The 115,343-nt window shown below is 40.6% G+C and carries 113 protein-coding genes, 1 tRNA gene, 5 pseudogenes and 1 other annotated feature (1 of these 120 running past the window's edge); of the genes and pseudogenes, 32 read left to right on the top strand and 87 right to left on the bottom strand.

Features of this window, described 5'->3' with window-relative positions; all coding sequences use genetic code 11:
- Nucleotides 1-471: the 5' end (the start) of an aminopeptidase N gene (pepN, locus tag FTT76_RS06285; protein WP_180007320.1), read on the bottom strand. 2,139 nt of this gene lie to the left of the window's left edge; 471 of the gene's 2,610 nt are visible here — the first part of the coding sequence; its start codon is at nt 469-471; its stop codon lies beyond the left edge, outside the window.
- 353 nt (nt 472-824) lie between these two features.
- The gene (locus FTT76_RS06280) at nt 825-1,100 is read right to left on the bottom strand and encodes a hypothetical protein (protein ID WP_180007321.1); all 276 of its coding nucleotides are present in this window, start codon (nt 1,098-1,100) and stop codon (nt 825-827) included.
- A gap of 495 nt (nt 1,101-1,595) precedes the next feature.
- Here FTT76_RS06280 and FTT76_RS06275 point away from each other — a divergent pair, with 495 nt between their 5' ends.
- The 3 genes from FTT76_RS06275 (at nt 1,596) to thiM (ending at nt 4,047) form a co-directional block, all read left to right on the top strand.
- Entirely contained in the window at nt 1,596-1,859 is a 264-nt protein-coding gene (locus tag FTT76_RS06275) for a hypothetical protein (RefSeq protein WP_078193641.1), read from the top strand.
- 149 nt (nt 1,860-2,008) lie between these two features.
- Nucleotides 2,009-3,166: a hypothetical protein gene (locus FTT76_RS06270; protein ID WP_180007322.1), complete on the top strand. Its 1,158-nt coding sequence runs from the start codon at nt 2,009-2,011 to the stop codon at nt 3,164-3,166.
- Nucleotides 3,167-3,177: 11 nt separating this feature from the next.
- Nucleotides 3,178-4,047: a hydroxyethylthiazole kinase gene (gene thiM, locus FTT76_RS06265; RefSeq protein WP_180007323.1), complete on the top strand. Its 870-nt coding sequence runs from the start codon at nt 3,178-3,180 to the stop codon at nt 4,045-4,047.
- A gap of 99 nt (nt 4,048-4,146) precedes the next feature.
- Here thiM and FTT76_RS06260 read toward each other — a convergent pair whose 3' ends face one another.
- The 3 genes from FTT76_RS06260 to FTT76_RS06250 form a co-directional block, all read right to left on the bottom strand.
- Entirely contained in the window at nt 4,147-4,698 is a 552-nt protein-coding gene (locus tag FTT76_RS06260; protein ID WP_180007324.1) for a hypothetical protein, read from the bottom strand.
- Nucleotides 4,699-4,717: 19 nt separating this feature from the next.
- Nucleotides 4,718-5,446, bottom strand: a complete 729-nt coding sequence (locus FTT76_RS06255) for a hypothetical protein (protein ID WP_180007325.1) — start codon at nt 5,444-5,446, stop codon at nt 4,718-4,720.
- Nucleotides 5,447-5,825: 379 nt separating this feature from the next.
- Nucleotides 5,826-7,346: a transporter associated domain-containing protein gene (locus FTT76_RS06250; protein WP_180007326.1), complete on the bottom strand. Its 1,521-nt coding sequence runs from the start codon at nt 7,344-7,346 to the stop codon at nt 5,826-5,828.
- 618 nt (nt 7,347-7,964) lie between these two features.
- On the opposite strand from FTT76_RS06250, the gene FTT76_RS06245 reads away from it, so the two are divergent.
- Complete coding sequence (locus tag FTT76_RS06245; protein ID WP_180003047.1) at nt 7,965-8,429, top strand: MarR family winged helix-turn-helix transcriptional regulator; 465 nt, start codon at nt 7,965-7,967, stop codon at nt 8,427-8,429.
- 21 nt (nt 8,430-8,450) lie between these two features.
- On the opposite strand, the gene FTT76_RS06240 is transcribed toward FTT76_RS06245, so the two are convergent.
- On the bottom strand, nt 8,451-9,110 hold the full coding sequence (locus FTT76_RS06240) for an SOS response-associated peptidase family protein (RefSeq protein ID WP_180007386.1): 660 nt from the start codon (nt 9,108-9,110) through the stop codon (nt 8,451-8,453).
- On the opposite strand from FTT76_RS06240, the gene FTT76_RS06235 reads away from it, so the two are divergent.
- Nucleotides 9,094-10,134, top strand: coding sequence for a hypothetical protein (locus tag FTT76_RS06235; RefSeq protein WP_180007327.1), 1,041 nt, complete (start codon nt 9,094-9,096; stop codon nt 10,132-10,134). The genes FTT76_RS06240 and FTT76_RS06235 overlap by 17 nt on opposite strands.
- A gap of 82 nt (nt 10,135-10,216) precedes the next feature.
- On the opposite strand, the gene FTT76_RS06230 is transcribed toward FTT76_RS06235, so the two are convergent.
- From FTT76_RS06230 to FTT76_RS06210, 5 genes are all read right to left on the bottom strand, one after another.
- Entirely contained in the window at nt 10,217-11,659 is a 1,443-nt protein-coding gene (locus tag FTT76_RS06230; RefSeq protein ID WP_180007328.1) for an aldehyde dehydrogenase family protein, read from the bottom strand.
- 111 nt (nt 11,660-11,770) lie between these two features.
- Nucleotides 11,771-12,247 (bottom strand): hypothetical protein, encoded by a 477-nt coding sequence (locus FTT76_RS06225; protein ID WP_111885048.1) that lies wholly within the window; start codon nt 12,245-12,247, stop codon nt 11,771-11,773.
- 88 nt (nt 12,248-12,335) lie between these two features.
- On the bottom strand, nt 12,336-14,498 hold the full coding sequence (locus FTT76_RS06220) for a malate synthase G (protein ID WP_168378907.1): 2,163 nt from the start codon (nt 14,496-14,498) through the stop codon (nt 12,336-12,338).
- A gap of 526 nt (nt 14,499-15,024) precedes the next feature.
- Complete coding sequence (zapE, locus tag FTT76_RS06215) at nt 15,025-16,176, bottom strand: cell division protein ZapE (protein WP_180007329.1); 1,152 nt, start codon at nt 16,174-16,176, stop codon at nt 15,025-15,027.
- 84 nt (nt 16,177-16,260) lie between these two features.
- Nucleotides 16,261-17,268, bottom strand: coding sequence for an AraC family transcriptional regulator (locus FTT76_RS06210; protein WP_180007330.1), 1,008 nt, complete (start codon nt 17,266-17,268; stop codon nt 16,261-16,263).
- A gap of 157 nt (nt 17,269-17,425) precedes the next feature.
- On the opposite strand from FTT76_RS06210, the gene FTT76_RS06205 reads away from it, so the two are divergent.
- Both FTT76_RS06205 and FTT76_RS06200 read left to right on the top strand, forming a co-directional pair.
- Nucleotides 17,426-18,955: an NAD(P)/FAD-dependent oxidoreductase gene (locus FTT76_RS06205; RefSeq protein WP_180190165.1), complete on the top strand. Its 1,530-nt coding sequence runs from the start codon at nt 17,426-17,428 to the stop codon at nt 18,953-18,955.
- Nucleotides 18,956-19,004: 49 nt separating this feature from the next.
- Nucleotides 19,005-19,913 carry a lysine exporter LysO family protein gene (locus FTT76_RS06200; RefSeq protein WP_180007331.1) on the top strand — a complete coding sequence of 303 codons (909 nt, stop codon included), beginning with the start codon at nt 19,005-19,007 and terminating at the stop codon, nt 19,911-19,913.
- 80 nt (nt 19,914-19,993) lie between these two features.
- On the opposite strand, the gene pyrF is transcribed toward FTT76_RS06200, so the two are convergent.
- The 28 genes from pyrF to FTT76_RS06060 form a co-directional block, all read right to left on the bottom strand.
- On the bottom strand, nt 19,994-20,674 hold the full coding sequence (gene pyrF / locus FTT76_RS06195; protein ID WP_180007332.1) for an orotidine-5'-phosphate decarboxylase: 681 nt from the start codon (nt 20,672-20,674) through the stop codon (nt 19,994-19,996).
- Between the two features lie 240 nt (nt 20,675-20,914).
- Nucleotides 20,915-21,280 carry a lipopolysaccharide assembly protein LapA domain-containing protein gene (locus FTT76_RS06190; RefSeq protein WP_078188931.1) on the bottom strand — a complete coding sequence of 122 codons (366 nt, stop codon included), beginning with the start codon at nt 21,278-21,280 and terminating at the stop codon, nt 20,915-20,917.
- A 24-nt stretch (nt 21,281-21,304) separates the two neighbouring features.
- A complete protein-coding gene (locus FTT76_RS06185) occupies nt 21,305-21,607 on the bottom strand; it encodes an integration host factor subunit beta (protein ID WP_067767464.1) in 303 nt (100 codons plus the stop codon).
- 162 nt (nt 21,608-21,769) lie between these two features.
- Nucleotides 21,770-23,449 (bottom strand): 30S ribosomal protein S1, encoded by a 1,680-nt coding sequence (gene rpsA, locus FTT76_RS06180; RefSeq protein ID WP_078188933.1) that lies wholly within the window; start codon nt 23,447-23,449, stop codon nt 21,770-21,772.
- Nucleotides 23,450-23,556: 107 nt separating this feature from the next.
- Entirely contained in the window at nt 23,557-24,240 is a 684-nt protein-coding gene (gene cmk / locus FTT76_RS06175; protein ID WP_180007333.1) for a (d)CMP kinase, read from the bottom strand.
- A 17-nt stretch (nt 24,241-24,257) separates the two neighbouring features.
- A complete protein-coding gene (locus FTT76_RS06170; protein ID WP_078188937.1) occupies nt 24,258-24,689 on the bottom strand; it encodes an SRPBCC family protein in 432 nt (143 codons plus the stop codon).
- 26 nt (nt 24,690-24,715) lie between these two features.
- On the bottom strand, nt 24,716-25,267 hold the full coding sequence (gene tadA, locus FTT76_RS06165) for a tRNA adenosine(34) deaminase TadA (protein ID WP_180007334.1): 552 nt from the start codon (nt 25,265-25,267) through the stop codon (nt 24,716-24,718).
- A gap of 7 nt (nt 25,268-25,274) precedes the next feature.
- Nucleotides 25,275-26,396, bottom strand: a complete 1,122-nt coding sequence (locus FTT76_RS06160; RefSeq protein WP_078188941.1) for an enoyl-CoA hydratase/isomerase family protein — start codon at nt 26,394-26,396, stop codon at nt 25,275-25,277.
- Entirely contained in the window at nt 26,393-27,106 is a 714-nt protein-coding gene (ung, locus tag FTT76_RS06155; RefSeq protein WP_180007388.1) for a uracil-DNA glycosylase, read from the bottom strand. Before ung ends, FTT76_RS06160 begins: the two co-directional genes overlap by 4 nt.
- 36 nt (nt 27,107-27,142) lie before the next feature.
- Nucleotides 27,143-27,739, bottom strand: coding sequence for a 6-carboxytetrahydropterin synthase (locus FTT76_RS06150; RefSeq protein ID WP_180007335.1), 597 nt, complete (start codon nt 27,737-27,739; stop codon nt 27,143-27,145).
- 130 nt (nt 27,740-27,869) lie between these two features.
- Nucleotides 27,870-28,817 (bottom strand): type II secretion system minor pseudopilin GspK, encoded by a 948-nt coding sequence (gspK, locus tag FTT76_RS06145; RefSeq protein WP_078193662.1) that lies wholly within the window; start codon nt 28,815-28,817, stop codon nt 27,870-27,872.
- Nucleotides 28,818-28,856: 39 nt separating this feature from the next.
- Nucleotides 28,857-29,486, bottom strand: coding sequence for a type II secretion system minor pseudopilin GspJ (gspJ, locus tag FTT76_RS06140; RefSeq protein ID WP_180003180.1), 630 nt, complete (start codon nt 29,484-29,486; stop codon nt 28,857-28,859).
- A 46-nt stretch (nt 29,487-29,532) separates the two neighbouring features.
- On the bottom strand, nt 29,533-29,925 hold the full coding sequence (gene gspI / locus FTT76_RS06135) for a type II secretion system minor pseudopilin GspI (protein WP_078188947.1): 393 nt from the start codon (nt 29,923-29,925) through the stop codon (nt 29,533-29,535).
- Entirely contained in the window at nt 29,915-30,472 is a 558-nt protein-coding gene (locus tag FTT76_RS06130) for a type II secretion system protein (protein WP_168378897.1), read from the bottom strand. The genes gspI and FTT76_RS06130 overlap by 11 nt, the downstream gene beginning before the upstream one ends.
- Before the next feature lie 9 nt (nt 30,473-30,481).
- Nucleotides 30,482-31,096, bottom strand: a complete 615-nt coding sequence (locus tag FTT76_RS06125; protein WP_168378896.1) for a TetR/AcrR family transcriptional regulator — start codon at nt 31,094-31,096, stop codon at nt 30,482-30,484.
- A gap of 42 nt (nt 31,097-31,138) precedes the next feature.
- Nucleotides 31,139-31,912 carry a TatD family hydrolase gene (locus FTT76_RS06120; RefSeq protein ID WP_180007336.1) on the bottom strand — a complete coding sequence of 258 codons (774 nt, stop codon included), beginning with the start codon at nt 31,910-31,912 and terminating at the stop codon, nt 31,139-31,141.
- Nucleotides 31,913-31,943: 31 nt separating this feature from the next.
- Nucleotides 31,944-32,285 carry a PilZ domain-containing protein gene (locus tag FTT76_RS06115; RefSeq protein WP_111885061.1) on the bottom strand — a complete coding sequence of 114 codons (342 nt, stop codon included), beginning with the start codon at nt 32,283-32,285 and terminating at the stop codon, nt 31,944-31,946.
- 15 nt (nt 32,286-32,300) lie between these two features.
- Nucleotides 32,301-33,284: a DNA polymerase III subunit delta' gene (locus FTT76_RS06110; protein WP_180007337.1), complete on the bottom strand. Its 984-nt coding sequence runs from the start codon at nt 33,282-33,284 to the stop codon at nt 32,301-32,303.
- 13 nt (nt 33,285-33,297) lie between these two features.
- On the bottom strand, nt 33,298-34,059 hold the full coding sequence (gene kdsB / locus FTT76_RS06105; RefSeq protein ID WP_180007338.1) for a 3-deoxy-manno-octulosonate cytidylyltransferase: 762 nt from the start codon (nt 34,057-34,059) through the stop codon (nt 33,298-33,300).
- Nucleotides 34,060-34,062: 3 nt separating this feature from the next.
- Complete coding sequence (lpxK, locus tag FTT76_RS06100; protein WP_180007339.1) at nt 34,063-35,076, bottom strand: tetraacyldisaccharide 4'-kinase; 1,014 nt, start codon at nt 35,074-35,076, stop codon at nt 34,063-34,065.
- Nucleotides 35,077-35,079: 3 nt separating this feature from the next.
- The gene (msbA, locus tag FTT76_RS06095; protein WP_180007340.1) at nt 35,080-36,807 is read right to left on the bottom strand and encodes a lipid A export permease/ATP-binding protein MsbA; all 1,728 of its coding nucleotides are present in this window, start codon (nt 36,805-36,807) and stop codon (nt 35,080-35,082) included.
- Entirely contained in the window at nt 36,807-37,229 is a 423-nt protein-coding gene (locus tag FTT76_RS06090) for a biopolymer transporter ExbD (RefSeq protein WP_168378890.1), read from the bottom strand. The genes msbA and FTT76_RS06090 overlap by 1 nt, the downstream gene beginning before the upstream one ends.
- Before the next feature lie 13 nt (nt 37,230-37,242).
- Nucleotides 37,243-37,884, bottom strand: a complete 642-nt coding sequence (locus FTT76_RS06085) for a MotA/TolQ/ExbB proton channel family protein (protein ID WP_078188956.1) — start codon at nt 37,882-37,884, stop codon at nt 37,243-37,245.
- Nucleotides 37,885-37,915: 31 nt separating this feature from the next.
- Nucleotides 37,916-38,803, bottom strand: coding sequence for a ParB/RepB/Spo0J family partition protein (locus FTT76_RS06080; protein ID WP_111885065.1), 888 nt, complete (start codon nt 38,801-38,803; stop codon nt 37,916-37,918).
- Entirely contained in the window at nt 38,800-39,582 is a 783-nt protein-coding gene (locus FTT76_RS06075; protein ID WP_078188958.1) for a ParA family protein, read from the bottom strand. Before FTT76_RS06075 ends, FTT76_RS06080 begins: the two co-directional genes overlap by 4 nt.
- A gap of 24 nt (nt 39,583-39,606) precedes the next feature.
- A complete protein-coding gene (rsmG, locus tag FTT76_RS06070; RefSeq protein WP_180003083.1) occupies nt 39,607-40,239 on the bottom strand; it encodes a 16S rRNA (guanine(527)-N(7))-methyltransferase RsmG in 633 nt (210 codons plus the stop codon).
- Nucleotides 40,240-40,323: 84 nt separating this feature from the next.
- On the bottom strand, nt 40,324-41,013 hold the full coding sequence (gene murU / locus FTT76_RS06065; protein ID WP_180007341.1) for an N-acetylmuramate alpha-1-phosphate uridylyltransferase MurU: 690 nt from the start codon (nt 41,011-41,013) through the stop codon (nt 40,324-40,326).
- Nucleotides 41,013-42,026, bottom strand: coding sequence for an aminoglycoside phosphotransferase family protein (locus tag FTT76_RS06060; protein ID WP_180106236.1), 1,014 nt, complete (start codon nt 42,024-42,026; stop codon nt 41,013-41,015). Before FTT76_RS06060 ends, murU begins: the two co-directional genes overlap by 1 nt.
- Before the next feature lie 120 nt (nt 42,027-42,146).
- On the opposite strand from FTT76_RS06060, the gene FTT76_RS06055 reads away from it, so the two are divergent.
- The gene (locus tag FTT76_RS06055; protein WP_180106234.1) at nt 42,147-44,618 is read left to right on the top strand and encodes an LPS-assembly protein LptD; all 2,472 of its coding nucleotides are present in this window, start codon (nt 42,147-42,149) and stop codon (nt 44,616-44,618) included.
- Nucleotides 44,618-45,925 carry a peptidylprolyl isomerase gene (locus tag FTT76_RS06050; RefSeq protein WP_180007344.1) on the top strand — a complete coding sequence of 436 codons (1,308 nt, stop codon included), beginning with the start codon at nt 44,618-44,620 and terminating at the stop codon, nt 45,923-45,925. Before FTT76_RS06055 ends, FTT76_RS06050 begins: the two co-directional genes overlap by 1 nt.
- 169 nt (nt 45,926-46,094) lie before the next feature.
- On the opposite strand, the gene hfq is transcribed toward FTT76_RS06050, so the two are convergent.
- From hfq to tsaE, 4 genes are all read right to left on the bottom strand, one after another.
- Nucleotides 46,095-46,607, bottom strand: coding sequence for an RNA chaperone Hfq (hfq, locus tag FTT76_RS06045; RefSeq protein ID WP_180007345.1), 513 nt, complete (start codon nt 46,605-46,607; stop codon nt 46,095-46,097).
- 92 nt (nt 46,608-46,699) lie between these two features.
- A complete protein-coding gene (gene miaA / locus FTT76_RS06040; RefSeq protein ID WP_180007346.1) occupies nt 46,700-47,644 on the bottom strand; it encodes a tRNA (adenosine(37)-N6)-dimethylallyltransferase MiaA in 945 nt (314 codons plus the stop codon).
- Between the two features lie 6 nt (nt 47,645-47,650).
- Nucleotides 47,651-49,663, bottom strand: a complete 2,013-nt coding sequence (gene mutL / locus FTT76_RS06035) for a DNA mismatch repair endonuclease MutL (protein ID WP_180007347.1) — start codon at nt 49,661-49,663, stop codon at nt 47,651-47,653.
- A complete protein-coding gene (gene tsaE, locus FTT76_RS06030) occupies nt 49,653-50,132 on the bottom strand; it encodes a tRNA (adenosine(37)-N6)-threonylcarbamoyltransferase complex ATPase subunit type 1 TsaE (RefSeq protein ID WP_180007348.1) in 480 nt (159 codons plus the stop codon). The genes mutL and tsaE overlap by 11 nt, the downstream gene beginning before the upstream one ends.
- A 135-nt stretch (nt 50,133-50,267) precedes the next feature.
- On the opposite strand from tsaE, the gene FTT76_RS06025 reads away from it, so the two are divergent.
- From FTT76_RS06025 to FTT76_RS06015, 3 genes are all read left to right on the top strand, one after another.
- Nucleotides 50,268-51,173, top strand: coding sequence for a pseudouridine synthase (locus FTT76_RS06025; protein ID WP_180007349.1), 906 nt, complete (start codon nt 50,268-50,270; stop codon nt 51,171-51,173).
- Nucleotides 51,174-51,285: 112 nt separating this feature from the next.
- On the top strand, nt 51,286-51,633 hold the full coding sequence (locus tag FTT76_RS06020; protein ID WP_078189014.1) for a type II toxin-antitoxin system RelB/DinJ family antitoxin: 348 nt from the start codon (nt 51,286-51,288) through the stop codon (nt 51,631-51,633).
- A 98-nt stretch (nt 51,634-51,731) separates the two neighbouring features.
- Nucleotides 51,732-52,175: a GNAT family N-acetyltransferase gene (locus FTT76_RS06015; protein WP_168378877.1), complete on the top strand. Its 444-nt coding sequence runs from the start codon at nt 51,732-51,734 to the stop codon at nt 52,173-52,175.
- A gap of 133 nt (nt 52,176-52,308) precedes the next feature.
- On the opposite strand, the gene FTT76_RS06010 is transcribed toward FTT76_RS06015, so the two are convergent.
- Complete coding sequence (locus FTT76_RS06010; protein ID WP_180190162.1) at nt 52,309-53,028, bottom strand: pseudouridine synthase; 720 nt, start codon at nt 53,026-53,028, stop codon at nt 52,309-52,311.
- A gap of 151 nt (nt 53,029-53,179) precedes the next feature.
- Here FTT76_RS06010 and FTT76_RS06005 point away from each other — a divergent pair, with 151 nt between their 5' ends.
- Nucleotides 53,180-53,635, top strand: a complete 456-nt coding sequence (locus FTT76_RS06005) for a DUF441 domain-containing protein (RefSeq protein WP_180003104.1) — start codon at nt 53,180-53,182, stop codon at nt 53,633-53,635.
- A 32-nt stretch (nt 53,636-53,667) separates the two neighbouring features.
- On the opposite strand, the gene FTT76_RS06000 is transcribed toward FTT76_RS06005, so the two are convergent.
- The 10 genes from FTT76_RS06000 to hrpA all read right to left on the bottom strand — a co-directional run bounded on the left by FTT76_RS06000 (nt 53,668) and on the right by hrpA (nt 68,862).
- A complete protein-coding gene (locus FTT76_RS06000) occupies nt 53,668-54,834 on the bottom strand; it encodes a CynX/NimT family MFS transporter (protein ID WP_257223272.1) in 1,167 nt (388 codons plus the stop codon).
- A gap of 305 nt (nt 54,835-55,139) precedes the next feature.
- Nucleotides 55,140-56,150, bottom strand: a complete 1,011-nt coding sequence (locus tag FTT76_RS05995; protein ID WP_180007352.1) for a sensor domain-containing diguanylate cyclase — start codon at nt 56,148-56,150, stop codon at nt 55,140-55,142.
- A 253-nt stretch (nt 56,151-56,403) separates the two neighbouring features.
- Nucleotides 56,404-56,727: a gamma-glutamylcyclotransferase family protein gene (locus FTT76_RS05990; protein ID WP_180007389.1), complete on the bottom strand. Its 324-nt coding sequence runs from the start codon at nt 56,725-56,727 to the stop codon at nt 56,404-56,406.
- 12 nt (nt 56,728-56,739) lie between these two features.
- Nucleotides 56,740-57,660 carry a LysR family transcriptional regulator gene (locus FTT76_RS05985; RefSeq protein WP_078189020.1) on the bottom strand — a complete coding sequence of 307 codons (921 nt, stop codon included), beginning with the start codon at nt 57,658-57,660 and terminating at the stop codon, nt 56,740-56,742.
- Nucleotides 57,661-57,841: 181 nt separating this feature from the next.
- The gene (locus tag FTT76_RS05980; protein ID WP_180190161.1) at nt 57,842-58,828 is read right to left on the bottom strand and encodes an ion transporter; all 987 of its coding nucleotides are present in this window, start codon (nt 58,826-58,828) and stop codon (nt 57,842-57,844) included.
- A 148-nt stretch (nt 58,829-58,976) separates the two neighbouring features.
- Nucleotides 58,977-60,692: an AAA family ATPase gene (locus FTT76_RS05975; RefSeq protein ID WP_180007354.1), complete on the bottom strand. Its 1,716-nt coding sequence runs from the start codon at nt 60,690-60,692 to the stop codon at nt 58,977-58,979.
- A gap of 96 nt (nt 60,693-60,788) precedes the next feature.
- Nucleotides 60,789-62,804: a hypothetical protein gene (locus tag FTT76_RS05970; protein ID WP_180007355.1), complete on the bottom strand. Its 2,016-nt coding sequence runs from the start codon at nt 62,802-62,804 to the stop codon at nt 60,789-60,791.
- Between the two features lie 212 nt (nt 62,805-63,016).
- Nucleotides 63,017-63,784: a 1-acyl-sn-glycerol-3-phosphate acyltransferase gene (locus FTT76_RS05965; RefSeq protein ID WP_180007356.1), complete on the bottom strand. Its 768-nt coding sequence runs from the start codon at nt 63,782-63,784 to the stop codon at nt 63,017-63,019.
- Nucleotides 63,785-63,795: 11 nt separating this feature from the next.
- The gene (locus FTT76_RS05960; protein WP_078189024.1) at nt 63,796-64,911 is read right to left on the bottom strand and encodes a beta-ketoacyl-ACP synthase III; all 1,116 of its coding nucleotides are present in this window, start codon (nt 64,909-64,911) and stop codon (nt 63,796-63,798) included.
- A gap of 30 nt (nt 64,912-64,941) precedes the next feature.
- Nucleotides 64,942-68,862, bottom strand: coding sequence for an ATP-dependent RNA helicase HrpA (gene hrpA, locus FTT76_RS05955; RefSeq protein ID WP_180007357.1), 3,921 nt, complete (start codon nt 68,860-68,862; stop codon nt 64,942-64,944).
- A 513-nt stretch (nt 68,863-69,375) separates the two neighbouring features.
- Here hrpA and ahpC point away from each other — a divergent pair.
- The 3 genes from ahpC to FTT76_RS05940 all read left to right on the top strand — a co-directional run bounded on the left by ahpC (nt 69,376) and on the right by FTT76_RS05940 (nt 71,132).
- Entirely contained in the window at nt 69,376-69,939 is a 564-nt protein-coding gene (ahpC, locus tag FTT76_RS05950; protein ID WP_005097370.1) for an alkyl hydroperoxide reductase subunit C, read from the top strand.
- A 291-nt stretch (nt 69,940-70,230) separates the two neighbouring features.
- Nucleotides 70,231-70,707: a hypothetical protein gene (locus FTT76_RS05945; protein WP_180007358.1), complete on the top strand. Its 477-nt coding sequence runs from the start codon at nt 70,231-70,233 to the stop codon at nt 70,705-70,707.
- A 218-nt stretch (nt 70,708-70,925) separates the two neighbouring features.
- Nucleotides 70,926-71,132 (top strand): KTSC domain-containing protein, encoded by a 207-nt coding sequence (locus tag FTT76_RS05940; RefSeq protein WP_078189026.1) that lies wholly within the window; start codon nt 70,926-70,928, stop codon nt 71,130-71,132.
- Between the two features lie 84 nt (nt 71,133-71,216).
- Here the strand turns inward: FTT76_RS05940 and FTT76_RS05935 are convergent, their stop codons facing one another.
- The gene (locus tag FTT76_RS05935) at nt 71,217-71,810 is read right to left on the bottom strand and encodes an O-methyltransferase (RefSeq protein ID WP_180007359.1); all 594 of its coding nucleotides are present in this window, start codon (nt 71,808-71,810) and stop codon (nt 71,217-71,219) included.
- Nucleotides 71,811-71,867: 57 nt separating this feature from the next.
- Nucleotides 71,868-72,086, bottom strand: a complete 219-nt coding sequence (locus FTT76_RS05930; protein ID WP_180007360.1) for a DUF1653 domain-containing protein — start codon at nt 72,084-72,086, stop codon at nt 71,868-71,870.
- 283 nt (nt 72,087-72,369) lie between these two features.
- On the opposite strand from FTT76_RS05930, the gene ahpF reads away from it, so the two are divergent.
- The 3 genes from ahpF to FTT76_RS05915 all read left to right on the top strand — a co-directional run bounded on the left by ahpF (nt 72,370) and on the right by FTT76_RS05915 (nt 74,874).
- Nucleotides 72,370-73,935, top strand: coding sequence for an alkyl hydroperoxide reductase subunit F (ahpF, locus tag FTT76_RS05925; RefSeq protein WP_180007361.1), 1,566 nt, complete (start codon nt 72,370-72,372; stop codon nt 73,933-73,935).
- 266 nt (nt 73,936-74,201) lie between these two features.
- Nucleotides 74,202-74,444, top strand: coding sequence for a hypothetical protein (locus FTT76_RS05920; protein ID WP_180007362.1), 243 nt, complete (start codon nt 74,202-74,204; stop codon nt 74,442-74,444).
- A 235-nt stretch (nt 74,445-74,679) separates the two neighbouring features.
- Nucleotides 74,680-74,874 carry a hypothetical protein gene (locus FTT76_RS05915; protein WP_168379657.1) on the top strand — a complete coding sequence of 65 codons (195 nt, stop codon included), beginning with the start codon at nt 74,680-74,682 and terminating at the stop codon, nt 74,872-74,874.
- A 69-nt stretch (nt 74,875-74,943) separates the two neighbouring features.
- On the opposite strand, the gene FTT76_RS05910 is transcribed toward FTT76_RS05915, so the two are convergent.
- Nucleotides 74,944-75,591 (bottom strand): LysE family transporter, encoded by a 648-nt coding sequence (locus FTT76_RS05910; protein ID WP_180007363.1) that lies wholly within the window; start codon nt 75,589-75,591, stop codon nt 74,944-74,946.
- A gap of 146 nt (nt 75,592-75,737) precedes the next feature.
- Nucleotides 75,738-76,310 (bottom strand): FxsA family protein, encoded by a 573-nt coding sequence (locus FTT76_RS05905; RefSeq protein WP_180007364.1) that lies wholly within the window; start codon nt 76,308-76,310, stop codon nt 75,738-75,740.
- Nucleotides 76,311-76,442: 132 nt separating this feature from the next.
- Here FTT76_RS05905 and ruvC point away from each other — a divergent pair, with 132 nt between their 5' ends.
- Nucleotides 76,443-76,988 carry a crossover junction endodeoxyribonuclease RuvC gene (gene ruvC, locus FTT76_RS05900; protein ID WP_078189034.1) on the top strand — a complete coding sequence of 182 codons (546 nt, stop codon included), beginning with the start codon at nt 76,443-76,445 and terminating at the stop codon, nt 76,986-76,988.
- A 70-nt stretch (nt 76,989-77,058) separates the two neighbouring features.
- Here ruvC and FTT76_RS05895 read toward each other — a convergent pair whose 3' ends face one another.
- Nucleotides 77,059-77,334, bottom strand: coding sequence for an acylphosphatase (locus FTT76_RS05895; protein ID WP_180007390.1), 276 nt, complete (start codon nt 77,332-77,334; stop codon nt 77,059-77,061).
- Between the two features lies 1 nt (nt 77,335).
- Nucleotides 77,336-78,823: an NAD(P)H-hydrate dehydratase gene (locus FTT76_RS05890; protein WP_180007365.1), complete on the bottom strand. Its 1,488-nt coding sequence runs from the start codon at nt 78,821-78,823 to the stop codon at nt 77,336-77,338.
- A gap of 20 nt (nt 78,824-78,843) precedes the next feature.
- Between FTT76_RS05890 and queG the strand changes: the two genes are divergently transcribed.
- Both queG and bioB read left to right on the top strand, forming a co-directional pair.
- Nucleotides 78,844-79,938, top strand: coding sequence for a tRNA epoxyqueuosine(34) reductase QueG (gene queG, locus FTT76_RS05885; protein WP_180007366.1), 1,095 nt, complete (start codon nt 78,844-78,846; stop codon nt 79,936-79,938).
- A gap of 277 nt (nt 79,939-80,215) precedes the next feature.
- Complete coding sequence (gene bioB / locus FTT76_RS05880; protein WP_180007367.1) at nt 80,216-81,208, top strand: biotin synthase BioB; 993 nt, start codon at nt 80,216-80,218, stop codon at nt 81,206-81,208.
- A 125-nt stretch (nt 81,209-81,333) separates the two neighbouring features.
- Here bioB and FTT76_RS05875 read toward each other — a convergent pair whose 3' ends face one another.
- Nucleotides 81,334-81,558: a hypothetical protein gene (locus FTT76_RS05875; protein WP_180007368.1), complete on the bottom strand. Its 225-nt coding sequence runs from the start codon at nt 81,556-81,558 to the stop codon at nt 81,334-81,336.
- A gap of 536 nt (nt 81,559-82,094) precedes the next feature.
- Nucleotides 82,095-84,299 carry an OsmC domain/YcaO domain-containing protein gene (locus tag FTT76_RS05870; protein ID WP_180007369.1) on the bottom strand — a complete coding sequence of 735 codons (2,205 nt, stop codon included), beginning with the start codon at nt 84,297-84,299 and terminating at the stop codon, nt 82,095-82,097.
- Nucleotides 84,300-84,668: 369 nt separating this feature from the next.
- On the opposite strand from FTT76_RS05870, the gene FTT76_RS05865 reads away from it, so the two are divergent.
- From FTT76_RS05865 to FTT76_RS05855, 3 genes and pseudogenes are all read left to right on the top strand, one after another.
- Nucleotides 84,669-84,745 (top strand) — tRNA-Ile (locus tag FTT76_RS05865).
- A 596-nt stretch (nt 84,746-85,341) separates the two neighbouring features.
- A complete protein-coding gene (locus tag FTT76_RS05860; RefSeq protein WP_180003135.1) occupies nt 85,342-85,662 on the top strand; it encodes a hypothetical protein in 321 nt (106 codons plus the stop codon).
- Nucleotides 85,631-86,417 (top strand): annotated as a pseudogene (locus FTT76_RS05855) (integrase core domain-containing protein). Before FTT76_RS05860 ends, FTT76_RS05855 begins: the two are co-directional and overlap by 32 nt.
- Nucleotides 85,906-86,019, top strand: a sequence feature (AL1L pseudoknot). Its footprint overlaps the pseudogene before it by 114 nt.
- 38 nt (nt 86,418-86,455) lie before the next feature.
- Here the strand turns inward: FTT76_RS05855 and FTT76_RS05850 are convergent.
- The 22 genes and pseudogenes from FTT76_RS05850 to FTT76_RS05745 all read right to left on the bottom strand — a co-directional run.
- Nucleotides 86,456-86,863 (bottom strand): annotated as a pseudogene (locus FTT76_RS05850) (helix-turn-helix domain-containing protein); the annotation flags it as partial.
- 86 nt (nt 86,864-86,949) lie between these two features.
- Nucleotides 86,950-87,075: pseudogene (locus tag FTT76_RS05845) on the bottom strand (transposase); the annotation flags it as partial.
- A 34-nt stretch (nt 87,076-87,109) separates the two neighbouring features.
- A complete protein-coding gene (locus tag FTT76_RS05840; RefSeq protein ID WP_005090826.1) occupies nt 87,110-87,544 on the bottom strand; it encodes a hypothetical protein in 435 nt (144 codons plus the stop codon).
- A 17-nt stretch (nt 87,545-87,561) separates the two neighbouring features.
- A complete protein-coding gene (locus FTT76_RS05835) occupies nt 87,562-87,924 on the bottom strand; it encodes a hypothetical protein (RefSeq protein ID WP_227515218.1) in 363 nt (120 codons plus the stop codon).
- A 57-nt stretch (nt 87,925-87,981) separates the two neighbouring features.
- Entirely contained in the window at nt 87,982-89,214 is a 1,233-nt protein-coding gene (locus FTT76_RS05830) for a beta-ketoacyl-ACP synthase (protein ID WP_180003137.1), read from the bottom strand.
- Entirely contained in the window at nt 89,214-89,939 is a 726-nt protein-coding gene (locus FTT76_RS05825) for a 3-ketoacyl-ACP reductase FabG2 (RefSeq protein WP_180003138.1), read from the bottom strand. Before FTT76_RS05825 ends, FTT76_RS05830 begins: the two co-directional genes overlap by 1 nt.
- On the bottom strand, nt 89,936-90,373 hold the full coding sequence (locus tag FTT76_RS05820; protein ID WP_180003139.1) for a 3-hydroxylacyl-ACP dehydratase: 438 nt from the start codon (nt 90,371-90,373) through the stop codon (nt 89,936-89,938). Before FTT76_RS05820 ends, FTT76_RS05825 begins: the two co-directional genes overlap by 4 nt.
- Nucleotides 90,370-91,566 carry a beta-ketoacyl-[acyl-carrier-protein] synthase family protein gene (locus FTT76_RS05815; protein ID WP_180190160.1) on the bottom strand — a complete coding sequence of 399 codons (1,197 nt, stop codon included), beginning with the start codon at nt 91,564-91,566 and terminating at the stop codon, nt 90,370-90,372. The genes FTT76_RS05820 and FTT76_RS05815 overlap by 4 nt, the downstream gene beginning before the upstream one ends.
- Nucleotides 91,559-92,116 carry a DUF3261 domain-containing protein gene (locus FTT76_RS05810; RefSeq protein WP_168369541.1) on the bottom strand — a complete coding sequence of 186 codons (558 nt, stop codon included), beginning with the start codon at nt 92,114-92,116 and terminating at the stop codon, nt 91,559-91,561. The genes FTT76_RS05815 and FTT76_RS05810 overlap by 8 nt, the downstream gene beginning before the upstream one ends.
- A complete protein-coding gene (locus FTT76_RS05805; RefSeq protein ID WP_168369542.1) occupies nt 92,106-93,407 on the bottom strand; it encodes an NAD(P)/FAD-dependent oxidoreductase in 1,302 nt (433 codons plus the stop codon). Before FTT76_RS05805 ends, FTT76_RS05810 begins: the two co-directional genes overlap by 11 nt.
- Nucleotides 93,408-93,425: 18 nt before the next feature.
- Entirely contained in the window at nt 93,426-95,750 is a 2,325-nt protein-coding gene (locus tag FTT76_RS05800) for an MMPL family transporter (protein ID WP_180003140.1), read from the bottom strand.
- Complete coding sequence (locus FTT76_RS05795) at nt 95,725-96,366, bottom strand: outer membrane lipoprotein carrier protein LolA (protein WP_168369544.1); 642 nt, start codon at nt 96,364-96,366, stop codon at nt 95,725-95,727. The genes FTT76_RS05800 and FTT76_RS05795 overlap by 26 nt, the downstream gene beginning before the upstream one ends.
- A 7-nt stretch (nt 96,367-96,373) precedes the next feature.
- Nucleotides 96,374-96,793 carry a thioesterase family protein gene (locus FTT76_RS05790; protein ID WP_005012597.1) on the bottom strand — a complete coding sequence of 140 codons (420 nt, stop codon included), beginning with the start codon at nt 96,791-96,793 and terminating at the stop codon, nt 96,374-96,376.
- 9 nt (nt 96,794-96,802) lie between these two features.
- Nucleotides 96,803-98,335, bottom strand: coding sequence for a histidine ammonia-lyase (gene hutH, locus FTT76_RS05785; RefSeq protein WP_168369545.1), 1,533 nt, complete (start codon nt 98,333-98,335; stop codon nt 96,803-96,805).
- Between the two features lie 5 nt (nt 98,336-98,340).
- The gene (locus FTT76_RS05780; protein WP_168369546.1) at nt 98,341-99,255 is read right to left on the bottom strand and encodes an acyltransferase; all 915 of its coding nucleotides are present in this window, start codon (nt 99,253-99,255) and stop codon (nt 98,341-98,343) included.
- A 17-nt stretch (nt 99,256-99,272) separates the two neighbouring features.
- Nucleotides 99,273-100,007 (bottom strand): glycosyltransferase family 2 protein, encoded by a 735-nt coding sequence (locus FTT76_RS05775; RefSeq protein ID WP_168369547.1) that lies wholly within the window; start codon nt 100,005-100,007, stop codon nt 99,273-99,275.
- A 14-nt stretch (nt 100,008-100,021) separates the two neighbouring features.
- Nucleotides 100,022-101,683: an AMP-binding protein gene (locus FTT76_RS05770; RefSeq protein WP_180007370.1), complete on the bottom strand. Its 1,662-nt coding sequence runs from the start codon at nt 101,681-101,683 to the stop codon at nt 100,022-100,024.
- A gap of 78 nt (nt 101,684-101,761) precedes the next feature.
- On the bottom strand, nt 101,762-102,316 hold the full coding sequence (locus tag FTT76_RS05765; protein ID WP_005090850.1) for a septation protein IspZ: 555 nt from the start codon (nt 102,314-102,316) through the stop codon (nt 101,762-101,764).
- A complete protein-coding gene (locus FTT76_RS05760; protein ID WP_005090852.1) occupies nt 102,313-102,561 on the bottom strand; it encodes an acyl carrier protein in 249 nt (82 codons plus the stop codon). The genes FTT76_RS05765 and FTT76_RS05760 overlap by 4 nt, the downstream gene beginning before the upstream one ends.
- A gap of 9 nt (nt 102,562-102,570) precedes the next feature.
- Nucleotides 102,571-102,831: a phosphopantetheine-binding protein gene (locus FTT76_RS05755; protein WP_005090854.1), complete on the bottom strand. Its 261-nt coding sequence runs from the start codon at nt 102,829-102,831 to the stop codon at nt 102,571-102,573.
- Complete coding sequence (locus FTT76_RS05750; RefSeq protein WP_005090856.1) at nt 102,815-103,627, bottom strand: 1-acyl-sn-glycerol-3-phosphate acyltransferase; 813 nt, start codon at nt 103,625-103,627, stop codon at nt 102,815-102,817. The genes FTT76_RS05755 and FTT76_RS05750 overlap by 17 nt, the downstream gene beginning before the upstream one ends.
- Nucleotides 103,621-104,241, bottom strand: a complete 621-nt coding sequence (locus tag FTT76_RS05745) for a beta-ketoacyl synthase chain length factor (RefSeq protein WP_180007391.1) — start codon at nt 104,239-104,241, stop codon at nt 103,621-103,623. Before FTT76_RS05745 ends, FTT76_RS05750 begins: the two co-directional genes overlap by 7 nt.
- A gap of 205 nt (nt 104,242-104,446) precedes the next feature.
- Between FTT76_RS05745 and FTT76_RS05740 the strand changes: the two are divergent.
- Nucleotides 104,447-105,310, top strand: a pseudogene (locus tag FTT76_RS05740) (IS3 family transposase); the annotation flags it as partial.
- Here FTT76_RS05740 and FTT76_RS05735 read toward each other — a convergent pair.
- Nucleotides 105,309-105,691 (bottom strand): annotated as a pseudogene (locus FTT76_RS05735) (transposase); the annotation flags it as partial. The pseudogenes FTT76_RS05740 and FTT76_RS05735 overlap by 2 nt on opposite strands.
- 163 nt (nt 105,692-105,854) lie before the next feature.
- Nucleotides 105,855-106,520 (bottom strand): flagellar biosynthesis protein, encoded by a 666-nt coding sequence (locus FTT76_RS05730; RefSeq protein ID WP_070153988.1) that lies wholly within the window; start codon nt 106,518-106,520, stop codon nt 105,855-105,857.
- Nucleotides 106,521-106,981: 461 nt separating this feature from the next.
- Here FTT76_RS05730 and dndB point away from each other — a divergent pair, with 461 nt between their 5' ends.
- The 6 genes from dndB (at nt 106,982) to FTT76_RS05700 (ending at nt 113,927) form a co-directional block, all read left to right on the top strand.
- The gene (dndB, locus tag FTT76_RS05725) at nt 106,982-108,103 is read left to right on the top strand and encodes a DNA sulfur modification protein DndB (RefSeq protein WP_180190159.1); all 1,122 of its coding nucleotides are present in this window, start codon (nt 106,982-106,984) and stop codon (nt 108,101-108,103) included.
- Entirely contained in the window at nt 108,104-109,597 is a 1,494-nt protein-coding gene (gene dndC, locus FTT76_RS05720) for a DNA phosphorothioation system sulfurtransferase DndC (RefSeq protein WP_180190158.1), read from the top strand.
- Entirely contained in the window at nt 109,594-111,600 is a 2,007-nt protein-coding gene (gene dndD, locus FTT76_RS05715) for a DNA sulfur modification protein DndD (protein WP_180190157.1), read from the top strand. The genes dndC and dndD overlap by 4 nt, the downstream gene beginning before the upstream one ends.
- On the top strand, nt 111,581-111,940 hold the full coding sequence (dndE, locus tag FTT76_RS05710; RefSeq protein WP_180190156.1) for a DNA sulfur modification protein DndE: 360 nt from the start codon (nt 111,581-111,583) through the stop codon (nt 111,938-111,940). The genes dndD and dndE overlap by 20 nt, the downstream gene beginning before the upstream one ends.
- An 89-nt stretch (nt 111,941-112,029) precedes the next feature.
- On the top strand, nt 112,030-112,662 hold the full coding sequence (locus FTT76_RS05705; protein ID WP_180190155.1) for a DUF262 domain-containing protein: 633 nt from the start codon (nt 112,030-112,032) through the stop codon (nt 112,660-112,662).
- Nucleotides 112,647-113,927, top strand: a complete 1,281-nt coding sequence (locus FTT76_RS05700) for a DUF262 domain-containing protein (protein ID WP_373686535.1) — start codon at nt 112,647-112,649, stop codon at nt 113,925-113,927. Before FTT76_RS05705 ends, FTT76_RS05700 begins: the two co-directional genes overlap by 16 nt.
- 98 nt (nt 113,928-114,025) lie before the next feature.
- Here the strand turns inward: FTT76_RS05700 and FTT76_RS05695 are convergent.
- On the bottom strand, nt 114,026-115,343 hold a 1,318-nt coding region (locus FTT76_RS05695; RefSeq protein WP_180190153.1), incomplete at its 5' end, for an ATP-binding protein.

Genomic DNA, 115,343 nt, shown 5'->3' with positions numbered 1-115,343 from the left:
TTTATCCGCTTCGACACGTGTGGTAAATACCGATAGCACATCAGGACGGTCAGGATAATAGGTAATTTTACGGAAGCCTTCAGGCTCGTTTTGGGTGACGAATAGATCGCCTGCCGCTTGGTATAAACCTTCGAGTTGAGTATTGCTTTCAGGATGAATCACGACTTCGGTTTCAATGACAGCTTGGTCAGGTGCATTTGAAATCACCAGTTGTTCTGCATCTACAACATAGGCATCTGCCGGCAAGACTTGACCATTTAAGCGAATTGATTTGAGTTCCAAATCACGACCCAATAACACCAAATCTCCAGCCGTTTGACGCTGCATCACCAATTTTGCATTTACATTGGTATGCACATCAAAGACTTGAATATCTAGATCGATACTATCTACGACAAATGATGGTTTTTGATAATCTTTTAAATAAACAGTTTGGTCTGCTTCGACCACTGGATTTGCCGCAATGTTCATATCTCGTCCTATTCCTTAGTTATTGCTTCATCAGCTTTTTGAACACATTGTGAATGACTTGATCATACGACAAGATGCATAAGCTGTCTTCGCATTTACAATGATTTATATATGGGCTCAGCGCATGTTGTTTTCAATCATCTTTATTGAATAATTTAAAGGCTGGCACATATTTTCGCCATGTTTAAGCAAAATAAATGCCCGAGTTGAGTACAGCTACTGCAAAGTGCAAACTTTCTACTTACCTAAAATAAATAAAGCACCTATATACTAGAAAGAGAAAGTACAGGTGCTTTATCCATCTGTACGTTCAAATTATTGTGCTCAAACTTTGCTGCTTAAGACTTAGAGGATTATTGATTTTCGAAAATTAAATCGAGTGCGCGGTCATAGTCTGCAGCAAAGTAAAATTGAAATGCCGTGACTTTTGAGCTGAGGAATTGCTGAATTTCTGCCGTCGCACCCGCCACATAAATTTTTGATACTTGATGTTGCTGCGCTAGGCCCAATAACTCGATCGTCTTTTCCAGTGTTTGATCATGCCCAATAATCAGCGCACCAACCGTACCCTGTGGCTGCTTATATAATTGCATACGGGTGATATTGCTGTTTTTAAGTGCGTCTGACATATGTATTCCATACAAAGAAAGGATAAAAAAAGATCAAAACCTTTAGAAATCCAGCTGAATCATGCTGTGTATCAAGTTCAGTAGATTCCGCTTGGTTTCAATCCTAGAAGCCTAGATCATTAAAAATTATAAGCTCAATATATACAAATATACTTTTCAAATCCAATCGCTTAGGTGATTCCTTCCAAAAAGCACCTTAGTACGTAATTCATATCAATCTTCTAATTTGTATTTGATTGCATACTTCTGTTTAAACGATGCACCAAGATGTTTCTTTTTCAACAGTTTAAGCATTTTGAGAATTCATTAGACATAGCCATACGCATCAATATTATTTTGTTACTTTTAAATTAATAATTTATTTTCAATATCTTAGTAAATAATTATAAAGTTTATCTGCTTTAAAATGTCTACTCAAAACATTTGAGCATGCGTTTTGCATCTACTTAATTGCCAAAAGCAAAATCATCAGGCTAAAACAAAAAGAGGTGCATTATGTTTATTAAAGAACACATCATCCGTATTGAAAATATGAAGACCCTGCAAGCGCTTGATGCTGCAAATATCGACCATCAAGTAATTGCAATGTTTATGACTTGCGAAGGGATTCCGCTCAAAGCCTTTGAGGTCAGTTCATTACTTAACTCATATAGTGCATTAGGCACTAAAAAAGTCGCGTCTAAAAAAGTGCAAGCCTTAATACAAGCCAAACAACTTGGAGAGGAGGACGAATCGATCCCATGCCCAGCCGCCTATTAATAATCCATTCTGACTAAAAGCTGCATCATCACTATGCAGCTTTTTTTATATGTCGACTTCTCGCCTGAGCTGCCGCAACTCAAATTGCAACCCCGTCTTTAAACAGAGATGTGTATAATCAATTTAACCTTTCAAGAAACGCTGGAAACATGTTCAATATTCTACGCAAACAAATGGATGAAAGTACGCAATGCCCGTTGTGTCGTGCATCTATGTATTGGGTAGATGCTGAAAAATTAGATGAGCAAGAATTTAATTTTTATCAGTGTAGCCACTGTCATCATCAAATATTTCCAGAACAGCAATACAACTGTCATTGTGAAAACTGTCAGGCTGCGCGAAAAAAACTCCTCAAAGAAACCCGTTTACAAGAACAGCGTAAACTTAAAAATAAAGATATCGTTGAGCGTGAATTAAGTGAACTGAGTTTTTTACAGAAACTCTTTTTGCTGGCTTTATTGGATAATCATGTCCAAGAACATACGGCACATCAAGAATTTATCGACTGGGATACGATTAAATATCACAACATCAGCCCGAATTATCTCTTTCAACAGTCGCTCAAAAAGCATCTCGTACATGAGCAAATTTTGATTGTGAAAGATGATGCATTGCAAGCTGAGCAGTATTATATCAATGTCCGTTTGGATGGCTATTCGGAGCCCAGTCTTTTTAGCGTAGCGCAGCAACTCCGTCATTGGTTTTATGAAAATTTAGCCTTGGGTGTTCCGTTTAAAAGTGCTGACGAAGTGAAAGAATGCTTGTATCTCCTACTTTTTCAAGAAATTGTGCAATTCATGCAGTTTTACTGTAAGACATGGGGTATTCAAATTGCAGGGAATAAAAGCTTTCAAGTGTTCTGTTATCGCCTACTCGACCATCTAGCGGTTGGGCAGATTTATTATATGATTCAGTCAGCACTCGAATACCTACATAAACAAAAAGCCCTGCAAGTCCGTAATGAAAATTTCATTAACACCAATCTGTTAAAAAAGACCTTACAGCAATATCGTGAACGTGGCTTACAGGAAAGATGGGAAACCTTTACTCTACCTCGTCCGCCACAACTCCCCTTTAGTAAAATGAGTGAAATTTTGCTCTTTCACTTTTTAGGACTCGATGAAAGTATCTTTGTGCAACCGATACGCCATGCTTGGAAAAAAATCGAACCTCGCTTAAATTTTTATTCCACAAAGCGCTGCATGTACTGTGGTTCACAAGAGCTCTCTGTCGATTATGATGCCGCAGATTATGTGACCCTGTTCTGCCGTAATTGTAAACATCAAGACCATTACTTCACCCGCTAAGGGAGAAACCGATGAATCAATCTGAAAATTTTGAAACGACCATGAACAGTGAATTGACTGACTTAAATAGCCCGCTTTTGCAAAGCGTCATTAATGCGTGGATTGAACTTCAATCCAAACAACCTTTGGTGCACATCATCACCAATGCAGTTGCGAGCAATTACGTCGCCAATGTCCTTTTGGCTGCGGGTGCTTCTCCTGCAATGATTGACAATCCCTTTGAAGCCGAAAGCTTTGCCTCAATTGCCAGTGCCTTGAATATCAATTTAGGCACGCCAACGTCTGAACAAATGCAGGCCATGCAAATTGCTGCACAAACAGCACAAAATTTAAATAAACCTTGGGTGCTTGACCCTGTCGGTTATGGCCCCGTTTTGCCGTGGCGATCTGAAATGGTTGACCAATTACTCCAGTACAAGCCAAGCATAATCCGTGGCAATGCATCAGAAATCAGTGGTCTTGCAGGGAATCAAGGTGAATCACGCGGTGTCGATAGCACGCTAAATAGTGCCGAGATTTATTTAAATGCCGTACCCTTATTAGAACACTGTGAATGTGTGGCAATTTCAGGCGAATCAGATTTCATCTTGTCGAAAGAAATGAATGCGGTGATACAAATTAATGGTGGATCTTACTTACAACCCAAAGTAACGGCTTCTGGCTGCGCTTTAGGTGCGTTAACAGCAGCGTATTGCGCCGTGAGTGAAACACTAACTGCCGGTACAGTCGCAGCGCATTTGCACTTTGCGATTGCGGGTCAAAAAGCCTATGAACTTAGCTCAAGTGTCGGCAGTTTTAATGTTGCATTTTTAGATGAAATTTATAATCTCAATGAAGACGATTTCAATCAACTTGCCAACATGCAAATTTATGCACTATGAAGCTATGATAACTTGAGGAAAACAAAACAGCTTGAGTAAAGCACTCAAGCTGTTCAGGGTTTCATGCTGTTTTTGAATAATTAGAACGCGTCAAAAAGTTTAATGTGCCGTACTGTCACTTGCAGCATTGGCATCAAACATTTCTGAATCTTCGATCGTTTCTGTTGGATTACTCAAAATCATGTCGAGGTCATAGTCCCCCGCATAAACAATATTTTTGATTTTTGAACAGTCGCCATCACTCATTTCATAATTTAAGACTTTGGCTTCATCACCAATTTTAAACTCAGCACGAACGACGTTTTTATTTTCATCAAAACTCAGTTTAGGCTGAACACCTTTTTTCGAATCTTGCTGCGGATCTTGGCTATCCGTGAAAATATCAAAATCCACATTACACGCTTGTTGCGACTGCTTACAGTTAATTTCTGCTTGCATACGTTCCGCTAACGATGGCTCAAAATAGGCAGTAAGTTGATCTTTACTCAAAGCATGCAATTTCAACTCTTGATCATAAATTTGTTTGACCAGTTTTTCGGGGGCAACACATTTCTGCGATTGCTCCTGTACTTTTTGCTCTGCTGGCTGACAAGCCGTTAAAAAGATCGCCGCGCCGAAACCGAATAATCGATATATCGTCATTTGTCGCATAACACATCCATGTCCATCATTAAACTGCCCGCCCAACTGCCAGATTCATACTTGCTTCAAAAATAGTTGAAACATTTAATTTACAAATACACATTAAACCCATGCCATCAAAATAATCTGGCACGTGCTGCATAAAAAATTGACCATGTTCATCAGATTTTTTCCGTAGCCGAACCAATTGCTCAGGCGTCACCTTCGGTAAATCACAACGATGAACAAAAATATCCTCAGCGCGATGCTGTACATCATGCTGACGGATTTTATAACTGTTTAAAACATCCGCATACTCAGTGGGCATCGGGACACCATGCCTTGGATAAAACTTAACAGAGCGCGAGGCAAATAATGTATATACCTTTGGTTGTGCCAATGTAGCCACAAACCACATCGGAATCGCTGGAAATCGAATCTGATGCTGCATCGCCACTTTAATCGCCGAATTTAAGGTCAGGTTTTTCCGACGATAATCAACCAATACCCCAGCTCGTGAATTAAAAATAAAAATCGGCCGATTGCGATGCATAATTTTTAATATACGCACAATGTTTTGCCCGATCAGTTTATCCTGCTCAAAATACTGAATAATTGGTAATGCAACAATATCGGGGTCATGCATGTATTGATAGAGTTGCTCAATTTTCGAAGTCGGGAAAATACATTGATCAAACTCCCAGAGCCGTTGAAACAACTCATGTTTTTCTTCAGTCGTGAGTTTACTAAAATCAATGATATTCTCAGTGATCGCCATACCAACACCCATTTTTTAATGGATTAACTTTGATGTTTTTTCAAAGTCCCTAGTTATAAATATTTCAAAAACGATATTTAAAATGAAATAAAATTATTAATAGATCATCTATGATGATTAAAACCCCGAGTTAAATTGAATCACTATTTAACCTCATGCTTTTTTAAAACCAACCATATCAATATTTTTTACTTTTGAACCGTTTTAGCCCTCTAAAAGCTCAAAAGATGCAGCGTTTTTTGACTGTTACATCATGTAAATATAATACGTTTTAACATCGTGAATTACAGCCCCCTTGGATAGGATTTCTTATACTTTCTAGTCATACAAAATAGACAGCTTCGAAAAGCTGTCTTTGAGTTATTTTAAAATTTAAGCATTAAGCTTGGTAATAGATATCAACCGTTTTAATGCGGTTTTCATCCATTGCCGTAACTTTAAATTGGATGCCTTTAAAATCAACTACAGTCCCGACTTCAACATTGCCGTGGGTCTGATCTAAAATAAGACCTGAAACACTGATATAACCATCATCTTCTTCGATCAAATCCAGCATTTCCAATTCAAGTTCTAACTGATACAGATCGAGCATGCCTGAAGCTTTCCAATATGCATCATCGATTTTAATCAAATCTAGTTGTTCATCAGCATCAGGGAATTCACCAGCAATCGCTTCAAACACATCGAGTGGTGAAATCAGACCTTGTACCGCACCAAACTCATCCGTAACCAATACCAAAGAGCCTTTAGAGGTACGCAAGGTATTAATCGCATCAATCACCTTCATCTTTTGGAAAATAAAGATCGGACGATGACGTTTAATCAATGCTTTTAGATCATCTTCACTGTCTAGAACATCAATAAGTTCTTTCGCGCGGACAATACTAATCACTTTATCCAAGCTACCACGACACACAGGGAATAAACTGTGCGGCACAGAAAGGACTTGCTCACGAATTTGCTCAGGTGTGTCATTTAAATCCACCCAAGAAATTTGATTACGGGGAGTCATGATCGACGCAACTGAACGCTCTGCAAGCGTCAACACCCCCCCAATCATGTAACGCTCTTCGTCTGCAAAGGTTTCTTGCGCCTGATTACCGACTTGATCAGCTTCTAAGCGCCCACCCATCAGTTTTAAAATACTGTCTGCAGTACGATGGCGTAATGGAATTTTCGCTTCGTGTTTTTGAGCATTGCGTTGACTAAACTGGTTAAAGGCTTCGATGACAATCGCAACACCAATACCTGAGTAGATATAGCCTTTCGGAATATGGAAACCAAAACCTTCTGCTATCAAACTAATACCGATAAGCAATAAGAAGCTTAAACATAGGATCACGACGGTCGGATGTCGGTTTACAAAAGCCGTTAGCGGTTTAGATGCAAGTAACATCACTGCCATTGCCACAATCATTGCAGCCATCATGACAAAAATGTTGTCGACCATACCGATCGCTGTAATGACAGAGTCTAAAGAGAAAACCGCATCTAAGACAACAATTTGCGCAACTACTGCTGTAAAGCTGGCATATGCCACTTTTGTTGTCACTTGAACTTCCGGTTTACCTTCTAATTTCTCATGCAGCTCTGTGACCGCCTTATAGACTAAGAACAATCCACCGAACAATAATATGAGATCTCGACCAGAGAATGTCCAATCAAAAACGGTAATCAGGGGCTTTGTTAACGTGACCAACCAAGAGATTGCAAATAACAATCCTAATCGCATAAATAATGCGAGTGAAAGACCAAGTACACGGGCTTTATCACGTTGTTCTGGAGGGAGTTTTTCTGCCAAAATGGCAATAAAGACTAGGTTATCAATCCCTAGTACAATTTCTAAAATAATTAATGTAAGTAAACCAACCCAGATTCCGGGATCTAACAAAAATTCCATTAGCTCTCTTCCTCATTCTGGATTGTAAGAATATCTTCAATCAGACCAACGCACGGCGACGGATCCATAAATTTAACCTGTGTAACTATAGACCATTCCATTATGCACAATCTTGCGCATTTGTAATGTATTCAAGCATATTTTTTCGCATCAACAATATGACAAAATGTTAAAAGCGCTTAATGCGTTGCCGATTGAATGGGCTACATCAAATATAAATCTAGATCGTAATACTGACTTTTATAGATACATGCCAACGCTGTTAAAAAGATTGATTTCATCTAACTTTTTAATTAAATATTATTAAATGCGTTGTATAAGATTGTATGACAAATCTAATGAATTATTTATTTCAACCTTTTGGTAAAATATATTAATATTCAATTTGAATTAAAAACTTATTTATTTTCACTACACTATCTCTCTATAGCAAAAATTACTTTTATTCTTTTTTAATCGCTTGGACAGAATATCAATATAATCTATTAAGATAATCTAAAAATGAGATATCTTCTACTTTCTATTTTTTTATTGTGAACTCTTGCTATTACCCTCTATTTTTCAATAGAATGTTAAAACATTAAATAAAATTAAAACAAATATTCAGGGGACTCCTTTATGACAAAAAAGTATTCAAAATTTTTACCATCCACCGATGACTTTAGCTTAGAAAATTTTCCTTTCTACTGGGTCACTCAGGTTCATGCTCAATACGTTTTAAACGTTGACCATGCGTTGAAAAAATATGGTGTTGATAATTCACGTCGCCGTATCCTTCTCGCACTCAAGTCTAAGCCACATGCGAGCGTTTCGGATTTATCTGAAATGGTCGTGTCTAAAATGTCGACGACAACCAAGATCGTTTATCGCTTAAAAGATGAAGGCTTAGTAGATACCTATTCTTGTGAAGATGATGCGCGTATTACCCGCGTCGTGTTAACCGATAAAGGCACTGCAATGACGCAGAAGATTAACGATCTAACGAATGTCGTTCTCGAGCAATCTTTTGAAGGCTTAACACCGCTACAAATTGAAAAAACCATGGAAAGCTTAAAGCACATCTTCAAAAACTTAGCGCGCTAAGCATTCTGCATCACCGAAGTATTAATCGAAAAAGTTCAGTTGGGGACTGATTTTTTCGATTTTTATTTTAGGTGCATGCGCGCATTCAAATTCATCAACGGGAAAACCCTGTACAAAACTTTGGATATTGGGTGATTTCCAGCTTAACCATTCCTCTAATCGCGCATGCGGAATCACAATCACCGAGCGTTTTATATTTCCTGGCTCATGAAAGTGTTTCATCATTTCATGATCGATAGCATCCATCGTAATCATGGTTGCAGAACGTACAATCTCATCACCTTGCCGACAAATGTCATATAAGGCAGCGATATAAAACGCTTCTCCATCTTTGCGTTTAACACTCCAACGCTGCGGTTTATTGTCGATATACATAGACTCATAAAATTCAGACACTGGAATTACGCCAAACTTACATTTTGAGATCGCATTGATAAAAGACGGCTTTTGATACAAAGTTTCATTTCGGGCATTATAGGTTTTTAGTGCAATAGATTTGTCTTCGGCCCATTTAGGCACCATGCCAAAACCCACTTTTCGCCACTCTAGCCCTTGCTCAGACTTAAAGAGCAGCGGCAAATCATAATTTGGATAGACTTCCTCAGGATATTCAAAACTGATTTCAGGCAAGTTTTGCGACTTTAATTGCGCTAAGGTAATCGGTTTGAAATTGGCACACATATTTGCCATAATCCGCAAAAATTCAATCTTTATAATAAATGAAAAATCTAGACCGAAGTCGCTTTATCGTTTTAATTCTCAGTTTAAGTCTATATCCAACTGCAAAGCAGCAAAAGTTTCTGTACATACCGTTTCATTTCTACCTTTTAGTCTCGACGCGCTCTATCTCAATGAATATCCATTTAAACAAAGCCTGATCAATGAAATCGAGATCCCTGCAGGCAAATACCGCATTCAATATAAGCATTTTCGCAATCAGCAAATGATCAGTACACATCATTGGGTCACGGTCAAAAATCTTCCCAACACCCAAGAGCAGCAATTCTCATTAGTCATCCTGCCCTATGGTGAAATGATCAATGTCTCTGACTTTAAAATTACATCTCCAGAAATGTTTCCTGAAATCCGTTTTGCAAAACATGCTCAAAATAGTTATCGCTTGATGCAAAATCAGCAAAGACAACGAGATCAATTTGGCGTGATTCTTCCTGACGCAGATGAAGCCCACACGACAGAATTAGAAGATCAATTTGACTGGTTTACAGTGAACGCAGATGAAGGCCGTGTCAGGACAGATTGTACAGGCACTTTTAAGATCAATCCTCTGGATGCGCTCCCCTATTTCACCACTGCAAATTCAGCTATTCAGTTTAATTATCAACAAGGAAAACAAAAACATAATGCATATTTAGCGTTTAGTGATAACAATCCGGTTATTCCAATCGAAGATCGAACAATTCATGAGGCAACGGATTACAAAAATGGCTTGAAGTTTGATGTGTATATTAACAATATCCAAAAAATGAAAACCGAGACTATTTCTTCTAATTATTCAATCTACAATTATAAAGTGCAGGTAAAGCTGTATATAACGACCTTGCAACGTAAGCCTATGCTGTTGATGAATCAGCAAATGTACTATCAGAATAATTGTTCAAGTCAGGATATTGGCGCTTTTCTGTATTACAAAACACGTTGGAGTCGTTTTTGGGACTATATACTTCCTGATATTTCATGGAAATAAACTAGAGAGGTCCTGCTCCTGCGCAACAGAACCTGTTGTGAAGTCTATTGCACAAGATAAAATAGACTTCATTTTGTGTATTTTAAGCGGGGAAAGTCTGCCAATGGGTGCGGGTAAATTCCTCAAATATCCACTCACCATTAAAACGGCCAAGGCCTGAATTACGTTCACCACCAAAGGGTGCATTAGAATGATCCGCCACACTGATGCCATTGATATGCGTCATGCCTATATCGAGTTTGGCAGCAAACTCTCCGCCGCGCGCTAAGTTTGACGTACATACCGCACTCGATAAACCAAATCGGGTTGAATTCGCCAATTCTAGTGCATGTGCTTCATCTCGCGCTTTTAAAATCGGCAAGATTGGCCCAAAGCTTTCTTCCAATGCAATATCAGCGTGTGCATCCACATGGGTGAAAATATGCGGTGCAACCAATTGACCTTCAATACCCCCCGCGTAGGCTAAAATTGCATCTTGCTGAATGGCATTTTGAATAATAGTTTTTAATTTATCGATTTGCGACTTATTGATAATGGGCCCTATCAGGGTTTCAGCATCATTCGGATCACCGACCACAATGCTTTTTACCCGTTTAATTAATTTTTCAACATAAGCATCGTGCAAGGATTCATCCACAATCACTCGATTGGTACTCATGCAAATTTGTCCTTGATGCAAAAAACGCCCCATCACGGTCAGTTCAACGGCTAAATTTAAATCTGCATCATCTAAAATGGCCAAAGGCGCATTGCCGCCAAGTTCCAGCGCTAAACGCTTAATCCGTGAACTTCCTAGCGCTTTCACCCCCACCTGTTGACCCACTTCAGTTGAACCTGTAAATGAAATCAATTTAGGTACAGGATGCTCTACAAAATAGTCGCCAATTTCACTGCCGCTGCCTGCAACGACATTTAACACACCATGCGGTAAACCCGCTTCTTCAAATAACTTTCCGAGCAACGTTCCACCTGTGACTGGCGTGTCACTTGCAGGCTTCAGCACCACACTATTGCCGCAAGCAATCGCAGTCACCACAGAACGCATCGACAAATGAAATGGAAAATTCCAAGGGCTAATCACTGCTATGACTCCCAAGGGTTTGCGCAGTACAAAACTCTTGCGGCTAGGGTCTTTACTCTCTAGCTTCATAGTTTGCATTTTTTCAGGAAAACACAACGATTCTTGGATAATGCCGAGCGCAGCATCAACTTCAATATTGGCTTTTAAACGTGTACTCCCAGATTCATCTATCAGCCATTGAATAATTTCTTCTCTGCGTTGCTGAATGGTTTGAGCTAATTTGTTGATAACTTGCTGACGTACTTTAATAGACTTGGTCATTTCTAATTTAAAGGCAGCTTCTGCCGCACTATAAGCACTGTCTACATCGACACTGCTGGCTGCCTGCAATTCAAAAATCTCTGCTTGGCTAAAAGGATTGATATTTTTGATGTGGCGGGTTGACGTCCCTGCTCGCCATTGCCCACCAATATATTGCAAATCTAATGCGGTATAAGCTGACATCGTTTCCATCCTATTTTTATCATTCATCCCAATGTAAAGACTTCAGCATCGAAAAGCTATGAGAAAAACAGGATAAAACTTTATAATTAATTTCTTTTGCAACCTTATACTTTAAACAGGCTGATGAATCTGCCGCATCGCTTTATAGATTCGCCAATAAATATAACAGCTAATGATGACTTCAAAACTTAGATCTTTAACTGTGGTGAGTTGCTCAAGCGCAGCCTCCTCCATGTTTAGGGTCAACATAGGTAACAGCCCTTCGACAACAACAGCGATCAAGATAAAGAGGACTAAACTCTGAATCGTTACGGGCAAATACAATGCAATAAAGCGCTTTAAAAAATCTCGGCCTTGCTCGCCGCCATTGGCTTTAAATATGGCATTCACCCAGCTAATCAGCAGACCAACTTGTAAAACAAACGAAGCCCAAGCTTCTGTAGGTTTGGATTCTGGGGTTAACGTCAGTGCTAAGTAGCTAAAGAAAATCAATATTGAGCTGGCAATATAGTAGTTTTTATAATGGGTTTCAGAGACTTTATTCAGTCTTATATCATCCACCAACCGATTTACATTCCATAAATACATGGAGTTTCCTTTTCATTTTTTATGTCGACATTCTAAATTTCTCAAGCAATAAAAAAAGCCTCCGAAGAGGCTTTTTTTGATTTACAGATTAGTCACCTGTATAACCTTTTAATTTTAAACGGTAAGCATGAAGAAGCGGCTCTGTATAACCAGAAGGCTGCTCGCCACCTTTGAATACTAAATCATAAGCAGCTTTGTATGCATAACCATCAAAGCTTGGTGCCATTGGTGTGTAAAGTGGATCGTTGGCATTTTGCTCATCTACAACTTTCGCCATGCGCTTAAATACTTCTTCAACTTGCTCAGCAGTTACGATACCGTGACGTAACCAGTTCGCAACGTGTTGAGAAGAAATACGTAAAGTTGCACGGTCTTCCATCAAACCAACGTTGTTGATGTCTAGAACTTTTGAACAACCTACACCCAAATCAACCCAACGAACCACATAACCCAAGATACCTTGAAGGTTATTTTCGAGTTCTTTGGTTTTCTCTTCTTCAGACCAGTTTGTATCTGTCGCTAAAGGCGGTGTTAACAAGTCATCTAAAGATAGCGGTTGAGTATTCAACAACTCTTTTTGACGTTCAGAAACATTGCACTGATGATAGTGAATCGCGTGAATTACAGCGCCAGATGGAGACGGAACCCATGCACAGCTTGCGCCAGCTTCTGGATGCTCAATCTTAGTTTTGTACATATCAAGCAACATATCTGGTTTTGGCCACATGCCTTTACCGATTTGCGCTTTACCACGTAAGCCTGCTTGTAGACCGATCATCACGTTACGGTTTTCATACGCTGGGAACCAGATTTGAGACTTCACTTCGCCTTTACGAACGAATGGACCTGCTTCCATGAAAGTATGGATTTCATCACCCGTACGGTCCATGAAACCTGTATTAATAAAGATCGTACGATCTTTCGCTTGCGCGATACAGTTTTTCAAGTTCACAGAAGTACGACGTTCTTCGTCCATGATACCGATTTTCAAAGTCTTCGCAGGTAGACCAAGCGCTTGTTCAGCACGCTCAAATAATTCAACTGCAAATGCAACTTCTTCTGGACCGTGCATTTTTGGTTTAACGATGTACATAGAACCTTTACGAGAGTTCTTGTTTTCGTTTTCGCCTTTGATGTCTGCAAACGTCAATAACGGTGTGATCAATGCATCCATGATGCCTTCGTAGATTTCAGCACCATCTACAAGGATCGCTGGGTTTGTCATCAAATGACCTACGTTACGAAGCAACATCAATGAACGACCGTGAAGCGTAGTTTCACCACCGATCAAGTTTTTGTGCGTACGGTCTTTGTTCAATGTACGAGTAACGGTTTTACCATTTTTCTCGATAGATTCAGAAAGCGTACCTTTCATTAAGCCTAACCAGTTACGGTAGCCTTCAACTTTCTCTTCAGCATCAACTGCTGCAATTGAGTCTTCCAAGTCTTGAATTGTCGTTACCGCAGCTTCAAGAACTAAGTCTTTCACGCCAGCAGCATCTGTTGAACCAATTGGGCTCGTCGCATCAACTTCAATGATTACATGTAAACCATTGTTTAAAAGTACGATTTCAGTTGGTGCAGCTTCGTCACCATTAAAACCAACAAACTGAGCTTCTTTCGCTAAAGTTGCAGTTGAGCCATCTTTTAGGCTTACAACTAACTTTTTGCCTTCTACCGCATATTTAGTTGCATCTGCATGCGAACCATTTGCTAACGGGAAAGTTTCATTTAAGAAGTTTTTAGCAAATTCGATAACTTTTGCGCCACGAGCTGGGTTATAGCCCTTACCTTTTTCCGCGCCGCCTTCTTCAGAGATCACGTCAAAACCGTAAAGAGCATCGTAGAGTGAACCCCAACGTGCGTTCGCAGCGTTTAAGCAGTAACGTGCATTACGCACAGGTACTACCAATTGCGCACCAGCCAATAATGCGATTTCTTCGTCTACATTTTCTGTGCTGATTTGGAAATCTTCTACTTCTGGTAATAAGTAGCCAATTTCAGTAAGGAAAGCTTTGTAAGCTTCGAGTTCAAATTTGTTGTTGCGGTGCCATTCATCAATTTTAGCTTGAATGTCGTCACGCTTAGCCAATAGTGCTTTATTCTTTGGGCTAAGATCGACAACGACTTGTTCAAAGTTTTTCCAGTAAGTTTCACTGTCTAAACCTGAACCCGGTAGTGCTTCATTTTCGATGAAATCGTAAAGTTCTTTAGCAATCGCTAACTTGCCTTTTTGAATACGTGCAGTCATTGTCTTTCCTGATATTGCTATTTTTTATAACAAGAGATTCTAGTATACCCATTTATACTTTGCTGAATAGTACTATCACATTCCTAAATAATGATCATTTTCTATGTAATGAAATACCCTCATCATTCAACATAATAAAGATCAGAAATACGACGTCATCATCAGCCTGAATACCTTTTTACAGTGTATAAAGTTTTTGAAATGTCGAAATTAGACTTAAGTGCAGAATTTTGTTCTAAAACTGAACAAATAGACCCAAGCCTCAAACAAACTCACTCGATTAAGCCATGAAATGCTGCCAATGTCGATGCTACAACTTCAACCAATCAGTTTAAATTTAACGCTTTTATCGATGAATTATTATTCAGTCTAGCTTCTTATTAAATGATGCTTTTATCTTGAGACTTGGCTTTAACTTCTATTGTTCGTTCCACAGCTTTTCTTAATTTATACATGTTATCTAAAACAAAAAATCAAAAAAAAAGAACGCCATTAAGACGTTCTTTTTTTATTCCAACAAAAACGCTTAATTTTCTGCTGTAGATTCTGTTACATTGATTTGGCGGTGAGAGGTATGTAGATAATCATCAGATTGCATTTCCAATAAGCGCGAACGTGTACGCTCAATTTCAAATGCCAATTTTTCACCTTGATATAATTCAATAATCGTATCTTCTGAAGTAAGCAACAACTTCACCCCACGGTCATAAAATTCATCAACCAAGTAGATAAAACGACGTGTCCCTTCAGACAAATAATCGGTCATGTGCGGCACATTACTCACCAAGACTGTATTATAAATATTGGCAATTTCAATAAAGTCCGCTGGGCTACGTGGTTTTAGGCAAAGCTCAGAATATTCACACCACAGCACATCTTCCGTATGACCAATGGTTTCTACAATACGCTGATTAATAATAATTGGCTCTTGTGAAACCGTTTGGGTTTGCGTTAATGCTGTAAAACGCTGTGCCATCCACAACTTATGTTCATGTGTTAAAGGCGACTTAAACAACTGCGCTTGTTTCAATACACGTAAACGATAGTCTACGCCTGAGTCTACATTTAAAATCACACAGTTCTTTTTTACCATTTCGATGGTTGGGATAAAACGGTCACGGTGGATCCCGTTTTTATATAAACCATCTGGTGCGATGTTAGATGTTGCAACAAGGGTGATCCCACGCGTAAATAATTTTTGGAATAGATCACTCAAAATCATTGCATCCGTGACATTGGATACAAAGAATTCATCAAAGCAGATCACGACTGCTTCTTTATAAATTTGGTCGGCAACAAGGTCTAGTGGATTACGCTGACCTGAAAGCTTATTTAATTCACGGTGTACGTACTGCATAAAGTGATGGAAATGCATACGTGTTTTGCGTCGAAATGGCACAGAATCATAAAACTGATCCATCAGCCACGTTTTACCACGTCCTACACCGCCCCACATATACACCCCTTTCGGTGCAGTTTGACGACGGAAACGACGAAACGCTTTTTTAGAAGCCTTAAAACGTTGGATTAATTCTTGCCAAACTCGATCCAACTCATGCACCGCTTGCGCCTGTTCCTGATCTGGTAAAAACTGACCAGATGCTAAGGCTTGAGCATAACGCTCAGCCGGTGAAATCGGAGTAAATGCGGTGTTGTGTGGTGACTGAAAATCTGACATATCATTAAATACTTTTTTGGGCTAAATGAATTATAACGAAGAATAAACTCGAAGATATAACACTTTGGCAGTAAAGCGCATTGGCTATTTATTATATTGTCTCGGACTATGCCCAAACCAACGTTTAAACGCATGATTAAACGCCGCAGGTTCTGAATAGCCGAGCAATTCTGCAATCATTTCAATTGAATATTCATTATATTCAATCATACGGAGTGCTTTATCTTTAATAATATCTTCACGAATTTGCTTATAACTGGTATTTAACTGTTGCAATTGATGACGCAAAGTTCTTTCTGGCAAATTCAATGCTTGAGCAGTTGCTGCCATACTTGGCATCGCACCACTTTGTAATTCCAAATAATCTTGCACACGTTGAACCAATGATGGTGCATCTTCATCGGCACTTAAACGTTCTAACTCTGCGATACATTTCGACTCATATAATCGAAAAGTAATAATATCGGCGGATGGAATACGAATATCTAAAACATCTTCATCAAACCAAAATGCTGCAAATGGCGCACCAAAGCGAACTTGAGAGCCATAATAATCAGTAAACATTTTTAATTTTTCGGGATCTTTGGGTTCAGCAAATGGCAAATCAATTTGAACTTGTGGCGTAGATAGCCCCATCATTTTGTACAGATCACGGATGAATTTATAAGTTCCTGAAATCTCTGAATGCGCCAATAATGCACCCAGTGTCGCATACACATCTTGTGGTTGATAACATAAGGCCACTTTATGCTGACTGATTTGCAAACTCAAACGCCCAGTTAGATGCGTCAACTGTTGAAAGCGAATTCCCTGATTTAAAGCTTGGCGTAAAGTATCACTGGTGACCAATAACATCAGCAACGGGCCATAACCCGCCAATGTATAATGCTGACCAATAAATAACCCTTGCTCAGGTTCTACATCTTTACCAATGACTTTCAGTACATCCCACTCCAAACTCGGATGAATCACCGAAGTAGGATCGAGTGCATCGACACGCAGCCCGATAGTTTGCAAACGTTGATCGACATCTACGCCTGCTTTACGCATTCCTTGTACAAGATACATCAGGCTTAGAATGGATCGTTTCATAAATCGTAAAATGACATTAAATTTCTTCTTTTTTACTACAAATTTGCAATTATGAACATTGCCGTTTCGATCAATTTTTCTGTCATCTCAATCATATTGTTCTGATCATGAACTCAAGTATGCTTAGTTTGTAATCTCGCTTGGAATTAAAAAAATGATGCAGGAAGCGCAAACAAAAACAGTGCAAACCCCAAAAGCCAATTCGGAAATTCATACGCAAATCGCCATCATCGGCGGCGGTTTTGGTGGCATTGCTATGGCGATACGACTTTTACAACAAGGTAATCAAAATTTTCTAATCCTCGAAAAAGCCAATGATTTTGGTGGCACCTGGCGTGAAAACCGCTACCCTGGCGCTGCCTGCGATGTGCAATCACATATGTATTCACTTTCTTTTGCACCCAAAACAGATTGGTCAAAGCGTTACGCCGAAGCGCCGGAAATATTTGATTATATCCAACACGTCACCCGTGAATATAATTTAAAACAATTCTGTCGCTTTAACAGTGAAGTGCTTTCAAGCCAATACAATGAATCAACCTGTGACTGGCATTTAGAACTCAAAGATGGCGTTAAAATTACCGCTCAATATGTGATTTTTGCATCTGGCCCGTTACATGTCCCACAAATTCCACATATTCCAGGCATTGAAAAATTTAAGGGTAAAGTGTTCCATTCTTCGCAATGGGATCATCAATATCCATTAGAAGGTAAAAAAGTCGCATCTATTGGTACAGGCGGCAGTGCCATCCAATACATTCCTGAAATCGCACCACAAACAAAGCAACTGTATGTTTTTCAGCGTACAGCGGCTTGGGTCATTCCACGAGATGAGCGTAGTTATCATGGTTTAGAAAAATCACTATTTAAAAAATATGATTGGTTTCGAAAAATTCACCGTGCTCGCCTGTATTGGACCAACGAATCACGTGTCGTGCCAATTGTTAAACCAACCACCATGAAATATGCGCAAAAACTGGCAGAACTATATATTAAGTATCAAGCGAAAGATGCTGAACTTGCCAAGAAACTAACCCCAAACTACATCATGGGCTGTAAACGCATTTTAATTTCTAATAAATACTTTCCAACGTTTAATCGACCGAATGTGGAATTGGTCAGTGATGCAATACAAGAAATCACTGAAAATGCCATTATTACCAAAGATGGAAAATCCCGTGAAATCGATTGTCTGATCTATGGCACAGGCTTTATTACCGATCCAAGAATTTATTTAAAATCATTTGAATGTATTGGTGAAAATGCTCAAGAACTCAAACAAGTTTGGCAAGCTGGCGCAGAAAGCTTTTATGGCATTTGCACCAAAGGCTTTCCAAACCTGTTCCAATTATTAGGCCCCAATACTATGCTTGCCCATAATTCAGTGGTATTTATGATTGAGGCACAAGTCGATTACATCTTACAAATGATGCAATTGGTTTCAAAATCTAATGTTCAAGCCATCGCCGTCAAAGATCAGGTGCAAGATCAATTTAACACTCATGTACAAGACATGCTTGATGGAACAGTTTGGCAATCAGGCTGTGTGAGTTGGTATCAACAAAATGGCGGTAAAAATTTTGCACTTTGGCCGACTTATACATGGAAATATTGGCTCGCTACTCGAAAAATAAATCCAGCCGATTTTCGACTCCTCAGTAAAACAAAATCTAGTCATGCAGCTTAAGCAATAACAGGTCATAATAGGCAGGTATTCATTATCTGCCTATTTTTGTATGCAATCTTTCTGGCTGATTTTCCAGCTCTTGGCCTGTTTAGGGCTTGGTTTTATTCTTGCACGTCGCCTACCCACTTGGCTTGAAAAAATCGCCTTTAAACTGCTGCCGTATTTTACTTATATTTTGTTATTTGCGATTGCGATCGAATTTTCTGAAACATTACACACTATTCCAGCACCTCTGCAAATCCTTTCTTCATCAGTACTTATTGCACTATTGACCTCAGTGGGTGCTTTTATTTGCTGCTATATTTTATTTAAGCTTTTAGGCTATAAACCCAGTCATGGCAAAGTGTCCATGCAGTTAGTGACAAGCTCACTCATCAATATTAGCTATGCTTTTATTGCATTAGGTTTAGGTTATGCTTTTGCCGAAATGGCAGCACATTTTAGTCTTCAGCCACATATTAGTACTTGGGATCTACTTTTAGTCTTCATGTTTCTGATTGGGCTTGATCTCGCCTACTCACCGCTCGATCGCTCTTGGTTAAATTGGAAAATTCTACTTGTTCCACTCGGTTGTATCGTCGGTTCACTTTTGGGCGCTTTTGCTGCTGCCTATCTATTGCCACAAATCAGCTTGAAAGATTTGATTATGCTGTCACAAGGCTATGGTTTCTATTCGATGACAGGTATCGTCGTAACTGAATTAAAAAATGCGCATCTAGGTAGTATTGCGTTGATGAATGATTTATTCAGAGAAATCTTTGCGATTGTGTTTATGTATATTATTGGCTGGCGTTACCCACGCTCTGCAATTTCATCTGCGGGCGCAACAGCTATGGATGTCACCCTACCTATGGTCAAACAAGCCTGTGGGAATGATTTTATTCCACATGCCATGGTCAGCGGCTTTATCCTTTCTGTACTTGCACCTATATTGGTGAGTATATTGGCGGTGCTTTAACGATTTTAATCTCCCTAAATCCCTCTTTAAAAAAGAGGGACTTTCTCCTCCCTTTTTCAAAGGGAGGTCGGGTGGGATTCTTACAAAGTCGCCAAAATATCTTTTAAAGTCTGACGCATATTGTCCGATTTGGTAATCGGACGACCAATCACCAAATGTGTAGAACCATCAAGCATGGCTTGTTTAGGTGTCACAATTCGTTTTTGATCATCAGCAGCAGAACCTGCTGGACGGATACCCGGTGTCACTAAAGCAAAGTCAGCACCCAAAGTTTCACGCAGCATTTTTGCTTCTTGTGCCGAACACACTACACCATCTAAACCACTTTCTTTCGTTAAAGTCGCAAGACGTTTCACATGTTCAAAGGGTTCAACATCTAAACCTAAATCCGCAAGATCTTCACGGCCCATCGAGGTTAATACCGTTACTGCAATCAGCTGAGTGTTATAGTTACCCGTCTTTAAACGCTCAACACAGGTTTCCATCATTTTACGACCACCTGAAGCATGAACATTCACCATCCACACACCCATATCCGCAGCTGCACAAACTGCTTGCGCTGTAGTGTTTGGAATATCGTGGAATTTTAGATCTAGAAATACTTCAAAACCTTTATCATGCAATGCCTTAACGACACTTGGACCCTCATGGGTAAATAACTCTTTACCAACCTTAACTCGACATAATGCAGGATCTAACTGCTCTGCAATTGTAAGTGCGTCATATTGGCTTTTAGCATCTAGTGCAACGATGATACTCAAGAGACTTACCCTTCATTTTGACAAAATTAGTGCATTATAGATGGATTCAACTTGATCAGAAAGTCATAAAACTCATGTCATTTGAAATGATTAATTTGAATTGAGCTATCTCATTATTTTATTTGAGATAAGCGTTTTATTTTTTCAGCCCATAAAAAAACACCCCGATGATCCACCGGAGTGTTAAATATAAAATTTAAATCTACTCATAAAAGTAGTTAATTTACTTCTAAAACCCAATTATAACGGGTTAGAAGGACGCTCATTCGCATCAATATCTAAAACTGTCTTTTCATGACGCGTATGTGCAGCCGCTTCAGCAGCAGCCAGTTGAGCAGTTTGAATTTGCTCTTTACGTAGGCGGTCAATATCTTTACGTAGACGTTTAATTTCCCAGTTATTTTGAAATACTCGAAATACTTGCACTGCCAATAAAAGACCTAACACCAAACCTAATGACAAGGTTAATAGCAATAAAAGCCCTAAACGCATTGCAGGCACTTGTGTAAACAACAAATCGACCGAAAGTTCAGTTCCGTTTTGTAGAACCAAAGCCAATGAGTATCCAAATAGGACCAGTAGAATTACGACCAATACGTAACGCATAAACACCCCTAACAATGTTTTGAATTAGTTTGCAGATTCGTTTACCGCATCACGTAAAGCTTTACCAGGTTTAAAGTGCGGTACAGCTTTTGCTGCCACTTCAACTGATTTACCTGTTTTTGGGTTACGACCCACACGTGGTTCACGGTGATGTAATGCAAAACTACCAAAACCACGGATTTCTATTCGGTTGTCTGTAGACAAAGCTTCGATCATTTGATCGATCATTATCTTAACGGCCTCTTCCACTAAGGGTTCAGCTAAGTGTGGGTTTTTAAGAGAAATACGCTCTATTAAGTCAGACTTATTAAGTGCTTCAGTAGTCATCTGCGACCTCTTTAATTATCAAGCTACCTAGGATCAGTTTCCTGATAATAACCTGTTTAAATACAAAACGGTAGCGTAATAATCACTTACTACGCTACCGTTACAGTAATTGTGTAAAATATATTAATTAATTTACATTAACAATACAATTCAAACACTTACTTAGTGGTTCATTTGAGCTTTGATCAAATCACCAATAGTCTTAGGACCATTGTCTGAAGTTGCTGTAGCTGTCTTGTTCAAGTTAGCTACTGCTTCTTTTTCTTCAGCTTCGTCTTTCGCTTTGATAGACAAGTTGATAGAACGTGATTTGCGGTCTACGTTGATGATTTTAGCTTCAACTTCTTGACCAACTTCAAGGAACTTAGTTGCATCTTCAACGCGGTCGCGGTTGATTTCAGATGCTTTAAGAGTCGCTTCAACTTCGTCAGCTAACTTAACAGTAGCGCCTTTAGCGTCAACTGCAGTTACAGTACCTTTAACAAGCGCACCGCGTTCGTTAGCAGCTAAGAAATCGTTGAACGGATCGCTGTTCATTTGTTTGATGCCAAGGCTGATACGGTTGCCTTCAGCGTCTACTGAAAGGATAACCGCTTCAACTGTGTCACCTTTCTTGTAACGACGGATAGCTTCTTCGCCTTGTTCGTTCCAAGAAATGTCAGACAAGTGAACTAGACCATCGATACCGCCTGGTAAACCGATGAAGATACCGAAGTCAGTGATTGACTTGATCGTACCTGAAACTTTTTCACCTTTGTCGTGTTCTTTAGCAAACTCTTCCCATGGGTTAGCACGAGTTTGTTTGATACCAAGAGAAATACGACGACGCTCTTCATCAACTTCAAGAACCATAACGTCAACTTCGTCACCGATCTGAACAACTTTAGATGGGTGGATGTTTTTGTTAGTGTGGTCCATTTCTGAAACGTGTACTAAGCCTTCAACGCCTTCAGCGATTTCAGCGAAGCAACCGTAGTCAGTTAAGTTAGTTACACGAGCTTTAACGATAGAACCTTTAGGGTAACGGTTCATGATCGCTAACCATGGATCTTCGCCTAATTGTTTAAGGCCTAAAGATACGCGGTTACGTTCGCGGTCGAATTTAAGTACTTTAACAGTAACTTCTTGACCAACTTCAACAACTTCTGAAGGGTGCTTGATACGTTTCCAAGCCATGTCAGTGATGTGAAGAAGACCATCAATACCGCCAAGGTCAACGAACGCGCCGTAGTCAGTAAGATTTTTGATAGTACCAGTAACTGTTTGACCTTCTTCAAGCTGAGCAAGAAGAGCTTCACGGTCAGCTGAAGATTCAGCTTCCATAACAGCACGACGAGATACAACAACGTTGTTACGTTTAGCATCAAGTTTGATTACTTTAAATTCTAACTCTTTACCTTCTAAGTGAGTAGTATCACGAATAGGACGAGTATCAACTAAAGAACCTGGAAGGAACGCACGAACTGGACCGATGTCAACAGTGAAACCGCCTTTAACCTTACCAGAGATAACACCAGTAACGATTTCGCCGTCTTCAAAGATTTTTTCAAGTTTAGTCCAAGTTTCAGCACGTTTAGCTTTTTCACGTGATAAAACTGTTTGACCCATACCGTTGTCAAGAGCTTCAACAACTACGTCAACAGTGTCGCCAACTTGAACTTCAAGTTCACGTTGTTCATTTAAGAATTCAGCGCGGTCAACAATACCTTCTGATTTAAGGCCAGTGTCAACTGTTACCCAGTCAGAATCGATGTTTACTACAACGCCTTGGATGACAGCACCCTTTTCAACGTTGAGGTTTAATTCGCTTTCTTCAAAGAGGGCTGCAAAAGATTCGGTCATGATATACCTAGTAAAGTCAGCGGTCTTGGATCAGACAAGGCCGGTTTAATTAAGCGTCTACATAGTCCGTATAAGACTGATCAAGCTATGCTTCTGCTGAAAATTCTTTAGTTTGCTAATTGCTGATCGATGTAATTCGTCATCAGCGTGAATACTTCATCAATACTCAAAGTTGAACTATCAATAAAATAGGCATCTGGCGCAGGCTTGAGTGGAGCGACTGTGCGTTCCATATCTCGCTTATCACGCGCTTCGATATTAGCTAAAATGTCGTTTATTTTAACATCCACGCCCATAGCCTGCAACTGATTTACACGGCGCTCAGCACGTGACTGTGCGGAAGCTGTCAAATAAATCTTCGCTTGAGCTTGTGGGAAAATCGTGGTTGCCATATCACGGCCATCTGCAACCAAACCAGGTGCTTGGGCAAAGGCATGCTGACGTTCTAAAAGCGCAGTTCTAAGTGTAGGAATTGCAGCAACTTTTGAGGCAAACTCTCCGACTCTCTCAGTACGGATAACTTTTGAGACATCTTCACCATCTAAAAGCACCGAAACACCTGCTTCATTTGTCACAAATTGTATGTCTAAATTTGTTGCAATTTTTACGCATTCATCGAGCTTTGAGTCTAATGCATCAATTAAGTCTTGCTTATGCAATGACAATCCCAACAGACGATATAACGCACCTGAGTCGAGTAAGTGGAACTGATAATGTGCCGCAATTTTTGCTGCCAATGTTCCTTTACCTGAGCCACTTGGGCCATCAATTGTAATGATTTGAACTGTCATTGCTCTTCCACTTTTGTTTATACGGTTTTTGCAAGTTTTGAAAAACCAATTTTAATCGCTGACTTCAGTTGCGCAAGGATTAATTGACTAACGAATGGCGCACGCGCCTGTAATTCAATCGTATAAGTGACTAAAGTACGCGCAGCATCAATCGCTTCGAATTGAATCACACCCAAATGATGTTTCACCAGTGGGTTTTTAATAATCTTATATTCAATGCGTTGGTTTGGCTCAAGCAAGGTAATTTGCTCTTGTAACGGCTTCACTGGCCCAAAGCCCATACGACGTACAGAACCCACACCATCAGGACGTTCAGGATCTGCAGAATCTTTGACGCGCACCACTTGAATCGGTGCAAAAGCCACGTTATAGGTCGAATGTTTTGAAAGTAAGTCAAAAACTTGCTCGACCGGTGCATTAAATTCTTTTTTTACTTGAATGGATTTCATGGTGTACCCTATTTTATTTGACAATATTAATTGTCAGTAGAGTTTACTTGATTTTTTAAATGAAGTTCAGTCAAAGTGGCTTTTTCCTGTAACTTCATCAGTCGTTTTTGTTCACGACGCATTTTAAAAAAATCACTTAATTGTTGGGAGCATTGCGCTTGCAGGCAACCATGCTCAAACTCAAAGATATGGTTATAGTAGCCTGAATTTAACAATTGACGCGAACTCACTAAAGAACCTGCTTTAGGCTCAGTCGTCGCAAATACCACGCGTTTAATTCTTGAATGGACCAAAGCACCCACACACATTGTGCAAGGCTCCAAGGTCACATATAAAGTTGCATCATCAGGTAAACGGTAATTATCGATATTTAAACAAGCTTGACGCAAAGCTTGTACTTCCGCATGTGCGGTGGGATCTTTCAGAGAAATCGGCGCATTAAACCCTGCACCTATGACTTGATTTTGACTCACAATGACTGCGCCTACAGGAATTTCTTGCAATTCTGCAGCTTGTGCAGCCTGCTCGAAAGCCAGCTGCATCCAATGTTCATCACTATATAAGTTTGGTTCAGACATCAATTAATTAAATTACACCATACTGTCTTAACAGCGCATTCCAACTGTCAATATTGGTTACAGGAGGCTCATCAGCCAGAATTCCTTTGAGGGAAAGATCTGTACCTTTTTTCCATTCTGGAGACAGGTCTTTATCGACTAGGCGGGCGCGCACACCTTCCACAAAGTCCGCATGACGAATTTTCCAATCCGAAATTTGGGTTTCCAGTTCAAACACTTCATTCCAAGAATGCACTTGCTTGCCCCACTGCCACAACAACCATGTTAATGCGGCGGTTGCAGGTGAACCTTTTTGTAGATTTTCACTGGCTTGGCGTAACCAATCACTGCGCGCATCACTTAAACCAATAATTGATTCATAGTCATGTTCAAAATTATGCCCACGGCACACACTTTGAATCACATCTAACGAGTTTTGTAATGGCCCCGGCCCCACAGGACGATGCATACTATTTAAAGTGTCATCAATGGCACGAAAATCGCCCGCTGGATAATGATCCCAATCAATATTAATGACAGTTTCAAGTACATTATCACGCTGAGCATCACAAATATGCGTTGCCCAGCCGATACCATAAGCACCAGCTGCGGTCATAATCGAGCCGGTTAACCCAGTAAACAATCCAATGGCACCACGGTCAGCGAGGAAACGCGTCGCACCAACATCTGGATACAAACCGATATTAATCTCAGGCATTGCTAAACGTGAATAAGGTGTCACCAAACGGAAAGGTGCAGCCATAAATAGACCTAAACCACCTCCCATGACATAACCTTCGCCCCAAACCAAAATCGGCTTTGCATAGTTATGCAGCAGCAAATCTAGGGCATATTCTTGTTCAAAGAATTTATTCGCCGTTTCAACTTCATCATTGACCACCAATTGTCGCAATTTGCGTACATCGCCACCTGCACAAAATGCTTTCGGCGTAGTGGAATCTAACCAAATCGCTTTTACTGCATCATCGTGTTGAAAGTCCTGAAAGACTTCAAGCAACGCTGTACAGATAGATTCATCTAATGCATGAAGCGATTTTGGGCGATTCAGGCGAACAATGCGCCAGCCCTTTTTCGCTTCTTCAACAATCAGATCTGGGTGATAATTTTTTGAAACGGGAGAATAAGTCATGCGTCCAGCTGCCAGTCTATTGGCTCAATGCCATTTTGTTTAAGATAATTATTACTTTTTGAGAACACCTTACAACCAAAAAAACCACCGCGGTTTGCAGCCAAAGGTGATGGATGCGCGGCTTTTAGCACCAAGTGCTTATTTTGGTCAATGCGTTGTCCCTTACGCTGTGCATATGCCCCCCATAAAATAAAGACAATATGCTCACGTTGCTCATTTAAAACATCAATCACATGGTCTGTAAAATCTTCCCAGCCACGTTTTTGATGTGAAGTTGGTTGCCCAGCCTCAACAGTCAGTACCGCATTTAAAAGCAAAACACCTTGTTCTGCCCAGCGTGTTAAGTCCCCATGTTTTGACACAGGTACCCCAAGGTCGGTATTTAACTCATGGAAAATATTACGTAAAGAAGGTGGTAATGCAACCCCCTTTTGTACCGAAAAACTCAAGCCATGTGCCTGATTTGGCCCATGATACGGGTCTTGGCCTAAAATCACCACCTTTACATTCGCCATAGGCGTCGTGTTTAAGGCATTAAAAATCAGCGGATTCGGTGGATAAATCACTTTATCCTGTTTGATTTGTTGTAGCAGAAAGTCTTTTAACTCATCCATGCGGGGGCTAAGCAGAAACTCACTTAGGCCATATTTCCAGCTAGCATCAAGCTGCACTTTAGCGAGTTTTGCTTGTTGCTCTTCTGTTAAAGACATCACTGTTAACTAATCCTAATAAAACCAAATATTTACTTAAATTTTAACTTGTAAATCAACTGCAGGGTTTAAAAATTTTTGACCCTGTTTTAATTTTTCATACATCTGGGGATCGTTCCATTCCGACTGAACCTGTTCGGAAAAGACGATTTGATCTAACTGCAACAGCCCCATTTGTGCGTTGTCGATATCTTCTAAAAAGCTTTGCGCATAGCCTGTGTCCGTCTCATGTACGATCACAGAATACACTTCAACATCACCCTCACCATTTTGAGTTTCTGTTGATTTTAGAACTTGTTGTGCCAAGTAAAAGAAGATCCGTGAAAACTGTTCTGCTGAAGGCGATACGGGTAGTTGAACCCAACGTGCGCTGAACTGCTTGCAGGCACGAATGTACTCGGCATCATCATGTTGCCAAAAACAAATCGCGTGATCAAAACTGTCAAATAAGTCTTTAATTACCCCTTTGAGCAAACCGAAATCGTAAACCATTTGTCCATGGTCAAGTTTCGACGCTTTAAGTAATAGTTCGACTTTATAACTGTGTCCATGAATGGAACGTTTGCAACGGTCTGACGTGCAATTACGCACGATATGCGCGTTTTCAAACTTAAATAACTTACGAATTAACATGTGTCGTAATGCAATCAAATAATCTATGGGTTCTTAGAGATTATAATGCAAAAGTCTAACAAGAGGCATTAATTTTGCTATTCAGCACAATTGGGAAAAGGCATCATGAAAATTTAGCGACCTTTAAGACCTAAAATGGTGCCATACTGCGAAAAGCCACATATACATCTTTATCTTTTCGCACTAACTCACTGGTAAATTGACGCTTTCTTTCATTTAAAATAATTTCAATTTGCGCTTTAAAATAGTTCGACTGCACACCCAATTGTGAGTTTAAAACTTCTCGATTTTCTGTGCTCACCTGTGCAAATGGCTCCATTGCCCATAAATCATTGATATTTTCAAAATGTTCAAATTTGGCAGCTTTTTGTTGCAAAGCTTGTTCGACTGCATTGACATCTAAACGATCATCCATGGTTGCCAACAAAAATGCAGGAGCGGTATTAATGTTTACCGTTGTTTCATGCGAGGGCAAGCTACTCACATAGGGTGCAATCAGTTTATATTGAGCACCTTCAAAACCACGGACTGATTTCAACTCTTCCACACTATGAAATTTTGCATTTGGCGGTAGTGCCGCATTATTTAAACCACGATAGTACGCCAGTTCAGCTCCCATCGGGCCAGAGGTCTCATCATCTTCATCTTGCCAATCGATCACAGCTTGACTTAATTCTGCGGGTAAACCAACACGCTGCAATATTTTTTCAAACCATAACTTTGCTTTGTCATTTACCACACCCTCCTCTGAAACCAAACTATTGAGGTTAAATTTGCCAGATTCATCTTGGAGCACACCTGCAACAGTTCCACCTTCCACTGGAAAAGCAGGCATGGGCTGAGCCCAATTTTCTTGTAAATGATCCACCTGCCCTGCATTTTCAGCATCATTTACCAGAAGTTCGGCAAAAAATGCTTCGGCACTTTTCGCATATAACATCGATTGATTTTGGCGCATCACGTAGGCGGTATTTTCAGAAGTATTGGCTTGTTGTTTTGCGATGCCTGCTGCAACAATGGTTGCCAAAGCCACCATCATCAGGATGGTTAATAAAGCAATGCCGCGTTGCTGTTTCATAAGCAACTCCGAACTTCAAATGACCCCACAACCTGACCGTTAACCATTCTTATTTTTATCCAATAAAAAATCAGTATTTAACAAACTGAATAGCCATTCATAGTCTGTCCCATCGACTGTGAGTTGCATCCTAATGCCGCGTGGTAACAGTTGTATGGTTTTTTCATTATTCATATCTGCAGCTGAATCTGGCCAACTGTCCAACTCATTTGGATTGAGTACCGTGATTTTATATTGTTCAATATTATCCAGTAAAACACTCGAATCTGGCTGATCATGCCCCGTTTGGTTGAGATTTTTAAATTTTAGCCGATACAATTTTTTTTCATCAGCTTTGTATTGATATTCCACTCGCTCGTCAGGTGCAATGCCCTGATTTAATGGATCAGTGACACCTGTCTTACTGAAATTAAATCGGCCATTTTGCAATACTAACGCTGGTTGAATATCTCCATTAATATTGGCAGTTAAGGGCACAGCTTGTACTGTGTCTCTGAGAATTTGCTGATGGGCATCTTGCAACTGACTAAGCCTTGCCTCATGGGTTGCGTTTCGTTCCTTCACTTTCGAGACATAATCAAAAACCTTCCAACCCAAAGCAGACAGCACTGCGAAAATAGCAATCGCAACCAAAAGCTCAACTAAGGTAAATCCTGCTTGATTCTTCATTCCTTGCTGTACAAGCACAGGCATATCTTGAGATGTACGTTTTTTTCTAGTTATTATTTTCATCCAACGGAGCCTTATAGTTAAAGAACACCAAACTGCTAATCCCTGCTTCAACATCGCCTGTTTCAGCATTCATCAAACTCACTTGGATATCAATCCGTTGTACATTTGGACTAATGGTGGCTTGGGCTTTTTTGTCAATTTGCCATTGTTCGCCTTGTTCAGTGACTTGTTTAGATGCAGTACCCGTCATCCATTCACGATTGATTTCCATCTTAGCGATTTCATTCAACGCGACAAATTGTGCTTTATTTCTTAAAATTGCGTGTGCTGTCGACTGTGTATATTGCATCGCAACATTAGACAAAGCCATTGCCGCAGTCGCAAAAATCGCCAATGCCACCATGACTTCAAGTAGCGTAAACCCTTTAGCCCGCATTAACTTTCCCTAAATGATCGATTTCGATTTCATTACCAATGGGACGTTCTTCAAAATAAAACTGTATACGCACAGGCTTTACCTCACCATTGCCCAACCAAATCAACTTGGGTGCATTGGTATTTAACAAATCATCATTATTGGCATTTGCATACTGCTGATCTAAAGGCTGAATCGTAAAAGAGACATTTTCAGGTAATACTCGGGTTTCAAAATCTTTATAGTTTTGCCATTTATTATTCTGATTTAAAATACTATTTTCTACACGTTTTTGTTCTGGTAAATATTCTTGTACCGCATAGCTTTGCGTGTTGACATCCGTTCCAGCGTTTTGCTGTAAGGCCAATATCAAAGCTTGATCATTTGCATCGCGTAAAATTCGTTTCAGATCCATCACAAACACTTCGCGTGCTTGCATGGCTTTGCGTTGATCTGTTCCACCGATATTCAAAAGCACCAATGAGGCCATGATGCCCATAATCACAATCACCACCATCAATTCTACGAGGGTGAAGCCACGAACCGATGATGGTGATGCTATTTTCATAAGCAGCCTTTAAGCGAATTGAGCAACCGCATGCACTTGTTTTGGTAAGGCCAAGGCTTGATCAATATAAGCAACCCGCAAGGTGTCTCTTGAACCCAAATAACGCTGATAAAAACTAGAGTTCAAAATTGCTGCAGCACCATGTGTAAGTGACCAAATCGAAGCAAGATAATCACGTACTGGCATGCTACTTTGAATCGACTCCAAGTAACGCTCAGTCATACGAATGATCAATCGTAGGCGTTGTTTGCGCACTTGATATAGTTCACTAAACAAGTGCTGAATACCCACACCCGTTGTCGATAAACGCTCTTCAATTTGGTGAAACAACACTGTACGTTCTGGGTGATGTAAGTGATGCAACATAAAGAAAGCAAGGTGTTCAGGAAAAGCTTTGTCGGTGTCTTTAATCATTTCCAATAACATGCGTTCATTACGAATAATGAGCAACATATATAGTTCATCTTTACTTTGGAAATGTTTATATAACGTCCCTTTTGCCAAGTCGAGTTCTGCCGCTAGCGCATCTAGTGTCATCCCTGCTTCGCCATTTTCCAATAGCAGTTGCTCTGCCACTTGGAAAATTAATGCTTCTCTTGCTCTAAACTGAGCTTGACGATCCATCTTCACCCTATACTCTCTTACTCTTATATCAATTCAAATTATTTACTTAAGATTGAGGAGATTTTCAAAGTTTTGCATTGTAATGAAAGCCATCTCTTCAATTGACTTATCATATACATCACTTAAGGCTTTGGCTACATAGGGAACGTATTTTGGTTCATTAGACTTTCCTCTATAGGGCATCGGTGCAAGGTATGGACTATCAGTTTCAATCAGCACTCGATCCAGTGGTACTTGCTTGGCCACATCACGCAAATCTTGTACATTTTTAAAAGAAACAATGCCTGAAAATGACACGTAATATCCACAATCTAAGACAGCTTTTGCCGTTTCCCAATCTTCAGTAAAACAATGCAAAATACCGTGAGTAGATTTCTCTGCACGGATAATATCCACCGTATCATGCTTTGCAGAACGGGTATGAACAACCACTGGTTTTTTTACAGCTTGTGATGCGTGAATATGGCGGGCAAAGCATTCTTTTTGCTCTGCAATAAAGTCTGTACTATGAAAATAATCCAGCCCTGTTTCACCAATCGCCCAAACCTTTTCAGGTTGTGCTAATTCAATGAGATATTCTTCTGTTGCCCGAGCCATCGTTGCAGGATCTTCACATGGGTGTACCCCAACGGAATAACCCACATCGGCATGACGTGAAGCAATTTTTGAAAGTTCGATATGGTCATCTAGATCAACCGAGATACTCATAAATTTTGAGACCCCGGCTTGACGAGCCTGATCCAATGCAAGATCTAAATTACCCTCATAAGGGCTTAAGTCAAGCATGGTTAAATGGCAATGGGTATCTACAAACACAATATGTACCTACAAGTCTTCACTGTTGTAACTACATAGTGTAACTTCTACGCCCCTCAGATTTAAGCCCTGCAAGTAAACGTTCTGCTTCTGTTTTGAAATAAACGCCTTTTTCGCCGCTTAATTGAATTCCAAAGCCTTGTGGTTTAATGCCATTTTGCTTTTGCGAAATCCAAATCACTTTTCCTGTCAAAGGAATTTTTATACTTTGTTCAGGCAAAGTCGCCAATAAGAAAACCTCATCACCCATTTTCACAGCTTGCTTTGATGGCACAAATAAACCGCCACCAACGACATAAGGCATGTAGCTCGCAAAAAGTGTTTCCACATCTGGAATATTAGCGTGAACGATCCCGCCCATACGTGGTTGCATGATGTTTCCCCTTAATTAAACATTCATCAGTTTGATGCTAAGCTCATCTACGACCAGATTCCCCTGTACGTTCTGCTCGATGAACCGCTTAGACTGCTGTAATTCTGTATAAATCCCAAAGAGTGTTTCGAGCGAATATTGCTCTGCCAACACCCCAAAATCCAAATCTATATTTTTTATGGATTGATTTAGCTTGACACAAATTATATCGGACAACAAGTATTCAAACATTTGACTAAAATCACTAAAACTCAGAGCTTTATTCCACTTGGTCGCAATTGCCATCGGCATATTTTTTTGTGTCACAAGTTTTTGCCAATCTTGTAGAAACTCTTGGCGCATATTTAGCCATTCACTACTTGCCAATGAAATCGCTTGTAATGGCATTTGACTAGCTAAGTTCATGAGAACTTTGCGCTGGGTTTCACCACTATCGGGCAAATGCTGCTGTAAATATTGCTGTGATTGTTCCGGTTCAATACGATCCAATGCATAGTGCTGCATTCGACTGCGAATGGTTGCCGGCAATTTCAAATAATGCTCTGCCAATAACATAATCACAATCCGCTCGCCCGGCTCTTCCAATGTTTTCAGCAATGCATTTGATGATGCAATGTTTAATGCTTCAGCAGGCTCAATCAACACAACTCGCCAACCGTCTACGGTTTGCTGTACAAAAGGCAATAAATCACGAATTTTCTCGATTTTAATTTTGGCGTTTTGCTTTTTATTGTCTTCATCTGTACTGATATGGACAAAATTTGGATGTGTATCTGACTTTAACCACTGGCAACTCCCGCACTCACCACACGGCTCAGTTCGCTCATCACGTTTTTGACACAGCACCCATGCAAGAAATTGTTTTGCAAATGCCTCTTTACCACAGCCTTTTTTGCCATACAAAAGCACGCCATGTCCCAATTGTGGAAAACGGCTGGTTAATGTATTCCATGTATTTTTCTGCCAAGGGTACACTTGCGCCACAATTTCATTTTGCATAAATCGTTTAACCTTATTCGAAGTTCGAAACATCCATTTGGTTCAAACGATCAAGGTCAGCTTGAGTATCTACGCCCGGTGGAAGGTTCGCTTCTGCCACAGCAATGGCAATACGGTGACCATTTTCCAAAACGCGTAATTGTTCAAGGCTTTCTAATTTTTCCAGCACACCCATATCCCAAGTGACATATTCTTGTAGGAGTTTTACGCGGTATGCATATAGGCCTAAATGACGATAAGCCTGATCATGCAAGGTTTGTTCAGCTTGCTTTGCACCATCACGGTCATAAGGAATAGTCGCACGGCTAAAATACAGCGCTTGATTGTGCTTTGACATCACCACTTTGACGATACTGTCACGTTGAAACTCATCTAGACTATGAATCGGCTCACAGAGCGTCGACATCGAACATGTCGGTTGATCAACAAGTAATTGTGCAACTTGTTTTACCAATTGAGCGGGAAGCAAAGGTTCATCACCTTGCACATTGACAATAATGTCATCACTCGCCCAACCTTTGATGCATGCAACTTCACTTAAACGATCTGTCCCTGATGGATGCTCTGCAGAGGTCAGTACCACATCAACCCCTTCTGCACGACACACTGCTGCAATACGCTCATCATCTGTAGCGACACAAAGATCATCGAATCCTGCAACTTTTTTGGCTTGATCGACCACACGTAAAATCATCGGACGACCATGAATTTCAAGTAAAGGCTTACCCGGTAAACGTGAACTTGAAAAACGTGCAGGAATAACAATATGTTTCATAAATTAAATGCCTTCGGGAAGTTTCAGACCCAGTTGTTTCAACTGCGCATGCAAAGTTTCATAACACGCAGGTGATAACACTGCATCTACAGGAACAACCCATATTTCTCTTTTAAAATCTGGATTATTTTTGAGGATCGCTAAAATTTTTACTGCATCTTTTTCAGTGGTAATGATGGGATTCGCATCTTCAAACTGCAAATCACTCAGTTCATATTCATAATGATCTGGGAATTCATGACATTGAAATTGATGAATCCCCATGTTTTCTAGGGTTTTATAAAATCGTTGCGGAAAACCGATACCCACTACGGCATAAAAATCTTTATTTGCATCAAATGTCGTCACAAGATCTTTATTGAGCAAATAAGGCTGCGCCGCTTCTAGGTGCATATTCAGTGGAGAACTTGGATCTGCTGAATGCTCAATGACCGTTCCACTGGCAAGGCGCTTTTTCGGTTCACGCAAATAACCTTCAGGTAATAATTTTTCATTGCCTAAACCACGGTTATTATCCAGTACGATCCACTCCAACTGGCGTTGAAGCGCCCAATGCTGCAAACCATCATCACAGATAATCAAATCCAATTCATGCTTAGATAGCAGCAACTCAATACTTTGTTGGCGATTTGGACCGACCGCCATCGGCACACCTGTAGACTGAACGATTAAGCTCGGTTCATCACCCACGATTTCAGCCGTCGAATCTAAATCCACATAGGCCGGAAATGGTCCTTGACCACCATAGCCACGACTGATCACACCAACACGCAGCTTTAAGCTATTTAAATAACTAACCAAGTGAATGAGCAAAGGGGTTTTACCACTTCCACCGACTGTGATGTTACCAATGACCATGACTGGAATGGGCGCTTTATAGCTTTGCTTTATACCTGATTGATAGAGTTTTTTATTGAGTAAAAAGCCGCCACGATAAAGCCATGACAAAGGTCTAAACACAACGAGCCACTTTGCCTGTTCATTCCAAGCATCCTGAATCAATTGTGTAAAAGACATGACTTAATTTTCCTCAAAATTACGCTGATGAAGTTGGTAATATGCACCACGTTGTGCCATCAATTCCGTATGCGAACCTTGTTCAATAATACGCCCTTTATCCATCACCACAATACAGTCTGCATTTTCAATGGTTGATAAACGATGCGCAATCACGATCGTAGTACGATCTTGCATCGCAGCGTCAAATGCTTGCTGAATGAAAAATTCAGATTCGTTATCTAGCGCACTGGTCGCTTCATCTAAAATTAAGATCGGTGCATTTTTCAAAATCGCACGAGCAATTGCAATCCGTTGACGTTGTCCACCAGATAGATTTAAACCTTGGGCACCCAATGGTGTGTCATAACCTTGCGGTAAGTCCATAATAAAATCATGTGCAAATGCAGCTTTGGCAGCAGCAATGACTTGTTCATCTGTTGCATGCTCGAGCTGACCATAAGCAATATTTTCACGCACTGTACGGTTAAACAAAACCACTTGCTGATTGACCATCGAAATCTGAGTACGCAAGCTATTGAGCTCTATGTCGTGAATATCATGCTGATCAAGCAACAATTGGCCTGAGGATACCTCTTGGTAACGCACCAACAGATTGACCAGTGAGGTTTTACCTGCACCTGAACGCCCAACCAATGCAACAGTTTGCCCTGCATTCACTTTTAAATTGAAGTCATGAATCGCATGGTGACCATCGGCATAGATCAAATTAACATTTTTAAATTCGACATCACCTTTCAAAGCAGGCTTCAGCGTGCCGTTATTTACTTCTTCAGGCATATCAAGCAATTCAAAAACTGAATAAGCTGCTGCCATGCCTCGTTGTAGTTTTTCATTGACATCCGTTAAGGTTTTAATCGGCTTACTCAGCATACCTGCGGCAGTGATATACGCTACAAACTCACCTGCTGTTGTATCTTGTAGAATCTCTGGGCGTAGCGCGATATACATCACGATACTGAGCGCGATCGACATAATCAGCTGAACAATTGGGCTATTGAGTTGCTGCACCACAACCATTTTTAAGCCGCGGCGTAAGTTCTCCATTGAGCTTTCATAAAAACGTTTTTGTTCATAATCTTGCCCTGCAAAGCCCTTCACTACCAAGTTGCCTTGTACTGTCTCTTGCACCACATGGTTAACGTCACCCATGGTACTTTGTACTTGCATGGATAATTTACGCATGCGTTTCGACGCTTTACGAATGATCAGCCCAATAATTGGGCCAAAAATTAAAATACATAGAGTTAAACGCCAGTTGGTATACAGCAAATAACCCAATAATGCGATGGTAATCAGACCCTGTTGTACAATCGTTTTCAGTGACTCAGATGATGCTGCCGTCAACTGTTCAACGTTATACATAATTTTTGCAGTGATATGACCGCTCGAATTATCTAAATAATATTGCGAAGGCAAACGCATGAGTTTTGCGAACACTTGCTGACGAATATTAAAGATTAAGTTTCGAGAAATCACTGCGGTAAAGTATCCCCCCATGAACAAACCGAGTCCACGGAAGAACATCAATAAAACCACCAAGAGTGGAAATAAGGTTGTAAAGCTTTGATCTTTGTTTTGAATGGCTTCAATAATGCGTTCCAATAATTTTGCGACAGAAACTTCTGTCGCAGCATTAATACCGAAACCAAGCAAAACCAGCAGGCCGATTCCCCAAAAAGGTTTTAAATAACTTAATAGGCGTAAATAGACCTTAAAATCGTGCTTCACTAATAACCTCGAGTTGGAACTTTAGTACTGATGTTGACATTCACAAATCCAAGTTGACCTGCAACATCCATCACCCGAATCACATCTTGATGTGTTGCTTTTGCATCTGCGGCAATCACAAACATTAAATCACGACGATCATTGGCTGTCTGTTTAATTGCAGTATTCAAATCAGAGACTTCTTTACTGGCCAATGACTGACCATTGACAGAATAATGTCCTGTTGAATCCACCACAACTTCAATCTTTTGATCATAGTTTTTAGGTGGAACACCCTGTGCATCTGGCAAAGTCAGGTTCATTCGACTCATCTGGTTAAAGGTAGTCGAGAGCAACAAGAACACCAAAATGAACATCAAACAGTCAATCATCGGTGTGAGGTTGATATGAATATCTTCAACCTGACGACGTTTAAATTTCATGCGCAGTCTCCACTCAGCTGGCTTTCTGAATGTCCTGACTTTCTACTTCAGGTGTTTTTTTATAAAACAAAGCGGCATGAAATAACGTCGACTGCTGTTCTAACTCAGCCACATATTCCTGAACCAAACGTTGGAAATAGCGATGTGCAAATAATGCAGGTACAGCAATTAACATACCGGCAGCAGTGGTAATCAAGGCTTTAGAAATACCCGGCATCATCAACACTGGATCACTATTGGTGCCTATATCAATCATTAAGAATGCTTCAATAATACCGATCACCGTACCCAACAAACCTAGTAAAGGTGCAACAGCGCTTAAAGTGCCCAAAAAGTTGATATTTTTTTCTAAATAACCAATTTCTTGTGACGCTGTGACTTCCATTTGCGCACGTGCATATTGCTCGTTTTGATCTTTACTAGCGTAACCTGCGCCCAATACACGACCCAATGTACTTTGTTGTAAAGTTGGACTTTGCTTTAGCTGCTGCACCACATCTTTCACCGATGTGTTTACATTCATCATCAAGTCTTTTGGTAACACCATTGATTTCTTTAAACGAATAAAGCGCTCAATGGTAATGGCTACCGTAAAGATCGAACAAATGACGAGCGGGATCATTAACCACCCGCCCGCTTTGACTAATTCCCACATTTGATTTTCCCCAATAAATCGAATTTAAAAATTATTCAGCTAGACAAATATTTAAAATGCCATCTAGCTCTTCAAGAGTATGGTAGCTAATCACCAGCTTGCCTTTCCCTTGTTTATTATGATCAATTTTCACGTCTGCACTGAAACGATCAGAGAGACGTTGTGTCAGTTGTTGAATGTCTGATGAAACAATTGGTTTAGCTTTTTGTTGTTTTGGTGCATTCAAATCACGAACAAATTGTTCGGTTTGACGTACAGACATACTTTTTTCAATCACCATTTCAGCAACTTTAAGCTGATCTTTGGCTTTTAACGTCAAGATCGCACGTGCATGCCCCATATCGAGCAAACCTTGCTGCATAAAGTCTTTGACTTGATCCGCTAAAGACAAGAGGCGTAGCAAGTTACTAATCGTGGTACGTGCTTTACCGACCGTGTCAGCAATCTCTTGATGACTTAAACCAAATTCGTCATGGAAGCGTTGCAAAGCCATGGCTTGATCGATTGGGTTCAAATCTTGACGTTGAATGTTTTCAATCAATGCCAATGCAATTGCCACTTGATCACTCAAGTCACGAACAATGGCAGGAACTTCGGTTAAACCTGCAAGCTGAGCCGCACGCCAACGACGCTCACCAGCAATAATTTCGTAGGGATGCTTTTCATCTTCGACAGGACGAATGACGATTGGCTGCATGACACCATGCTTTTCAATCGATGCAGCAAGTTCTTGTAAATCTTGTTCTTTAATGAAACGACGCGGTTGATACTCACCACGTTTCAATAAATGCACATCAATTTGTTTTAACTGTCCATGATCTAAAGCTTTTGCTTCGAGCTGTAGTTTTTCTTTTTGGATTGAGCCGAGTAAGGCATCCAGACCACGACCTTTAGCCAGTCCGCGTTTTTTTACGGTCATGCTTTAGTTCCTTTTTTTACTTTGGTTTTTTTTAACATCTCAGCTGCCAAGTTCAAATAAGCAACTGCACCCTTCGAGCTTTTTTCAAAATAAATCACTGGTAAACCGTGCGCAGGCGCTTCAGCCAAACGAATATTACGCGGAATGACCGTGTCATAAAGTTTCTGACCGAAGTATTGTTCAAGCTCAGCAGACACATCACGTGTTAAGGCATTACGCGCATCGTACATGGTACGAAGCACACCCACGATCTCTAGATCTGGGTTTAAAGCTTGCTGAATACGGTCAATGGTTTGGGTTAGGTCAGCCAAACCTTCTAGGGCATAATATTCACACTGCATTGGAATCAGCACAGCACGTACCGCTGCAAGTGCATTGACAGTGATCAAACTTAAACTTGGTGCACAATCGACAATAATATAGTCGAAGTCTTTTTCGACGCTTGCCAATGCTTCACGTAAAATAAACTCACGACCGTCTTGATCTGCAATTGCAAGCTCAACGCCAGCTAAGTCACGGTTTGCACCTAAAACCTTATAGCCCACTTCCGCTTTATAAATAGCGGTTTCAATCGGCACTTCACCAAGTAAGACATCCGTGACTGAATACAACAAATCATTTTTTTGAATGCCCGAACCCATCGTGGCATTGCCTTGTGAATCCATGTCCACAAGTAAAACTCGTTTTTTTAATATGGCTAAAGATGCAGCCAAGTTCACAGCCGTTGTGGTTTTACCTACGCCACCCTTTTGGTTTGCAATCGCAATAATTTGAGCCATGGTAACCCCAGTCCTTTGAAAATTTTAAATACGTTTAAGAAAAATTAAATGACGCTGCTCATCAAGTCGTGGAACTTTTAATGCAACGATATCAATCTTGAAATCACTTTTTAGTGTTTCAACTTCTTCTTCAGGAATTAAGCCTTTCATCGACGCGATAATACTTTGCGCATGCATATACGGTTTAGACGCATCCACAAAATCCGTTAACGATGCAAAAGCACGACTGGTAATCACATCAAACTGCCCCAGTTCATTAATGCTGTCTTCATTTTCGACACGTGTTTGTACCGCAATGACATTTTTTAGTTTTAAGTCAGCAATAAATTGTTTTAAGAATCGAATTTTTTTACCGTTGGCATCTAAAAGCACACATTCACGTTCAGGCTGACACAGTGCAATGATCATGCCCGGCATGCCACCACCCGTACCGATATCCAATAAACGACCTGCAGGCAAATCATTTAGGATACTTAAGCTATCCAATAAATGCTTAACCAACATTTCTTTAGGATCACGAATAGCAGTCAAGTTATACGCTTTGTTCCACAGCACTAGGGCATCTTGGTATTTCAGCAATAGATTTAATGCTTCTTCACTCAAATCTAAGCCAAGCTTTTGACTACCTTGCTTTAAGTCTTGAAAAAAAGGATGCATAAAGAAGACATCTCAATAAAAATTAACTGAAGTATACCGATTTCTAAGCCGTGGAACAGTAGCTAACGCTTAGCGAATATGCACTTAATCGTACATGCCTTGGCGAATCTGTAGATCTAGATCACTTAAACGCTCAGGTGTGCCAACATCAACCCACGCAGTTTGCATTTTCTCTGCAGAAATTTTTCCATCCAACATAGCTTCTTTCAATAAAGGTGCGAGCGGACGCTTGCCCGCTTCCAATCCATCAAACATATTTGGATGAATGACCGCGATCCCACTATAGGTGAGTGCCTCGCCTGCATGTTCTTGCTCAAAGGTATAACTACGCCCTGCATCCAAGATAAAATCACCCTTTGGATGTTGCGTTGGATTAGTCACATAAACCAAGTGTGCCAAATCATCTTTTAGCTCAACATTGAGCAAGGCTGAAAAATCGTAAGTCGTCCAAACGTCACCATTGACTAAAATAAACGGTTCTGTCCCAAGCAAAGGTAAAGCATTAATAATGCCACCAGCTGTTTCCAAACCTTCCGCTTCACGTGTCCAACGAATATCTACACCAAACTGCGAACCATCACCTAAAGTACCAATCAGGATATCTGCAAGCCATGCAGAATTGATGATGATTTCAGTTACGCCAATTTTTTTTAGCTTTTCTATATGCCAAACAATCAGTGGTTTTCCACCCACTTCAAGCAACGGCTTTGGCTTATACAATGTTAAAGGGCGCATCCGATTTCCGAGACCCGCCGCTAAAATCATGGCTTTCATTATGCAACAACCTCATAAGTGCCGTATTTGGCTTCAAATTTCGGCAATACTTTAGCCTGAATAAATTGCATAAAAGGTTGTAATTCTGCATACGGTTTACTTTCTTCGAGTAAATACCACATCACGCGCGGCAAATCTTTGAGATAACCCGACTTACCATCACGCTCAAATAAGCGCACAAAAATACCTAAAATTTTGATATGCCGTTGAATCGCCATGAGGTCTGCGTCTTGTTTGAATTGCTCAAAGCTACGACCTTCTTTTGCCGATGCAGGTAGCAAATCATAGAACGTCTTAAACCATGCATAAACGCGATCTGCATTCCACTGCACATAGGCATCACGTGTAATAGAAATCAAATCATAAGTATCTGCACCAATCACAGCATCTTGGAAGTCAATCACACCCTGATCTTGCTCACCATCAAGTACCATCAAATTACGGCTATGAAAATCACGATGCACAATCACTTGAGGCTGAGCCAATGCAGCATTGGCTAAGATAGCAAAGGTACGTTTAATCAGTGCCGATTCTTCTTCAGTAGGCTGCACTTGTAGAGATGGCAATAACCAATCGGTTAACAGCTCCATTTCAGAAATCAGCTTTTCATAGGTATATGCAGGAAAATGAGCAGTACCATCAATTGACTGTAATTGAATCAACTGTTTAAAACTTTGAGCATAATGTGCGTCTACTGTTTGATCATTCAACAACGTGGACAATAAAACATCACCAAAATCCTCTAACAATAAGAAGCCTTGATCAAGGTCTTTGGCCACGATATGTGGTACACGCACGCCATGTGCATCAAAAAATTCATCAATCGACACAAAAGGACCACAATCTTCTTTTTCTGGTGGTGCATCCATGAGCATAAATGTTTTATTATTCAATTTGATTCGTGCATAACGACGGAAGCTTGCATCGCCTGCTAAGAAGTTAATTTCAAATTGATCTGAATCGAGTACAGATGAAATCCATGTTTGTATCAATTGTTCACGTTGTGTATTCATTTGCGATAAATTCTAATACAGGCTGAGTTTTTAAAGTGCTAAGTGTAGCTACTTATCAACTTTTTCTCTATGATGCGACAATAATTAATTGCGATTAAGCATACCTGGTTAATGAGACAAATGAAGCATCAGTTTAAATTTAATCCTTTAGCGACTGCGATCTTAACCCTTCTATGTGGTAGCTCGTTACCAAGCTATGCAGCACCTGTTTCAAACCCGTCCACGGATGACGATACAGAACAACTCAAACAAAGCATTTCAGAAGCTTATCCGGGGCAGCAGTTCTTCGAACAATATTATGTCGATAAATCTGCACCTGAAGCACAGATTCGCAACACCAATCAATTAAGTTCTGCGTTTTGTACAGGCACCTGGATTACCCCAGTTGCTCCAACAACGAAAGCAGTCGCACCTGAAGATGCAACCTCTACCATTACCGCAGACTATGGTCATTTTGACCCGAATGGCGACTCCATTCTTGAAGGTAATGTTCTGATTGACCAAGAAGGTCGTCAAATTCGTGCCGATCAAATCAAAATTGATAAAACCCAAACCTACGCCAATGCTTCTGGCCGCGTGCAAATGGCACAGTCTGGGCTGATTTCGCAAAGCGATTCCATTGATTACAATTTAAAAACCCAACAGGGTGATTTAAATAACAGTTTCTTTATTGCTGAACAGCAGCATGCACACGGTCGCGCTGAGAAAATTTCACGTACTTCAACCGAAACACTCGAATTAGAAAACGCTGTTTATACCACTTGTCCACCTGATGAAAAACCAACGTGGAAAATTCAAGCAGACAAAATTAAGCTGAATCAAGAAACTGGTCGTGGTGAAACCAAAGGTACAACATTATATGTAAAAAACGTACCTGTGATGGCTGTGCCCTATTTCAACTTCCCGATTGATGACCGTCGTACCACAGGTATTTTGACCCCAAGCTTTGGTTTTACCAATGATGGTGGTGTTGAACTTGCCGTTCCCGTCTATCTCAACCTTGCACCAAACTATGATGCAACGGTCACACCACGTTACATTGCAGACCGCGGTCCAATGATGGAAGGCGAATTCCGCTATCTCACTGAAAACTTTGGTTCAGGGATGGTGTGGGGTGGTTATTTACCATCCGACCAAAAGTATGATGATCAGGATCGTAAAGACTTACATTTCCTCCACAACTGGAAAATTAACGATCAATTTACAACCAATTTAGAATACAATTATGCATCTGATAAAGACTATTTCTCAGATCTCAATAATAATCCAAACTCAAAAACTGACCTAAACTTACGCCGTGCATGGGAACTCAATTATAAAAATGGTATCCCTGGCCTAAAAGCACAGCTCAAAGTTGAAGACTTCCAAACACTGGATAAAACTGTCAGTGATGAAGACCGTCCATATGCGCGCTTGCCGCAATTCCTACTGAACTACAAAGTTGGTAATCCGCTCGGCTTACAGTACGAATTTAACAATGATACGGCTTACTTCAAAAAGAACTTACGTAGTAACAATATTCCAAGCAATACTGGCAATTCGCCAATGTATGAGCCAAGTGGTGCACGTATTTATAACGACTTTAGTGTACGTTATAACTATCGTACTCCTTGGTCGTTTGTGATTCCTGAAGCGACGATTCGTAACGTCAACACGATTTACGATCAAGATACCGTTAATGCACAAAACATTAGTTCATCAAATGAAAGTAAATCGGTCGTTGTACCGCAATTTACTTTAGATGCGGGCCTTGTGATGGAACGCGAAGGTCGTTATCTTCAAACCTTAACGCCACGCTTCTTCTATGCGTATTCTCCATACAAAAACCAAGACACTAATCCGAACTTTGACTCAACCACAGCGTCAATTAATTATGACCAGTTATTTAGTCCGCGTCGGTTCTATGGTAATGACCGTTTAGAAGATAATAACTTCGCATCTCTAGGCTTGAGCTATAGTTTATTTGATGATGTTGGTCTTGAGCGTTTAAAAGCCAGCGTTGGTCAAAGTTTCTATTTTGAAGACCGTCGTGTCACACTGAACAACGTCTCTGATAAATTTGATACCGAACGCCATACCGGCCCTGTCGTGAGCATTTCTAGCCAATTATCTGACAGCATCAGTGTGAATGCCAATTCAGCATGGATGGCGAATGGTGATAATGCTCAGCGCGATATTCAAATGTATTACACAGGAAATAAAAGCAATTTATACAATGTCGGTTATTTCTATCGTAAAGACATTCCGAATCGCCAAGACAGCTATGACCAAGCAGTAGCATCGTTTATTCAACCTATTCACAATAACTGGCGTATTATCGGTCATGCACAATATGACCTCGACAACAGTATTGCGCGTGAATATTTACTTGGTGTGAACTACGAGTCATGCTGCTGGGGTGTTTCAGTTTATGGTCGTTCGTACTATAACGATTTAGATGATGTAACATCTTCAGATGTTAAACCAAAACGTGCCATTATGGCGGAGTTCACCCTAAAAGGTTTAGGTGGCTTCAACAATAAATTAACCTCTTTGCTTGAAAACCGAGTGTTGGGTTTTAACAATATTAATCAATCTTGGACAGAACGTTAATGAAGACAAAACAGTTAAAACAAATTTTTAAAGCGTCAGCCTTGGCACTTTGCCTATCGACTTCTGTATCTGTATTTGCTGCTGCGCAACCTAAAGATGAAATTGTAGCTGTCGTTGACAATAGCGTGATTCTACGTAGTGATCTTGATCAAAGCATTGCCGAAATTACTCACCAACTTCAAGCAAAAAAACAAACCATCCCACCGACCGAATACTTGCAGCAACAAGCTTTAGAACAGCTGATTACGCGCCAAGCACAGCTTGAACAAGTGAAACGCTATAACGTCAAAGCGGATGAAAAATCACTCAATGAAGCCGTACTTAAAGTTGCGAAAAATGCCGGCTCTCCAAGCTTAGAAGCGTTTCAGCAAAAATTAGATGCTGTTGCACCAAATACCTATGCAGGTTTACGTGCACGTATCGCTGAAGACATCGCTTTACAACGCCTACGCCAACAGTTGGTCACTTCTCGTATTCAAATCAGTGACCAAGATGTGAAAAACTTCTTAAGTTCACCACAAGGTCAAGCTGCGCTAGGTAATCAAGTTCATGTCTTACATGTACGCGTTGCTAGCAGTGATAATGCCGTTAAAATCGCTGAAGACATTCGCAAAGAACTGGCAGCAAGTAACGATGTTAAAGCGATTACCAACAAATACAGCACCAAAGACATTAAAGTTGACGGTGCAGATATGGGCTTCCGCAACTTATCTGATATTCCAGATGAACTTGCTGCACGTGTAGCACCTTTGCAAGTTGGTCAAACCACCGAACTGATTTCAGTACGTGATGGCGTTCATGTTTTAAAATTGGTCGACCGTAAAGGTGGCGAACAAAAAGCCATTGTTCCTCAATACCAAACTCGCCATATCTTGATTCAACCTTCTGAAGTGGTGAGTCCTGAAAACGCAAAACAAATGATAGACAGCTTGTATAACCGCCTGCAAAAAGGTGAAGATTTTGCTGTCTTGGCTTCAACGTTCTCGAATGACACCGGTTCTGCTGCCAATGGTGGTAGTTTAGGTTGGGTTAGCCCAGGTGTTATGGTTCCAGAATTTGAAGCGATGATGAAATCAACAGCGAAAGGTGAAATCAGCAAACCTTTCCAATCTCAGTTTGGTTGGCACATCCTGCAAGTAACAGATACACGTCAACAAGACATGACACATGAAGTACAAGAACGTATAGCACGTCAGATTTTAGGTGAGCGTCAATTTGACACTGAACTGGACAGCTGGTTACGTGAAATACGCAACAATGCCTATGTTGAAATTAAAGACCCTGCTCTAGATCGTAAAAAGAAATAAGTGAATAAACAAAAAACCAGCTTCGGCTGGTTTTTTATGTCGATTCTTATCATTATTCAGCGTTGTAGTAATTATTAGTTGTAGTAATTATTAAAAAACCAGTATTTAAACCATCTACTCTTTTTATAGGCAAAAAAAACCTCCCATTTGGGAGGTTTTTTTAACTCAATTAACGATTGTTGTTTTCGTCGTCTTGAGCATCTTCAAATTTAGTTTCGCCATCAAAACCAGCATTTTGACCGCCGAAGCCACTTTGACCGCCGAAGCCACCTTGACCACCAAAGCCACCTTGACCACCGAAGCCACCTTGACCACCGAAGCCACCTTGACCACCAAAGCCACTTTGACCACCGAAGCCACCTTGACCACCGAAGCCACCTTGACCACCGAAGCCGCCTTGTTGACCACCGCCGAAGCCGCCTTGTTGACCACCGAAGCCAGCAGCGCCTTGAGCACCAGCAGGAGCACCAGCAGGACGTGGGTTACGTGCTGGAACAACAGTTGAAATAGCGTGTTTGTAAACCATTTGGCTTACAGTATTTTTTAATAAAACAACGTATTGGTCGAAAGATTCAATATGACCTTGCAATTTAATACCGTTTACAAGGAAGATCGACACTGGAATACGTTCTTTACGGAGAGAATTTAAGAACGGATCTTGTAAAGTTTGACCTTTAGACATGTTATAACTCCAAAAAATAATAAAAATCAGCGCAAAAGCTACCTTTACTTTTCAATTAAAAATTATCAAAAAGGTAGTCTGTAAATTTTGCTTTATCCGTAGCACTTTCGCAAGTCTTCTTGAGCCTGCTGCGCAGTTAAATATGTAGTAAATTTATGCGTTTCTTGCAAAGATCTTAACCAAGTATATTGACGTTTTGCAAGTTGTCGTGTTGCAAAAAGTGCCTTATCCTCCATTTCACGCTGTTTTTCGCTACTTTGATCACTATTTTTCAAAAAATCTAAAGCTTGACGATATCCAACTGAGCGCATAGAGGGTAAATTTTCATCTAAATCGTATTTTTCAATGAGAGCTTTCACTTCATTTAAAAATCCAATTTCCCACATTATTTTTAGACGTCGAGCTATACGCTCATGTAATTCTAATCGGTCGGGCAATAATGCGTAATTATGAAAATTGTATCGGTATGGTACGTTTTTAGGTTGCTCAGCTTGTAACTGAGTAATGGGTTTACCGGTTAACTTAAAAACTTCGAGCGCACGGATAATTCGTTGCTTATCACTCGGTTTAAATTTTTCACCTGCCAATGGGTCTACATTGCACAGTTCTGCATATACAGCGTCCCAACCTTGCGACTCAGCTTTGGCTTCAATTTCAGCACGTACAGCATAGTCTGCACTTGGTAAGTTTGAAGACAACCCTTCCAATAAAGCTTTGTAATACAACATCGTGCCACCGACTAAAATCGGTGTTTTACCTCGGGCATGCATATCATCAATCAGCACACACGCATCTTCCACAAAGTTCGCTGCCGAATACACTTCTAGCGGACTGATAATATCAATCAAATGATGTGGATATTTCTCCAACTCAGCTTTACTCGGCTTGGCCGTACCAATATCCATATCCTGAAAAACCAAAGCAGAATCGACTGAAATTAATTCGAATCCACCTTGCTCGTATAACTCACATGCCAAGGCGGTTTTACCGCTTGCAGTTGGTCCCATTAAGTTGATGACCGGCAATTGATTTGACATGTAAAACTACTCTCCCCGAGCAAAAAGTTTATCTAGCTGTGCCAATGGAAACGCACGCCACGTCGGACGTCCATGGTTACATTGGCTGGCAAATTCAGTTTGTTCCATCTGACGCAGTAATGCATTCATTTCAGATAGACTTAAAATACGGTGTGCGCGTACAGCGCCGTGACAGGCCATGCCTGCCAATATTTGATCGCGCTTTTGTAGTAACCCTGCAACCTGATCACTTGGGTCTAAATCATTTAATAAATCTGGAATCAGCGCATCAAAGTCTGCTTTATGCAAAATGGCAGGAACACCTCGGACAATAACTTGCTCATCGCCATATTGGTCTATTTCTAAACCTAATCGTGCCAATTGTTCTTTGAGCTCATCGACGCGCATAGCTTGCATCCGACTGATACTGACGACTTTAGGAATCAGCAATTGCTGCGATGTCCAAAACTCAGGTTTATCCCAAGCAGTTTTCATTTGTTGCAAAACAATGCGCTCATGTGCCGCATGCATATCAACAATGATTAAACCTTCGGTGTTTTGGGCCAAAATATAAATACCATGCAATTGCGCAATGGCAATCCCCAAAGGATGCTCATCGACTTTCTGCTGAATATGTTCAGCCAATGCGGTATCCGGATCATTTAACGACTCAGTTTGACGTAAAGGCGCCAAATAACTTTGCAATGCATTATTGAGCTGTCTGGAACCCGCTAAATTTGACTGATATCCAGCACTATTGTTCGACGCATTTGAATATTGCTGTGTATAAGCTTCCTGCCCTGTTGGCGCATGATTAGAAGCATATTGCACTGTTGCAGGTGAACTAAAGTCAGTGAGTCCGCCTGAGATCTCTGGACTGACAAAATTTGAGCCTTGCTCTGCAACTGGCTGAGATTGATGTAATGAAAATTGTTCCTGATGACGCGGCTGCGGAATAATATTTTCGTGTGCCTGCCCGTCGAGTTTCATTGCAGATGACAATTCGGCTGTCGCGGTTTGAAATTGCGCTAAAGTCGATTTGGCAAAATGGCGCACAAACTCATGTACTTCACGTTGATTTAGAAAACGTATTTCATGCTTGGTTGGATGCACATTCACATCGATATTTTCTGGATCAACTTCCATAAACAACAAATAAGCGGCATGTTGATGCCCATGCAAAATACCGTCATAAGCCATGCGAAGTGCATGTGAAACGGTCTTGTCTTTTACGATACGTCCATTCACATAGACATATTGCATATCGGCCTGCGCACGTGCATCTGAAGGATGGCCTAACCAACCACTGAGACGCATATTGACGCTATCAGCATCTATCCAGTACGCATTTTCAGTAAATTGACGGCCTAATAATTGTTGTACCCGCTGAAAACGGAGCGCGCCACTGTCTGCAATAGGCAAGTTCAGCTTAATACTATTGTTATGCTCAAGGACAAAACGTATATCAAAATGGGTCAGTGCCAAACGACGGACAATTTCTTCGATATGTCCAAACTCAGTCCCCGGTTTTTTGAGGAACTTACGCCGTGCAGGCACATTAAAAAATAAATCTTGCACACGGATGGTGGTGCCTTGCGTCGCTGCCACAGGCTGAATTTCTTGCGAATCAAATGCGGTGCCATTTACTTCGACCTGATAGCCTACACCGTCATCATTTTGGCTACTGGTCAATGTCAAACGAGACACCGCAGCGATCGAAGCCAAGGCTTCCCCACGAAAACCTAGACTTACAATGGCATGCAAATCTTCAGCAGTTTGGATTTTACTTGTGGCATGGCGCATGACCGCCAAAGGTAGATCTTCAGGGTGAATACCCCGACCATTGTCTATTATTTCAATCAGTGTACTGCCGCCTTGTTCAATACGAACAATCAGCTCAGTCGCCCCTGCATCAATGGCATTTTCCAGTAATTCTTTGACCACAGAAGCAGGACGTTCAATCACTTCCCCTGCGGCAATTTGGTTGGCTAAGGCAGGATCAAGCGTTCGAATGCGGCGGGCACTGATTTCATTCAGCATGGTTAAATTTTTGCTCCAAAGCGTTTTGCAAAGTTTCTGAAGAAGAGCTTAAAGTCGCTGTACGGGTGGTTTCATCCGCAGACTTTTCAATATTAATAATTAAATCAGCCTCAGGGATTTCGTCGCCCCCTTTAGATGGCCATTCAAATAAAAATAGGGCGTTCGGCGTTTCTAAATAATCACGGATACCCATAAGTTCAAGCTCATAAGGGTCATTCAGACGATATAAATCAAAATGAAAAATATCTTGTCCTTGAATATTGTAAGGTTCAACTAATGTATAGGTTGGACTTTTTACCGCACCTTGATGACCCAAGTGTTGTAAAAAATAACGTGTTAACGTGGTCTTTCCTGCACCCAAGTCACCAATTAAATACGCTACACCCGTCGTAAAATGCGTCGCCAGTACGGTAGCTAAGTTTTGGGTATCGACTTCACTATTAAGTTCCAGACTGAATGAATACTGCATATTACTCACAACATGTACATAAGAATTAAATATGATAGCATCGCACTGGCTAAAATGGATATGTTCACACTACAGATTGAGCATTTTTCATGATGTGTTCTCTGCTTTATTTGCTCAGTTTTTAGATCTTTCTTCATGCACAGTTTTGAATTTACTCCCCCAATGATCAATGGTGTTAGTGCCAGCAAAGTCTTCCTTGACGGTCAACACACGCAAGCCTCTACCGTCTATGCATATTTGTGTGAACAATTTCCTCATATCCAAGCAGCAGAGTGGCAACAACGATTTAAGGATGGATTGGTCTATGCCGCAAATGGTGACGTTTTAACGATAGACAGTCCTTTTGAAGCCAATCGTCATGTTTATTATTATCGATTCTTAGCGCATGAAATCCATGTTCCTTTTGAGCATCAGATTTTGTTTGAAAATGATCATTTCATTGTGGTCGATAAACCACATTTTCTCACCATGAGTCCAACCGGTCAGTATGTACAAGAAACCTTATTGGTTCGACTCAAAAAACAAACGCAGCTTGAACAGCTAACGCCGATTCATCGTTTAGACCGTGAAACTGCAGGTGTGGTGCTGTTTTCCAAATGTGTCGAAAGCCGTGGGCTGTATCAACAAATGTTTGCCACTCGAAACGTTCAAAAAACCTATCATGCCATTGCAGCTTATCGAGATGAATTAAATTTCCCAATCACAACTCGCTATCGCATGGAAAAAGGTCAACCTTTTTATACAATGCAAATAGTAGATGGTGAACCTAACAGCGAAACCTTCATTCAGCTGATCCAGCAGCATGGAAACCGCGCTAAGTATGAATTAAATCCCCATACCGGCAAGCAACACCAACTTCGTGTACATTTAAATGCTTTGGGCATTCCAATTCAAAATGACCCCTTTTATCCAGTAGTACAACATAAGGCAGATGACGATTTCAGCCAACCTTTACAACTACTTGCGAAACATCTTGAGTTTATCGATCCTGTGACAGAGCAGGCTTTTCAATTCAGTTCTGCCTATGAATTGACACTGTAAATCGATTGTCATTACATTAAATTGATAAAATACTGCCAAACTTTCTTGAATTTAAAACAGTTTTGATTAGAATAAATGCGAAAAGTTAAGTATTTTAAAGCTTTCTAAGAATATGAGAAAAACTGAAGTCTACCAAATCCGCCTCGATTCACAGGAAAAGAAACAGGCCTTTGCCGTGTTTAAACAATTAGGCATTACACCTGCACAGGCTGTACGTCTATTCTTTAAACAAGTTGTTTTAACCAAATCAATCCCCTTCTCTATTGAAAACCAAAATATCAATATTGAACAATTGATTAAGTTACGCAAATTAAAACAACAAGAAGCCCAAGCCATTTCAACCACTGAAATTAGCCCTGCGGAATTAGAAATTTTAAATAATGATCCATTATTAGATGATGATCATCTCGACTTGTTTGAAGAGCTCAATGCAATTTTGGGTGAAGGTGACAAAACTTAACACTGTCGCATTTATAAACAATTTATAAATCAACCAATTTCGAAAATTCGATATGCTTCATGCAAGACTGATAAAAATAGCATGGAGTATAGAAAAAAATGATCGTTCGACGCGCAACAGAAGCAGACCTTCATCCACTTGCTGTTTTATTTGATGAATATCGCCAATTTTATGGCACCTCTTCTAATCTTGATATCTCATATAAATTTCTAAGACAACGTTTTGAAAATAATGAAAGCGTAATTTTTATTTGCTTAAAAGATGATGTGATTACTGGGTTTATCTTACTGTATTTGGGCTTTTCATCTGTGGCTTGTTCAACCTACTATATTTTAGATGATGTCTATGTCAGCCCTGTATATCGTCGTCAGGGTTCAGCCAAACAATTGATCGATACCGCGGTTCTCTTTGCTCAACATGAAGGTGCGCTTCGAATCAGCCTCGAAACTCAAAAAAATAACTATCACTCACATCAGCTCTATGAATCGATGGGCTTCATTAAAGATGATGAATTTCAAACTTATCATTACTTTATTCGCTAATGCCTTGCTCGGCATTAAAAACATCATCAACGCATATTAGAAACGCATCTTTAAATAATTAGCAGACATATTTATGGGCTTTAATACCGCACATTCATCCTTCAAATGATGACGTATCAAAGCCCTGTACCTATTACTGTGAATTTAGATTTTCACGAAATTTCGATTGTTCAATTTGCGCTGCATTCAAATAGATCCATTCACCCTCAGCAATATCTTCAAGCTTTAATTGTCCTATTTGAGCACGATGTAATGTTTCAACTTTATTGCCGGCAGCCGCCAACATCCGCTTCACTTGATGATATACCCCTTGATGGACAGTCATTTGCAATTGATGTGAAGCCAATAGCTGTACATCGGTTGCAGCGAAAATGCCTTTTTCGTTTCGAAGCTCCACGCCTTGTTCTAATTGTTGTATTTGCTCAGGTGTCACAGGATCTGCGGTATGCATCGAATACACTTTGGCAACATGCTTTTTAGGGTGTGTAAGCGCTTGTAGATATTGACCATCATCCGTGAGCAGCAACAGTCCAGTGGTGTCTTGATCCAGTCGCCCGACGCATTGCAGACCACGATTTAACAGCACATCATCAAATAATTCAAAAACACTAAAATGATGGGTTGCCTGATGCGAACATTCATAACCTTGAGGTTTATTTAACGCGATATAAACATGCTCACGATAGGTATAGTCCTGTCCATGCACACTGTAAGTTAAATCATTCAAGTCCAGCTTTTGCTTTGGATTATCTACAATCTCACCGTGTATTTCGACCGCACCATTTTTAATCAACTGTTGGCAATATTTACGCGAACCAAAACCTTGTGATTGCAGCATTTTTTCCAAAAACATAGAACAACCTAATAAACACCATATATTGCTATTTTATACTGAACCACGAGCCAACTTGCAGGAAAAATAGCGGAAATAATCTTGAACGCCAGTTTTTAATGTTTCTGCGCTACACTATTGATTATTTATTGAAGTTTCTCACGAATATCCTATGTCTCAGTTGGATTTAAATCTGATCGTGTTATTGGTGTTATTGGCTTGTGGCATCTTTAGCCACAATACAGCGATCACCATAGCAGCAGGTGTCTTGATTATTTTCCGCATCACGCCTTTAAGTGAATTTTTCCCCTATCTGCAACAATATGGCTTAAACATTGGCATTATTATTTTAACCATTGGCGTACTCACGCCGATCGCTAGCGGAAAAATACCCGGTGATTCGATTTTAAAATCCTTTTTAAGTTGGAAATCCCTCGTCGCAATCGCCATTGGCATCTTTGTCGCATGGCTAGGCGGACGTGGTGTCAAACTGATGTCCAATCAGCCAGATGTGGTTGCCGGACTATTGATTGGGACAGTCGCAGGTGTTGCCATGCTGCGTGGTGTACCTGTCGGCCCACTCATTGCAGCAGGCATCTTGTCGCTACTGATTGGGATTAAACAATAAGGCCGTTGCTGACATAGCGGTTTAACAAAATTTTAATTTGAGCCATGCTGCATTTGAAATAAACGTCGACTAAGCATGATTCCAACGAATGATAATGCTGACATCAAGATCCCCGCCCAAAACCACGCGCCAGTTTGTGAAACCACAGTGGCAATCACAGGTGGCAGAACAAATTGTGATATGGCAGAGCATTGTAAAATCATGCCGACCGTCGTACTAATTGCCGCAGGATAAGGTGCAAAATGCAGTGCTTGCGCAAAGACCGTCGCAGCAACCAAGCCTCCAAAAAGCGAAAAACTAAACACCGTTAAATATTGCAGTAAAAAAGGTAACGCATCTTTAGAGAGATAAAACCCTAAGGAGCAAATGATCAAAACAGCAAAACCCAGTTGGACTAAAGTTTTAGCTTGAAAACCACGCTGTAATAGCAGTCCACACCCCCATGTGCCCACAGCATTCGCAACGGCAACACTGGCTGTTAAAGCACCCGCCAGTTCTGCTGAAATTTGGTTTTGGGCATAAATCATCGGTAAGAAGCCCACCAATGCAAACCACTGCCCTGCATATGTCCCAAAAATGAGCGCCAAAAGCCATGCTGCAGGATGTTTCAGAGTATCCCGAATGAGACCAATAATAGGTGTTGTATTCAGCGCCACATTAGGCTGAGGAATAAACATAGCGATACAGAGTAGTAATGCTGCAGTAATCATAGCGAAACTGAGCCAAACCACACTCCAACCATATTGAGCAATTAGAAATGGCGCAACCAATAAGGCAATGCCCATACCTCCACCCATATAGGCACTCCACAGCCCCATCTTTGCGCTGATGTGCTGTAGCGGTACAAGCTGACGGATAAATGCAGGCCCTGTGAGTGTCACCAATAAGAAGCCAAATCCTTCTATGACACGCAGTAGCAACAAGACATCAAAGCTTTGTGCAAAGCTCCCCCATGCACTTGCTATCGTCAATAGACTTAAGCCCAATAAGATACACAGTTTAAATCCAATTTTTTGGATATAACTACCAATCAACAATGCAAAGCACATTCCTGCACCCTGTACTAGTGAGAGCAATAAACCAGACTGAATAAAGCTAATACCAAGTTGCTGTTGTAATACAGGTATTGCGGGCGGTAATTTCCCGATATGCATTGCAGCAACAAAACCTGCCGCAATAATGAATAAATCTTTTGACATCCCTTTCATTGAATTGTCATGCTCTTTTCGCCATGCAATAGTGCACAGCTTAACAATTCAAAATATTATTTTGAGTCAAAAAACAAATGACCTTAGATGATTTTTCAATTATTTAATCATCTTGCACCGTCACATGCTAAGCGCACTTTGATTTAAATTAAACAATGATATTCCGTGATGTCATCTGCAATTGTTTGAGACAACACGTATTCCCATCAAAAATGTTTTTTCTGATACTTTCAATAATTTGGCGGTAGTGAAGGAATTCACCTGCCTAACAATTAGTGAATTATTTAAGCAGTGAGTTATTCAATATTTACTTGTTTCCGTTCACGCTTATTGGCGTACATTTTCAAGTCTGCCATTTCGACCAATTGATCGATGGATTCGGCATCCTCTGGAAATAAAGCCATGCCAATACTGGCACCAATTTTCAAGCTCATTTGCTCGAATGCAAATGGCAGTCCGCAACTTTCTGCGATTCGATTCATCGCCGTTTGCGCACGCTCTAAGTTGGCAATATTGGTTAAAATCACAGCAAATTCATCACCGCCCAAGCGTGCAACCAAGTCATCTTGACGTGTTTCACGCAAAATGCGCTGTGCAATTTCTTTCAGTGCAGCATCCCCAATGCGATGTCCAAACTGATCATTAATCGGCTTCAGACCATCCATATCAATCATCAAGATACCCAGTACTTTTTTCTGCGCGCGAGCTTTTTCTATACCTTGGCGTAAAAAGTCGACAAACAAAGCCCGATTGGCTAAGCCGGTTAAGCTATCTTGAGTCGCCAATTTATATAACTCTGTCGCACCGAAACGTGTTGCATGGTACATCGCCGCAGCGATCAACTCAGACATCAAACTCAATATATGTAAATCAGCTTCCTGAAAGGCATCGACTTGGTCAGAGTAAATCTTTAAAACACCAACACCTTCATCACAGTGAATCAATGGCACCACAGCCATCGAACGCAACCCGACACGTCGACATGCCACGCGATCTACCCGTGCATCTGTTTCCGAATCTTGGCAATACAATGTTTGTTTTTGCGCAATACATAGACCTGATAAGCTATTTTCAATATGTAGTCTTAAACCCAGTAAATGACTCGCCCCACCAGACACTGCACGATAGACCATATCACCATCTTCAGCCAACTCTACAACTGCACCTTTAGCATGTGTAATCTGCTGCGCCTGTTCTGCCACTACGGTCATCACTGCATTTAGATCTAAACCCAGTTTGGCAATAGCTGTCTGAGTTTGAATCACAGACATGAGTTGAGTTGGTGAGGGTTCTATAGAATTGGGCATGATTGAGTTCAAACAGGGTTCAATGTGAGATACAGCTCAATTCTAAAAATTATTCATCCACTTGTATAGCAATCTTAAAGTAATTTCTGCGCATTCAAGCACTTTAGATACAACTCTTTCAAATACTGCTCTTCGAAAGAAAATGCACTCAAGGAAACAACAGAGCAAGCAGAATCATCGATACATATTTCGAAGGTTGGGGAAGTCATGATGTATGGATGCCCCACGTATTTCACGACTCTCCCCCTGAATATTATTTCAACGCGTAAATTTCACTCTGCATCCATTCTCCGCCTTCCAATTGCACATCAACAGCCACACGTTGATATTCAGCACCTTCAAATTCATCTAAAGCAGCCCAATGAGCTGCTAAGTTTTCAGAGATAAAAACATAGCCTTCAATGGCTTGACCTGCCTTCGATAAACGAATGCCCGGACTGCCCATAGCCGCACCCCAGCCTTTATGTTCTAATTCACCCCAAACCGCACCTTTCTTCCACACACCACCTATGCGCTCCATCACATTAGCATTGGGCTGACCTAGACGTAATGTCCCGTATACAAAAAGACTCTGAATCATAGATCCCCCTTAGTTGGAATAATATTGATTGCGTTTTTGTGAGAATTTCGCCAACTGTTTTAGGAAGCCTTCAAAGTAGCTTTTTTCAGCCTCTTCGGTACGATAACCGGCGTACAAAGTCCGTCTTAAACCTTCAGGTGAAACACAATCTAAGCGTCGAGAGGTCACCCAACCTTTTTGTTCATATTCATTTACCACCCAATCAGGTAATGCCGCGATACCACGACCACTTGCAACCAACTGAATCAGCATCTGGGTCAAATCTGTGGTACGGACGTGTTTAGGCTGAATATTGGCCGGTAAAAATAATTTCGCCATGATATCTAAACGATGTTTATCGACCGGATAGGTAATAAGCGTTTCTTCTGCTAATTCTTGAACAGTCACATTTGTTGCACGAACCAAGGGATGCGTATTTGACAGTACCAAACGAGACTCATATTCAAAGATAGGGAAATATTCCACACCTTTTAAATTGATTGGGTCTGCCGTAATCAGAAGATCAAACTCGCCTGTTTGTAATAGTTCATGCGGATTGGCTTCAAAGCCAGAGGCAAAGTCCAAATCTACATCGGGGTATTGCTGACGGTAGACATTCAATAACGGCATCAGCCAATCAAAACAACTATGACATTCAGAAGAAAAAATAATTCGGCCGGTTTGACCATGCACAATACGTGTAATGTCCGATTGCGCAATTTGAACTTGCGGCAAAATATCATCAGCAAGGCGTAGTAAACGTTGCCCAACATTCGAAAAGGTCACAGGACGTGTGCGTCGGTTCACCACCTCTACCCCATACCAATGATCTAGCTCTTTCAACTGGTGTGAAAGTGCAGAAGGCGTTAAACACAGATCATTAGATGCAGCGACCAAAGAACCGTGTTCTCTGAGTGCCAATAAGGTTTTGAGATGGCGTAATTCCAACATAATGAGTTCCACAAACGACATACTGAATGAGCTGAAAATCAGTATTTTTAAATTATATTTATCATATCATGATATTTATGAATCATATTCATCATAAATTTTATTTAACTATTTTTTATTCACATGAATATACTTCATCAAGTTTTACTGAATCATCTTTAGCTAATGTGTTTTTTTCACATTACAAATCAGGTAATTTTTTTCCACAATGCGGGCAATATGCATACTGCTCACGCTCCTGCTTTAATGATTCCTCTTTTTGCTCACGTAACAATTGCCAAATAATATCCTGTGTTTGCTCACGGGTTAAACCCACTGTTTTTCGGATTTCTTCGATTTTTTCAGGCTCAAGTACAAAATCAATTTCACGATTTTGAATCAACTCACGAAAACTGAGTTCTAATTGTTGTTTGCGTTGCTCCAATTCATGTGCCAAACCATTGGCTAAAATACCTGCTGGCAATGCTGCCAAGCCAACCCCTAATATCGTAATCATTGCACCTAATATCCGCCCAACAGGGGTTATCGGTGTTACATCGCCATAACCGACCGTCGTTAAAGTAACAACAGCCCACCACATGGACGCAGGAATAGAACTAAAGACCTCTGGCTGTGCTTTACTCTCAACTAAATACACCCCAGCTGCGGCCATAATAATCATAATAAATAAAATAAAAACAACAGCTTGAAATGAACCTTTTTCACGTTCAATGACACGTAACAAAATTTGCAACGACACAAAATATCGAGTTAATTTTAATAAACGCAGTAATCGTAAAATACGTAAAAAACGCAAATCAAAATGGACAAAGAAATTTAGATATGCAGGTAAAATTGCCAATAAATCAATAATTGCGCCACCACTTTTTACCCAATTCAAACGATTACGCCAAGCGGAGTAAAATGGGTCTTTATCTGCAATCGACCAAAGCCTCAATACGTATTCAACACTAAATACAATGATTGAAAAATTTTCAAAAAAATTAAAGTAAACTTGATAAGACAAATAAATATCATTGACCGATTCGAGTAAAACCGCAGCAGCATTACCTAAAATCAGCAATATCAAAGCATAGTTGAGAAAATGACTAAATTTAGTTTCATAATCATCATTATGTAAATTGTTATAGACAAATTTACGCAGTGAATACCATGCACTAAAAGTCATAATTCAAATCGTTAGCAAATTAACTTGCTACAGTGTAAACCATCGCTTAGGAAAAATACGAATCCTTTAGACAGTCTACTGTTAAATCTATTGAACGATATTAACCACACTTTATTCATCAGTATTTTTCGTATGCACCATATATCCATTATTCCACAAATAATAAAGCCAAACGAACTTGGTCATATCCCATGCGTGGACTGGTTAACTCCACAATTGGACGCAACTTAACCGTGCCGTCATCATTATAATGTGCTGGGTCTTGTCGTTTCGCCAAACGTTTATAGATTTTACGCACCTGCTCAACCACATCTTCTCCCGGATGTGCCACCGAGATATCCAAACCTTGCTCTTTTTGCAGACGAGCCAAATGATTAATAATCGTAGCTGGTGTTAAACCACGCTCCACAGCAATATCTTGAATTTCATAACCTTCCTCAAACAACTCACGAGTTTGATCTAAAGTCGCTGTGGCAAAGCTTTGTTTCACACCAGTTTTGGCAATTTTCTTTTCATTGCGCTCGATTTCCACTTCATTCAGTGTTCCGCCACAGTGGCGAATAAAGGCTTTATGTTGTACGGTTAAATCAGCCTCTGCAAAATTGGTTTCCGCTTCGTCAGAGAGTTCCTGAAAGCGTCGATCGGCTTTAATCGCCAAACTGTCGAGTTCTAAGGCTTGTTCATTAAAGCCAAGTAAACGCAGACCATCTAATGTTTTTAAACGAGACAATGCCACATACCCCTGACCCTTTTCAAAAGTATGCGTCAAGTTAATTTCAGCCGCTGCAAGAGTCATCCCTTGAGATTTATGAATGGTGATCGCCCAGGCCAAACGCAGTGGAATTTGTTGGAAACTGGCAATGGTTTTACCATCATCATTATCGACAGACCATGTTTCAGGTTCGACCACCAAGGTCGTGCCGTCCGTAAGTTTTACTTTAGGCAAGATGCCATATTCATCATCTTCTTCAAAACCTATCACTTCACCGAGGCTGCCATTGATATAGCCCACGTCAAAGTTGTTTTTTACAAACATCACTTTGGCATTTTTCTTTAAGGTCAAAGTTTCCGGCGCACGCACTGAAGATTTTAAGGTTTCGATCAGTTTATCATTACCATCACATTGGGCATCAAACTGGCGAGATTCTTGCTCAATTTCATTTAGATGTTTATAGTTAATACTATCTACATCCATATTATGGGTATACAAGCGCGTAAAGGTTTCACCTATATTTTGTGAACTTGTCTGCCTTAAAGCATGCAAATGATCGCCCGTAATTTGCTGAGCACGAATCGCATTTAGAATATCATTGAGATAGTCATTACCCTGACGATGTTGTTCGGTCAAATAACACACGCGAAACTTCGCTTCTACCCATGCCTCAGACATAAAGCAAAACTTGTCACGGTTTAATTCACCTTTGCGTCCCACAGGGGGTAACTGGAAGAAGTCACCTGCAACAATGACTTGAATCCCCCCAAAAGCATCTTCACTGTCTTTAAAAAATTTTAAAACTTTATTCACCAAGTTTAATTGCTTGGCATGCAACATCGAAATTTCATCGATGATTAAAACTTGGGCATTTTCCAAATGCTCTTTTAAATATTTACGTTCTTTTAAGCGCTTTAACTCATCTTCGGAAATCGCATCTTTAATCCCAATCCCTGCCCATGTATGAATTGTCATGCCATTCATATGGGTTGCAGCAATCCCTGTAGAAGCCGTAATTGCCACCGGCACTTTGCGCGCTTTTAGATAATTGATGTACTGATTTAAAGTATAAGTTTTCCCTGCACCAGCCGAACCTGTTAAAAACACATTTTCGCCTGCTTTGAGCAGCTTGAGTGCAGTTTCTTGTTTCATAAGACCTATACCGTAAAAGAACGGCTATAGCCTAACGATTTTTGACTCAAAAGTTAAGCGCACAACACAGTTTCCTAAATCCGTATTTCGCCAATCTTACTTTAAGCTATTGAACCTATTTAAAAATTCTTTGGCGATATTTACTTTTTCTATTTCTGCTTGGGTATTATTTGAATACTCAAGTTGATCAAAAACCAAAATGTGGTTTTGCACATGACAGCCCAAAGTCATCGATACATGCAAAATGGGATGGTACATATGAAAAGCTACATATACTCTTGCAATGATACTGGCGCTATAACTTGATGCCAAACAATGTTTAAAGTGAATAGATTCATCAATAATTCGATCGATGGTTTTTAATTCTTCAAAGACCCAATCTTGAAAATATATTTTGTCTTCTGTTGTAAATGGCTGCCAGACTGTTGTCGCAAATTTACGCTTTAATTGAGTTAACATTTCTTGCTTTTGTTGCTTAGCATGCCAATGCACCGCCTGATGAAAGACCCCATTCCAGGTAATATTTTTAGGGACTGTATGACCTGTAGAATAAGTCGCACTAACATAGTCACGCACATATGCATCAAATACAGATACTCTTAAATTAGCATGCTTTAAATAAAATAAATTTCGAAAATCCTGCAGTTGAATTTTATGCTGTCGTAACATACTTAAAAACTGGCGATTTTCTTGGGTTTCTGGACGGATATAATCCATCAAAGCCTGCGGTAATTGCTGCGTACAACGTACTAAATGTTGCAGATAGGCCTGCATAATACGGCTCAAAGGTAGATAGACTTTTTTTATGGCCTGATCCTCTGCGCCTAACACCTGTCGCATTAAGATCAACCACTCATCTAAATACAAAATCGATGGGCTGATCACTATACGATGGTCATCATGCTGCTGATATTTTCGCTGTAAAACAAACTGTAGATTTTTTTCATGATTAAACCAATCATGTTCATGCGCAATCGTATGACAATTTTGAATAAATAAGCGCGCTGCAACAAATTGAAAATGTTGTAAGGTTGTAAGAATCAATGCGGGATGAATATGCTGCGTATCGACAAAACTTAATGCCGTCACAGCCACTCGTACATTACTGTGTTGAAAATTACGACTCAGCCAATCCAACACTTCGACTGACTGCTTGAACATCCATCGCACTGCACGGTTGTTATCGAGTAAAGGGAGTTTTCCACATTTTTTTTGCCAAATTGCTGTAGCTTGCACAAAATTACTGTGGCTTAATATGTCCTGCTCTGCCCAAACATCCCGATGCATCAAACGAATAAAACCCAACAAATTGGGACGCTCATATGCATGGTCGAGCAACAAAATAATATCTTCTATATGTTCATTTAATTCTTGTAAATTGAACCGATCTTCATAACTCAAACTCATGATCCGGTAAATCGTTGGATCTAAAAATTGTGCTGTAGCAAAACAAATCTCGTCCAAACTATCCATCAAGAGCTGTATCGGCAATATTTCAGCTTCTGTAAGTGAATGAAGCGCAAACATCTGCTCAATCTTTTGCATCAACCAATGTGGTAGACAGATTTGGCATTCGATATACGTTTGTAATAGCGGTGTCTGATAAATCTGCTGCTCTTGCATCAGCTGATCAAAAATTTGCGCTTCAACTGCTGTCATCTGTGCTAAAAACTGCTGAACACGCGCTGGCCCATTTAGATGTTGAAAAATCGACTGTAAGATCAATTGTCTAAATTGCTGTGCTTTTTCTCTGAGCAAGAGTGAATGTTGCGGCTTTAGGTCGCCAGTAAAAAAATACAATTCATGAAATAAGAAATCTTCTACTACTTCAATACATGGCACTGTCGTATGCAATTCAGCAATTTTGATGGGTCTAAATGGACTTCTAGGAAACTGATAGCCAATCGATTCACGACTTTGTAGCTGTAAGGTCCACAGTCCATTACACAGTTGAATGCGGTGCTGCTCTTGTTCAATTTTAAAGATATTTTGTGAATTGAGTGCTGTAGCAAGATCCATTTGCTCTTGATATAACTGCTTTAAACTTGGAGATATTCGAATAAGTTGCCGAGCAATATGCTCAAGCTGCGGGGTCAAGCTTTTCTTTTCCATCTTCCGCCCTAACGATCGTTGATTATTTTTCAACCTTCACTATAGTCAAAGTTTAATGCTCCGACTACTGCCATTAATCAGCCGAATAGCTGTACAAAAGGTCAATACAAAGGCGTTCAATAAAAAAATCTAAAAGCTATTGTTGTGACAAAATTCACCATAATTTTGAGCTGTGACGAATAAAAATGAATGAAGTTGAAGAGTAGTCACTATTATTGATCTGTAGAATATTGTTCTGAACGGATTTTCTTAAGCTGTTCTATCGCATTGTAAATATCTTGTTGTAGTGCCTCTCGATAGAGCTTTAAATCCTCCACACTCTGAATATGACTCAAACTTTGACGGGGTAAAAATTGAAAATAGAATGGAATGCGCTTGGGGATAATACGCTTGGGTAAAGACGGAATCACATCACCATGACGTAATAATTTATCGATTTTTTGTATTTTTAATAGTTGTTTAAACCAACGATGTTCAACAATCACACTGGCATCAAAACCCAGTTCAAAGACTTCATCTCCACCTAAAGCGGCAAAAGGCACGATATCATAATTAAATTCTTGCGCCAGTTTTAAAAAGCCATAACGTTGCTTCCAAATCAGTTGATAGGCTTCGCCTTTTCGCTTCAAAACCTCTCGACCACCACCGGGAAAAACTAAAATGGAATAACCTTGTTGCATCACTGTTCTGACATAGTCCTGAATGCCTTGGACTGCACCGAACTTTTTGACCATGCCACGCCAACCGGGCAAATAAAAATGACTATGATCAGCAATACTGACCAGAGCCACTTTATGTTCATTGTAGAGATAATCAATAATCACAGGTGAATCGAGTACACCGTAAATTGTGTGATTCCCTACATACATTGCAGGTTTAGATGCATCGATGTATTCAGCGCCTAAAAATGTTGGCGTGAAATACATGCGGGATAAAGCGCTTAAACGCTTTATCCATTTTGCATCATGTTCAACCTGCAAATGTGCTGACCTTAGGCAGCATCATGTTTTTGAACAAGTACAGAACCTACTGAGTAGCCTGCACCAAATGAGCAAAGTACACCGTATTCGCCATGGTTTACTTCATTCGCAGTACGGTGCAATGCAATAATGACACCTGCTGATGAAGTATTGGCAAATTCATCAAGAATGATTGGCACAAGGTCTGGCTGAGCATGTTCTTTGCCCACAACCAGTTTCAGAATCAATTCATTCATGCTGGCATTTGCTTGGTGTAACCAGAAGCGTTTTACATCTGTTGCCGCAATTTTGTTGTCATCCAATTGCTTGGTGATCATTTTCGCCACTAATGGACACACTTCTTTAAATACTTTACGACCGTCTTGACGGAAACGGTTGTTGTCGATGTCAGCATCGACTTCACTCATATTTAAGTAACCGAAGTTGTTACGAATGTTATTTGAGAACTGAGTAAACAGGTCAATATCCAACACTTCAAAACCAGCTTTGGTTTCAGTTTCTTCAATGATCGAAGCCGTTGCAACGTCACCAAAGATGAAGTGACAGTCACGCATACGGAAATCTGTATGACCAGATGTGATCTCAACGTTCACCAATAACACGCGACGAGCGCCTGATTTGATCGCGTCATAGGCTTGTTTGATACCAAAAGTTGCAGCTGAACATGCAACGTTCATGTCATATGCATAGCCCTGAATACCCAATGCAGTTTGGATCTCAATCGCTACAGCAGGATAAGCACGTTGAATATTTGAACAAGACAAAATTACTACATCGATGTCTTCTGCAGTCACGCCTGCATTTTCCATCGCTTGTTTAGCCGCAGCGACACCCCATTCCGCTTGTAGCGAAATTTCATCATTTGGACGTTCATGTAGCACTGGGCGTAAACGTTTTGGATCTAAAATACCGCTTTTTTCAGCAACATAACGTGCTTTCACGCCAGACGCTTTTTCGATAAATTCTGCACTTGAACCACGGCGCGCTTCTAGCTCACCGGCTTCAATTTTTTCAGCATTGTCGCTGTTATACTGTTCCACATAAGCATTTAAAGCTTCAACTAACTCTTCGTTAGTAATTACGTCTTCTGGATGATAAAGACCTGTACCCGTAATGCGGATGCCCATGTAAAACTCCTTTTAGAAATTACCTATATCTTAACTGATTCCGAGCTTATCCCATACTTTTTGCAAGCGGGATGGAGAAATTGGCATCTTGGTCTTCATTGGTTGAGAGAAAATAGAGATGCGTAACTCCTCAACCATGAAATACAATTCTTTAAGGCGAGTGTCATTTTTAAACTTAAATAATTTTTCCATCCATGGGTCAACTTGATCAATGGCAGAATTGTCCCTTTGTAGGTTATTTGGCAAGCGGTCTAAACGCAAGACTAATGCCTTCAAATATCTTGGAAATTCGAGCCACACATCGGAAGTTTTGCCATAAACAAAATCTGAAAGTTGCATCAAATCGAGCTGATCTTCAATGTCATCAATATTCTTTCCAAACACAGAATCATCTAAAACCAACAATTTCCGACGTATATCCTGCCATTGAATATAGGTTTCAGTTAAAACGGCTAACGCTTGTTGACCATGGGTTAAGAAAGATTTTTTTACATTTAAAATCAGGTTTTGGTACTCCTGCACATTGACAGGTAGCTCATTAATTGCCAGCTGAAGTGTGGCATAAACTAACATTTGCTCCAGTTTTGCTTTGTCACCTAGCGGTGAATAAGCCAATGCCAAGGGTTTAGAAATCTGTTTTTTCAACTGACGAACTAAGTCCCCCAGCTGCATATGAACCAAACGAATGATCCCTTCGCGGTGTTGTTTTACTGCTTCAAATTGGTCATTGAAGGTCTGAATCACCACGCCAGATTCATCTTTGGCATCCAACTCCGCAAAGCCTTTGACTGGAACAAGCGCTTGATATTGTTTCACCACCACACCCGTGACTTTTTGTGATGCTTCGAACACAAAATTATCAGGGAAGGTTTTAAACTCACCTTTTAATTGTTTGACTGGGCTATGAGTTTCAGTACGACAGCGTGCTTTGAGTTCATCTAGGTCACGACCTTGCTCAATCACACGGCCTTTTTCATCAATGACTTTGATTAATGGCAGCAGATATTGCTCAACACGTTCCCAAGAAAAGTCTTTGTCTGTGATTTGCTCACCACGCAGTTGGAACGCCAAGAAACTAAAAATATGCTCGCGCAAACGCACGGCATCGACACGATCCATCAATTTACGCGCTGTATCTGGTATTGGCACCAAATGACGACGCTTATCTTTTGGCAATGCTTTAAGTAAAGCTTCAATCAGGTCTTGTCGCCAACCAGGTATACCCCATGACCAAATATTTTCATCCACTTGCGGCAAAGCTTGAACTGGAATTTTGACCGTTGCGCCATCTTCGTCATGACTTGGGTCAAAACGATAACTTGCAGCCAAACGCAGTTCACCATTGCGCAGATAATCTGGAAATTGCTGGGTCGTTGGACGGTCATTCATCCAAAGTGCATCATCATCGATAAATAAATGACGCGGATTTTGTGGTTCTACCGTTGCACGCCAGTCTTCAAAACTACGACGGCTTGCCACCTCTTCAGGTACTTTAGCAGCATAAAACTGGTAGATGGTTTCTTCATCCACTACTAAATCACGACGACGCAGTTTATCTTCAACGCGCTCAACTTCTTCGAGTTTTAATAAATTGTGTTTTAAGAACGGTGGCGTAATACCCAAATGTCCCGTCGTCAACGCATCGCGTAGGAAAATTTCATGCGCCGCCGGATGATCTACTTTTTCATAATTAATCTGACGACGTGGCTCAATAATCAAACCAAACAAAGAAATTTGATCATAGGCATTGACTACACCAGATTTTTTTGACCAATGGGGTTCAAAATAATGATGCTTCAACAAATCGCCTGCGGCTAATAAAATCCATTCAGGTTCAATTTTCGCCAACGTTCGAATATAAACCTGAGAGGTTTCAACCATCTCAAAAGCCATGACCCATGGTGTATTAGTTTTATGCAAGGTTGATGCAGGGAAAATGCGTGCCTTTTGCTGACGCACCGCCATGAACACGTTACGTTCATCGGTTTTGTTGGCAATAAATGAAAGTAAACCCGTTAATAGCGCACGGTGCAGATTTTCATAATTGGCCTTCTTTTCATTAAAGGACAGTTTTAAGCCTTGAGCCAAATCCACCAATTGCTCATGGGTTTTTTTCCACTCACGGAGTCGTAACCAACTCAGGAAATGGTTGCGTGCAAAGGTTCGACGCTTATTTTCACTCATGTCACGATTTGCGACTAGAGCTTCCCATAATTTAATATAGAACAAGAAATCCGAGTCAGCTTCACGAAACAAAGCATGTTTCTGATCGGCCTGCATTTGTTTATCCGCAGGACGTTCACGTGGATCTTGTACCGCTAAAGCAGCGACAATAATCAAGACTTCATTTAATACGCCAAAATGCGCTCCACCCAAAATCATCCGTGCAAGACGTGGGTCGATCGGCATTTTCGCCATTTGCTGACCAATTTTGGTTAAAGCACCATTTTTATTATTCGCATGTTTTGTGCCTTGTTTTGCTTGGCTATCTGAAGCAACTTGCGGTGCATACGCCGATTTTTCTTTTAAAGCACCTAATTCAATTAACAGCTTACGACCATCATTCACCAAACGATGATCTGGCGGCTCAATAAAATCAAAGTCTTCTAATTCACCAAAGCCCAAACTTTGCATTTGCAAAATAACCGAGGCCAAGTTGGTTCGTTTAATCTCAGGCTCAGTAAATTCAGGACGACTCATAAAGTCTTCTTCTGAATACAGTCGAATACAGACACCCGGAGCGATACGACCACAACGACCTTTACGTTGATTTGCTGCTGCCTGCGATACAGCCTCAATCGGTAGACGCTGTACACGTGAGCGATAGTTATAACGGGATATCCGTGCAAAGCCACTATCAATTACATAGCGAATATTCGGTACAGTTAAAGCCGTTTCTGCCACGTTGGTGGCAATAATAATCCGTCGCCCACCACCCGATGGATTAAAGATCTTTTGCTGTTCTGCCAAAGCCAATCGAGCATATAAAGGTAAAACTTCGGTATGACGTGGCCCAAACTTTTGCAGTGTTTCCTGTAACTCACGAATTTCTTGTTCAGTGCTGGCAAAAATCAAAATGTCGGCATGTTCAGGATGACCTTTTTCCTGCGCATCTTGAAAACATTCTTCTACGGCCGAAACCACGGCACGGGGTAAATTTTCTTCAAAATCGTCAAATTCATCATCATCACTGCCGACAATGCTCAGCTCTGAAATCGGACGATAACGCAATTCTACAGGGAAGCTTCGACCTTCCACCTCAAAAATAGGTGCCCCATTAAAGTAATTCGAGAATCGATTTACGTCTAAAGTTGCTGAAGTAATAATGACTTTGAGATCTTTACGAAGTGGCAAGAGCTGTTTGAGATAGCCCATGATGAAGTCGATATTTAGCGAACGTTCATGCGCTTCATCGATAATAATCGTGTCGTATTTATTTAAGAATCGGTCATTGGCCAGTTCAGCCAATAAAATACCGTCGGTCATCAAACGAACGATTGAATCTTGTGAACCTTGTTCATTGAAACGAACTTTAAAGGAGATCGACTCCCCCAGCTTTTCGCCCACTTCTTCGGCAATACGCTGCGAAACGCTACGCGCAGCCAGACGACGTGGTTGAGTGTGGCCAATTAAGCCTGTTAAACCTCGCCCAGCAAGCATGGCGATTTGTGGTAATTGCGTGGTTTTACCGGAACCGGTTTCACCAGCCACAATAATAACCTGATGCTGCTGAATCGCTTCAATCAGCTTGTCTGCATACTGGGTAACAGGTAAGTCTTGATTTAATTTAATATTTGGGATGCGGGCAATCCGTTCGCGGACTTTCGCATTCGACTTTTCAAACAGTTCTTTATGCTGCTTTTCGTTGGCGTCTTTTCCCTTACGCAATCGATTTAAACGGTGAACATCACGAGCCATCACCATCTGATCTACATTTAAATCTTTCGCCACCAAGAATACGCCTTACAACTACATTAAACCCGATATTCTACTCGGTTTCATCGCATTTCCCAATGCAACAATTGAAAACCCGAAGTGAATTTATCTGGCGCGACTGGCGTGGTGCGGTTTAGATCTCAAATCTGAAAATAGGATGAATTCGCCATATCCCCCTTCATCCGCCTAATTGAACAAAAGAAATGCTTCGCTGATGAGCGAATCGGCATGCCTAAAGATGGATTAAATCAACAATAGAAAAATTTAAATCACTTTTTTTAAATTTTACCCTTGAATTTTAAGGGGTGTGACTTCATGTCTGTGTAGGACGTTTAGGGTAGTTCCTGTCATTTAATCCTCACACAACTGCGGTTAAATGAGATGAAATACTGGTCTATTGGGAAATGAGTAAATCACTATTAATTCGGATTTTCCGATATTAGTTATGTAAAAATACTATTTCAGCAATAAGAAAAATTTCTGTACCCTATTGGAAATCAAAAACAAACCTCAATCATGGAGACAATGATGAGCTTAATTAATACTGAAGTTAAACCGTTTAAAGCGACTGCATTCCAAAATGGTCAATTCATCGAAGTAACTGAAGCTGATCTTAAAGGTAAATGGTCTGTTGTATTCTTCTACCCAGCTGACTTCACTTTCGTTTGCCCAACAGAACTTGGTGACCTTGCTGACAACTATGCAGAATTCCAAAAACTAGGTGTTGAAATCTACTCAGTTTCTACTGACACTCATTTCACTCACAAAGCTTGGCACGATTCTTCAGAAGAAATCAAAAAAATCCAATACGTAATGGTTGGTGATGCGAACTGGACTCTTGCTAAAAACTTTGACGTATTAATCGAAGCTGACGGTCTTGCTGATCGTGGTACTTTCGTTATCGATCCAGAAGGTAAAATCCAAATCGTTGAAATCAACGCTGGTGGTATCGGTCGTGATGCTCAAGAACTTCTTCGTAAAGTTAAAGCAGCTCAATACGTACACGCTCACCCAGGCGAAGTTTGCCCAGCTAAATGGAAAGAAGGCGACGCAACTCTTGCTCCTTCAATCGACCTAGTTGGTAAAATCTAATCTGTATTAGATTGAACTGATTCAAAAACCACGCTTTTAGCGTGGTTTTTTTATGCCTATTATTGGCGAGTATGTACCTCTATACACCCTACGCAGTTCACACTTTATTCATACAGCTATAACGCCCTAGCACTTTCCATCTATCTATAGATATTCATCAACTTAGCACTTACACAAATATAATAAAAATGCGCCTCATACCTAATGGTTTAGACTTACATCTTTGTCAGTATTTCAGTATTTTTAACTTGAATTTTAGGTCAATTGCTTATTTCAGGAAGATGTAAGCCCATGAAAAAATATTTCGTCTCGATCAGTTTAATTTTATGTTCGTTTACGACTTTTGCTGCCGTGAACTGCGAAGGTGAAATTAGAAACCAAAGTATTCGTGAAGATATTAAAGTCAAAAAAAATTGTCAGCTTGAAGGTTTAATTGTTCATGGCAATGTTATTTTAGAAAATGGCGCTAGTGTTGAACTGCATGACAATCATATAAAAGGCAATATTGAGTCTAATAAAAATTTTACCAAGATCATTGCCAATCATAACAATATCAGTGGCAATGTCGATTTTACGACAGGGAAAAACATCCAACTCCTCAATAACCAAATTTCAGGCGACCTGAAATTAAAGAAAAATAACGGCAATATTGTGCTAAATAATAATGAAATCGCAGGTAATTTGATTTGTCTTGAAAATGCTTTTTCAATTAATGGCAGCAACAACCAAGTCAAAGGCAATAAATCAGAACAATGCCGTAGTTTTTAACTCCCCCGACACCAACAAGTGAGAATGACGCTTATGGCATTTCTTTGAACTGGCATTATTTTTATCAAATTAGTTGATAAAGAAATGAAAAAAATGTGAGATAAAACATTATTTTTTAACAATTCTGCAATACTTCACGCCCTAAATTTGTCTTAATTTCAAATGAGATAAACCTTTAACTGCAGTATGACTATAACAACGCAATAAGGGGGTGGCTTATGACAACAACTGTTGTAACTTCTTGGAAATACAGTTCTTCTTCACGTTACTTAAAAATATTTTATGCGAATGGTTCTGGGGATCTCTTTTATCCAGTTTCACCTTTTATTTATGATAATTTACTTCGATGTAGTGATAAAACGGCATTTGTCCACAAATATTTAGAATATGATCTACATTTTTCACGAGTAAGCTTACAGGGTTAAACCGCTACAAGCTCAGCGCTATAGCAACAGTATTTTTACTAATTAAAAAAAATTCGATCAAATCAGGGCTGAATGCCCTGATTTTTAGTTGCGCCAAGTCACCATAAAGAGCCCTGCGCCCACATTTAAGGTCGTACTGATAAAACGATCATCCGCTTCAACACGTTGGATAAATTCAGCGACCTCATTGGCATGTGATAGCACATTATCCACGATCAACACGCCATTTTGAACTTGTATCAATTCAGCTAAATATGACCAATACGCCACATACGCATCACGTTCTGCATCTAATAAAATGAAGTCATAACGACGATTTGAATGCTGTAAAAAATGCAGTGCATCGCCATGATGAAATTCGATGTATTCGGATAAAGCTAAATTTTCCGCATGCTGTTTAGCTTTCTCAATGCGCGCTGCATCAATTTCAATGGTTTCGACCCGCCCTTGTGTAGACTGCGCAGCATCTGCTAACCACAGCGTGGAATAGCCTGTAGATGTTCCAATTTCCAAGATCTGTTTGGCTTGTTTTAAGCGAATTTGCATAGCTAAAAACAGTGCAGACTCAGGCTCAATATTTCGGTAACGCGCAAGTCGGTGATTTTGCGCAGCATCGTGAGCACTAAAGTCTGCATAGAGTTGTTGCATATAGTTTTTAAAATTTGCATCCATGCTCATGATTCTGTCCTTTTGTTATTTCTTTCATATTTAAAGATTAAAGTACTAAATGTCTGCTCAGTGGGTTTCTTGGATCAGTTTAAAACGTGGAATTACTTCACCATCAATTTCAACGGTTTCCATAAACATCTCTAAGGGTCTGACCCACATTGAATAGTCGTCATACAAGCACTGATAGACCACAACTTTTTCACGCGTTTCACTATGTGTTGCAACATGAAAGATTTGATACAACTGACCTTTATAATGCTGATAAATTCCCTGTTTAACCTGCATGCCATTTCCCTAAAAAGTTCTCAATACAATAGCGTTGACTCTAGCATTGTCTTGCTTAAAGCGCGATGAATTCATTTATTTTTCCACTATTTAACTTGTATTTCTCGATAGTGGCCCAATATTGACTGCATTCACATCGGTATATTCTTATGATTTAGAAAGAAATTTAATCATTTGATTTTTAAAACCGATTAATTTTATAAAAACAAACCGTTTCACCTATTTAATGGTTTGTTCTATCATTCTCTCATCAAATAAATTTACTCCTCTGGAGACGTTAGCAATGTTAGATCAAAATACTTCTGCTCAATTAAAAACCTTACTTGAACGCCTTGAAGGCCCGATTGAAATCGTCGCTACTTTAAACGGCACGGACAAATCAGACAAAATTAAAGAATTGGTAACTGAAGTTGCTGCCTTATCTGATTTAGTGACTGCACGTTTTGACGGTAACAACAGCCGTGCGCCAAGCTTTGGTATTGCAAAAGCAGGTGAAACACCACGTGTATTCTTCGCAGGTCTACCGATGGGCCACGAATTCACATCTTTAATTCTAGCTTTGCTACAAACTTCAGGTTATGCACCGAAAGTTTCTGACGAAGTACTGAACACTATCAAAGGTCTAGGTCTTAAAACTGACTTTGATGTGTTTGTATCTTTAAGCTGCCATAACTGTCCTGACGTAGTTCAAGCACTAAACTTGATCGCAATTTACAACCCTGGCACAACTGCAACCATGATTGATGGTGCATTCTTCCAAGACGAAGTGGAAGAACGCAAAATCATGGCTGTACCAATGGTATTCCAAGACGGCAATCACATCGGTCAAGGCCGTATGACCTTGGAAGAAATCATTGCTAAATTAGACACTAACTCTTCTGCAAAAGATGCTGAAAAGTTAAATGCCAAAGAAGCCTTTGATGTTCTTGTGATTGGTGGCGGCCCTGCGGGGAATACTTCTGCAATCTATGCAGCACGTAAAGGCATTAAAACAGGTATCGTGGCTGAACGCATGGGCGGTCAGGTCATGGATACCATGGACATCGAAAACTTCACGTCGATTCAAAAGACACAAGGTCCTAAGTTTGCTGCTGAAATGGAAGCACATGTACGTGAGTACGGTGTGGACATCATGAACTTGCAACGTGTATCTGACATCAAAGGTGCTGACCAAACAGCCAATGGCTTGGTTGAAGTGACTTTAGAGAATGGTGCAAAACTTGAATCTAAAACAGTGATTCTTTCAACAGGTGCACGCTGGAGAGAGATGAATGTTCCAGGTGAGCAAGAATACCGTACTCGTGGTGTAGCTTACTGCCCACACTGTGACGGTCCATTGTTCAAAGGTAAACGTGTTGCAGTGATCGGTGGTGGTAACTCAGGTGTCGAAGCGGCGATTGACCTTGCAGGTATTGTGGAACATGTAACACTTGTTGAATTTGATACTAAGCTTCGTGCTGACCAAGTCCTTCAAGACAAGTTAAACAGCTTACCAAACACCACTGTGATCATGAATGCATTATCTACAGAAGTAGTCGGTGATGGTTCACAAGTGACTGCATTGAACTACAAAGACCGTGCAACAGATGAAATCAAAACGATTGAATTGGCAGGTATCTTCGTACAAATCGGTTTGTTACCAAACACTGATTTCTTAAAAGAGACTGCTGTTGAGCTTTCAAACCGTGGTGAGATTATGATTAACGATCGCAATGAAACCAATGTCAAAGGTGTATTTGCCGCAGGTGACTGTACGACTGTGCCTTACAAACAAATCATCATTGCGACAGGTGAAGGCGCGAAAGCATCATTATCTGCTTTTGATTACATCATCCGTTCTGGTCAATAATTCAGTTTAAACAGAACAACAAAAGCCAGTTTTCGAACTGGCTTTTTTTATGTGTGAAAATTCATCTCTTGTTTCATTTATAAATTATTAATAAAACAAATATTTAACTCTCTGACGCTTTTCACTTACACAATAATGAGCAAAACAAACCGTTTAAAACTTGTACAGCAGCTTATTTGCACATTAAGATAAAACAATCATCACGGATTGATGGTTGACAATAACAACAAGAATGTTGGTCAAATTCGACTAAATGGAGAAAAGCAATGCACTATCAATATCACTGTGCTTGTTGCAATAAAGTATTGGCTTCAAGCGATAAAGAATGTTCCGAATGTGGCTCGCATAATATCCGTAGCCCATATGGCTTTTGGATATTTTGCATACTCAGTTGTTTGGCTGTTGCCATTCTATTTAAGAGTGTTCAAGTGTATTTGCAACAGCACGATACTGAAGCTACGACCCAACTCAACATCTTTGAAATACTCAAGCAGGATGGTAAAAATTAAGCTTTTTTTACAACAGCCAAATATAGCCCTATGAACAGGCTGGCAATGCCTAAATATCATACAATCCGTATTTAAGCGCTATTATCCAGTTGCTTTAAAGTCATTCAAAGCGAGAAATTAAAATGATGAAAGCCTGAATGATTTCAGGCTTTTTTATGCGCTTGCATCGCCCTGCTTACTTATCTTCACGAGGAAAATTCTTTAAACTATGGCGATAGCAATGAGGTTCTAGATGATGGTGCAGTTAATCAAAAAAGGCGGTTTACGTGAACGCGCCAATCGTAGCCGATCATACAAAGGCTCTGAAAATACCGAAACTACCCTCAAGCCAAACCGTTATCGTGATCATGCTGAAACCACCGATATTGCACAAGATCCATCAAATACAGCACCGTCTAAAGACCAAGATCAAACCAATCCAGAGCAATAGAACTTGGACATAAAAAAAGCCAAGTTTTAATACTTGGCTTTCGCTTTGCTGACAGTAATATGTTTGCAGCTATTGAAGATTGAACATTCTAATTGCGTCGAACCACAGCCAAATCGCAAAAATTAAAAATAACGCCCCTGAAACCACATCAATATAACTACCCGAACGTTGGTAGAGTGCTTTAATTTTAGGCAAAGACATAATCATCATAAACAAACTAAACACAATAAAGGTCTGAATCGGAATGATGACAGCAAGCTGTGCTTTTAGGTTACTACTGGCTGATGAACTCAACGCCAGTGAGAACACACTACTAAAATAAATCAATGTTTTCGGATTGGCTAAATTTGTAAATAAACCTAATAAGAAATAATTTTCAGTTTTCTGCTGACTTAAGGCCTGCCCATCTTCTAAATTGGCTGTTTGATTTAAACTTTTAAGCCCGCCACTAAACATTGCCCAACCCATTTTCGCTAAGAAAAATCCACCAACAGCCATTAAAACTTGTTGTATCCATGGAAATTGCTCAACCAGAACCGTAAAGCCCAATAAGGTTAAAACGACCCACACCACAATCCCGACAGAGATCCCCGCAATAATTTTTAAGGTATTTGCACGCGTTGTTGATGCTGCACTTTTAGCAATTAATAATACATCTGGACCGGGACTCAACTGCGCAACAAAATGAAGCGCACAGATGGTGAATAACAGTGACATGCAAGCTGATTCATTTGAATTAAAACGTGAAGATTATATCGCTTGTTCAATTTTTTTGTTGGCAACACAAGGTTTATTTTTAGGCCGTATCAAAATTTACGCAAAAAAAAAGCCGAATACACATTCGGCCTTTCATACTGAGTTAATTATTTTTTATTGACATCTTTCAGTTCAATTTGTTTCGCATCTGGCGTCACTTCACGAGCTTCACCATCAATAACAGATGAATCACGACCTGATTGCTGATTTTGCATATCTTGCATTTGACGCATCATATCTGCAAATGGGTTCTGACCTTGAGCACCGCCCATGCCTCCTATATCGCCCATCATGCCACCCATCATTTTTTCCATCATGGCTTGCTGACGCTTCATCATGGTTTTCATCATGACTGCTTTCATGGCATTTTGTACAGGTGGAATCAAAATAAGTAATGCCATAATATCTGAGATTAGACCCGGTAACAGCAATAAGAAACCAGCCAAAATTTTTGGTAAATTTCCAGTTAAAGCTGGATCATTACTCATTTGACCTGCTTGCATTTGCTGCATTTGAGGCATCAGACCTGATGAATATTTACGGATAATATTCATCCCTATAAAGAAGGCCGCCACGAACCAGAAAAAGACATACCACATGCTGCCGACGAGGTCGCCCACACCGATCCAGACAAACACTTCCAGGATCAAGCCTGCTAAAATCAGAAGAAATAATTTCATGAAAATTAAACAAATCTCAGTAAATTAATTTAAGGTGTTGCGTTCAACTGCTCAATCACTATCAAGCTTTTTTGACACGCTTATGTAACAATATGGGCATTATTTTATTTTTAAAGGGCAAATAGGGCAAACATGTCATTAATTATCGGTATTGACCCTGGGTCGCGCTTAACTGGTTACGGCATCATCGAAAAGGATGGTTCTAAACTACGTTTTGTCGATGCTGGCACCATTCGTACCGAAACGACAGAAATGCCTGAACGCTTAAAACGTATCTTTGCTGGTATTGATCGTATCGTAAAGTTTCACGGACCTACTGAAGCTGCTGTTGAACAAGTCTTTATGGCTCAAAACCCTGACTCGGCCTTAAAATTAGGTCAAGCACGTGGTGCTGCCATTGCCGCTTTAACCAATTTAGATTTACAAGTCGCTGAATATACTGCACGTCAAATCAAACAATCTGTGGTTGGTTATGGTGCTGCAGACAAAGAACAAGTCCAAATGATGGTTATGCGGATTCTAAACCTGAGTATCAAACCCCAGCAGGATGCGGCCGATGCTTTGGCTGCCGCAATTTGTCATGCGCATGCGTCTGGTAGTATGAGTAAAATGGCTGTACTGAATGCCTTAGGTGGTATGGCTCGTGGACGAAGCCGCGTAAGCACTCGACGTCGATAAATAATCGTCAAAACATATAGCTCAGTAATTCAGATTGTTTTCAAAAGCCCACTCAATCAGGTGATCAAACTTAGCGAATCATTTTAAAACCGCTATAGTCTAATTCATGCATTGGAATTTCTTGCTGATCGATTTTAGTCACGTCTGCTCGTAAAGGACCCACCAGACTGTGTTTCAGTATTTTATGAATGGCATCTTCAGTTCCAATAATCAGCGCTTCAACTTCGCCCGTCGCTAGATTTTTCACATAACCATTTAAACCAAGCGCAACCGCTTGCTGTTCAAACCAACGACGATAGCCGACGCCCTGCACTTTACCTTGAATTCGCAATTTAACCGCATGCATTTTAGTCGTCAACTCCTGAATGATTGACCACATGATAAACCGCTTGGGCCATATCCTGCGCTTGCAAACCACGCATCCCCGACTTCGCTAATACATCACCTGCTAAAGCATGCAGGCTTACGATTTCGTGCAGATGAATTTGCTGATGGAATTGTGCTTTTAAACTCGCAATCATCCCTGCAAGCACATCTCCCATACCGCCTGTACCCATTCCTGCATTACCTGCGGTGCAAATCCAAAGTTGATCTTCGAGTATCAAGCTGCCTGCGCCTTTAAGCACCCATTGACCTTGGAATTTTTCTTTTAAATGTTGAATTGCTTGTATACGATCTGCTTCAACTTCAGCAGTAGTAATACCCAATAATTTCGCAGCTTCACCCGGATGTGGCGTTGCATAGGTTCGTGCATTCAAATTTTTAGGTGCTTCAGCTAGAAACCATAAGGCATCTGCATCTAAAACAATTTCCAAGGTTGACTGCTGAATCAATGGAAACCATGACTGAAACTGCTGTTGTGCCCAATCGTCACGACCAAGCCCCATGCCAAAGCTAATCGCATCAACATGATCGATCAGTTGCTGAATCGTTTCTGTATTTAAAGCATTGATATCACGTAGCATAATATTCGGTGCGCGCGCCAAAATCGCGGTGTGATGTCGTGCATCACAAACAACCGTGACCTTACCTGCACCTGCATGGAATGCAGCCTCAGCAGCCATAATCACCGCCCCACCCATTTCAGCATGTCCACCAACAACTAAAACATGTCCATAACTGCCTTTATGACCAAAGGCTTGACGCGCAGGTAAAGTGATTTTCTGCGGCGACAAATACGCAAGTGGCTCTAGCTCTGCATCAGTCGGTATACATGCCATCACCGAAACTTCACCTGCATATTCCTTCGCTTGACCTGTAAATAGCCCTGCTTTTAAACCCAATGCCGTAAAGGTATAATCGGCTTGAAATGCGATGGGTAAAGGCTGTCCTGTATTGGCATGTAAACCGCTTGGAATATCAATCGCAACTTTGAGTCCCGTGCATGCATTCAATCGTTGAATAATGGCTTGCCACTCGTGAGAAAGTTCACGATTGAGCCCTATACCAAATAATGCGTCGATATAGACGTCATAGTCACGCTGAAAATCAAAATGTGTATAGATCTTGAGCTTGTGATCTATCGTTTCCTGTACCGCAGAATGCAAATCTTTCGATGCCCCTATTTCAGCGGCATAGATATCGACTTGAAAGCCTGCTTGCTGTAGATATTGCGCTGTAAGATAGCCGTCGCCTGCGTTGTTACCCTGCCCACAACACACTGCAATATTTTTTAAATTTTGCTGCTTTAACATTGGAATGAGTTGCTGAGCAATCGACCATGCAACCTGCTGCATCAGGCCATAACTGCTATTGTGCTGAGCAAACCAACGCTGCTCCCAAGCTTGAATACTTTGGCTAAGATAAACAGGGCTATGGTAAACTTGCAGACGCATTGTTTTTCCTTGTTATGATTATGGCCGCTTCAACTCCTGCACAAAAAATTCCTGTCGATCAATATGATCCAGAAACCCTAAAAGCATGGATTAAAGCACAAGCCTTAAATTTAGGTTTTTCTGATTGTGTCATCGCAAAGCCAGATGCTCAAGAGGAACTCCCTCGTTTTAAAGAATATTTAGAACGTGGTTATCATGGCGATATGAAATTCCTAGAGGAAAACCTTGAAAAACGTGCCAATCCTGCACTTTTAGTCCCCGGCACCCGCAGTATCATTTGTGTCCGCATGGATTATTTGGTCGAAACCCCAAAACCACGTTATGTGCCTGATGAGCCGAATGCAGCCATCATTGCACGCTATGCACGTGGTCGTGACTACCACAAAGTCATGCGTGGTCGTTTAAAAACCTTGTCGAATATCATCCGTGAAAAAATCGGAGATTTTGAATCTAGACCCTTTGCCGACTCTGCACCAGTGTTTGAAAAATCCTTAGCTGAAAATGCAGGCATGGGCTGGACAGGCAAACACACCTTACTGATCCATAAAAAATCAGGCTCATTTTTTGTATTAGGTGAGCTGTTTACATCACTCGAATTACCTTTTGATTCGCCGGCAACCAAACATTGTGGTTCATGCACAGCCTGTATTGATATCTGTCCAACTCAGGCCATCGTTGAGCCCTATATGTTAGATGCACGTAAATGCATTGCCTACTTAACCATCGAATACAAAGGTATCATTCCTGAAGAATTACGTCGTGGTATCGGTAACCGTGTGTTTGGTTGTGATGACTGTCAGCTCATCTGTCCATGGAATAGTTTTGCGCATAAAACTCAAATTGAGGACTTTTATCCACGTCATGGTCTCGACCAAGTGAGTTTATTAGATCTATGGCAATGGGATGAAGCCACCTTTTTAAGCTGTACTGAAGGCAGTCCTATCCGACGAACAGGCTATCAAAGCTTTATGCGCAATATTGCCATTGGCTTAGGCAATGCACCATACAGTTCAAATATTGTGCAATCATTAAAAAATTCTCGCGAAAAACATGACGCGATTGTGCAAGTTCATATTGATTGGGCAATTGCAGAACAAAACTCAAAGCTGCTTTAATGGATTTGATTCTATATTTTCCAGATCCTTACAAAGTTTTCATTTAAGCTAAAACTTAGTGACGTAATCCAAGAAAATTAATTTTTTAGCTCAAAATAAACATTGCAGCGATTGTGCTGTCATTTAGCATAACTTTGCAAGCATCTTAAATATCAAAAGTTCTTTGAAAAAGTCATTTCAATGCATTTTAGCTAAATTGCAATGTTACAAAATAGTCTTGGAAGTCTGCAAATTTTACGTATGATGATCTGCATTAGGCAGAAAATATGGATCATTTATGAGCTACCGAAATGACTGGACACATCCAGAAATACAAGAGTTGTATCAACAACCATTGATGGATTTATTATTCCAAGCACAGACCATTCACCGTGAATATTTCCAAGCCAATCATATTCAAGTCAGCACCTTACTTTCGATTAAAACTGGTAAGTGCCCTGAAGACTGTAAATATTGCTCTCAGTCCGCACATTATGACTCTGGATTAGAAGCCGAAAAACGCATGGCTGTGGAAAAAGTCATCAATGAAGCGAAAGCTGCGCTTGCCTCAGGTTCTTCGCGTTTTTGTATGGGCGCTGCATGGCGCAATCCACATGAACGGGACATGCCCTATGTGCTAGAAATGGTGCGTGAAGTCAAAGCGCTGGGACTTGAAACCTGTATGACCCTTGGCATGCTGAATCAGTCTCAGGCAGAGCGCCTACATGAGGCAGGCTTAGATTATTACAACCATAACCTCGATACCTCTCGTGAGTATTATCCCAATGTCATTAGCACGCGTAGCTATGATGACCGTTTAACGACGCTAGACTATGTTCGCCAATCTGGAATGAAAATCTGTAGCGGCGGAATTGTGGGCTTAGGTGAAAGCCGTGATGACCGTATTGCCTTTTTGATGGAGTTGGCAACGCTGCCGATTCATCCTGAATCTGTGCCGATCAATCTCCTTGTGCCTATTCAAGGTACCCCACTTGCAGAGGTTGAGAAACTTGATGTGATCGAATGGATTCGCACCATTGCAGTCGCACGGATCATTATGCCAAAAAGCTATATTCGACTCTCTGCAGGTCGTGAATCCCTGAGTGATTCAGAACAAGCTTTGGCATTTATGGCAGGTGCAAATTCACTCTTTTCTGGTGAAAAACTACTGACCACGCCAAATGCAGGCGAAGGCAAAGATCAGCTTTTATTTAGCAAACTCGGTTTAGTGGCTGAACAGCCCAAACCAAATGCTGCACAGCTTTCAACTGATGCCATGCAAATGGCTTAAAATAAGCCTCGAAGTTCGGGGCTTAGTTCAATTGAATGATCAGTGATAGGTATCAAAGTGCAATGCAAGAGATGGTGCGAACAAATGAAATAGCTAAATCACCATGAGTAGGGAAAATATATCGTTTACTTAACAAAGTTATGTGCTGTTATTAAAATTCCATAGCCTGCATTTAAATAATCCCCTTCACGAATAATGTCTTGACCATTAGCATGTTGAACCACCAATTGCTGCTGAATCACATCATAATGAAAAGATTCAAAGCAATCTTGATGTTGTAATAGCCATGCAATGGTATCTGCCATATTGGCATCAACGGTATAACGCTCGGCTTGAAAATCTTTACTCATATCTGCATGAAAACTGTGGATGTGATTCTATTTTAATGATTTCAATATTGACCGGCATTAAAAAAGTGAGCTTTCGCTCACTTTTTTTTCGGCTTAGACTCTGCATTACTTTGTCACACCGCACTTACGACATTCCTTGTGCGAACCGATTTCTTCCATTTGCTCGTATTCGTAAATATGCATGCAAAATAGTTTTCTGAATAATTGAAGCATGTTGTTAAAACTCCCGTTTATTTATTAATGTGCTTCTAAATATTTCGTCCTGAAATATTATGACCATGCCTAAACACGCCATAGCTAATTTATTATCATATTTTTCCAATGAGTCAAATATCTTTACTTTAAAATGACACAATTTCGGATAATCGGTTATTCTTAAGCCTTCCTTATATTCACCTGAGTTATAAGGATTTTTATTAATATCAACATCACAGATATAGATTAATTTTCAGCAAATTTCGCACAAAAAAACTCCCCCTTAGGAGAGTTCTTTCAAATAGATGATCACACGAGTAACGTTATTCACAAGCCCAGATTTAAACGTTCTGACTGGCAAACTTCGCACGTGCAGCATGCAATTTTTTATAGCTATCAATCAGACGTAAATGACGATCTAAACCTTCAAGTTGCATATTGGTTTCAGTTAAACCGTAGAAGCGAAGACTGCCATCCATTGAACCAATCACTGCATCCATACGTTCGTCACCAAACATACGACGGAAATTATGTTCATAGTCATTGAGATCTAAGTCATCGTCCAATTCAACTTCTAAAACCACATTCATGCATTGATAGAACAAACCACGTTCAACTGTATTAGTGTTGTACTGAAGGAAGGTTTCGACCAACTCTTTTGCTTCTTCAAATTCTTGTAAGGCAATATAGATCAGTAGTTTGAGCTCAAGAACCGTTAATTGGCCCCATACGGTATTGTCATCAAACTCAATCCCGATGAGCGTCACAATATCCGTATAGTCATCCACCTCAAGCTCTTCTAAGCGCTCAACCAGTGACACTAACTCGTCTTCATCTAAACGATGAATGTTTAAAATATCCTCACGGAAGTCCAAAGCTTTGTTGGTATTATCCCAAACCAAGTCTTCAACCAAATACACTTCAGAATAACCCGGAACTAAAATACGACATGCCATAGCACCTAGATGCTGGTAGACCGCCATATACACTTCTTTGCCCATGTCTTCTAGAATCGCAAACATCGCTGCAGCTTCTTCCGCATTGGCATTTTCACCTTCAGATGTGAAATCCCACTCTACAAAATCATAGTCTGATTGTGCGCTAAAGAATTTCCAAGATACCAAACCACTTGAGTCAATAAAGTGTTCTACAAAGTTATTTGGCTCAGTGACTGCATTCGAGCTAAACGTTGGTTTTGGTAGATCGTTTAGACCTTCAAAGCTTCGGCCTTGTAGAAGCTCGGTTAAGCTACGCTCTAAAGCTACTTCGAGTTTAGGGTGCGCACCAAAAGATGCAAAAACCCCACCAGTACGTGGGTTCATTAAGGTTACGCACATCACAGGGTACTGACCACCAAGTGAAGCATCTTTTACCAATACAGGAAAACCTTGTTCTTCTAAGCCTTGAATACCCGCAACAATACTTGGATATTTGGCTAAAACCTCTTCTGGTACATCTGGTAGAGCCAATTCACCTTCTAAAATCTCACGTTTGACCGCACGCTCAAAGATTTCCGATAAACATTGCACTTGAGCCTCAGCCAAGGTATTCCCTGCACTCATCCCGTTTGACAAGTATAAATTTTCAATCAAGTTTGATGGGAAATACACTGTTTCACCGTCGGACTGACGGACAAATGGAAGAGAGCAAATACCGCGTGCTATATTTCCTGAATTGGTGTCATATAGATGTGTGCCTAATAACTCATCTTCTGGGTTATAAATTTCACGTGTGTAGTCATCCAAAATTTCGACAGGTAACTCGCCTTCTGGGCCGGGTTGGAACCATTTTTCATCTGGGTAATGCACAAAGTCAGCATTGGCAATCTCTTCACCCCAGAACTGGTCGTTATAGAAGAAGTTGCAATTGAGACGTTCAATAAATTCACCCAAAGCCGAAGCTAATGCGCTTTCTTTGGTTGAGCCTTTACCATTGGTAAAACACATGGGCGATTGTGCATCACGAATATGTAGAGACCAAACATTCGGCACGATGTTACGCCATGATGCAATTTCAATCTTCATGCCTAAACCTGCCAAAATACCTGACATATTGGCAATGGTTTCTTCCAATGGCAGATCTTTACCCGGAATAAACGTGGTACTGTCTGACGCTAAATTTGGCATAAGTAAAGCTTGTGCATCTGCATCAATGCTTTCTACTTCTTCAATGACAAATTCAGGACCAGTTTGAATGACTTTTTTAACCGTACAGCGGTCAATTGAACGCAAAATGCCTTGACGGTCTTTTTCAGAAATATCCGCAGGTAGTTCAACTTGAATTTTGAAAATTTGCTTATAGCGGTTTTCAGGATCAACAATATTATTTTGTGATAAGCGAATATTATCTGTCGGAATGTCTCGCGCCGCACAATACACTTTTACAAAATACGCTGCACATAATGCTGACGACGCCAAAAAGTAGTCGAATGGTCCGGGAGCAGAACCATCACCTTTATAGCGAATAGGTTGGTCGGCAATTACCGTGAAGTCATCAAATTTGGCTTCTTGTCGAAGGTTATCGAGATAATTAACCTTAATTTCCATGTGGGCACCTAAATATTCTTATGTGTCAGTGCAACACATAAAAATGAAAACATAAGCCGAATAACTGTAGGACATTGACTTAAAAATGTGAGGCCAGTACCAATCTTATGCGCTGTTGAGCACGGTACTGACAAGAATGGGCATTATTATAAGGTTATTTTGCCTATTTGATAACTTTTGTCGTGATTTACATCAATCTAGAATTCAGTGCTTTGAGCATTTTTCTCGAATCAAAGCTCAACTGCTGCAACTACAGCCAATTTGTTGTGTTAGTGTGCAGCCGTGAAGAAAAAGGCTTGTCTTTTAAAAAAATCTTCGCTAGTATGCTTTGCGTCTGAACTTGTTGATAAATAACACATTCAGAATATAGGGCCTATAGCTCAGTTGGTTAGAGCAGCGGACTCATAATCCGTTGGTCCACAGTTCAAGTCTGTGTGGGCCCACCATATAAAACAACCCCTTACGTGCATTAATCGTGAGGGGTTTTTTGTTTCTTGATTCTGGTAAGCAAATGGTAAGCGAAATCAATCAACTTTATTAGAGAACAAATTTAGGTACCCCCTAGCTGTATCTTAAATTTGGATAGCGTAGTTAAAACTTTAATTTTTAAATCTTTGTACAACAAAGCCTTTCTACCACTGAATAAAAATGGCTCAATTTTTTGGTAGTGTTTCAAAAAGTATGCTGATGCTATTTTAATTACCAATCAAATGTCGTGAAGCCTTGAAAATAAGATGTTTTCCATCAGAATATTTTCTATAATTTTATTGACAACTGAAGCCAGCATAACTTTTAGAACTCCACCATTTTTTAAGCGTCTCGACTAATGTCACATTAAGATAAGGTTTTTTCATCAAGATATTTTTTAAACTCTTAGATTCTCAAATGAAGTGCAACAGAGATTAAATTACTAAAAGGAAGCAATATGAGCTAGCATGTTGAGATAAAGCATCACAGCACACTCCTTCTTCTATTAAAGCTTCTAACTTGTGCTGCAATCCTTTACCATACTCAATGCATTATTTTTATTATAAAAATCGATATGAGCATACTTTTACTAAGCACAACGGGACATCCTGAAGCAAATTTAGAATCTGCACGTTATTTTCTAGAAAATAAAAGCGATATTGAGAAAATTACAATACTTAGTACAGATTTTATGATGCAGTCTGGTAAAACAGAGCTTTTAATGCAAAGCCTCAAAGAAATTTTTAACAAGGAAATCGAAATTCTTGATCTTCCAAGTGGTCATGAAGAACATGATATGTTTGGAATTGAAAATGAACCGTACCGGGTTTGTCGGAGACTCAATATTCTGAGAGACTATTCCGATGAAAAAACCAAACTATACCCCCGAAATTAGAGAAAGAGCGGTTCAATTACTAATTGAATCTGAAAAAGATTATCCTTCTACTTGGGCAGCAATCACAGCTATTGCTCCTAAAATCGGTTGTACTCCTGAAACATTGCGTGTTTGGTATTTAAAGCATATGGATCAACTAAATCCTGCCAAAGTACAACAGATATCTGACCAAGAAAAAATGAAGCAAATGGAACGTGAAATTAAAGAATTAAAGCGTGCCAATGAAATTCTACGCAAAGCAGCCGCTTTTTTCGCCCAGGCGGAGCTCGACCGCCCTCACAAATAATGGTGGATTTTATCCATAATAAAGAGCTGTACGGAGTCGAGGCGATTTGTAGAATTTTACCGATCGCCCCTTCAACCTATTATCGGACTCTAGATCTCTGTGATGAGAAGCATTGCACGATCGAGGCATGCCAAAGAATGTGATTCATCATTCCGATAGAAGTGTTCAATATCTTTCTATTCGCTATACCAATCGTTTTGAAGCAGCAAATTTACGAGCATCAGTCGGTACAACGGGTGATTCATACGATAATGCTTTGGCTGAAACGGTGAATGGCTTATACAAAACAGAGGTGATTGAATATCTAAAAGCAGATTGGCAAGGTTTAGCACATGTACAACTTGCGACACTAAATTGGGTAGATTGGTTCAATAAAGAGCGTGTACATAGTGCACTAGGTTATGTATCGCCTTTTGAGTTTGAAGCAATGTACTATGATAAGGTTAACACGTTAGGTCAGGTGGCCTAACTTAAATAAAAAAGTCTCCGACAAACCCAGTACGGTTCAGTCGTGTTGTTGCGTCGAATTGTCGTGAAATCTACCTGCATTTGTTGGCCAGGTTGGGTTTGAAAACGAATGATCGGTTCCGGTTGAGCAGCTGGTTTTAATGTTGCAAGATATTCCCTCAAGATCCTGATCTTTCCTGGATATCCCAACCCTAAAATTTCCTGGTAGAGCACAACAGCAGGAATCCATTCAGGATGAGCTGCGTTTACACGTTGGAGTAAATAGGCTTTATATGGGTCAAGGATACTTATTCTAGGCTGTATACGCTGATACTGAGGTGTGGTGTTTTGCCGTAAATATTTACGTACGGTATTTCTGGACACCCCCAGTTCACGAGTAATAGCTTTAATAGATTTACCTTGCTGATGAAGTATTTGGATTGTCACTGCTTGCTCCAAAGTTAACATGTTGAGCAGTCCAAAATGACCGCTATATTAACCAAGGGGGGGGCAGTTTTTAAATGCCATTAGGGGGTCATTTTTACACTGCCGCTAACAATGGTGACCGGCGCTTGATCGGCATGCAGCACCTGCTGTTGCAGCACCACCTCTTTTAAAGCATTGGCCAAAGGTTCCAGTTCCACACCGCAGCGACCAATCCAGTCAGATAAGGTCTTTCTCTTGTTTCTAGAAAGACCATGCTATCAGACCATATTAGAACTTTACTAAGTCACCTTTTAATGCCACCCCTGCTAATGCCGTACCTTTCGCACATTGGTAAGTCGTGGTGCTACGTGTTTCATTGGACTTATAGAAACTCACCAGATTGGTAACCGCATTGGCGCCTTTGGCTTTGGCTGTATTTTGAAATTGAATCAATGCCGAACGAAGTACATGATCACATGAACTTTCCGCAGATTTGGCAAAACCATTGGTCTTTTTATTGGTCACTAAGCCTTTTTCAATCACCTTACCGCCCGACTTGGTTCCCGCCAAATAAAATTTTACTGAACCATCCAAAACCCCATCAGCAACAGCACGGCTTACAGCTTCTTGGAAATTGAAATCATGCATTTGGTCAGCTGCATGTGCTGATGTAAATGCAGCTAGCCCCAGAATAGCTGTGAAGCCAAATTGCTTAATATTCATAGTAATTGCTCTCTTATTTAATTTAACGTTTTTGAAAGTTGTGTAAATACCGAATTATCTAAACGTGCCTTCCATGCCATCGCATTTTTATGAATTTTATTACCACGTTGATCGAGATTACGGCTACCTGTAATTTGTGAACTGACTTGATTACCTGAGATGAGATAGGTTACTTGTAAATAATGGCTACGACGGGTTAAACCCGCAACTACCTTTGTCTGATCTGCCTGTTCAACTACCCAACCAGTGCGCGCATTTTGCCCAACACCAAGTCGAATATTGTTCACAATATCAGCCGCAGTCGCATATTTTGCTGTCATTAATTGCCGCTGCGGATAATCAGAAATTTTTACAGTACTACAAGCTGTTAATCCCAGCATACTCACTGCTGATAAGATAGATAGTGTTTTTTTAAACCCCATTTTTTACCCTCTGTTTCAGTTATGGTCTATATTATTTTTGAAAATTAATGATGTATTAATGCCACCAAAGGCAAAATTATTCGTCATAATAATTTTTGCTGACATCGGGCGAATATCACCACAAATATAATCTAATTCCGCACACGCAGGGTCAATGTTATCTAAGTTTAAAGTTGGCACGAATTGATTACGTTGCATCATTTCAATGCTGAGCCATGCTTCAATTGCACCACATGCACCTAAAGTATGACCAAAATAGCTTTTTAATGAACTGATTGGCTTTTGACCCAATATACGCACAGTTGCTTGTGATTCAGCAATATCACCCTGATCAGTCGAAGTGCCATGTGCATTAACATAATCAATATCCGCAGCAGTAAGCTGTGCATCTTTCAGTGCCAATTGCATACAGCGTCCCATCATCTCAGAATCAGGTCGCGTCACATGCTGACCATCAGTATTGCTACCATAACCGATGATCTCAGCATAAATAGTCGCTCCACGTGCTTGAGCATGTTCATATTCTTCTAAAATCAAACAGCCTGCACCTTCACCAACAACCAAACCATCCCGATTTGCATCAAAGGGACGCGGAGTTTTCTCTGGATGATCATTTTGAACGCTGGTCGCTAACAGTACATCAAACACAGCTGAACCCGCAGCGCTGAGCTCTTCTGCTCCACCTGCAATCATCACAGTTTGCTTGCCGTATTTAATCGCTTCATAAGCTTGTCCAATGGCCATCGAACCGGAAGTACACGCACTTGAGGTCGGCAGCGTTAAACCTTTTAGCCCAAAATACACCGTCATATTGACCGCGCTGGTATGTGACATCATACGAATGTAGGTCGTGGCATTGAGTTGACTCATATCATGCTCAAGCAACATGGTACCAAACTCACGCACAGCATCCACACTGCCCGCAGAAGAACCAAAAGCCACGCCTGCATCGCCACTTCTTAAGATATCAGCATGGAGTAAACCTGCGTCTTCCAATGCTTTTTCAGCACATACCGTGGACATTAAGGCAACACGCCCCATACCACGAGTAACTTTACGGTTAAAATGCTTCGGTACAGTAAATGACTCAACTGGACCAGCTAATTTACTACGTAAATCAGGATAGATCTCCCAATCGGGCATATAGCGAATGCCACTTTTACCGAGTGTAAACTGCTCAAAAATTTGCTCTGCGGTTTCACCCAAAGAAGTAATCCCAGACATGCCTGTTACAACAACACGTTTCATTAGATCAGGCCTCCATTAATTGAAAGCACTTGGCGGGTGATATAACTGGCATCATCACTACATAAAAACTTTACCGCTTTAGCGACTTCTTCCACCTGCCCCATACGTTGCATCGGAATCATTTTCAAGGCATGTTCTTTGACTTCCTCTGTGACCATTTCGGTTTCTATCAAGCCCGGAGCCACACAGTTCACCGTAATTTTGCGTTTTGCCAACTCTAGTGCCAATGCTTTGGTCGCACCAATTAAGCCTGCTTTGGCAGCACTATAATTGACCTGACCACGGTTCCCCATAATTCCAGACACTGAAGATAATGTCACAATACGTCCACCCTTTTTAAAGCGGATCATTGGCATCATCAATGGTTTCAACACATTATAAAAACCGTTCAGAGAGGTCGAGACCACATCATCCCAGTCTTCATCAGTCAGTGCGGGGAAAGCACCATCACGGGTTAATCCTGCATTCAGCACTGCACCGTAAAAAGGACCATGCTGTGCTATATCTTGCTCTAAAATAGCGGCAATTTTTTCACGCTCATTCACATCGAACATCAGTACATGACTGGCCTGTCCAAGCGCTTGAATTTCCTGAGCCACCGCTTCGGCCTCAGACTGTCTTGAACGGGCATGGACCGTGACATCAAAGCCTGCCTTTGCCAACTCCAAAGCAATCGCTTTACCTATCCCACGACTCGAACCCGTGACTAAAATTCTTCTGTTCACACTAATTTTCCGATGATTTCATTCATATTTTCAGGCTCAAATACGCTCAACATGGCGCTGAACCGATGTTCTTGATATTCAATTTCACAATGAAACTGCCCCAAACCCTCGTGCAGATAACTTTGTTCTACTCGAATCCGCACGGTTGTGCCCAAACTAAAATAGGCACAAGGCAACTGCATTTTACGCGTTCCCAATAAAAAGCCAATTTTCGGTGGCCAACCCTTGGTTTGCCCTTTATAGCCTGCATAGGCACTAATGGTCTGCGCCATCAGCTCAATACTGCTCCATGTGGGCAAGCCATTTGGCTCACAAAACATCAAATCAGCTGTGATATGAAGTTCTGCAATCGCAAATGTATCATTGGCTTCAATCAAATGACTCACGAAAACCATCGGTTTCGCATGTGGAATAAACTGTACTGCGTCCATCATGACAAAACCGTCCCGAAAATTAAACTGATGTTGCTCCCACCAAAAGCAAAAGAATTACTCATCGCATAGCGAATCGGTGCAGCTAAATGCGGTGTAAACACATAATTTTGCCCAGCCAAAGCATCGTCCAATTCACCTGCATGATGCAGCGGCAACCAAGATTGATCTAATAAAACCTGCTGGCAAATAAAGGCTTCGATTGCACCCGCCGCCCCCAGACAATGTCCCGTTTTATGTTTGGTGCTACTAAGTGCAACTGGATAATCTGCAAAAACAGTCTGCACCGCCTTAATCTCCATCACATCATTTTGCGGTGTAGAAGTCCCATGCAAATTTAAATACCCAATATCGCCTGCTTCAAGCTGTGCCATATCTAAAGCTTTTTGCATCGCCTCCGCAGCCCCTCGTCCTTCTGGATGCGGTGCTGAAATATGCCATGCATCCATTGACTCACCACTCGACAGCAACATCACAGCTGCAGGTGCTTTGGACAGTAAAAATAGTCCTGCAGCTTCGCCAATATTGATGCCGTCACGGTTGGCACCACAGGGCTGACAAATTCCGCTCGATAAGCTTTCTAAACTATCAAAACCATTTAAAGTCAGCTTGCACAAGGTATCGACTCCACCGACTAAGACAGCATCGGCCAGATCTGCATTCAGCAGACGTTGCCCCGCCGCCAGCGCTTTAGCTGCCGAGGAGCAAGCGGTAGAAATGGTATAGGCAGGCCCTTCCCAGCCCAAATACTGTTGTAAGGCTTTCGCTAAACTGCCCATTTCTTGCTTTTGGTACTGTACAGACTGCGGTACAGACTGTTGAAACTGGACTTTTAAGACAGGCTCATTATCTGCGATGCCTGAGGTTGACGTGCCGATAATCACAGCAAGACGTTGTTTAGCAAACTGTGCTGTATAAGCATGAATTTCAGTTTCAATGTGCGCCAAAGCCGTCAGGGCAAAGCGTAGATTCCGTGAATCTGCACTGCTCAAGCTTTCAGGCACTGCTTGAACCAAGGCTTGATCCGATGCACCGACCCAGACCGAACGCCCCGCGATCAAATCCTCTCGTTGTGACAAAGTATTTTCTGTGCTTGTTAAGGCATGCTGAAGCTCAGTGGCATTTTGCCCCAAAGCCGACAGCGCCACACTGAACTGAATACCCATGGCTGAAACATGCTGTAGATTTTTAGTCATGATGGTCACCTTGATCATCTTCTAAAGTATTGCTCACCGTGCTGATCACCATTTGATAAGGCACTTGCAGATTATCCAGTTCAATTGCTCCTTCATTTTGCTGAATTTTCAACACGGGTTGCTGCTGTATATAAATGGTATCGTCTTTCTGCACGACAGCATTTTGAGCAGTATGTAAGGCAGCAAAATTTGGATAAGTGGCATACAGAATATCACGCACCACATAATCAAAAGGCAACCGTTTCATTGGATCAATCCGCTGTTCAACTTCGACCTTTTGACCATCAAAACTGAGTTTAAACAACTGTTGCCCTGTGAGGCTGAGCGCTAACATATCAAGCGACTGCCCCCGTTGTTGCTGATACAGTAAAAAGCTGAAACTCTGGGTTTTCCACTGCACTTCGATTTGATCTTGACGTTGATAATTTTGCGCAGCCCACTGCGGGGTCGCGAGTCCCTGCGCCTTGGGAATCCAGCTTTGGCAGGCACTACAGAGCAGAGCACTGGCTAAAACCCAACTGACGGTTTTCAAACGCAGCTTAAGTTTCATCAGTCAACGACTCTTTTTGCGGTTGTTCTTCTCGGCAATATTCGGCCAAAGTGCTCAAGCGTTGCTTGGCATTACGATGAATCGGGTTGCTTGCATCCCACGCATAACCTGCCAGTAAGGAAGCAATCATACGGCGGATTTTTTCATCCTGATGAGTGGAGAACACCACATCCTGAAACTCCCCCGAATACCATGACTCGACATAGGCACGAAATACTTGAATGCCTTTACGTAGTGGCTTTTCATATTGCTCCATCCAGTCTACTGCCTGACCTTGCAGCACTTGCTCGACCAATGGTACGGCTAGACTGGACGATTTCAAAGCAATAGTCACTCCCGAAGAAAAGACAGGATCAAGGAACTCACCGGCATTGCCCAGTAGTGCATAGTTGTTGGAAGCCAAATGTTTCACATCGGCAGAGTAGCCCACCAAAGTACGGACAGAAGTATCATGTTTGGCGTGACGCAGTACATGTGACAAACTGGCATCATCGGCTAAAATACGTTTCTGCAAGGCCTCAAGGTCATAATCTGCACTGCCGTCATAACCATATTTTTCAAAGAAATCTTGCTCCGCCACGATGCCAAATGAAGAGCGCCCATCAGCAAAGGGAATCAGCCAATACCACGCACGATGATCTTTTTCATGCACAGTAATTAAAATTTTCTCACGGTCAAACTCAGGGTCATCCAACAAACCATCTTCAATATGGGTAAAGACTGCACGGCGCACAGGAAAGTCCGACGGGCTTTCTAAGTCGAGAAACTTCGGCAAAATACGGCCAAAACCACTGGCATCTAACAGGAACTTGCCTTGAATTTGGTAGCTGTTGCCTTGCTCATCTTTGACCGTCAAAATCGGCTGTGTGGATGTGACATCGACGGCCAAGACTTCATGGCCAAAACGGATGTCCGCGCCCATTTTTTCGGCTTGCTGTGCCAAAAGCTGGTCAAAGTTGGCACGTCGGACCTGCCATGTAGTGCCTGGGCCTTCACTAAATTTTTGGGTAAAGTCATAAAAACTACGCTGTCTGCCTCTTAAAAAAGCCGCGCCATTTTTAAACTGAAAGGCATATTCGTCGGCATGTGCACGCACCGTTTCCAATAAACCCGCTTCTTCTAAAAACACCATACACTGCGGCAATAAAGACTCGCCGATGGAAAAACGCGGAAAATATTGCTTTTCAATGACCGTGACTTGGTAACCTTTTTGGCGCAACAAAGCTGCAGCCGAGCTGCCTGATGGTCCCGCCCCAATAATTAAAACATCTGTCTGTTGCATGGTGCTCATTGCACTGTACCCTTTGACTCAGCTCTTTGGCTGATATTGTTGAACCACCACATGTTTTGCATCGGAGGATGTAAAAAGTGTGGCATAAATAAATGAAAAAATAACGCCCAGCAACACTGTTAAGCCAAAACTGTGAATGGCATAGGTATGACTAAAGGACAGCAAACCAAAACTAAAAAACGTCGACATCATGCACAGGAATAAAGCCATCCCCACCACCTGCGGATGATCATGTCCGTGGCGGTAGAAAATCGCATAGTCCACCCCAATCCCAATGATTAGGAAGGTACCCATAATGCTGAATAAATTAATCTCGACACCCAGCCATGCTTGAATCGCAAACGTGGTCATTAAGGCCATGCTGACAGGCAACACCAAAGGCAGAATGGATTTTTTGCCATATAGTGTCCCTAAGCCAATGGCTAAAATCACCAAAGCGCTGAGTAATAGCCACTGTGCCTGCTCACGGTGCTGTTTAAACAATTCAGACAGTTGATGAACGGGACGTAACAGTTGTACATCAGCATTCTCAAGCTGCTGTACGGCTTTGACATCATGCACATTTTGCAGCATCACCAAACGTTGTGTCGGACTCATCTGCAGAAAATGCAGAGGATGATCTTTAATGACTGCTTCGGTCAACAACGGTTGGTCTTTTAAATGGGCTTGCCAGTTTAAAACATCCGCTGCGTTGAGCTGTAGCGCTTGCGCATATTTCACTAAAGCTGGCTTGGGAATCGCCTGCAACATCGCGATATTGTGCTTCTGCTGCTCAAGCGAGGGAATCCACTGCCCTAAAGCTTGTACAGCATCCAACTTGCCAGCCTGTTGTAAGGGCGCAAGCTCTGCCAGTAGTTGCTGTTCGCGCTGCTCCAACTCTGCTGGGGTTCTGCCCTGTACCACAAAGTATTCACTGCTTTGCTGTTGCATAAAACGCGAACGAATATATTGATCTTCCTGCTTTAAGGTGGCATCCATACTTTGTAAATTACGGATGTCATCATTGCTTTTCAGCAAGGCGAGACTACTACCCATCACCAGTAGAATCAGTGCAATCATGCCATAACGCAGCGTATTTCGACTCTGCACATAACTGCGTGCTTTGCCAATAAAGCCCAAAGCACGTATCGCAGGTTCCGCATTCAGCGCAGGCAAACGTGGCAACAATAAAATACTGGTCACCCATGCGGCGCTCAGTCCAACCATGGAAAAGACCGCAATCTGCTTAAAACCCGGAAATGGGGTAAAACTCAGCACTACATAAGCCAACAATGTAGTCATCAAACCCACAAATAGGCTTGGCAATAATGGTTTTAAAACTGCAAATCCATCCACCTGTCGGTGCTGAGACTGCATGGCCATAAAGTAAAATGAAAAATCGACACAAACCCCTATCAGACTGGCGCCAAAGACCAGTGTCATCAGGTGAATTTCACCGAAAACCCAATACGTCACCGCAAAGGCCACCAGACTGCCGGTACCTACTGCAACCATTTCCGTCAGCATCGGGCGTATCGAACGGAAGCCAAACCAGACCAGTAGTAATATTCCGATGGTCGAACCCACGCCAATAGTCGAGATTTCCTCTTTGGCAGAATTGGTGCCAAACTGTGCAAACAATAACGTGCCTGTCCAGTGCGGTTTAACCTGCAACTGGTTGAGCTGCCGATTGATATTCTGAATAAATGCAGCAGTCTGCTCTTGGTAGGCAATGTTATAGGGACTGCTATTGAGCTGAAGCACCATCAGGCGCGAGATGCCCTGCTCATCACGAATGGTCGCAAAGCCCTGCTCTAAATTGATATCGGCATTATTTTGTAAGGCACTTAAACCCACTGCATAACGGGGAAACAGCAGCAAGGGATCTTGCTTGAGAATTTCAGCCGTGATTGGCATGCCCGGACTCATCAGTTGTAATAAGCCTTGCTCTGTCAGTGCGACATCATCCTGCTTCTGCACAATCTGTTGATCTGTCTTGGATAACAACCCCGCCTTATGTTGATACAGCGCTTGGGCAAATTGATCAGGATCAAGCTGCGGACGAACGGGTAAAAACAGCTGACTTTGGTCGGCTTGGGTTTTGAGTACTTGCGTTGCCTGTTCTAATTGCTGATCTGTTTTGGCATCCAACACCACAAAAACTTTGTCATTTAACTGCCGACTGACATATTGCTGTGCTTGTTCCAGATGAGCATCTTGATGGGCCTCAGGCAACAAAGCAAAAATATTGGTCTCAATCTTAATGCCTTTATTCAGCCAAGCCACGCCCAGTGCCAAAGCAATGACACACAACAGCAACAACCACAGGGCGCTAAATTTATTTTGCCAATTGGAAAAGCGCATTTTCCGCAGCCGTTAAAGTTTGAGGTTGAGCCGTTTGCTGGCTAAAACGAATGATGGTGCGATTATTGGCTTGTTCCAAAATCGTAATACGGTCCACATAACGCTGACCTTGCGCATCGACTTGGACAAAAAGCTTTTTAAATAGACTGCTTTTCGGCGTTAAGCTGACATTCCACTGCGTCGGACTGTAATTGGCAGACACCACGTTAAAGTTTTTAGCGAGTGCCGCTTCATTGCCCGACATCAACTGCAAAAACATCGTCGCTACAGAGCCATAAGGAGTCTTATCGACTTCAATTTGACTGGACGTGCGCTGCGTCTTTTGTACCAGCTTACGCGGTGTCACCACCAAATCGGCTTTGACTGGACTTTGAATCTGCCACAGCACCCCTTGGTTTTTGCTGAACAGCACCGTGCCTTTGGACACATAGGTTTTATTCAGAGCGGCCAGTTTTTTCTGCTGCTCAAATTGGGCACGCACCACAGGCGTTGCACCGAGCTGAGCAAACACCTGTTTCAATTCAGTATTTTGTGCATTCACTGCGGGAGCAAGCACAGTCATCATACTGGCTGTACACGCAACCAAAATCGGCTTAAAAAATTTGTATCGAATCATGCTTGCATTACTCCGCTTTAAATTCAGGCCATGCATTTAAACAGTCCAGCAACACCTGTGGTGACTGGAAGCACATTTCACGTTTTTCAATATGTACCGCCACTTGCGAGGTATAACCCTTGGTCAGCTTTCTGCCTGAAACTGCATCGAAAATCAGATATTCGATTTTTAAGCGATTTTCCCATTCTTTCAAAACGGCGCGCACACGAATTTTTTGCTCAAACTCAATGCCTTGTACATAACGCACATGACTTTCAATCACTGGCCATGCATAGCCCGAGTCACGCATTTGGTTATAGTTATAGTGAAATTGATCCAGCAATTTGCAGCGTGCAATTTCAAAATATTTTAAATAATGCCCGTGCCACACCACATTCATGGTGTCGACATCATGAAAAGGCACTTCAATGATTACATCAGCATGCATGCTCATTTCCTATGAATATTGAACAGCAATGCTGTCTAACAGTTCTAAATCCTCAAAGCGATGAACCAATGCCTGAAGCTCTTGTTGCAAAGGACGATCTTCCACTACATAGGTGAAGCTCTGAAGCACCCAGTGTTGAAATGCTGTTAAAACAGGGCTGAGTTCTGTATCTACCCCTTTGAGTTTGACCGCCTGAACCGCTGCACAGCTGAGTGCCGCAATCACTTGTTCAGTCAGGGTAATCACTCGACTGGCATCACGCGCAGCAATGGTACCCATACTGACTTTGTCTTGATTATGACATTCGGTTGAGCGTGAGAAAATCGACGCAGCGAGGGTTTGTTTCAAGGCTTCTGCTGTCCATGCCGAAACCCCAATTTGCACCGCTTTAAAGCCATGATTCAACGGCAAACGCTCAGGGCTTGAACCGGTTAAATTGCGCGGCAAACCATTGTTCATTTTATAGTCGACCAACTGCGCAAACTGACGATCCATCAAGTCAGCAATATTCGCGATCATAATTTTCAGGCTGTCCATGGCTTGGGCAATATGTCCGCCATAGAAATGTCCACCATGCAGTACCCGCAGGTTCACTGGGTCAATCAATGGGTTGTCGTTACTTGAATTCAGCTCATTTTCAATAAACTGACGCAGCCAGACTTTAGAATCTTCAAACACCCCAATCACATGCGGTGCACAGCGCAGTGAATAACGGTCTTGCAGGCGCGAACTTTGGTGTTCGGTCTGCACGTCACTGTTTAACCAGTCACGTAACTGAGCTGCAATATGTTGTTGTCCCGGATGTGGTTTCTGCGCAAACAAGACTTCATCAAAATGGCTTGGATTCCCTTCTAAAGCCAAAACATTCAGGGCGGTAATCAAAGTACTGGCAAAAGAAATCTGTTCGGCTTTTTTATAATTCAAACAGGCAATCGCGGTCATAACCGCTGTACCATTCATCAGGGCTAAACCTTCTTTAGGACGCATCACCAAAGGCTCCAAACCTTTTTCGGCATACACTTGTGCAATCGGTACGATCTGGTCTTGATAGTACACATCGCGCTCACCGACCAAGGCCCCAGCAATATAAGACAAAGGCGTCAAGTCACCACTGGCACCCACCGAACCTTCTGAGGGAATCACCGGAATGACATCTTCATTCAGCATCCAGACCAAACGCTGTAACAAGGCATGCGAAACACCCGAATAGCCGCGCGCCAATGAACATAAACGCACCACCACGACAGCACGTGCGGTAATTAAGTCTAAGTTTTGTCCCATGCCACAGCCATGAAAACGCGACAAATGTAGTGGTAGCTCATGCACTTGATGGGCCGGAATTTCAACCAAGCACGAGTCTCCATAGCCCGTGGTCACGCCATAAATGACGCCTTCGTCTTGCAACAGCTGATCGAGGAAATCTGCGCCACGTTGAATCAATGCTGTCCATTCAGCAGAGGCAGGCAATGCCACCTGTTTTTCTTTACGCGCTACAGCCACAACATCTTCAATACTGAGCGGAGTTTCCCCAACAATTAACACAAGACTTATCCTTTATTCCAAAAATTATAAAAATTAAACCATTGAAAGGGCGCGCGTATGCAATGCTGTTCCAAAAGTTCCACATACTGTCGTGTGGTCTGCTGCATGGCCTGTAAACGCTCTTTACGTGGCCAATTTAACTGCTCCGCCACTGGGTGAATATGCACTTCAAAATGTGTATCAACTCGATAGCAAAACACTGCCAGCACAGGAGCTTTCAACAAACTGGCCAAAATCCATGCACCTTGTGGCCACAGCGCCTGCTCACCTAAAAACGCAACCGATTGTACCCGATCTGACTGCACAGGTACGCGGTCTGCAGCCACAATCACCCATTCACCTTGATCCAACCTATCCTGTAAAATCAGTGCTGTTTCAATTCCCAACTCATCCACCGAAACCAAATTGACATCGGCATGTTCATTCAGCTTTTTTAAAAACTCATTGAATTTGGTGGCATGTTTTTGATAGACCAACACATTAATTCTCTGCGGATGCTCTGCTTTGACGGCACGAAGCAATTCAATATTGCCAAAGTGTGACACCACAATCACCGCACCTTTTTGATAGTGCGAACGAAAATGCGCATGACCATGCAGCTTTAAGTTCTGCTCAGGAATATGCCCGAGCCAGCCCTCAATTTTATCTAAAATACATTCGCCAAATTGCATCAAATGCGTATAGCTATGCCAAAGCTGCGGCTCAGCCTGAAACGGTGACTGTGCACCTGCAAAATGATGCAGTTTTTTTAAGTACAACAGAGAAGCCTGACGCGCGGTATTGGAAAAGAGCCAGTACCATAAAATCACAAAGTACAAGATGACCCGACACAGCCAGCGCCCACCCAAACGGTAGAAACCCAGCATCAGCATCAGCGGCAACATCCCGCCCCGCTCTTTCACGGCGCTCCATTTCTGCATATGCTTCTCTGACCGCCTTAGCCTTTAACTTTCTGATAAATCAGTTTGGGGAACCGCAGCAGCATGCCACCTAACAAGCGACTATGCGCGCGCGCCATGCCCAAATTGTCACGCCAAACATCAAAATGTGAAATGCCACCTTCAGGGTAAACGACATGCGTGGGCAAATTGATAAACGGCACATTATCCCATTTCAAACGCACCAAAATTTCCGAGTCAAAGCCCATCCGCGGTTGAAACTTGGCTGTATTTAGAATGTTCACCGTCTGCGCCAAAGGATAAACACGAAAGCCACACATGCTGTCTTTAATGTCAAAAGACAGACTGTTAATCCACACCCAAATATGGGTTGCATAACGTCCATAGAGACGTTTTTTTGGAACAGTCGCATCAAAGATCGGCTGACCAATAATCATGGCTTCGGGATGCTGGATAGAGGTGTCTAAAAAGCGTTGCACATCCTGCCAATCATGTTGTCCATCCGCATCCAGTTGCAAAGCATGGCTATAGCCACATTGAAAGGCATGCTTGAGACCCGTGATCACCGCCTGCCCCTTCCCTTGATTGTGGGTATGTTCAACCAAATCGACCCTTGGGTAGTCCTGCTCAAGCTGATGTAACACTGTTGTACAATCAGCATCACTGCCATCATTCACCATAATAATGGGTAACTCAAAAGCGCTTAAATGTGACAGTAACGCAGCCAAATAATGCGGATGGTTATACACAGGAATCACAAAGCAGTGTTTCATTTTTGTCTCTCGGCTTAAACGTCTACAGGGACAGCAAACAGCAAACGTCCTGATGCCAATATTTTGTCATGATTTTTCAGCTCAAAACTGATCTTATGTGCTTTACGGCTGAGCACCAGTTCCAGCGTTTGATAGGGTTGGATCAGTCCTTGAAATTTTAACTGCTCAAAACCATTGCACCACAGTAAATCTGCCCAGTTTTGTTTGGCAAAATGTTGAATAAATCCAATTTGCCCTACGCCCGGATAAATCGGGAAGTTCGGAAAATGCCCTTTAAAGCATTCCAGCTCAGGCACAAACTCCAAAGCATAAGTGATCTGCATATCCTGTGACTGCTGTGTCAATACCACAGGCAGAGTCATCGGCTGAAAGAGTGATTTTAAATACTGTTTGTTCAGCTTCGATTGTGCATTTTGTGGCATTTGCGTTAAAAACCGCCACTGCCGCGGAATCGCGATACTTTCCAATTTCAGTTGTAAGTGTTTTTTCAGCTGTGCGGTAAAGGCAGCTTTACCCTTTTCAATGAGCAGCGCCCTTGCATCATCCGTTAACACTGCCACCACCGCCAACATCTGACGCTGTTCTTTTTCATGAATTAAAACATGGCACTGCTGTATTTCTGCCAACTCAGCGATTTTTGCTTCAATCGCATCGAGACTTAACCGCTTTTCTTCGAGTTTGACAATGCGGTCCAAACGCCCCAACAACTGAAACGAACTTTTGGGATTATCTGCATCCATAACCTGCACTTTATCTCCCGTCAGAATCCAATCCTCGCTATAGGCATGGTTGGTTTTAACGGCTAACTCTTGCTGCTCGGCGCAGTTAATTTCGACATTGGCAAAGGGTGTCCATAGTGCATCATCCGCCTGACGGTGAGCAATCCCGCCTGTTTCAGAACTACCAAACACTTCAGTAATCGGACGGTTCAGCAAAGGACGCACGCCTGCATCCAACTTTCCACCAGAGGAATAGACCCGATGGCAGTCTTGCAACACTACATCTGTGGTCCAGCGCTTCAACAATGCAGGACTTGAAATCAGGTAATTGGGCAGTTGCAGATGGGCAATTTTCTTTTGAAGATCGACCACATCTTCAGGGAAAGCCTGTTGTTTTTGATAGAAACTGCGTCCACTGGCTAAGGGCCACAACAACTTAAACAACAAACCATAAATATGTTGATGACTCACCGTGGCAATCGCAACTGCCCGCTCAGGCAAATCAAAACTGGCTTCCAAACCACAGACTTCATTGAACAATTGTTGCAAGGTGCGCGGAATCTTTTTCGGCTGCCCTGTTGAACCCGAAGTATAGAAATACAGCTGTGCCTGATTGAGAAAGGCAGCATCAAATTGAAGCTCAAAGGTTGACGCGGCTGTCGACGGCAAACGTTTTAAAAAATAAATCTGCTGTTCAGCCAATTCTTTTTCTAAGTCGCTGACCCGATGCGGCGGCAACAGCACTTGCTTAGCTGCTTGCAAGGCTGCAAACAACAATACCAAAAACTCATAACTGTCTTGTTCCCAAAGCGCCCATACTGGCTGTTCCAACTGCTGAATTTGCGTAGCCTGTTCAGCTACATCCAACCAAAAAGTGTGAAAGGACACAAAACTTGAGTCCGCCTGAATACACAAGGGACGCGATGAATGGAGATGGTGTTGAAAATGACAAGACATAAAATTTGTTTTTAAAAACCGTATTTCTAATCGCTATAGTTCGAGGCCACTGTTTCAGTTGCCCTGACGGAAATGCTGTTATTTCTGTGCCTGATGCAGTCGTTGCTGGCGTTTACGCAACACAAACTCACCCAGTAACAGTCCACCCATCAAGACATAAGAGATCAAGCCGTTATACATCACCCAAATTTTCATCGGTGCAAAGAAAACAGTGATCAGGGCAATGACCGCATTGATGCAAAAAAAACCACACCAAACTTTGGTCACTTGACGGGTCCATTCGACTCCTTCTTCTGGCAGATTAGGCTCTGCCAAACGTGCAAAACGCTCAATCATTGAAGGCGGTCGAATCAAGGTGCTGGCAAAAATAAACAGCGCCCCAAGACTCATAAAGACAGGATAGAGTTTAAGCCACGCATGATCTTTTAAAATCAAACTCAGCCCGCCACATAAAATGGCAAAACCTGTCAATGGCCACAGCAGGGCATTGCCCTTACTCAAGAGACGTAAAATGCCCAGTACAATCAATACCGCACTGACCCAGACATACTGTCCATGTGCCAAAGCATAAGCGACAAAAAAAGGATAGAGGATCAAACCGATCCCTGCTACCCCTTTTAAGATGTTGTTCATGCAACTGACATATTCTGAATCACGACCACCACATCTTGAATGGTGCGCACATTTTTAAAATCTTCAGGGTTGACTTGTTTGCCTGTCAACTCTTTAATTTTTACCACCAAATCAATGGCATCAATACTGTCAACATCGAGGTCTGAAGCTAGGTTTGACTCTAATTGCACATCTTCAGGCGCAATTTCAAACAACTCTTCCATCCATTCACGTAATTTTTCTAACACGGTTTCTTGTGCAAGCATAGCAACCTCTTATGCTGTTTTCTGTGCTTCAACCAAAGCCACTAAGCTTTGAATTGATTTAAAATGTTCTTTGGTTTCTGCAGACTCTGCATTCAAATGAATGCCATAACGTTTTTTCAATGCCAAGCCTAATTCAAGGGCATCAATCGAGTCCAAACCTAGACCATCGCCAAACAAAGGCGCGTCTGTATCAATGTCTTCAATACTGATGTCTTCAAGGGCAAGGACATCAATAATCATTTGCTTTAATTCATCAGCAAGATTCGTCATTTAGGGATAACTCTTGGTTAAAAAACCATTGTAATTGTTGATTTAATTGACGTACATTTTTTGGATTAACCGTTACGTCATCCAATACGTCTTCCACTTGGATCGCATCCAAGACTTTTACATGGATATGAAAAGGCTGTTCTGGAATGTGATACCATTTTTCGTTTTTGGTGAGTGTCGAGGGCGTACAGCTAATTAGCACAGGCCGAATCGGTACCCCTGCCCTTAGTGCAATATTGGCTGCGCCGCGCTGAAACTCGTTCAACTGCTCACCTTTTGCTGTTCTTGTTCCCTCAGGAAAGATCAACAAGGACGCGGCATGATCCTGCTGCAATTTGTGTACACAGTCCTGAATAAATTGTTCAGAACCCGCATTTAAAATATAGCCCGCACTTTGCACAGGACCTTTGGTAAATGGATTTGACCACAGTGCCTGCTTAACGACACAGTTTGCTTGCTCCATTAAACCAATTAAAACCACCACGTCAATCAGTGTCGGATGATTGGCAATCACCAACTCCTGTTGACTGTTTTTTAATTTCTCTAAACCTTCAACCGTATAAGTCATAATGCCCAGTTTCACCATCATTTCGGTGAAACCTTTAAAACTGTGTTTAATCACCTTTTGAGTGCGCTGTTTTCGGACATCCAGATCAGACGAACTCAGCTTAACCAGAGGGGCAACCAAACCGCCAATCGCCACACCGCCTAAGCCAAAGCTGGCAAAGCTAAATCCTGTCGCCCCAACCCGCCATGCATAGTTGGCTTTTTGCTTGATTCGATTTAATTTCAGCATTTCGTCCACGCTTCAGATTCAGTTTGCTCAGGATTAGTCCAAAACGTGTTAAATGCTAAAGCTTGCTGATAGGCTGGCGTTGCATTCGTATGCTTTGGCATCAATATCAAATTTGCAGGCGCTAATGAAATCATCGCTGCCATCGCAAAAGCAGAAAATGGCTGATGCTCGATATACATTTCAGGCAAGGCTTCATCATAATACACCAGCAAAACCTGACAGGCTTCTGGCCTTGTTTTTAACCATGCATAAGCTTCAATCAACCCATCATTCCACGAACCTGCCAAACTGGTCGCAGGTGTCGCATCCTGACATAAAATAGAATATAAGCCTGAAATTGCATTATGTACCGAGGTTGAAAATTGAGTCGGTGAAGGCGTTTGCCCTCTCAAGACATCTTCTAATATATTCAGCGTTTTGGCTTCATCACCATATTGCGACACCCAAACAATATAATCGACTTTGTGTGTATTTAAAGTCTGTATTGCACTATTCATAGCCAGCTTTGCTAGGCGCGATAAGCGCCGGCGTTGCATCGCAGGAATGTGTTGTATAGCTGATAACACTTGATCAATCGAACTTAGATTTAAGTGGGACACGTGGAGTTGCATCATCATGATCAGTAATTAAAAAATTGACAATTATCAGGTGTGTAATTATAACACCGAGTTAAATTTTTCACAAAAAATAACAAAACCATGTTGTTTTCAAAAATAAAACTGTGAAATCCATTCAATTATCAATTGCTGTATGCTGAAAAAACAGGAGGTTTTAACTTGGTAAACTATACATACTCATCAGGAGTTTACCATGAGCTAGAAACACAAGACGTATACGGTAGAACTTAAATCTGAAGCCATCAAAGCATTAGAAGCCAATCAAGGCAATGTATCCGAAACAGTTAGAGAACTCGGCATTTCCATGCAGACCCTTTCGCATTGGAACAATAAGGCAAAGGCAGGGACTTTAGCTGGTACTAAACAGTATTCACCTGACCTAAACGCTTTGCTCGAAGAAAATAAGCAACTTAAACAAACAGCTTAAATCCGCTGAAATGGAACGTAAATTTCTAAAAAAGGCAGCAGCGTACTTTGCCAAAGTACGTCAGTAAGGTACGCCTATATGAAATCGCAAAAACACTGATTGCCGATTATTTTGATGGCACGATTACTTCATGTATTAGTTTCTCACTTTTATAATTGGCTAAAACGAGGTGTGAATAAACGATTAGTTCAGCGAAATCAACAAACAAATTTGGTCAAAATAGCGCACAAATAAACGAAACAGAGCTATGACTATATTCGCTTAACCAAGCATTTACAGGCTCAGGTCGTAAAAATTAGTACATATGCAGTATGTCAGATAAAAAAGTTAAATCAGCTGCATTGTAAGTACCACAAACGTTTCAAAAGAACGACGAACAGTGACCATAACTGAGCGATCTATCCAAATTTGCTTGAGCAACAATTCTCAATGATTAAACCAAACCAAGCGTGATTGAGTGATATTACGTATATATGGACGACTGAAGGCTTGTTGTACTTAATAGTTGTAAAAGACGTTTACACGAAACAAGTGGTTGGCTACAGCTTAAATGAGCGTATGACAGCCAAGCTTGTTTGTGATGCATCGAATATGGCTATTCACAATCAAAAACCAGCTAAGGACCTCATTGTACATTCACAAACTTCATGCCTGTAGAGTCTACGAGTAGATGAAGCCCATCACTGTTTTTCTGATAACTAATTGCAATATCAATATGCTTTTGTCTTCTACAAAGCATACTGTAATCTGGTGCTGTCCAATCCAATCCGCAAAGTTTAATTAAGTTTTGAACAAAGCCAGTAACCCTGTGTAAAGTGAGTCTAAATAGAGATTTGATCATCAAATACATTGAATCGCTATGTCGGAGTAAGTTTTACTTAGACCTTATTTGCCTTGCGGTTCTGCATGCCATTGTGTTTTTGGATCGAACCAAATGTCAATATTCCCACGATTAAAGAGTGCTTGGTTATATGCTGACCAATTGGTTGTGCGGTAGATTTTGTATGTAAGCTTCTTCATTTGAAAATTATATTGCTGAAAAAGCCTTTACAGATAGGTTTGTGCAACAAAGCCTATGTGAAGTTGAATGTAGACTGGGAAATCTAACAGATAGATAAAATGATAAAGCTCTTCTAAAAGAGCTTTATTCTAAGAGTCTATAATTTGGATCTAAAATGATTTATTAGGGGGTAACTTTAGGCAAAGATAAAATTAATTTAGCTTCATAGTCATTCAAAACATTATCAATATTTTCAATCCATTTTGTACCATTGGCTACCTGTGCTGATCTAACAACTTTGCTGTAAACGTGAATAGGTTCAGCTGGCGATTTCTTCGTATTGAAGATATCAGTATCAATTTCAGAATGGATTTTAATAGATGCAAATCCTGGCTGGAACCAAGACCAGAATTTATTAATTTTAATATTCAAAACTAGGTCTGCATTCGCCCGATTGGCAGCATTATCTTCAAGAACTTCATAGCCTGATTTCTTAAGTGCTAGAGTTGTACGTTTCTTTAATAATTCAGAAACCGTTTCTTTCTCTAAAAGAATATCACCTAAAGCTTTTCCATAACCGTTACGCTTTCGAGCTACAGCTTTTGCTTTTTCTTCAGCCGTAGCCTTTGCTAAACCACCTTTTAAAGATGGGATATCAGCAGTTGGTGGTTTATCTTGAAAAGACCTTTCATCTTCAACAAGTGCAATAATCACTTTTTTAGAATTACTGGCCTCTTGTGTAGAAACTTGATTAGAGGTTGGAACTTGGATAAGTCCACGAGATGTTGCACATCCTGAAAGTGTAGTGATTAACAACCCAAAAGTTAGTATAAGAAAAAAATGTTTCACAAAAATCCCTCAATATTTATATAGTTAGGTAAAACTTCATAAATATAAAGAAATAGCGCAAAGATTGAAAGATAATTATTCGTATTAGTGGGAAAGTGTTTAAGTTTTGAACCGTACCGGGTTTTTCGGAGACTTTTTTATTTAAGTTAGGCCACCTGACCTAACGGGTTAATCTTATCATAGTACATCGAGCACCATATCTGTATTCATCCGTGTAGATACTTTCCATCCAATAATTGCTCGTAAGAACACATCAAGCTAACAAAGGAAAGCCACCTCTAATGGCTGCTTAACCTCTACTTTTAACTTCGGTTATTTATGGGAGGATTACCCCCCCACCAAACCTACATACATTTTCCCAGATCCAGCTATTTATTTTATAAAAAGAAACTTCCAAATACAGATAATAAAACTTCTACTCATGGTACAATTACAAGAATATTGTTATTTGTGTAATTCCTATGGATGGAAATTGGTTTGAATTTGTCGCGATGCAGGGCATCCAAGCAAGAAATGCTTTCTACATCATCATGGTACCTTTAAAATTTGTACCTAAATTTTTTAAATTTGATGACAATTCACTTCCTCCTTCACTCAGAGCCCAACGAACCTTAAATAAAAGTCGAATCCCACAAATAAGTAGGTATATCACTGAAAATCCTGAAGAATATATTCTATCCTCTCTATGTGCTTGTATTGATGGTGAAGTGAAATTTGAGCCATCAGAGGTTTCCAACAACATGGGGAAACTTAAAATTTCTATGGATGCAACCGTGCTCATCAATGATGGTCAACACCGCCGTGCAGCAATCGAAGAAGCCATAAAGTTAAAACCATATCTTGGTGATGAAACAATCTCTGTAGTCCTTTATGCTGATCAAGGCTTAAAACGTTCACAACAAATGTTTGCAGATCTCAATATGCATGCTGTAAAGCCAGCACAGTCTATTAAGTTATTGTTCAATCATCGAGATGAACAAACTCATATCACTAAATCTGTTATCGAAACTATTCCATTATTTACTGAATTCACCGACTTTGAAAAATCCAGCATTTCAAATCGTTCAACTAAAGTTTTTACTTTTAGTTCGATTCATCAAGCCACAAAAGAGTTATTAGCTTTTAAGAATCGTAATCTAAATACAGAACAATCAATTCAAATTGCAAGCCAATTTTGGCAAGAAGTAATACAATATATTCCTGGCTGGCTCGACCTACTTGAAGGTAAAACTTCATCGTGTCATCTACGCCAAAACTACATTCATGCTCATGGAATTGCACTTCAAGCACTTGCAAGAGTTGGCAATACACTATTGCAAGAACATCCTGAAAATTGGCAAGACTATCTTAGTAAGCTCATTCATGTTGAGTGGTCAAGAAACAATCTATCTATTTGGAATGGTCGAGCATTAGTAGCAGGTAAAATTAATAAATCCCGCAACAATTTGGTTCTTGTAACCAACTATATTCAAAAAGTTCTAGGTATTCCATTGAGTGATGAAGCACAACGAGTTGAAGATCTACATACCAACTCTATTCAAGTTAAACAAAGTACCGCACCAAAAATCGAGGAGATGGTCTAAATGAGTTTTTTTGAGACCAACTCACTAAAAGACATTCATGCTTCAATCCAAGAAGTCTATCTGTCTGATCAGCGACCATGGGTTGTTGGATATTCAGGTGGTAAGGATTCTACTTGTGCCTTACAACTGGTATGGAATGCCCTAGCTTTATTACCATCTGAGCAACGACAAAAACCCGTGTATGTCATTAGTTCAGACACGCTGGTTGAAACCCCTATTATCGTTCGCTATATCGATAAAAACCTTGAAAACATCCAAAAAAAGTCTGATGAACAAGGCATGCCTTTTATCGTTCAAAAAGTGAGTCCACGTGTTGAACGTTCATTTTGGGTAAACTTAATTGGTCGTGGCTATCCTGCACCAAGTAATAAGTTCCGTTGGTGTACAGAGCGTTTAAAAATTGAACCTGCTAATGATTTTATTACACAACGCGTTGCTGAGTTTGGTGAAGTCGTTGTTGTTCTAGGTGTACGCTCTGCCGAAAGTGCAACACGTGCACAAGTTATTGCAATGCATAAAATTAAAGGCACCAAACTGGCTCGCCATTCTTCTCTTTTAAACGCTTTCGTGTTCGCGCCAATTGAAGCCTTTACGACAGATGACGTTTGGAATTATTTGCTGCAAAACAAATCACCATGGAATAATGACAACCGCGAGTTAGTCACCATGTATCGAAATGCTCAAGCTGGTGAATGCCCTCTTGTTGTCGATAAAACAACTCCTAGCTGTGGTAACTCACGTTTTGGTTGCTGGGTATGTACTGTTGTGCAACAAGATAAGTCAATGGAAGCAATGGTCGAGTCTGGTGAAGAATGGCTTGAACCATTATTGGAATACCGAGACCTGTTGTCTTCAACGCAAGATCCTGAAAAGAAATTCATTTATCGTGAATTTAAGCGCCGTAATGGTCAAGTTGCTTTTAACCATGCAAATGGCAAACTGGTTCCAGGTCCATATAAATTAGATTTCCGTAAGGAATTGCTCGAAAAACTTCTAGAGATCCAAAAACAAGTTCAGGCCGAAGCACCTATTGGTGAAGCACCTGTGCTTATTCACCCTGCCGAATTGCATGAAATTCGCCGTCTATGGCGCTCAGAAAGTGGGGATTGGGCAGATTCAGTACCTCAAATTGTAAAAAGCACTTTAGGCATCGATTTAGATTGGGAAATTGAGGATAGCGTTCTCTACAATACTCAAGACTTTGCTTTGCTTGATCGCATCTGTAAAGAACATGAACTTCCTACCGAGCTCATGGTCAAGCTTATTGGTGTGGAAAAAGCCTCTCATGGTCTCAAACGACGCCATAATATCCATAACCAGCTGAGCAAAGTCCTTAACGAGGAATGGCGTGATTTGAAAACCATTCTCTCTGATCGCAACTCTGATCAAACCATTGATGACATTATCGAAACTGAAGATGAAGAAGCATCTTTTGCTGAAGAGATTTCTTCAGGTCAGCTAGATTTATTGAATAACGCTGGAGCTAATCCATGATTATCAAATCATTAATTTTGGATAATGTTGGTTTATATAGTCAGCGTACCGAATTTTCTTTAGAACCTAAAAAATCATCTATTACCAATCGACCAATTATTCTGATCGGTGGTCGTAATGGTGCTGGTAAAACGACATTCTTAGATTCTGTTCGTTTAGCGCTTTATGGTAAACGTGCTTTAGGCCTTGGAATTAGTACGAAAGAGTACCATCAATATTTACTCAGCAAGACCAATCAGAACCATCTTGAACGTGCTTCAAGTGTTGAACTGACCTTCATCTATACTGAAGGCAGTATCCCTGCTGAATTCAGAATATGCCGCTCTTGGTCTTTATCTAGTGATGGACAAATCCGTGAAAATTTAGATCTAAAGAAGAATGGTGAAACTGTTACGTCTGTACCAAAACAAGAATGGGAAAACTTTTTATTAGAATTGATTCCTATTGGTGTTTCACAATTGTTCTTTTTCGACGGCGAAAAAATTCAGGATATTGCTGAAGACAATAATGCATCTTTATCAGATGCGATTAAGAACCTTCTCGGGATCGACCTTATTGAAAAGTTACGTCTGGATTTACATGCTTACTTAACTCGAAACAAATCAGATGATCAGAATCAGAATGATGTTGAGAGTTTGACCAAAGAATTAAATGAGCTTAAATCTCAAGAGAACACACTGAAAAATGAATATGCTCAACTTAAGTTCGAGCATCAATCCTTACTAAAAAATATTGAGCAAAAAAGATTACGTTTTGTCTCTGAAGGTGGTGCTATTGCGTTGGAATATGACCAACTCAAAGCGAAGCTCTCTCAGTTAAATAAAGACATTAATACTTGTAAACAAGAGCTAGTGAATTTAGCTAATGGCCTGCTTCCCTTTCTCTTTGCACCAAAACTTATTGCAAAATTCAGTAAGCATTTAGAAGGTTCATCAGCAGATCAAACTTCGACCCAGAAGCTTTTTGAACAGACGCTTAGCTCATTCCAAAATAGTTCCATTCAGAAAAAAGAACTTTGGAAAGATGAGCATTGGAAAAATTTAAATGAGTTTCTTGAAAGTTACTTCAATACTCAGCCACAACTAAGTAAACATATTGCTTTTTCTGAATTGTCTGAACCTCAGCAGGCTTTAACTAAATTATTCAGCCTAGATGCTGAAGTGAAGAAACATGTTAAATCACTCTTTGAACGTTTTACTTTCTTAAATCAAGAAAAAGAAGCAACAGAGTTTTCAATCGCACGTGCTGAAAATGCTGAAGACTCGAATGCCTACCTGGATGAGCTTCTTCAGAAAGAACGTAAACTGGGCGAACTTGATCTAACTTTGAATCAGAAAGAAGAAGAAGTTCGTAAAATCAGCTGGGATGTTGTAACAGCAGAACGAAATCTTAAAGCTGCGAGTGAAGCAGTAGCGGAGTTCGCTTTACAAAATCACAAAAACTCTTTAGCGGCCAAAGGTATTAAAGCACTCATTGAATTTGAGACGGCGCTTCTTGAGCAAAAGATCAATCAAGTTCGTCATAACTTTGTTGAGATTTTCAACTCATTACTACGTAAGCGTAATTTCATTACGGACTTACAGATTGACCCAAAAAGCTTTAATACTCAGTTAATTAAAACCAATGGTAAGGTTGTCGAAAAGTCTGCTTTATCTGCTGGTGAAAAGCAGATCTATGCGATTGCGATGTTATGGTCTTTGGCTAAAACTAGCGGACGACATCTGCCAATGATTGTAGATACTCCACTTGGCCGTTTAGACCGTGAACACCGCGACAACCTGATGAAGTTCTACTTCCCTCACGTGAGTCATCAAGTCATTATTCTTTCCACTGATACAGAAATTGATGATTTATATGTTAATCAATTAGATGAATTTATCTCAGAAAGCTACTTACTTGAATACAATCACGAGTTAAGTTCTACCCAAGCATTACCAGGTTACTTTACTGATCTGAAACGTACCAATACGACGGAGAAGAGAATTGCATTACAGCAAGCTTAAAATTTCATCTGAAGCAACTACTCGCCTACGTATGCTAAAACAACGTACGGGTCTAACACCAAACTTGCTTTGTCGTATTGCTCTGATGATGTCTTTAGAAGAAGGGCCTTTGGGTAATATTCCCCTACCGAATGAGGATGGTTCTGAGTTTAATGCCTATACGCTTACAGGTGAAAATACAGATCTGTTCTTATCACTGCTTCGATATGTTGAAGACAATAAAGAAGACCCTTTAGAAAATAAAGTTTTACTTGATCGTATGCGTGGACATATACATAGAGGTGTTGGTGCTATGTCTGTGCGTTATAAGTCATCTGAAAGTTTAATAGCTAATATTTAACATAAAGGTAGGTTCAAAACCTGCCTTTTTCATGTATACAATACCCATTAGAATCAAAACCATAAATAAGCTTTAAATAGGAGAACACAGTGATTAAAGCTTCATCCGTCTCAATTGAGAATTTACTTGGGCACAATAACGAATCAATAGAGCAAAAATATTGTATACCACCCTATCAAAGAGCCTACTCTTGGAAAAAGGATCAATGGGATCAACTTCTTGCAGATGTTCAAGATAATGAATGCGGATATTTCATTGGTTCAATATTATTGATTGATAAGTCAAACACTCAAGAAGAAAAAATAAAAACTTATGAAGTAATTGATGGCCAACAGCGTTTAGTAACGTTATCAGCTTTATTAATCACCATTTACTATAATCTTTTGATTGAATTAGCACAAAAACCCACCAATGATGAAGGTGTTTTTGAATTTAGATTACATATTAGAAACTTAATAATCGGAAGTAGAACTAATAGAATTGATAGACTTACTCTTTCAAATCAAGATAAAAATTTTGAACATTATAACCAAATACTAGATGAAGTAATTAAACTTAGCAATGATAATGAAATCAATCATGAAAATGCTGTTGAAAAATATTTCAAATATGAAAATTACGAAAATAAAAGTACAATATTAGAAGTAATTAAACATTTCAACAATGAGATTACAAAAATACTTTCCGAAGTCAAACCAGAAAAAAAATTGATCAACTTTTAGATCTTTACACCAAAATAAAACTCACCAAATTGGTACGTATTGAAGTAGATGACGAATCATCAGCATATACAATTTTTGAAAGCCTAAATGATCGTGGCACACCTCTCAGCCCAATGGATTTGATTAAAAACAAAATCATTAGTGAAATAATTAAAGCAAATGAAGATGATAAAATAACACCTGAAGTAATTGACTCAAAATGGAATATTATTACTAAAAATATTAAAAAATCAGATGAACAATTTAGATTCTTAAAACATTACTATTACGCTTTTTCAAATGAAAGAAATACAGGAAATATAAAAAAAATAACAAAATCAAACGTTATAAAGGTTTATTTTGAGTTCATCAGGAAATCAAAAAATAAATTAGATCTTCTAGAAGACTTAATTTCCAAATCAAAGATATATTTCAATATTTTAAATCCATCCAACATAGATGAGAAAAATGAATTAAATAAAAAATTAATCCCTTATAAAGAAACTTTAATTGGGATAAATAAGGTAAAAGCAGTACCCTCACACTCACTTATTTTATATTTATTAAGCCAACATGAAGAGCTGAATATAAGTAAATTAATTAAATTTATTGAACTTTGGTTTATACGTCGTCATTTAGAAAACTCACCACAAACCAATAAATTAGATAATATTTTCTTGAAAATTATTGTTGATTTAAAAAATTCAACGCAAGTCGATTTAGATAAAATAATATTAGAACTAAGTGAGTACTTTAGTCGAACTAGTAAAAATGAATTTATACAGAAGTATAAGCATATCCCGATGTATAAAGAAAGCAAAGATGCTACACGAGTGTTATTAATCAGAGTAGAGCAAAAATTAAGCAACCTACAACAAAATACTCGAAATCTGTGGGATAAGAGTTGGACTATAGAGCATGTATTACCTCAAAATCTAGATTCTGTTACTGACAACTTAGACTTAATACACTGGAAAAGTATATATAATGAAGATATTCATAGTAAATGGGTTCACACTATCGGCAATCTAACTTTAAGTGCACATCCATATAATGCTGAAATGTCCAGAAAAATATTCAAAGAAAAATGTTTACTAAAACATGATGATATATCTATTGGATTAATTAATGAACTTTCAATAAATAAAGATTTTAAATCAACATATGATAAAGACGAAGATTGGGCACCAGAAAAGATCATTCATCGAAGTGAAAACATATTAACTCATTTCATTGAGTTATATGATAGCTTCTCATCCACTTCTGGAAGCTTTTTCATTGATTAATTAGTTTTATAATACAGCAATACTGCCAATTAAGAGGTAGTATTGCTTATAGAGCTATCAATTTCAGTTAAATAAAACCATTAGTTAAACCCAAGAAATTAAGACACTTCCAAATGTTTAAATAACTCCCAAAAAGCTTTGTCTTTCATCTTCACTAGCTTCTTCTGACCATCAATATATAAGCTGTAATGCTTATCAAGTTTACGAACAGTTTCCATCAAATGCTCTTGCTCAGACTTATCATCTACATTAAAGATCGCTTTAATATCGCCATTACTGATTTGTGCGACACGGTGGATCACCCAAGTCAAAATATATGCTGAGTAGTTATTTTCACCAGTTTTAAAATGCGTAATATCCTGTGTAGATAAGACCACGCCTACCCCATACTCACGGCCTTCTTTAAGAACCTTGCGTAAACTCGGGAAATCTTGAGACATAAAGTTGTCAGCTTCATCAACAAGGATCATCTTTGTGATTTGTCGATAGTCACCTTGAACTTGAGGTTTACCTTGTTTCTGCATCTGTGAATAAAACAAATCCAAAGTTAAAGCAACCACAAGATTTTGAACTTGAGGGGTAAATCTAGCTAATTCAATAACTAGGACACCATCTAACAAATCATACAAACTTGAGCACTTCTTATGATCTGGCTCAAAAATTTCTAAGTCATTTAAACTTTCGAGTGCTGCATATAAAGAATCAATAGAAGGATCAGTAGCCTCAAATAAATCCCACACATCTTGAATGGTTGGTGCAGGTAAATACCATGTTGCTGAATCTGATTTATCAATACCAGCTTGCTCATAAGCGTCTAAAACTAGCTTACGTAGTGTAGCCTGCTGTTTGACACCCAATCCGAAAGCCTTAGCCATCGTTTCTGCAAAACCACGTGCCGTGTGCACAGGTAATAAAGGAGTATTGCCAAATAAACTGAGGGGGTTAAATGGTAATTTATGAGGTATATATTTTTTTACAGCATTGATTTCTACAAACTCATCATCCACATAATCTGATTTGTAATCGAAAATCAACATACCGATTGGCGCTGAATTGACATTAGATTCTTGGTTCTGCATCAATTGCGTAATGAGCGACTTGGTAAATTGCGTCTTACCAGTACCCATCGTGCCAATAATTCCTGTATTGGTATTCATAAACTTAGCAGTATTAGTGGGTTCCCAATACAACTGTTCGTGAGTAATCGCATTTTCACCAAAATGTATACGCAACGGACCACTATTGACTAAAGCTTGTTGAGGAATAGGCATTGTTACAACCTCAGTAGCCTCAGTAGCCTCAGTAGCCTCAGTAGCCTCAGTAGCCTCAGTAGCCTCAGTAGCCTCAGTAGCCTCAGTAGCCTCAGTAGCCTCAGTAGCCTCAGTAGCCTCAGTAGCCTCAGTAGCCTCAGTAGCC

The organism is Acinetobacter sp. YH01009 (assembly GCF_013420765.1).
Lineage (GTDB): Bacteria > Pseudomonadota > Gammaproteobacteria > Pseudomonadales > Moraxellaceae > Acinetobacter > Acinetobacter amyesii.
The sequence above is the reverse complement of the archived record's forward strand: the minus strand, read 5'-3'. Positions and strand labels throughout refer to the sequence as shown.

Excerpts from the sequence above, each read along its gene's own strand:
- FTT76_RS06280 (WP_180007321.1), bottom strand. The coding sequence starts at position 1,100 with ATGTCAGACGCACTTAAAAACAGCAATATCACCCGTATGCAATTATAT.
- FTT76_RS06275 (WP_078193641.1), top strand. The coding sequence starts at position 1,596 with ATGTTTATTAAAGAACACATCATCCGTATTGAAAATATGAAGACCCTG.
- FTT76_RS06270 (WP_180007322.1), top strand. The coding sequence starts at position 2,009 with ATGTTCAATATTCTACGCAAACAAATGGATGAAAGTACGCAATGCCCG.
- thiM (WP_180007323.1), top strand. The coding sequence starts at position 3,178 with ATGAATCAATCTGAAAATTTTGAAACGACCATGAACAGTGAATTGACT.
- FTT76_RS06260 (WP_180007324.1), bottom strand. The coding sequence starts at position 4,698 with ATGCGACAAATGACGATATATCGATTATTCGGTTTCGGCGCGGCGATC.
- FTT76_RS06255 (WP_180007325.1), bottom strand. The coding sequence starts at position 5,446 with ATGGCGATCACTGAGAATATCATTGATTTTAGTAAACTCACGACTGAA.
- FTT76_RS06250 (WP_180007326.1), bottom strand. The coding sequence starts at position 7,346 with ATGGAATTTTTGTTAGATCCCGGAATCTGGGTTGGTTTACTTACATTA.
- FTT76_RS06245 (WP_180003047.1), top strand. The coding sequence starts at position 7,965 with ATGACAAAAAAGTATTCAAAATTTTTACCATCCACCGATGACTTTAGC.
- FTT76_RS06240 (WP_180007386.1), bottom strand. The coding sequence starts at position 9,110 with ATGTGTGCCAATTTCAAACCGATTACCTTAGCGCAATTAAAGTCGCAA.
- FTT76_RS06230 (WP_180007328.1), bottom strand. The coding sequence starts at position 11,659 with ATGTCAGCTTATACCGCATTAGATTTGCAATATATTGGTGGGCAATGG.
- FTT76_RS06225 (WP_111885048.1), bottom strand. The coding sequence starts at position 12,247 with ATGTATTTATGGAATGTAAATCGGTTGGTGGATGATATAAGACTGAAT.
- FTT76_RS06220 (WP_168378907.1), bottom strand. The coding sequence starts at position 14,498 with ATGACTGCACGTATTCAAAAAGGCAAGTTAGCGATTGCTAAAGAACTT.
- zapE (WP_180007329.1), bottom strand. The coding sequence starts at position 16,176 with ATGTCAGATTTTCAGTCACCACACAACACCGCATTTACTCCGATTTCA.
- FTT76_RS06210 (WP_180007330.1), bottom strand. The coding sequence starts at position 17,268 with ATGAAACGATCCATTCTAAGCCTGATGTATCTTGTACAAGGAATGCGT.
- FTT76_RS06205 (WP_180190165.1), top strand. The coding sequence starts at position 17,426 with ATGCAGGAAGCGCAAACAAAAACAGTGCAAACCCCAAAAGCCAATTCG.
- FTT76_RS06200 (WP_180007331.1), top strand. The coding sequence starts at position 19,005 with ATGCAATCTTTCTGGCTGATTTTCCAGCTCTTGGCCTGTTTAGGGCTT.
- FTT76_RS06190 (WP_078188931.1), bottom strand. The coding sequence starts at position 21,280 with ATGCGTTACGTATTGGTCGTAATTCTACTGGTCCTATTTGGATACTCA.
- FTT76_RS06185 (WP_067767464.1), bottom strand. The coding sequence starts at position 21,607 with ATGACTACTGAAGCACTTAATAAGTCTGACTTAATAGAGCGTATTTCT.
- rpsA (WP_078188933.1), bottom strand. The coding sequence starts at position 23,449 with ATGACCGAATCTTTTGCAGCCCTCTTTGAAGAAAGCGAATTAAACCTC.
- cmk (WP_180007333.1), bottom strand. The coding sequence starts at position 24,240 with ATGACAGTTCAAATCATTACAATTGATGGCCCAAGTGGCTCAGGTAAA.
- FTT76_RS06170 (WP_078188937.1), bottom strand. The coding sequence starts at position 24,689 with ATGAAATCCATTCAAGTAAAAAAAGAATTTAATGCACCGGTCGAGCAA.
- tadA (WP_180007334.1), bottom strand. The coding sequence starts at position 25,267 with ATGTCTGAACCAAACTTATATAGTGATGAACATTGGATGCAGCTGGCT.
- FTT76_RS06160 (WP_078188941.1), bottom strand. The coding sequence starts at position 26,396 with ATGACTTATTCTCCCGTTTCAAAAAATTATCACCCAGATCTGATTGTT.
- ung (WP_180007388.1), bottom strand. The coding sequence starts at position 27,106 with ATGTCTTTAACAGAAGAGCAACAAGCAAAACTCGCTAAAGTGCAGCTT.
- FTT76_RS06150 (WP_180007335.1), bottom strand. The coding sequence starts at position 27,739 with ATGTTAATTCGTAAGTTATTTAAGTTTGAAAACGCGCATATCGTGCGT.
- gspK (WP_078193662.1), bottom strand. The coding sequence starts at position 28,817 with ATGAAACAGCAACGCGGCATTGCTTTATTAACCATCCTGATGATGGTG.
- gspJ (WP_180003180.1), bottom strand. The coding sequence starts at position 29,486 with ATGAAGAATCAAGCAGGATTTACCTTAGTTGAGCTTTTGGTTGCGATT.
- gspI (WP_078188947.1), bottom strand. The coding sequence starts at position 29,925 with ATGCGGGCTAAAGGGTTTACGCTACTTGAAGTCATGGTGGCATTGGCG.
- FTT76_RS06130 (WP_168378897.1), bottom strand. The coding sequence starts at position 30,472 with ATGAAAATAGCATCACCATCATCGGTTCGTGGCTTCACCCTCGTAGAA.
- FTT76_RS06125 (WP_168378896.1), bottom strand. The coding sequence starts at position 31,096 with ATGGATCGTCAAGCTCAGTTTAGAGCAAGAGAAGCATTAATTTTCCAA.
- FTT76_RS06115 (WP_111885061.1), bottom strand. The coding sequence starts at position 32,285 with ATGCAACCACGTATGGGCGGGATCGTTCACGCTAATATTCCAGATGTG.
- FTT76_RS06110 (WP_180007337.1), bottom strand. The coding sequence starts at position 33,284 with ATGCAAAATGAAATTGTGGCGCAAGTGTACCCTTGGCAGAAAAATACA.
- kdsB (WP_180007338.1), bottom strand. The coding sequence starts at position 34,059 with ATGAAACATATTGTTATTCCTGCACGTTTTTCAAGTTCACGTTTACCG.
- lpxK (WP_180007339.1), bottom strand. The coding sequence starts at position 35,076 with ATGTCTTTTACACAATTGATTCAGGATGCTTGGAATGAACAGGCAAAG.
- FTT76_RS06090 (WP_168378890.1), bottom strand. The coding sequence starts at position 37,229 with ATGAAATTTAAACGTCGTCAGGTTGAAGATATTCATATCAACCTCACA.
- FTT76_RS06085 (WP_078188956.1), bottom strand. The coding sequence starts at position 37,884 with ATGTGGGAATTAGTCAAAGCGGGCGGGTGGTTAATGATCCCGCTCGTC.
- FTT76_RS06080 (WP_111885065.1), bottom strand. The coding sequence starts at position 38,803 with ATGACCGTAAAAAAACGCGGACTGGCTAAAGGTCGTGGTCTGGATGCC.
- FTT76_RS06075 (WP_078188958.1), bottom strand. The coding sequence starts at position 39,582 with ATGGCTCAAATTATTGCGATTGCAAACCAAAAGGGTGGCGTAGGTAAA.
- rsmG (WP_180003083.1), bottom strand. The coding sequence starts at position 40,239 with ATGCATCCTTTTTTTCAAGACTTAAAGCAAGGTAGTCAAAAGCTTGGC.
- murU (WP_180007341.1), bottom strand. The coding sequence starts at position 41,013 with ATGAAAGCCATGATTTTAGCGGCGGGTCTCGGAAATCGGATGCGCCCT.
- FTT76_RS06060 (WP_180106236.1), bottom strand. The coding sequence starts at position 42,026 with ATGAATACACAACGTGAACAATTGATACAAACATGGATTTCATCTGTA.
- FTT76_RS06055 (WP_180106234.1), top strand. The coding sequence starts at position 42,147 with ATGAAGCATCAGTTTAAATTTAATCCTTTAGCGACTGCGATCTTAACC.
- FTT76_RS06050 (WP_180007344.1), top strand. The coding sequence starts at position 44,618 with ATGAAGACAAAACAGTTAAAACAAATTTTTAAAGCGTCAGCCTTGGCA.
- hfq (WP_180007345.1), bottom strand. The coding sequence starts at position 46,607 with ATGTCTAAAGGTCAAACTTTACAAGATCCGTTCTTAAATTCTCTCCGT.
- miaA (WP_180007346.1), bottom strand. The coding sequence starts at position 47,644 with ATGTCAAATCAATTGCCGGTCATCAACTTAATGGGACCAACTGCAAGC.
- mutL (WP_180007347.1), bottom strand. The coding sequence starts at position 49,663 with ATGCTGAATGAAATCAGTGCCCGCCGCATTCGAACGCTTGATCCTGCC.
- tsaE (WP_180007348.1), bottom strand. The coding sequence starts at position 50,132 with ATGCAGTATTCATTCAGTCTGGAACTTAATAGTGAAGTCGATACCCAA.
- FTT76_RS06025 (WP_180007349.1), top strand. The coding sequence starts at position 50,268 with ATGCACAGTTTTGAATTTACTCCCCCAATGATCAATGGTGTTAGTGCC.
- FTT76_RS06020 (WP_078189014.1), top strand. The coding sequence starts at position 51,286 with ATGAGAAAAACTGAAGTCTACCAAATCCGCCTCGATTCACAGGAAAAG.
- FTT76_RS06015 (WP_168378877.1), top strand. The coding sequence starts at position 51,732 with ATGATCGTTCGACGCGCAACAGAAGCAGACCTTCATCCACTTGCTGTT.
- FTT76_RS06010 (WP_180190162.1), bottom strand. The coding sequence starts at position 53,028 with ATGTTTTTGGAAAAAATGCTGCAATCACAAGGTTTTGGTTCGCGTAAA.
- FTT76_RS06005 (WP_180003104.1), top strand. The coding sequence starts at position 53,180 with ATGTCTCAGTTGGATTTAAATCTGATCGTGTTATTGGTGTTATTGGCT.
- FTT76_RS06000 (WP_257223272.1), bottom strand. The coding sequence starts at position 54,834 with ATGTCAAAAGATTTATTCATTATTGCGGCAGGTTTTGTTGCTGCAATG.
- FTT76_RS05995 (WP_180007352.1), bottom strand. The coding sequence starts at position 56,150 with ATGCCCAATTCTATAGAACCCTCACCAACTCAACTCATGTCTGTGATT.
- FTT76_RS05985 (WP_078189020.1), bottom strand. The coding sequence starts at position 57,660 with ATGTTGGAATTACGCCATCTCAAAACCTTATTGGCACTCAGAGAACAC.
- FTT76_RS05980 (WP_180190161.1), bottom strand. The coding sequence starts at position 58,828 with ATGACTTTTAGTGCATGGTATTCACTGCGTAAATTTGTCTATAACAAT.
- FTT76_RS05975 (WP_180007354.1), bottom strand. The coding sequence starts at position 60,692 with ATGAAACAAGAAACTGCACTCAAGCTGCTCAAAGCAGGCGAAAATGTG.
- FTT76_RS05970 (WP_180007355.1), bottom strand. The coding sequence starts at position 62,804 with ATGGAAAAGAAAAGCTTGACCCCGCAGCTTGAGCATATTGCTCGGCAA.
- FTT76_RS05960 (WP_078189024.1), bottom strand. The coding sequence starts at position 64,911 with ATGGGCATCCGCATTACGGGTACAGGTCTTTATCATCCAGAAGACGTA.
- ahpC (WP_005097370.1), top strand. The coding sequence starts at position 69,376 with ATGAGCTTAATTAATACTGAAGTTAAACCGTTTAAAGCGACTGCATTC.
- FTT76_RS05945 (WP_180007358.1), top strand. The coding sequence starts at position 70,231 with ATGAAAAAATATTTCGTCTCGATCAGTTTAATTTTATGTTCGTTTACG.
- FTT76_RS05940 (WP_078189026.1), top strand. The coding sequence starts at position 70,926 with ATGACAACAACTGTTGTAACTTCTTGGAAATACAGTTCTTCTTCACGT.
- FTT76_RS05935 (WP_180007359.1), bottom strand. The coding sequence starts at position 71,810 with ATGAGCATGGATGCAAATTTTAAAAACTATATGCAACAACTCTATGCA.
- FTT76_RS05930 (WP_180007360.1), bottom strand. The coding sequence starts at position 72,086 with ATGCAGGTTAAACAGGGAATTTATCAGCATTATAAAGGTCAGTTGTAT.
- ahpF (WP_180007361.1), top strand. The coding sequence starts at position 72,370 with ATGTTAGATCAAAATACTTCTGCTCAATTAAAAACCTTACTTGAACGC.
- FTT76_RS05920 (WP_180007362.1), top strand. The coding sequence starts at position 74,202 with ATGCACTATCAATATCACTGTGCTTGTTGCAATAAAGTATTGGCTTCA.
- FTT76_RS05915 (WP_168379657.1), top strand. The coding sequence starts at position 74,680 with ATGGTGCAGTTAATCAAAAAAGGCGGTTTACGTGAACGCGCCAATCGT.
- FTT76_RS05910 (WP_180007363.1), bottom strand. The coding sequence starts at position 75,591 with ATGTCACTGTTATTCACCATCTGTGCGCTTCATTTTGTTGCGCAGTTG.
- FTT76_RS05905 (WP_180007364.1), bottom strand. The coding sequence starts at position 76,310 with ATGAAATTATTTCTTCTGATTTTAGCAGGCTTGATCCTGGAAGTGTTT.
- ruvC (WP_078189034.1), top strand. The coding sequence starts at position 76,443 with ATGTCATTAATTATCGGTATTGACCCTGGGTCGCGCTTAACTGGTTAC.
- FTT76_RS05895 (WP_180007390.1), bottom strand. The coding sequence starts at position 77,334 with ATGCATGCGGTTAAATTGCGAATTCAAGGTAAAGTGCAGGGCGTCGGC.
- FTT76_RS05890 (WP_180007365.1), bottom strand. The coding sequence starts at position 78,823 with ATGCGTCTGCAAGTTTACCATAGCCCTGTTTATCTTAGCCAAAGTATT.
- queG (WP_180007366.1), top strand. The coding sequence starts at position 78,844 with ATGGCCGCTTCAACTCCTGCACAAAAAATTCCTGTCGATCAATATGAT.
- bioB (WP_180007367.1), top strand. The coding sequence starts at position 80,216 with ATGAGCTACCGAAATGACTGGACACATCCAGAAATACAAGAGTTGTAT.
- FTT76_RS05875 (WP_180007368.1), bottom strand. The coding sequence starts at position 81,558 with ATGAGTAAAGATTTTCAAGCCGAGCGTTATACCGTTGATGCCAATATG.
- FTT76_RS05870 (WP_180007369.1), bottom strand. The coding sequence starts at position 84,299 with ATGGAAATTAAGGTTAATTATCTCGATAACCTTCGACAAGAAGCCAAA.
- FTT76_RS05860 (WP_180003135.1), top strand. The coding sequence starts at position 85,342 with ATGAGCATACTTTTACTAAGCACAACGGGACATCCTGAAGCAAATTTA.
- FTT76_RS05840 (WP_005090826.1), bottom strand. The coding sequence starts at position 87,544 with ATGAATATTAAGCAATTTGGCTTCACAGCTATTCTGGGGCTAGCTGCA.
- FTT76_RS05835 (WP_227515218.1), bottom strand. The coding sequence starts at position 87,924 with ATGCTGGGATTAACAGCTTGTAGTACTGTAAAAATTTCTGATTATCCG.
- FTT76_RS05830 (WP_180003137.1), bottom strand. The coding sequence starts at position 89,214 with ATGAAACGTGTTGTTGTAACAGGCATGTCTGGGATTACTTCTTTGGGT.
- FTT76_RS05820 (WP_180003139.1), bottom strand. The coding sequence starts at position 90,373 with ATGATGGACGCAGTACAGTTTATTCCACATGCGAAACCGATGGTTTTC.
- FTT76_RS05815 (WP_180190160.1), bottom strand. The coding sequence starts at position 91,566 with ATGACTAAAAATCTACAGCATGTTTCAGCCATGGGTATTCAGTTCAGT.
- FTT76_RS05810 (WP_168369541.1), bottom strand. The coding sequence starts at position 92,116 with ATGAAACTTAAGCTGCGTTTGAAAACCGTCAGTTGGGTTTTAGCCAGT.
- FTT76_RS05805 (WP_168369542.1), bottom strand. The coding sequence starts at position 93,407 with ATGAGCACCATGCAACAGACAGATGTTTTAATTATTGGGGCGGGACCA.
- FTT76_RS05800 (WP_180003140.1), bottom strand. The coding sequence starts at position 95,750 with ATGCGCTTTTCCAATTGGCAAAATAAATTTAGCGCCCTGTGGTTGTTG.
- FTT76_RS05795 (WP_168369544.1), bottom strand. The coding sequence starts at position 96,366 with ATGATTCGATACAAATTTTTTAAGCCGATTTTGGTTGCGTGTACAGCC.
- FTT76_RS05790 (WP_005012597.1), bottom strand. The coding sequence starts at position 96,793 with ATGCATGCTGATGTAATCATTGAAGTGCCTTTTCATGATGTCGACACC.
- FTT76_RS05780 (WP_168369546.1), bottom strand. The coding sequence starts at position 99,255 with ATGCAGAAATGGAGCGCCGTGAAAGAGCGGGGCGGGATGTTGCCGCTG.
- FTT76_RS05775 (WP_168369547.1), bottom strand. The coding sequence starts at position 100,007 with ATGAAACACTGCTTTGTGATTCCTGTGTATAACCATCCGCATTATTTG.
- FTT76_RS05770 (WP_180007370.1), bottom strand. The coding sequence starts at position 101,683 with ATGTCTTGTCATTTTCAACACCATCTCCATTCATCGCGTCCCTTGTGT.
- FTT76_RS05765 (WP_005090850.1), bottom strand. The coding sequence starts at position 102,316 with ATGAACAACATCTTAAAAGGGGTAGCAGGGATCGGTTTGATCCTCTAT.
- FTT76_RS05760 (WP_005090852.1), bottom strand. The coding sequence starts at position 102,561 with ATGCTTGCACAAGAAACCGTGTTAGAAAAATTACGTGAATGGATGGAA.
- FTT76_RS05755 (WP_005090854.1), bottom strand. The coding sequence starts at position 102,831 with ATGACGAATCTTGCTGATGAATTAAAGCAAATGATTATTGATGTCCTT.
- FTT76_RS05750 (WP_005090856.1), bottom strand. The coding sequence starts at position 103,627 with ATGCTGAAATTAAATCGAATCAAGCAAAAAGCCAACTATGCATGGCGG.
- FTT76_RS05745 (WP_180007391.1), bottom strand. The coding sequence starts at position 104,241 with ATGATGCAACTCCACGTGTCCCACTTAAATCTAAGTTCGATTGATCAA.
- dndB (WP_180190159.1), top strand. The coding sequence starts at position 106,982 with ATGGATGGAAATTGGTTTGAATTTGTCGCGATGCAGGGCATCCAAGCA.
- dndC (WP_180190158.1), top strand. The coding sequence starts at position 108,104 with ATGAGTTTTTTTGAGACCAACTCACTAAAAGACATTCATGCTTCAATC.
- dndD (WP_180190157.1), top strand. The coding sequence starts at position 109,594 with ATGATTATCAAATCATTAATTTTGGATAATGTTGGTTTATATAGTCAG.